86 protein-coding genes and 1 tRNA gene (1 of these 87 running past the window's edge) are annotated in these 88,605 nt (G+C 72.7%); 38 read left to right on the top strand and 49 right to left on the bottom strand.

What is annotated here, in order from left to right:
• Positions 1 to 89: 89 nt before the first annotated feature.
• Positions 90 to 2,066, bottom strand: coding sequence for a purple acid phosphatase family protein (locus HCN08_RS27450; RefSeq protein WP_167985942.1), 1,977 nt, complete (start codon positions 2,064 to 2,066; stop codon positions 90 to 92).
• 137 nt (positions 2,067 to 2,203) lie between these two features.
• Complete coding sequence (locus HCN08_RS27445; RefSeq protein WP_167985941.1) at positions 2,204 to 3,412, bottom strand: HupE/UreJ family protein; 1,209 nt, start codon at positions 3,410 to 3,412, stop codon at positions 2,204 to 2,206.
• Between the two features lie 187 nt (positions 3,413 to 3,599).
• Here HCN08_RS27445 and HCN08_RS27440 point away from each other — a divergent pair, with 187 nt between their 5' ends.
• From HCN08_RS27440 to HCN08_RS27425, 4 genes are all read left to right on the top strand, one after another.
• The gene (locus HCN08_RS27440) at positions 3,600 to 4,274 is read left to right on the top strand and encodes a type 1 periplasmic-binding domain-containing protein (RefSeq protein ID WP_167985940.1); all 675 of its coding nucleotides are present in this window, start codon (positions 3,600 to 3,602) and stop codon (positions 4,272 to 4,274) included.
• A gap of 136 nt (positions 4,275 to 4,410) precedes the next feature.
• Positions 4,411 to 4,728: a hypothetical protein gene (locus tag HCN08_RS27435; RefSeq protein ID WP_167985939.1), complete on the top strand. Its 318-nt coding sequence runs from the start codon at positions 4,411 to 4,413 to the stop codon at positions 4,726 to 4,728.
• A gap of 59 nt (positions 4,729 to 4,787) precedes the next feature.
• Complete coding sequence (locus HCN08_RS27430; protein WP_167985938.1) at positions 4,788 to 5,072, top strand: hypothetical protein; 285 nt, start codon at positions 4,788 to 4,790, stop codon at positions 5,070 to 5,072.
• A 340-nt stretch (positions 5,073 to 5,412) separates the two neighbouring features.
• Positions 5,413 to 6,573 carry a hypothetical protein gene (locus HCN08_RS27425; protein WP_240970488.1) on the top strand — a complete coding sequence of 387 codons (1,161 nt, stop codon included), beginning with the start codon at positions 5,413 to 5,415 and terminating at the stop codon, positions 6,571 to 6,573.
• Positions 6,574 to 6,767: 194 nt separating this feature from the next.
• Here the strand turns inward: HCN08_RS27425 and HCN08_RS27420 are convergent, their stop codons facing one another.
• Positions 6,768 to 7,358 (bottom strand): RICIN domain-containing protein, encoded by a 591-nt coding sequence (locus tag HCN08_RS27420; protein WP_167985937.1) that lies wholly within the window; start codon positions 7,356 to 7,358, stop codon positions 6,768 to 6,770.
• A 146-nt stretch (positions 7,359 to 7,504) separates the two neighbouring features.
• Positions 7,505 to 10,474: a helix-turn-helix transcriptional regulator gene (locus HCN08_RS27415; RefSeq protein WP_167985936.1), complete on the bottom strand. Its 2,970-nt coding sequence runs from the start codon at positions 10,472 to 10,474 to the stop codon at positions 7,505 to 7,507.
• A 166-nt stretch (positions 10,475 to 10,640) separates the two neighbouring features.
• Between HCN08_RS27415 and HCN08_RS27410 the strand changes: the two genes are divergently transcribed.
• Positions 10,641 to 11,435, top strand: coding sequence for a hypothetical protein (locus tag HCN08_RS27410; RefSeq protein ID WP_167985935.1), 795 nt, complete (start codon positions 10,641 to 10,643; stop codon positions 11,433 to 11,435).
• A gap of 167 nt (positions 11,436 to 11,602) precedes the next feature.
• A complete protein-coding gene (locus HCN08_RS27405) occupies positions 11,603 to 11,962 on the top strand; it encodes a cupin domain-containing protein (protein WP_167985934.1) in 360 nt (119 codons plus the stop codon).
• A 140-nt stretch (positions 11,963 to 12,102) separates the two neighbouring features.
• On the opposite strand, the gene HCN08_RS27400 is transcribed toward HCN08_RS27405, so the two are convergent.
• A complete protein-coding gene (locus HCN08_RS27400; protein ID WP_167985933.1) occupies positions 12,103 to 12,912 on the bottom strand; it encodes a class I SAM-dependent methyltransferase in 810 nt (269 codons plus the stop codon).
• 57 nt (positions 12,913 to 12,969) lie between these two features.
• Between HCN08_RS27400 and HCN08_RS27395 the strand changes: the two genes are divergently transcribed.
• Together HCN08_RS27395 and HCN08_RS27390 are read left to right on the top strand one after the other, a co-directional pair.
• Positions 12,970 to 13,686, top strand: coding sequence for a GntR family transcriptional regulator (locus tag HCN08_RS27395; RefSeq protein ID WP_167985932.1), 717 nt, complete (start codon positions 12,970 to 12,972; stop codon positions 13,684 to 13,686).
• 343 nt (positions 13,687 to 14,029) lie between these two features.
• Positions 14,030 to 14,569, top strand: coding sequence for an ATP-binding protein (locus HCN08_RS27390; protein ID WP_167985931.1), 540 nt, complete (start codon positions 14,030 to 14,032; stop codon positions 14,567 to 14,569).
• A 161-nt stretch (positions 14,570 to 14,730) separates the two neighbouring features.
• Here HCN08_RS27390 and HCN08_RS27385 read toward each other — a convergent pair whose 3' ends face one another.
• Positions 14,731 to 15,309 (bottom strand): Uma2 family endonuclease, encoded by a 579-nt coding sequence (locus HCN08_RS27385; protein WP_167985930.1) that lies wholly within the window; start codon positions 15,307 to 15,309, stop codon positions 14,731 to 14,733.
• A 331-nt stretch (positions 15,310 to 15,640) separates the two neighbouring features.
• On the opposite strand from HCN08_RS27385, the gene HCN08_RS27380 reads away from it, so the two are divergent.
• The 3 genes from HCN08_RS27380 to HCN08_RS27370 all read left to right on the top strand — a co-directional run bounded on the left by HCN08_RS27380 (position 15,641) and on the right by HCN08_RS27370 (position 16,665).
• Positions 15,641 to 15,871 (top strand): FitA-like ribbon-helix-helix domain-containing protein, encoded by a 231-nt coding sequence (locus HCN08_RS27380; protein WP_167985929.1) that lies wholly within the window; start codon positions 15,641 to 15,643, stop codon positions 15,869 to 15,871.
• Positions 15,868 to 16,290 (top strand): type II toxin-antitoxin system VapC family toxin, encoded by a 423-nt coding sequence (locus HCN08_RS27375; RefSeq protein WP_167985928.1) that lies wholly within the window; start codon positions 15,868 to 15,870, stop codon positions 16,288 to 16,290. The genes HCN08_RS27380 and HCN08_RS27375 overlap by 4 nt, the downstream gene beginning before the upstream one ends.
• Before the next feature lie 231 nt (positions 16,291 to 16,521).
• Entirely contained in the window at positions 16,522 to 16,665 is a 144-nt protein-coding gene (locus HCN08_RS27370) for a hypothetical protein (RefSeq protein WP_167985927.1), read from the top strand.
• A 3-nt stretch (positions 16,666 to 16,668) separates the two neighbouring features.
• Here the strand turns inward: HCN08_RS27370 and HCN08_RS27365 are convergent, their stop codons facing one another.
• From HCN08_RS27365 to HCN08_RS27355, 3 genes are all read right to left on the bottom strand, one after another.
• Positions 16,669 to 17,622, bottom strand: a complete 954-nt coding sequence (locus tag HCN08_RS27365; protein WP_167985926.1) for a WD40 repeat domain-containing protein — start codon at positions 17,620 to 17,622, stop codon at positions 16,669 to 16,671.
• A complete protein-coding gene (locus tag HCN08_RS27360) occupies positions 17,570 to 17,863 on the bottom strand; it encodes a hypothetical protein (protein WP_167985925.1) in 294 nt (97 codons plus the stop codon). Before HCN08_RS27360 ends, HCN08_RS27365 begins: the two co-directional genes overlap by 53 nt.
• A gap of 320 nt (positions 17,864 to 18,183) precedes the next feature.
• Positions 18,184 to 18,257 (bottom strand) — tRNA-Thr (locus HCN08_RS27355).
• A 203-nt stretch (positions 18,258 to 18,460) separates the two neighbouring features.
• On the opposite strand from HCN08_RS27355, the gene HCN08_RS27350 reads away from it, so the two are divergent.
• The 3 genes from HCN08_RS27350 to HCN08_RS27340 all read left to right on the top strand — a co-directional run bounded on the left by HCN08_RS27350 (position 18,461) and on the right by HCN08_RS27340 (position 21,150).
• Positions 18,461 to 19,585 (top strand): ABC transporter ATP-binding protein, encoded by a 1,125-nt coding sequence (locus HCN08_RS27350; RefSeq protein WP_167985924.1) that lies wholly within the window; start codon positions 18,461 to 18,463, stop codon positions 19,583 to 19,585.
• Positions 19,586 to 19,805: 220 nt separating this feature from the next.
• Positions 19,806 to 20,234, top strand: a complete 429-nt coding sequence (locus HCN08_RS27345; RefSeq protein ID WP_167985923.1) for a hypothetical protein — start codon at positions 19,806 to 19,808, stop codon at positions 20,232 to 20,234.
• A gap of 172 nt (positions 20,235 to 20,406) precedes the next feature.
• On the top strand, positions 20,407 to 21,150 hold the full coding sequence (locus HCN08_RS27340) for a nucleotidyltransferase family protein (RefSeq protein ID WP_167985922.1): 744 nt from the start codon (positions 20,407 to 20,409) through the stop codon (positions 21,148 to 21,150).
• 144 nt (positions 21,151 to 21,294) lie between these two features.
• On the opposite strand, the gene HCN08_RS27335 is transcribed toward HCN08_RS27340, so the two are convergent.
• The 7 genes from HCN08_RS27335 to HCN08_RS27305 form a co-directional block, all read right to left on the bottom strand.
• Positions 21,295 to 22,863: a DoxX family protein gene (locus HCN08_RS27335; protein ID WP_167985921.1), complete on the bottom strand. Its 1,569-nt coding sequence runs from the start codon at positions 22,861 to 22,863 to the stop codon at positions 21,295 to 21,297.
• Between the two features lie 244 nt (positions 22,864 to 23,107).
• A complete protein-coding gene (rlmB, locus tag HCN08_RS27330; RefSeq protein ID WP_167985920.1) occupies positions 23,108 to 24,061 on the bottom strand; it encodes a 23S rRNA (guanosine(2251)-2'-O)-methyltransferase RlmB in 954 nt (317 codons plus the stop codon).
• A 109-nt stretch (positions 24,062 to 24,170) separates the two neighbouring features.
• Positions 24,171 to 25,562 carry a cysteine--tRNA ligase gene (cysS, locus tag HCN08_RS27325; RefSeq protein ID WP_167985919.1) on the bottom strand — a complete coding sequence of 464 codons (1,392 nt, stop codon included), beginning with the start codon at positions 25,560 to 25,562 and terminating at the stop codon, positions 24,171 to 24,173.
• A 174-nt stretch (positions 25,563 to 25,736) separates the two neighbouring features.
• Entirely contained in the window at positions 25,737 to 26,126 is a 390-nt protein-coding gene (locus tag HCN08_RS27320) for a PPOX class F420-dependent oxidoreductase (protein ID WP_167985918.1), read from the bottom strand.
• A 119-nt stretch (positions 26,127 to 26,245) separates the two neighbouring features.
• Positions 26,246 to 26,803, bottom strand: coding sequence for a 2-C-methyl-D-erythritol 2,4-cyclodiphosphate synthase (ispF, locus tag HCN08_RS27315; protein ID WP_167985917.1), 558 nt, complete (start codon positions 26,801 to 26,803; stop codon positions 26,246 to 26,248).
• The gene (ispD, locus tag HCN08_RS27310; protein ID WP_167985959.1) at positions 26,793 to 27,521 is read right to left on the bottom strand and encodes a 2-C-methyl-D-erythritol 4-phosphate cytidylyltransferase; all 729 of its coding nucleotides are present in this window, start codon (positions 27,519 to 27,521) and stop codon (positions 26,793 to 26,795) included. The genes ispF and ispD overlap by 11 nt, the downstream gene beginning before the upstream one ends.
• A 277-nt stretch (positions 27,522 to 27,798) precedes the next feature.
• Positions 27,799 to 28,281, bottom strand: coding sequence for a CarD family transcriptional regulator (locus HCN08_RS27305; protein WP_031525269.1), 483 nt, complete (start codon positions 28,279 to 28,281; stop codon positions 27,799 to 27,801).
• 728 nt (positions 28,282 to 29,009) lie between these two features.
• Between HCN08_RS27305 and HCN08_RS27295 the strand changes: the two genes are divergently transcribed.
• The gene (locus HCN08_RS27295) at positions 29,010 to 29,654 is read left to right on the top strand and encodes a DUF461 domain-containing protein (protein ID WP_167985916.1); all 645 of its coding nucleotides are present in this window, start codon (positions 29,010 to 29,012) and stop codon (positions 29,652 to 29,654) included.
• 129 nt (positions 29,655 to 29,783) lie between these two features.
• On the opposite strand, the gene HCN08_RS27290 is transcribed toward HCN08_RS27295, so the two are convergent.
• Both HCN08_RS27290 and HCN08_RS27285 read right to left on the bottom strand, forming a co-directional pair.
• The gene (locus HCN08_RS27290; RefSeq protein WP_031525271.1) at positions 29,784 to 30,464 is read right to left on the bottom strand and encodes a response regulator transcription factor; all 681 of its coding nucleotides are present in this window, start codon (positions 30,462 to 30,464) and stop codon (positions 29,784 to 29,786) included.
• On the bottom strand, positions 30,461 to 31,774 hold the full coding sequence (locus HCN08_RS27285; protein ID WP_167985915.1) for a sensor histidine kinase: 1,314 nt from the start codon (positions 31,772 to 31,774) through the stop codon (positions 30,461 to 30,463). The genes HCN08_RS27290 and HCN08_RS27285 overlap by 4 nt, the downstream gene beginning before the upstream one ends.
• A gap of 253 nt (positions 31,775 to 32,027) precedes the next feature.
• On the opposite strand from HCN08_RS27285, the gene phoU reads away from it, so the two are divergent.
• Together phoU and HCN08_RS27275 are read left to right on the top strand one after the other, a co-directional pair.
• Complete coding sequence (phoU, locus tag HCN08_RS27280) at positions 32,028 to 32,708, top strand: phosphate signaling complex protein PhoU (protein WP_167985914.1); 681 nt, start codon at positions 32,028 to 32,030, stop codon at positions 32,706 to 32,708.
• A 137-nt stretch (positions 32,709 to 32,845) separates the two neighbouring features.
• Positions 32,846 to 33,013, top strand: coding sequence for a hypothetical protein (locus tag HCN08_RS27275; protein WP_167985913.1), 168 nt, complete (start codon positions 32,846 to 32,848; stop codon positions 33,011 to 33,013).
• 53 nt (positions 33,014 to 33,066) lie between these two features.
• Here HCN08_RS27275 and HCN08_RS27270 read toward each other — a convergent pair whose 3' ends face one another.
• The 4 genes from HCN08_RS27270 to HCN08_RS27255 all read right to left on the bottom strand — a co-directional run bounded on the left by HCN08_RS27270 (position 33,067) and on the right by HCN08_RS27255 (position 36,227).
• Positions 33,067 to 33,549, bottom strand: coding sequence for a hypothetical protein (locus HCN08_RS27270; RefSeq protein ID WP_167985912.1), 483 nt, complete (start codon positions 33,547 to 33,549; stop codon positions 33,067 to 33,069).
• Between the two features lie 58 nt (positions 33,550 to 33,607).
• Positions 33,608 to 34,852, bottom strand: a complete 1,245-nt coding sequence (locus HCN08_RS36750; protein ID WP_167985911.1) for an amidase domain-containing protein — start codon at positions 34,850 to 34,852, stop codon at positions 33,608 to 33,610.
• Entirely contained in the window at positions 34,849 to 35,175 is a 327-nt protein-coding gene (locus tag HCN08_RS27260) for a hypothetical protein (protein WP_167985910.1), read from the bottom strand. The genes HCN08_RS36750 and HCN08_RS27260 overlap by 4 nt, the downstream gene beginning before the upstream one ends.
• Before the next feature lie 92 nt (positions 35,176 to 35,267).
• The gene (locus tag HCN08_RS27255) at positions 35,268 to 36,227 is read right to left on the bottom strand and encodes an alpha/beta hydrolase (RefSeq protein WP_240970487.1); all 960 of its coding nucleotides are present in this window, start codon (positions 36,225 to 36,227) and stop codon (positions 35,268 to 35,270) included.
• Positions 36,228 to 36,337: 110 nt separating this feature from the next.
• Here HCN08_RS27255 and HCN08_RS27250 point away from each other — a divergent pair, with 110 nt between their 5' ends.
• Positions 36,338 to 36,793, top strand: a complete 456-nt coding sequence (locus HCN08_RS27250) for a MarR family winged helix-turn-helix transcriptional regulator (protein WP_167985909.1) — start codon at positions 36,338 to 36,340, stop codon at positions 36,791 to 36,793.
• A 136-nt stretch (positions 36,794 to 36,929) separates the two neighbouring features.
• On the opposite strand, the gene HCN08_RS27245 is transcribed toward HCN08_RS27250, so the two are convergent.
• Positions 36,930 to 37,601 (bottom strand): type III effector protein, encoded by a 672-nt coding sequence (locus HCN08_RS27245; RefSeq protein ID WP_167985957.1) that lies wholly within the window; start codon positions 37,599 to 37,601, stop codon positions 36,930 to 36,932.
• Between the two features lie 143 nt (positions 37,602 to 37,744).
• Between HCN08_RS27245 and HCN08_RS27240 the strand changes: the two genes are divergently transcribed.
• Positions 37,745 to 38,176 (top strand): Hsp20/alpha crystallin family protein, encoded by a 432-nt coding sequence (locus HCN08_RS27240; protein WP_167985908.1) that lies wholly within the window; start codon positions 37,745 to 37,747, stop codon positions 38,174 to 38,176.
• 115 nt (positions 38,177 to 38,291) lie between these two features.
• Positions 38,292 to 38,762 carry a DUF2267 domain-containing protein gene (locus tag HCN08_RS27235; RefSeq protein WP_167985907.1) on the top strand — a complete coding sequence of 157 codons (471 nt, stop codon included), beginning with the start codon at positions 38,292 to 38,294 and terminating at the stop codon, positions 38,760 to 38,762.
• Between the two features lie 77 nt (positions 38,763 to 38,839).
• Here HCN08_RS27235 and HCN08_RS27230 read toward each other — a convergent pair whose 3' ends face one another.
• Positions 38,840 to 39,451 (bottom strand): hypothetical protein, encoded by a 612-nt coding sequence (locus tag HCN08_RS27230; protein WP_167985906.1) that lies wholly within the window; start codon positions 39,449 to 39,451, stop codon positions 38,840 to 38,842.
• Positions 39,452 to 39,569: 118 nt separating this feature from the next.
• On the opposite strand from HCN08_RS27230, the gene HCN08_RS27225 reads away from it, so the two are divergent.
• Together HCN08_RS27225 and HCN08_RS36745 are read left to right on the top strand one after the other, a co-directional pair.
• On the top strand, positions 39,570 to 39,863 hold the full coding sequence (locus HCN08_RS27225; RefSeq protein WP_167985905.1) for a YciI family protein: 294 nt from the start codon (positions 39,570 to 39,572) through the stop codon (positions 39,861 to 39,863).
• Positions 39,864 to 39,932: 69 nt separating this feature from the next.
• Positions 39,933 to 40,289 (top strand): 8-oxoguanine DNA glycosylase OGG fold protein, encoded by a 357-nt coding sequence (locus HCN08_RS36745; RefSeq protein ID WP_322974711.1) that lies wholly within the window; start codon positions 39,933 to 39,935, stop codon positions 40,287 to 40,289.
• Between the two features lie 270 nt (positions 40,290 to 40,559).
• Here HCN08_RS36745 and HCN08_RS27220 read toward each other — a convergent pair whose 3' ends face one another.
• Entirely contained in the window at positions 40,560 to 41,318 is a 759-nt protein-coding gene (locus tag HCN08_RS27220) for a phosphoglyceromutase (RefSeq protein ID WP_167985904.1), read from the bottom strand.
• 98 nt (positions 41,319 to 41,416) lie between these two features.
• On the opposite strand from HCN08_RS27220, the gene HCN08_RS27215 reads away from it, so the two are divergent.
• Positions 41,417 to 42,745: an MDR family MFS transporter gene (locus HCN08_RS27215; protein WP_167985903.1), complete on the top strand. Its 1,329-nt coding sequence runs from the start codon at positions 41,417 to 41,419 to the stop codon at positions 42,743 to 42,745.
• Between the two features lie 315 nt (positions 42,746 to 43,060).
• On the opposite strand, the gene HCN08_RS27210 is transcribed toward HCN08_RS27215, so the two are convergent.
• The 3 genes from HCN08_RS27210 to mshA form a co-directional block, all read right to left on the bottom strand.
• Positions 43,061 to 44,818: a glycosyl hydrolase family 28-related protein gene (locus HCN08_RS27210; RefSeq protein WP_407648896.1), complete on the bottom strand. Its 1,758-nt coding sequence runs from the start codon at positions 44,816 to 44,818 to the stop codon at positions 43,061 to 43,063.
• Positions 44,819 to 44,946: 128 nt separating this feature from the next.
• Complete coding sequence (locus tag HCN08_RS27205; RefSeq protein WP_407648895.1) at positions 44,947 to 45,465, bottom strand: YbjN domain-containing protein; 519 nt, start codon at positions 45,463 to 45,465, stop codon at positions 44,947 to 44,949.
• A gap of 64 nt (positions 45,466 to 45,529) precedes the next feature.
• Complete coding sequence (mshA, locus tag HCN08_RS27200) at positions 45,530 to 46,894, bottom strand: D-inositol-3-phosphate glycosyltransferase (RefSeq protein ID WP_167985901.1); 1,365 nt, start codon at positions 46,892 to 46,894, stop codon at positions 45,530 to 45,532.
• Positions 46,895 to 47,125: 231 nt separating this feature from the next.
• Between mshA and HCN08_RS27195 the strand changes: the two genes are divergently transcribed.
• Both HCN08_RS27195 and HCN08_RS27190 read left to right on the top strand, forming a co-directional pair.
• Entirely contained in the window at positions 47,126 to 47,932 is an 807-nt protein-coding gene (locus HCN08_RS27195; protein WP_206319293.1) for a class I SAM-dependent methyltransferase, read from the top strand.
• Positions 47,933 to 48,298: 366 nt separating this feature from the next.
• On the top strand, positions 48,299 to 49,699 hold the full coding sequence (locus HCN08_RS27190) for a PP2C family protein-serine/threonine phosphatase (RefSeq protein WP_167985900.1): 1,401 nt from the start codon (positions 48,299 to 48,301) through the stop codon (positions 49,697 to 49,699).
• A 191-nt stretch (positions 49,700 to 49,890) separates the two neighbouring features.
• Here the strand turns inward: HCN08_RS27190 and HCN08_RS27185 are convergent, their stop codons facing one another.
• From HCN08_RS27185 to HCN08_RS27175, 3 genes are all read right to left on the bottom strand, one after another.
• On the bottom strand, positions 49,891 to 50,232 hold the full coding sequence (locus HCN08_RS27185) for a DUF2516 family protein (protein ID WP_167985954.1): 342 nt from the start codon (positions 50,230 to 50,232) through the stop codon (positions 49,891 to 49,893).
• Positions 50,233 to 50,498: 266 nt separating this feature from the next.
• A complete protein-coding gene (locus tag HCN08_RS27180) occupies positions 50,499 to 51,188 on the bottom strand; it encodes a hypothetical protein (protein ID WP_167985899.1) in 690 nt (229 codons plus the stop codon).
• Positions 51,185 to 51,679, bottom strand: a complete 495-nt coding sequence (locus HCN08_RS27175; RefSeq protein WP_167985898.1) for a helix-turn-helix domain-containing protein — start codon at positions 51,677 to 51,679, stop codon at positions 51,185 to 51,187. Before HCN08_RS27175 ends, HCN08_RS27180 begins: the two co-directional genes overlap by 4 nt.
• A 163-nt stretch (positions 51,680 to 51,842) precedes the next feature.
• Here HCN08_RS27175 and HCN08_RS27170 point away from each other — a divergent pair, with 163 nt between their 5' ends.
• From HCN08_RS27170 to HCN08_RS27160, 3 genes are all read left to right on the top strand, one after another.
• Positions 51,843 to 52,304, top strand: coding sequence for a DUF2199 domain-containing protein (locus tag HCN08_RS27170; protein WP_240970494.1), 462 nt, complete (start codon positions 51,843 to 51,845; stop codon positions 52,302 to 52,304).
• Positions 52,305 to 52,412: 108 nt separating this feature from the next.
• Positions 52,413 to 53,552, top strand: coding sequence for a MerR family transcriptional regulator (locus HCN08_RS27165; protein ID WP_322974706.1), 1,140 nt, complete (start codon positions 52,413 to 52,415; stop codon positions 53,550 to 53,552).
• A complete protein-coding gene (locus HCN08_RS27160; protein ID WP_167985896.1) occupies positions 53,545 to 54,366 on the top strand; it encodes a methyltransferase domain-containing protein in 822 nt (273 codons plus the stop codon). The genes HCN08_RS27165 and HCN08_RS27160 overlap by 8 nt, the downstream gene beginning before the upstream one ends.
• A 415-nt stretch (positions 54,367 to 54,781) precedes the next feature.
• Here the strand turns inward: HCN08_RS27160 and HCN08_RS27155 are convergent, their stop codons facing one another.
• The 6 genes from HCN08_RS27155 to HCN08_RS27130 form a co-directional block, all read right to left on the bottom strand.
• A complete protein-coding gene (locus tag HCN08_RS27155; RefSeq protein WP_167985895.1) occupies positions 54,782 to 55,696 on the bottom strand; it encodes a sigma-70 family RNA polymerase sigma factor in 915 nt (304 codons plus the stop codon).
• 161 nt (positions 55,697 to 55,857) lie between these two features.
• Positions 55,858 to 58,512: a glycosyl hydrolase 2 galactose-binding domain-containing protein gene (locus HCN08_RS27150; protein WP_167985894.1), complete on the bottom strand. Its 2,655-nt coding sequence runs from the start codon at positions 58,510 to 58,512 to the stop codon at positions 55,858 to 55,860.
• On the bottom strand, positions 58,509 to 59,423 hold the full coding sequence (locus tag HCN08_RS27145) for a carbohydrate ABC transporter permease (protein ID WP_167985893.1): 915 nt from the start codon (positions 59,421 to 59,423) through the stop codon (positions 58,509 to 58,511). The genes HCN08_RS27150 and HCN08_RS27145 overlap by 4 nt, the downstream gene beginning before the upstream one ends.
• Entirely contained in the window at positions 59,420 to 60,382 is a 963-nt protein-coding gene (locus HCN08_RS27140; RefSeq protein ID WP_167985892.1) for a carbohydrate ABC transporter permease, read from the bottom strand. The genes HCN08_RS27145 and HCN08_RS27140 overlap by 4 nt, the downstream gene beginning before the upstream one ends.
• A gap of 120 nt (positions 60,383 to 60,502) precedes the next feature.
• A complete protein-coding gene (locus HCN08_RS27135) occupies positions 60,503 to 61,819 on the bottom strand; it encodes an ABC transporter substrate-binding protein (protein ID WP_167985891.1) in 1,317 nt (438 codons plus the stop codon).
• Positions 61,820 to 61,982: 163 nt separating this feature from the next.
• Complete coding sequence (locus tag HCN08_RS27130) at positions 61,983 to 62,843, bottom strand: LacI family DNA-binding transcriptional regulator (RefSeq protein ID WP_167985890.1); 861 nt, start codon at positions 62,841 to 62,843, stop codon at positions 61,983 to 61,985.
• Positions 62,844 to 62,986: 143 nt separating this feature from the next.
• Between HCN08_RS27130 and HCN08_RS27125 the strand changes: the two genes are divergently transcribed.
• The 3 genes from HCN08_RS27125 (at position 62,987) to HCN08_RS27115 (ending at position 70,336) form a co-directional block, all read left to right on the top strand.
• Entirely contained in the window at positions 62,987 to 64,207 is a 1,221-nt protein-coding gene (locus HCN08_RS27125; protein WP_167985952.1) for an ROK family transcriptional regulator, read from the top strand.
• A gap of 271 nt (positions 64,208 to 64,478) precedes the next feature.
• Entirely contained in the window at positions 64,479 to 67,013 is a 2,535-nt protein-coding gene (locus HCN08_RS27120; RefSeq protein WP_167985889.1) for a discoidin domain-containing protein, read from the top strand.
• Positions 67,014 to 67,027: 14 nt separating this feature from the next.
• Positions 67,028 to 70,336, top strand: coding sequence for a glycosyl hydrolase family 95 catalytic domain-containing protein (locus tag HCN08_RS27115; protein WP_167985888.1), 3,309 nt, complete (start codon positions 67,028 to 67,030; stop codon positions 70,334 to 70,336).
• A gap of 104 nt (positions 70,337 to 70,440) precedes the next feature.
• Here HCN08_RS27115 and HCN08_RS27110 read toward each other — a convergent pair whose 3' ends face one another.
• On the bottom strand, positions 70,441 to 70,968 hold the full coding sequence (locus HCN08_RS27110) for a tetratricopeptide repeat protein (protein WP_167985887.1): 528 nt from the start codon (positions 70,966 to 70,968) through the stop codon (positions 70,441 to 70,443).
• A gap of 296 nt (positions 70,969 to 71,264) precedes the next feature.
• Here HCN08_RS27110 and HCN08_RS27105 point away from each other — a divergent pair, with 296 nt between their 5' ends.
• The gene (locus tag HCN08_RS27105; protein ID WP_322974704.1) at positions 71,265 to 72,191 is read left to right on the top strand and encodes an ArsR/SmtB family transcription factor; all 927 of its coding nucleotides are present in this window, start codon (positions 71,265 to 71,267) and stop codon (positions 72,189 to 72,191) included.
• On the opposite strand, the gene HCN08_RS36990 is transcribed toward HCN08_RS27105, so the two are convergent.
• Positions 72,088 to 72,642 (bottom strand): phosphotransferase, encoded by a 555-nt coding sequence (locus HCN08_RS36990; protein ID WP_206319292.1) that lies wholly within the window; start codon positions 72,640 to 72,642, stop codon positions 72,088 to 72,090. The genes HCN08_RS27105 and HCN08_RS36990 overlap by 104 nt on opposite strands.
• Positions 72,639 to 73,604, bottom strand: coding sequence for a sigma factor (locus tag HCN08_RS27095; RefSeq protein WP_167985886.1), 966 nt, complete (start codon positions 73,602 to 73,604; stop codon positions 72,639 to 72,641). Before HCN08_RS27095 ends, HCN08_RS36990 begins: the two co-directional genes overlap by 4 nt.
• Before the next feature lie 75 nt (positions 73,605 to 73,679).
• On the opposite strand from HCN08_RS27095, the gene HCN08_RS27090 reads away from it, so the two are divergent.
• A complete protein-coding gene (locus HCN08_RS27090; protein WP_167985885.1) occupies positions 73,680 to 74,471 on the top strand; it encodes an SDR family oxidoreductase in 792 nt (263 codons plus the stop codon).
• A gap of 3 nt (positions 74,472 to 74,474) precedes the next feature.
• Here the strand turns inward: HCN08_RS27090 and HCN08_RS27085 are convergent, their stop codons facing one another.
• A complete protein-coding gene (locus HCN08_RS27085) occupies positions 74,475 to 75,014 on the bottom strand; it encodes an AAA family ATPase (protein ID WP_167985884.1) in 540 nt (179 codons plus the stop codon).
• A 218-nt stretch (positions 75,015 to 75,232) separates the two neighbouring features.
• Here HCN08_RS27085 and HCN08_RS27080 point away from each other — a divergent pair, with 218 nt between their 5' ends.
• From HCN08_RS27080 to HCN08_RS27065, 4 genes are all read left to right on the top strand, one after another.
• A complete protein-coding gene (locus tag HCN08_RS27080) occupies positions 75,233 to 76,279 on the top strand; it encodes a hypothetical protein (protein ID WP_322974703.1) in 1,047 nt (348 codons plus the stop codon).
• A 141-nt stretch (positions 76,280 to 76,420) separates the two neighbouring features.
• Positions 76,421 to 77,143, top strand: coding sequence for a flavin reductase family protein (locus tag HCN08_RS27075; RefSeq protein ID WP_167985883.1), 723 nt, complete (start codon positions 76,421 to 76,423; stop codon positions 77,141 to 77,143).
• A gap of 288 nt (positions 77,144 to 77,431) precedes the next feature.
• Positions 77,432 to 78,739: a M14 family zinc carboxypeptidase gene (locus HCN08_RS27070; protein ID WP_167985882.1), complete on the top strand. Its 1,308-nt coding sequence runs from the start codon at positions 77,432 to 77,434 to the stop codon at positions 78,737 to 78,739.
• Positions 78,740 to 78,875: 136 nt separating this feature from the next.
• Positions 78,876 to 80,249, top strand: a complete 1,374-nt coding sequence (locus HCN08_RS27065) for a M14 family zinc carboxypeptidase (protein WP_322974702.1) — start codon at positions 78,876 to 78,878, stop codon at positions 80,247 to 80,249.
• Between the two features lie 156 nt (positions 80,250 to 80,405).
• On the opposite strand, the gene HCN08_RS27060 is transcribed toward HCN08_RS27065, so the two are convergent.
• From HCN08_RS27060 to HCN08_RS27045, 4 genes are all read right to left on the bottom strand, one after another.
• Entirely contained in the window at positions 80,406 to 81,428 is a 1,023-nt protein-coding gene (locus HCN08_RS27060) for an aspartate-semialdehyde dehydrogenase (RefSeq protein ID WP_167985880.1), read from the bottom strand.
• A gap of 98 nt (positions 81,429 to 81,526) precedes the next feature.
• The gene (locus tag HCN08_RS27055; RefSeq protein ID WP_167985879.1) at positions 81,527 to 82,417 is read right to left on the bottom strand and encodes a dihydrodipicolinate synthase family protein; all 891 of its coding nucleotides are present in this window, start codon (positions 82,415 to 82,417) and stop codon (positions 81,527 to 81,529) included.
• 95 nt (positions 82,418 to 82,512) lie between these two features.
• A complete protein-coding gene (locus HCN08_RS27050) occupies positions 82,513 to 83,769 on the bottom strand; it encodes a GNAT family N-acetyltransferase (protein WP_167985878.1) in 1,257 nt (418 codons plus the stop codon).
• 67 nt (positions 83,770 to 83,836) lie between these two features.
• On the bottom strand, positions 83,837 to 84,511 hold the full coding sequence (locus tag HCN08_RS27045) for an RsiG family protein (RefSeq protein ID WP_167985877.1): 675 nt from the start codon (positions 84,509 to 84,511) through the stop codon (positions 83,837 to 83,839).
• 261 nt (positions 84,512 to 84,772) lie between these two features.
• Between HCN08_RS27045 and dtd the strand changes: the two genes are divergently transcribed.
• Complete coding sequence (dtd, locus tag HCN08_RS27040; RefSeq protein ID WP_167985876.1) at positions 84,773 to 85,198, top strand: D-aminoacyl-tRNA deacylase; 426 nt, start codon at positions 84,773 to 84,775, stop codon at positions 85,196 to 85,198.
• Positions 85,199 to 85,271: 73 nt separating this feature from the next.
• On the opposite strand, the gene ygfZ is transcribed toward dtd, so the two are convergent.
• The 4 genes from ygfZ to HCN08_RS27020 all read right to left on the bottom strand — a co-directional run.
• Positions 85,272 to 86,240 (bottom strand): CAF17-like 4Fe-4S cluster assembly/insertion protein YgfZ, encoded by a 969-nt coding sequence (ygfZ, locus tag HCN08_RS27035; RefSeq protein WP_167985875.1) that lies wholly within the window; start codon positions 86,238 to 86,240, stop codon positions 85,272 to 85,274.
• A 35-nt stretch (positions 86,241 to 86,275) separates the two neighbouring features.
• Positions 86,276 to 86,779, bottom strand: coding sequence for a Fur family transcriptional regulator (locus HCN08_RS27030; protein WP_167985874.1), 504 nt, complete (start codon positions 86,777 to 86,779; stop codon positions 86,276 to 86,278).
• A gap of 20 nt (positions 86,780 to 86,799) precedes the next feature.
• Positions 86,800 to 87,363: an FABP family protein gene (locus tag HCN08_RS27025; protein WP_167985873.1), complete on the bottom strand. Its 564-nt coding sequence runs from the start codon at positions 87,361 to 87,363 to the stop codon at positions 86,800 to 86,802.
• Between the two features lie 232 nt (positions 87,364 to 87,595).
• Positions 87,596 to 88,605 carry the 3' portion of a hypothetical protein gene (locus HCN08_RS27020; protein ID WP_167985872.1) on the bottom strand. Its footprint extends 1 nt past the window's final position, so only the last 1,010 of its 1,011 coding nucleotides appear in the window; the start codon is cut by the window's right edge — 2 of its three bases fall inside, at positions 88,604 to 88,605; the stop codon is at positions 87,596 to 87,598.

Raw genomic sequence — 88,605 nt, 5'->3', positions numbered from 1 at the left:
GGCACCCGTACGCGGGCGCCCGCCCCTGGCTGGTTGAGCTGCTCAGCCGCTCAGTTGCTTCAGCTGGTCAGTTGCTCAGCTGCTCAGCTTCAGCTGCTCAGCGCGGTGATCGTGAGGGTGGCCTGGTAGCTGCCCTTCTCGACGCTGTCCGGGATCTTCAGGCCGAGGTCGGCGCCGAGCTTGGCCGTACCGCGGGTGTGGCCCTGGTCCGCGGAGCCGAGGCCGCGCGAGACCGACAGGCCCTTGCCCTGGTCGGTGTAGCCCGAGGCGACCGTGTCGCCGGCCTGCGCGCCCGCGCCGGCCTGCAGCACGCGCGGGGACCAGCCGAGGTAGGAGCCGGAGAAGGTCTTGCCGGCGTCCCGGAAGTCGCTCACGCTGGCCGAGATAGACCAGGGCGCGAGCGAACGCCGGGTGTCGGAGACGGAGATCGGGTTGATCCTGCCGTTCGCCTCGAAGTGGTCGCCGCCCTGCTCGACCGCGGTGCCGAGGTCGACCAGGCCGTTGTTGCCGTCGATCGTCCAACCGAACTCGCCCGGCGCGGCGTTGGGGACGTTGACCTGGATGTCCTGGCCGTCACCGTGGTAGTTGTGCACGGTGAAGTTGTCGACGAGGGAGCCGACCGGCTGGCCCTCGGCGGTGTTGTTGCACCAGTTGCCCTTCTCCACCGCGGAGTTGGGCGCCGCGCAGGTGCCGCTGCGGACGTTCTGCACGACGAGCTGGTCGTTGCGCACCTGCACCTTGACGTAGGTGCGGACGTGCTCCTGGTTCTGCACCGAGTTGTACCAGTAGCTGTCCGGGTTGAGCGGGTCGGCGCCGTTGCCGGCGCCGCTGGTGCCGCTGTTGTCGGGCTTGGTGATGTCGTAGTACTTCGAGCCCGAGGCCGAGTTGGCGGTCACGTAGACGACACCGCCGGGGCCCGGGTAGAGCTGGGCCTCGCCGGGCTGCTCGTCGGGGTTGGCCTTCTGGCCGTTCTTGATCTCGTAGCTGCGCGAGTAGCTGTGGTCGTGGCCCTGGAGGACCAGGTCCACGCCGAGCTTGGAGAAGGTCGTCGGGAAGTCCACGCGCCGGGTCTTGTTGTCGGAGTCCTTGGCGTGGTCGGCCGGCGAGTAGATCGCGTGGTGGTAGGTCAGGACCTTCCACTTCGCCTCGGAGCCGTGCTTGTTGATGACGTCGGTGACGTAGGCGATGTGAGCCGCGTCGCCGCCGCCGCCCTGCGAGGTGGCGTAGCTGTTGCTGTTGAGGTCGATGAACAGCACATCCTTGTAGATGTACCAGTAGTCACCGCCCGAGGAGTTGGACGCCGGGTCGCCGTTGGAGTAGTACGCGCCCGACTTGTCGGTGTTGGGGGTGGCGAAGTGCTGCTCGTACGCCTTGCCGCCGACGTCGTGGTTGCCGATGGTGGCCGCCCACGGGTACTGGCGCAGCTTGTCGGGTGCCAGGAAGGCGTTCCACTGCGGCTCGTTGTTGGCGCTCTCGACCTGGTCGCCGCCGGACACCAGCAGTTCGGCGTCCGGGTTGGCCGCCAGGGCGACGTCGAGGGTGTCCTGCCAGCCGGCGCCGTCCTCGGCGACGTCGCCGGACGAGCCGATCTGCGGGTCGCCGAAGAACAGGAAGTCGTAGTTGCCTTCGAAGTCCTGCGTCTTGAAGGAGTACGTCGCCGACCAGTTGCCCGCGCTGCCGACCCGGTAGGAGTACGGCGTGTGCTCCTTGAGGTTGGTGATCGTCGCATGGCGGTTGTAGCCGCCGCTGCTGGCGATGTTCACGGTGCCGGTCGCGGCGAAGGTCGCGGCGTCGGCCGGGAACTCGCCGTTCACGACCGAGGCGGTCGGGGCGACCTGGAGCTGCTGCGCGGTGTCGGCCGAGGAGTACCAGCTGACGGTGCGCTGGGTCTCGTCGGCGCCGACGCCGAGGATGACGCCGGTGATCGCGGTGGGTTCCGCGGCGGCGGCGGGCGACACCAGGCCGCTGCCCAGCGCCACGGTCAGGCCCAGGAGCGCCGCGGTGGTCCCGGTGGCCACGCGACGCCGCACAAGCTCGGCGGCTTGTGTCGAGGGTCTCAAGTTCATCGGTTTCTGTTCCTTCTGCGTACGGAATGTACCTGAAGTGGGGACCGTCAAGCTTTCAGCGCGTGGTTAACCAACACTAAATACGGTCTTTGCGATTCCTAAACACTTGGCGGGTGCCGAGAACTACTGATCCGGCATCAGATCCCGAAAGCGCGCTGCGTGAACCACACGAGTCCCATGAGGAACACCCCCGCCGAAATCACCGCGGTGGTACGGCGGGCCGCGGTGGGCGCGCGGCGGCGCAGCAGCATGAGCGCGGGGAAGACCAGCGCGATGAGGGCGAGCTGCACGGCCTCGATGCCGACGTTGAAGACCAACAGCGACCACAGCAGCGTCCAGGAGAAGGCGCTGTCGATGCCGAGCGCGCCCGCGAAGCCCAGGCCGTGCACCAGCCCGAAGCAGAAGACCACCGCCAGCCGCGTCCAGCCGGCCCGGTCCAGGCCGAAGTGCCCGCCGCCGGCCGGCTCCAGCTCGGTGGCCCGGTCGCCGTGCCGCCACAGCCGCCACAGGTACCAGCCGGCGACCACCGCGATCGACAGCGCGATGACCGGCTCGACCAGCCCCGAGGGCACGTCGACCAGGCCGAGCGCGGCGAGCATGAACGTCACCGAGTGCGCCAGCGTGAAGCTGGTGGCCGCGAGCACGACCTCGCGCAGCCGCCGGGAGCCGGCGATCAGCGCGAGCAGGAACAGGATGTGGTCGGTGCCGGTGAGCAGGTGCTCGGTACCGAGCCGGAAGAACTCCCAGAACCGCTCGTACCAGGCCTGGTGGGTGGAGAAGGTCGGGTGGGCGGCGTCCAGCGCGGCGCTGCCCGTACGCCCGTCGACGTCGTAGGTGACGATCGTCCGGGTGCCGGTGACGTACGTCTCCGCGTCGGGGAACAGCCCGCTGCGCACGTCGTGGTCCACGCCGCGCTCCGGGCACGTCCAGTCCAGCAGCAGGACCGCGTACGGCACGCCCTGCTGGCGGCCCATGGTGAAGCCGCCGGCCTGCTCCGGGGTGCAGGCGGTGCCGGCGGAGCCGACCGAGAAGCGCTTGCGGACGTAGTCCAGGGCGGTGCCGCGGTGGGCGTCGAGCGCGGCGGCCTCGGCCTTGGCGTCGCCGGCGTCGAAGGCGGCGGTGCCGGCCTCGAAGAGCGGGTCGTCGTGCCCGGCGTCGGCGGCGGAGACGACGTAGAGGTCGTATTCGAGCTGGAGCTTCGTGCGCAGGTGGCCGTCGTCGCCGGACGTGATGTCGACGTAGACCACCGAGCTGAAGCCGTGGGCCGACGCGGGCTGCGCCATGCCCAGGAAGGCGGCCAACGCCGCGAGAAACGCGACGACGCCGAGTCGTATTGGCGATGACATGGTGCTCCTCTTTACCTGTTGCTTGCCAGCGCACGGTGCACGCACCGGGTGAACGGAATTACGCCTGCTGGCGAATGCTGGAACAACAAGCGCGGGAAGGGCGCCTTCGCGGCGGCGCCCGCGGGGCTCGGCATAGCAGGATGGCGGCACACCCCCCGCCGGCTTTTCTGGACTTTCGGAGGACGACGTGCCCCGCCCCTCGCTCCTGGCCGCCGCCGCGCTGGCCGCTGCCGCCGCGCTGGCCACCGGATGCGGTGCCGGCGACGACTGGTCGGCCCCGCACGCCGAGCCGTCCGCCCTCGGTACGCTCGGCCCCGGCTTCGTGGACCGCGCGCACCCGCCGGGCCCCGAGGCGACCGCGACGCCGGCGCCGGGCTCGTGGGCGGGCGTCCGCCCCTCGGAGGGCTACCGGGTGGCGCTGGTGACCGCGGGCCGCGACCGCCCGACGGCCGCGCTGGTGGCGGCGGTCGAGGAGTGGGCGACCGAGGAGCATGTCTCGCTGCGGAAGGTGACGGCGAAGGACGCGGCCGACCTGCTGCCGGCCGTCAGCCGGGCGCTGGACATGCACCCGGACCTGATCGTCAGCGCGGGAAACGATCTGATCGACCCGCTGGCCACCGTCACGCCCAACCACCTCTCCCAGCAGTTCCTGGTGGTCGGCGCGGAGTTGGCCGAGCCGACGGAGAACGTCACGGCCGCCGACTGGTCGGGCGCGTCCTTCCGGGGCGAGGGCCTCGGGATGTCCTCGACGTACGACGCGGCCTCCTTCACGCAGGAGCGCTGCGCGGCCTCGATCCGGGCGGGCGTGGCGGCGGTGCTCAACGACCTGACGGGGATCGTGCTCTGGCTCGACGAGGTGTGACGGGCGGCTGCGGCCCCCGGGGGCTTGCGCCCCGCCGTCCCTCCATTGTCAGGGACCGGTCAGGAAACTAGAGTGTCGCGCGGAGCACCCGGCACTTCCGCACCGTCCTGCACACCCGCCGACTTCTGGACGTGACATGACGCGACGCCGTCGTACGCTCACCGCCGCCTGCCTGCTGGCCCTGCCCGCCGCGAGTGCCCTGCTGCCGTCCGCCGAGGCCGCGGTACCGCCGGAACACGCCGTCGTGGTCTGCCAGAGCGCCAGCTTCTACGCCAACTACGACAGTTCCAGCGGCCCTTCGGGGCTGCTGCGCACCCTCGGCTACGGCAAGAAGATCGGCCACACGCCGGGCGCGCACCCGGTATACAACGGCTGGGCCGCCACCTTCGACTACGGGCCCAACGACTGGGGCTATCTGCGCATCGAGTGCATCGGCGGCTACGACTCCTGGTGACGCCGGCTCGTCCGCCCCTTCACCCTCCTCAACGTCCCCTCCACACGCGGGAGTCCACCATGCTGCGAACCGCCACCCTGGGCGCCGGCGCCGCCGTCCTGGCCGCCGCCGCCCTGCTGACCGCCGCCCTCCCGGCGGGCGCCGCCAACGGCACGGTCGGGGTCCGCGAGACCGTCTGCGCGCAGGACCTCTACGTCCGCACCGAGCCGCTCGGCGCTTGGCAGGGCACGCTCTTCCAGGGCCAGACCTTCCTCGTCGAGCAGGTCGACGGCTCGTGGGTGTACGGCTTCGCGTACGGCGACATCAATCGGCACGGGTGGGTGCAGAACGGCTGGTTCTGCTGAGCCGCTTGCCGAGCCGGTTCTGCCGGGCCGGCCGCCGAGCCGGTTCCGGTGAGCTTGTTCCGCTGAGCTGAGCCCGGCCCTTCGCCGGTACGACGACGCCGTCCCCGCAGCCGCCCGGGGGCGGCGTCCGCCATGGCGCCCGGCCGCGCGAACCCGCTCACGTACGGCTTCCGGCGGCTGCGTCAGCGGGACGTCCGCTTCCCGTCACAGCCGTGGAACAGCCCGCGGAGCTGCACAACTACTCGCCTCCCGGACCGGTCAAGCCCTGCGGAACCGGACAGGTTCCGCCTTTCCGGCGCAGGTCCCGACCGCGCCGTGACACGCATCCTGGGGGGATACGTTGAACCGCATCGCACGACGCACAGCCCGGAGGACCGCGGCAGCCGGGGGGATCGGGCTGCTGCTGGCCGTCGCCGGGTTCGGCCTGGCACCGGCGGCGCTCGCCGACGACGGGCCGCAGCAGGACCTGGTCGCGCTGTCCGCCCCGGCGCCGGCCGAACTGGGCCTGGCCGGGCAGCCGGTGGAGTACACCGACACCGTCACCAACACCGGCACCACCACGACCGACCCGCTCGTCCTGCGCTTCCTCCTCGACGGCGGCGGGGGGCTGCCGGAGAACGCCGCGAGCCTGGAATACCGCGCCGACGACGGCACTTGGCAGCCGGTGCCGCTCGACTTCCACTCCCCCGCCTTCTCGGGGGAGCTGCCCGGCAGCTTCACCCTGGCGCCCGGCGCCACCCGTACCGTCCGGCTGCGCATCGGGCTGCCCATGGGCACGCCCCACAACGGCGACTCCAACGGCGGCACCCAGTCGCTGAAGGTGCACACCACCGTCTCGCGCACCGCGGCCGGAGCGGCGGCGGCCACGGACGACCACGTCATCATGGTCGACGCGCTGTCCTCGGCGCTGTCGGGCGTACCCGCGTCCGTGACCGCGGGCGGCCCGGGTGCCGTCCTCACCACGAAGGTCACCGACCCGACGGCGTCCGGGTACGAGAACATCACGCATGTCCTGCTCACCGACACCCACGCCACCGTCGAGGTGCAGCGCGCGGGCCGGTGGACCGCCCTCACCCCGAAGACCGACTCCGCCGAACCGGGCACGTCGATCTGGGAGTTGGACGGCAAGGACTTCACGTTGCCGCCGCACACCGCCAAGGTCGCCCAGATCCGCCTGTCCTACGACGCCGCGGCCGGCGGCCACCGGGCCGAGCTGACCGACTGCGTCCTCGTCAACGCCGGCGCCAAGCCGCTGTCCGGTACGACCTTCTGCGCCCAGCGGACCACCCTCGACGTCAAGGCGGCACCCGCCAAGGCCAGTTCCCCGGCCCCGACGCCCACCGCCACCGCCTCCCCGGCCGCCGCCTCGGCCCCCTCGGCCCAACTCGCCGAGACCGGCAGCAACGACAACACCCCGATGGCCCTCGGCGCCGGCGCCCTCGTACTCGCCGGCGCCCTCACCGTCGCCGCAGCCACCCACCGCCGCCGCACCCACCACTGACGCCCCACGCCCCGCACGGTCGCCCTCCCCATGGGCGGCCGTGCGGGCCGCGCACCGCGAGAAGCCCGAAGCCCCAGGGCTCCATGCTGCCGAACCTCCCGAGACCGAGCCGACCATGCCCCAGCGTAACGGTCACCGCCGGTGAACGGTCACTCCGCTGGCGTGACCCCTCCGCGTCCCGGGTTCGTGTGGGGCTACTGCTCGATCTCCCACGCCTCGTTGTCGACGACGTCGCCCGCCTGGGGCCACCAGACGATGACGGCCGTGCCGTTGGCGTACGCGTCCTGGTTGGCGTTGAGTTCGAGGCCGGAGTACGGGTTCGTGATGTGGAAGTAGTAGGCCCAGTTGCCGTTGCCCCAGTCCCAGAGCCGGAACTGGTCGAAGCGCCACTGCTGGTGGGCCGAGCCGTTGCAGGGGGCCTGGTAGACGGCGTTGCCGGCGTGGCCGTCGGTCTCGATGCACAGGCCGCTGTAGACGTTCTTGACGAAGCCGGCCGCTCCGTCGATGCCGCCGTGGCCGTTCGTCGGCAGGCTCCACTGCTGGTTCGCGCCGGGCCGGTCCCACGTCCCGTACTTGGAGTTGCGCTCCCACAGGTCGAGCCCGGTCCCGGAGGCCGTCGACCAGCCGGGCACCTCGATGAGCGGCGGGTAGGGCAGCGCCAGATAGATCGACGACGCCGTGGTGCCCGCCCACGCCGGCGACGGGCTCGCCGCCAGCAGACCCACCGCGCAGCTCGCCGCCAGAGCCGACGCCATCGCCAGCCTCTTCACCTTCGTCTTGAACATGTCCCGCTCCCCTGAAGTCCGTTCCCCCGGCGGACCGCACCGGCCCGCCCAGGAACGAAACTAGGGATAAGACGCACCCGGCCGGATCGGGCGACCACCCTACTTCCGCCCGCCGCCCCCGCGCCTAAGGTCCCGCCTAAGGTCCCTTACCCGGCCGCCCCGCTCGCCGGCAGCAGGCTCAGCCGGTGCGCGTGCGTCGCCGCTTCCGTCCGCGTCGAGACGTTCAACTTCGCCAGGATGTTGGACACATGCACGCTCGCGGTCTTCGGGCTGATGAACAGCGTCGCCGCGATCTGGCCGTTGGAGCGGCCCTCCGCGACGAGCCCGAGCACCTGCAACTCCCGGTCGGTGAGCCGGATCCGCAGGTTCGGCCGGTCCGGCGCGGGGTCCGCCGCGGGCGGGGTGATCCGCAGCCGCGCCCGCCGGGCGAGTCCCCGTACGTCCTCGGCGGTCGTCGCGGCCAACTCCTCGGCCAGGCGCAGGCATTCCGCCGCGGTCGGCGCGGCGGCCTCCGGCCCGTACGCGCTGTCCTGCACCTGCGCCTCGGCCAGCCGGAACAGGCAGTAGCAGCGCGGGAACGCCTCCTCGGCCTCCCGCGTCGCCTCCAACGCCCCCTGCCACGCGGCGACTTCGCCGCTCCCCTCGCAGCGGGCCGCCTCCGCGTCGGCCATGGCCCGGTACGCGCGCGCCGAGGGAGTGGTCACCGGAAGGGCCCGCGTCAGCCCGCGCAGACGTTCCCGTATCTCCGACGACCCGGCGAATCCCGGGACTTCACCCGCCGCGACCGCGTCGGCCTCGATCCGCACGGCCAGCCACAGCAGCGGCCACGCGTACCGCAGATGCGCCCGGGTGAGCGGACCGCCCAACTGCGCATGCACCCGCTCCCGCGCTACACCCAACTCACCTCGCCCACGCGCCAGTTCGGCCTCGATGTACGCCATCGGCGCGGTGTACTGCACGTCCGCGCCGCTGAAGTGCCGCCGCGCGCTGCGTACGTCCTCCTCGGCCCGCCCCGCGTCCCCCTGCCACAGCTCCAACTCGGCCCGCGCCAGCAGCAATGTGCTGGCGAAGGCGCCCGTGGGCTCGTCGGTCAGCGACTCGGTGATACGGTCCAGCGCCTCGCGCCAACGGCCCAGCCGCAGCAGCGGCTCGGCGAGATTGCCGGTGAGCATCGCGCCCCACGAGCGGGCGAGCCCGGCCTGCGCGGCCAGCGTGACGCCGGTGCGGGCGGTCTCGGCGGCCTCCGCGTGCCGGCCGAGCAGCGCCAGGACGTCGGAGAGGTTGGTGTGGCCCCGTACCGTCACCGCGGGCAGTCCGTGCCGCTCGGCGACCGCGATGCCCTCGCGCAGGGCGGCGAGCCCGGCCGCCGCGTCGCCCTGGTAGGCCACCGCGGCGCCCAGCGTGATCAGCGCCTCGGCCTGCTGGGCGAAGGCCCCGCACTCCTGCGCCGACGCCACCGCCCGCCGGGCCGTCGCCGCCGCGCCGTCCATGTCGTCCACGTGCATGAGGGAGTTGGCCAGCGCCGCGAGCACCATCGCCTGGGTGGCGGTGACGGGCCGGCCCGGCATGAGCGCGAGCGCGTCCCGCAGTTGGCTGGTCGCCTCGTCGTCGCGGCCGAGCCCGCGCAGCATGAACGACCGCCGCTCCACCAGGTGCGCCCGCCGCAGCGGGTCGGCGGCCAGGTCGGTGCGGGCCAGCACATGGTCGATGACGGTCAGCCCGCGGTGCGGCTCGCCGGCGGCGAAGGCGGTCTCGGCGGCCAGCACGTTGAGCGCGATCCAGTCCAGCCCGGCGCGCTCCACCGCGTCCGGGACCCGGTCCCATATCTGCAGCGCCCGTTCGAGGTGGCGCAGCGCCTCGGCCGGCGCGAACGCGGCGGCGGCCTGCCGCCCGGCCAGCACCGACGCCGACAGCGCGCGCGGCAGGTCGAGGGCGGCGTACCAGTGGTGCGCGAGGGTCGCGGCGATGTTGCCGTCCTGGCCGAGCAGTCCGGGGTCGCCGGACAGCGCGGTGCCGTACGCGGTGTGCAGCCGTACGCGCTCGCCGGGGAGCATGTCGTCGTAGAGCGCGTCGCGGGTCAGCGCGTGCCGGAACGCGTAGCTGTGGCCGGTGTGGTCGACCACCAGCAGATGGTGCTCGACGGCCTCGCGGAGGGCCGCGTAGAAGTCGGCCTCGCCGACGCCGGCGACGACCTCCAGCAGCTTCTCCTCCACGCACAGCCCCGCCGCGGCGGCGGTGCGGAGGATCCGCTGGGTGGGCTCGGAGACCGTCTCGGTCCTGGCGAGCAGGACGTCCCGCAGCGACGGCGGCAGTTCGTGCGGATCGGCTCCGCCGTCCACCGCGGCGACGATCTCCTCGACCAGGAACGCGTTGCCCTGCGAGCGCTCGAAGACGACGTCGGCGAACGCGGCGCCCGGCGGCGTACCGCCGATCGCGTGCAGCTGCATCGCCACCTCGGTCCGGCTCAGCCGGCCCAACTCGACGCGCTCCACGCTGCGCGCCCGCTCCCACGCGGTGACCAACGGCCGCAACGGGTGCCGCCGGTGGAGCTCGTCGGACCGGTAGGTCATCAGCAGCATCACGCCGAGTTCCTGCACCGTCTGGACCAGGAACGCCACCATGTCGAGGGTGGACCGGTCGGCCCAGTGCAGGTCCTCGACGACCACGAGCATGGGCCGGTCCGAGGCGAGCCGGGTGAGCAGGCCCAGGACATGCTCCAGCAGCTGCGTCGGCGAGCGGTCCTGGCTGTCGCCGAACTCCGCGAGCGGGTCCAACTCGGGGAGCAGCCGGGCGAGTTCGCGGCGGGCCGGGCCGAGGCACCGGTCCAGCTCTGCGGCGGGCGTCGAGCGGGCGACGGCCCGCAGCACATCCATCAGCGGCGCCAACGGCAGCCCCTCGCCGCCGAGTTCCACGCATCCCCCGGCAAGGACCCGCACGCCCGACGCCCGGGCGACCGCGACGACCTCCCGGACCAGCCGGCTCTTGCCCACCCCGGCCTCGCCCACGACCACCGCGGCGACCGGCTCCCCGCCGACCGCCCGCTCCAACAGCCCCCGCAGCCGGGCCAGTTCGGCTCGACGTCCGACCAACACGGGGCTGACGAGCTCACGGTTCATGCCGGAACCGTACGCTCACGCGGGGTGTCCGCCAATCGCCCGGGGACGGGACCGCGTACGGGGGTGCGTACAGGGTCGCGTACTGGCGCGCGTACGGAGCCACGTACAGGAATGTCACAGCGTATCCCTATCCTTCTCCCGCCTACGAGAAGGGTTCCCCCGAACGATGAAGCACACCGTACTGACGGCCGCACTGCTGTGCACGGCCGCGGCCGTCGTACTGACCGGCTGCGGCGGCAAGAAGTCCGCGAGCGGCAGCACGTCCGCGCCGGCCGGCACGGCCTCGGCCCCCGCCACGCACGCGGCGGCGCCCGCTGGCCCGCTGGACGCGCTCAGCGCGCAGCAGATATCCGACAGGGCCACCGCCGCCATGAACGCCCTGACGTCCGTGCACGTGGTGGGCCAGGAGATGGACGGCGACAAGCCGGCCCACCTCGACGTCACCGTCGCGACATCCGGCAAGTGCGTGGCCACCGTCGGCGAGGACGGCGGCGACATGAAGATCATCAGCACCACCGAGTACACCTACCTGAAGGCGGACGCGACCTTCTGGAAGGACCAGGGCAAGGACGGCCGGGCCCTCGGCACGGCGCTGCACGGCCGCTGGCTGAAGAAGCCCGGCACGGCGGCCACCGACCCCGACCTGAAGGACTTCTGCGACCTCAAGACCTTCATGGCCGGCTTCACCGCGGACGACGGCGCGCCCCTCACCAAGGCCGCCCCGGTGAAGGTCGACGGCCAGACCGTCATCCCCCTCACCCAGCACGACAGCGACGGCGACCTCGTCGTCTACGTCGCCGACACCGGGAAGCCGTACGCCGTGAAGCTGACCGAGCCCGGCGCGAAGGGTCCCGGTACGGACGGCAGCGGCACGATCACCTTCAGCGCCTTCGACAAGCCCCTCCACGTCTACGCCCCACCCCAGGGCCAGACCGTCACGGAGTCCGCCCTCTCCCTCTGACGTCGGCCTCCACACGAGCCGCCCCCGGGCCCGGAGCCGATCCGGGCCGGACCCGCGGGCGGCGGCGATCAGCCCGTGGCCCGCCACTCCGACTCTCAACGCCGCGTCGCAGCAGCGGGTCTATGCTCTCTGCCTTCCGACCCGCTCCGCCCGACGGGGGACCAGCCATGGAGATCTTCCGCTTCGAACGCGCCGAGCGGCTTATGACTCACCACGGAAGCACCGGCCTGCACGCAACCCGCGTCGCCGCAGGTGCGGGCCAGGTCCAGGTCACCTGCCTCACCCTCGCACCCGGCGGCACCATCGGGACGCACCCGGCCACTTCCGCGCAACTGCTCCTGGTCGTCACAGGCAGCGGCTGGGTCGCCGGCCAGGACGGCACCCGCGTCCCCATCACCGCAGGCCAGGGCGCCCGCTGGGAGGAGGCCGAAAACCACACGACAGGAACCGAGTCCGGCCTCACGGCCCTCGTCCTCGAAGGACCACTCACCCTCTTCGAACCCGAGCCCACGGGAAATCGCGGCTGATCCGGGCCCTCCCCGGTCGGGTGAACACCGGACCGTCCGAGGGCGATGCTCCAGGCCGGCCGTGCCGATCGTGGCCGGTCCGAGGCGCACCTGCGGTGGGTTGCCGACAAAGTCTCGCGAGGAGCAGGGGCGCCGGCCGGTCATTCGACCGCGTAGCCGATGGCCAGGAGGTGGGAGCTGGCGGCGAGGAGTTCGGGGTAGGGCTCGGCGAGGCGGGCGGCGGTCAGGGCGGACTGGAAGAGGGCGTCGTCGGGCGGGGCACCGGTGCTCTGCTCGACCGCTTTGAGGAGCGACCAGGCGGGGCCTTCAATGCCGAACACCTGGACGTCCCGGAGCCCTGCGGCACGCGCTTCCGCCGCGAGTTCTTCCGCCTTGTGGAAGTAGGAGACGGTGAAGCCGCGGCGGCCGTCGTAGGTGGCGGTGGCGAGGATGTCCGCGATCGACTTCCGCAAGCGTTCGGTGTGCAGGTGAGCCAGAGCGGTGTGCTCGAAGACCGAGGCGTAACGGTTGATGGCCGCCGCTGCGACAAGCCCGCCGGGGCGGGCGACGCGAACCGCCTCGCAGAGAGCCTGGAGCCGTTCGTCACGGTCAGGCAGGTGGTAGAGCGGGCCCAGCAGCGTGACCACGTCGTACGACGAGTCCTCCGCGTCGAGGCTGCGGGCGTCACCGAGATCGGCCGGGCAGACCTCGCGGGCCTGCTCCACGTGCCGCGCCACCGGGTCCACGAGCCGCACCTCGTAGCCGTCCTCAAGCAGCCACCGCGCGTGCACGCCCGTACCGCCGCCGACGTCGAGTACGCGGGCTGGTGCCTTCGGCAGGAAGCGGCGCAACAGCTCCTGCGTGCGCAGCAGTTCCAGCCGCCCATCAGCGGAAGAGGTCAGTCGGCTGCCTTCATCGAAGACGTCGGTGTAGAAGGTGGTGACCTCGGGCGCCAGCTCGGGGGACGACATGCCGGCAGTATCCTCTGCACCGGTGGACCAGTCCAGCCCACAACCTCACGAGGAGCTATGGCACTACTGAAGTACGAAGAGATCGCAGAGTCCCTGCGCGTCCGCATGGCCAGCGGCGAGTTTCCGCCAGGAGCGACACTCCCCTCGGGCCGGGACCTCGCCGAACAGTGGCAGGTGGCGCGGGCAACGGTGGTCAAGGCGATGGACGTACTCCGCAACGACGGCGTGGTCGAGGCACGGCAGGGCGCCGGCTTCGTCGTGACCGAGACGGCGATCGGGCGGCCCGCCGGCAACAGGAAGTCAGGCAGCGCGCGGGTGACCGGCGGCATGCCGTTCACGCGGATCGGCGACCCCGAGCGCACCATCCCGCCCGCTCGCATCGCCACCGCGCTGGGCCTGCCCGACGGCACGTACGCGCTGCGCCGCGCCCGGCTGATGCAACTCCCGGACGGCACCCCGCACAGCTATGTCGAGGCATGGTTCCCGCCGGACGTGGTCGACGAGGCACCGCGCCTGGAACAACGCGCGCCCATCGCCGAGGGGACCACGAGGTACATCGGCCGGCAGACCGGGCGCACTCCTGCCGAGGGCGTGGACGTGACGACTGCTCGCCTGGTCACGGAGGAGGAGGCACGTCACCTGCGCCTTGACACTCCGGCAGCAGTGGCCGTCGTGCTCCATGTCGCATACGACCAGGAAGGTCGCCCCTTGGTGTGCGAGGAAGGCGTCACACCGGGGTCGCTTTGGGAGCAGACGGACACTTATCCGATGTGACCGACTGACCGTTGAGTGCACGGGGTCGCTACCACCTCGCTCCATCCGTCGGCGCACCGGCGTTCACGCTGACCTGACCTTTCACCCTGGGCGTCGAGCAAGACACCGGCAGGACTTGACTGGACTGGTCCACCGGTCCAGTCTATTGATGACGGTTGGTCACCTCGGCATCCGCGGGGTGCCGTGTTCCGCGATGTGTTGATGAAGGGGTGGGATGGGGATGCCCAGTCGTAGTTCTTCGCAGTTGGCGCCGCCACGCGTTGACCTGCGGGCAACAGCCCAAAGGGCGTGGCGGCGTGTCACCTCACGTGATTTCTCGGTGGGGCCGGAGGAGGCAGATGTCGTGACGGCCCGGCGAGCGGTCATGAGGATCGTCCGGGAGTGGCAGGTGCCGTTGGCGGAGGAACGGCTCGAAGACCTGCAACTGCTGTCCGGCGAGGTGATCGCCAACGCTGTCCGGCACACCCAGGCAGCATGTTCTGTGAAAGTGCGGTGGACCGGAGTACGGGTGCGGGTCGAGGTCACCGACACGAGTCCCGTGCGGCCGAAGCGGCGGCAGAGCCGGCTGGCGCAGGTCGACCACCGGGCGTTCTTCGAGGGGCCCATGCTCCCCGTCACCGCACCCGACCTCTGGGACGGCGCCGAGGAGGACTCCGTCTTCGAGGGCAGCATCGACTGCAACCCCCACGACCCCGACCCCCGCCTGCGCATCCCCGTGGCCAACCTCCAGATCAGCGTCGGCCGCTGGATCCTCCGCCTCGACCCGGACGACCTCGCCGACATCGCCGCCAAACTCCGCGCCCACGCCGACCTCCTCGACCACAAGATCCGCCCCGCCCTCACCGCCGCCCGCAACGACTGGGCCGTACACCACCCGCAGTGAGCAGGCGGCCGAGGCCGGGGCAGCGGAGGCCGGCAGCGGGGGAAGGGGCGAGCGTCGGACCGCAAAGCGCAGCCGCCTGCCGAGGACGCCGCCCTCACATCGTGGGAGGGCGGCCGTCTCCGCCCGCCCTTTTCGCATCAAGCTCCGGCCGCGTCAGCCGATCAGCGCACCCAGTCCTTCAGCGGCTCCGTGTCCAGCGTGATCCCCACCGGATCGGGCAACGCGACCGTCTTCCCGAAGGGGCGCCGGGCGATCATGCCGTAGACGCCGTCGTCGGGTTCGCTGTACACCAGCGCCTCGCACGCGTCCCGGTCGATCAGCAGGTACACCGGAATCCCGGTCTCCGCGTAGGCGCGGGGCTTCTCCTCCCGGTCACGCTTGTCGGTGTCGGCGTCGTACGACGTCACCTCGACCACCATGACCACCCGGTCGGCAGCGGCCCACTCCCCGTGCCCGGCGAAACTGCCCTTGGGCGCCAGAGCCCCGTCCGGCTTCGCGTGACCGCTGCGATAGGTCTCCACCTTCAGGCCGCGTTCCGGGTAGAGCCAAAGATCCGGGCGCTGCTGCATGCAGTGCTCCATGACCCAGCGGATGATCTCGTCGTGATCCCCGTCCGGCACCGCTTTGACTCCCAGCTTCCCGTGCACGAACTCCAGCCGGACGCCCTCACGCTCGGCGGCGGCAGCGATGCGTTCGAACTCCTCCGCCTGCATCTGCGGCCGATCCTCAGTGACAGTCATCGCGCGCCTCGCTCCTCCACGCCCGCTCCTGAAAACGTCGGCGCACCCACAGTCTAGGGATTACGCCTGCGGCACGTCGGATCGCGACGGCGTGTGCAGGGCAAGAAAAAGAGCCCCCTGTCGGGTTCGAACCGACGACCTACGCTTTACAAGATCCCTCGCGGCCGGGCGCTGACCTGCGGAGACGCAGGTGTCACCCCCCTGAACACCGCAACCGACGTTTACCTCTTGCCACTGGTTCGGACAGGTTCCCAGCCCCATGTGTGCTGAAGCCGTGCTCCGCAGCCCAAGCATGCCTGCATATTGCCTGCATTGATGCTAAAATAAAAGCATGACCGCTATCACCATCCGGGACGTCCCAGACGACACCGTCAACGCCCTGAAGGTACGCGCCGCACAGGCGGGCAAATCCCTCCAGGCGTACGCCCTGGAGCTCCTGTCCCGGGAAGCCGCCAGACCCACCCTCACGGAAATGGCCGCACGTCTTGAGCGTGAGACCCGCACCGCACTCAGCACGACCGACGTCCTCGACGCCATCGAGGACGGGCGTGAACGACGTTGATCGTCATCGACTGCTCCAGCCTGGTGCACTTCCTCCTCGACCACGGCAAGACAGGAAGCGCGGTCCGCGAGAGGGTGGGTCGCGCAGGCACTCTCACCGCGCCAAGCCTGCTGGACTACGAAATCACCTCGGCCGTCTTCGGCCTGGCGCGCGGCCGACGCGGGGGCAAGCCGAAGATCACGGAAAAGGAAGCCGCCAAGGCGATCATCGACTACCAGGCCCTCAACCTCGACCTGCACCCGACACTGGTGCTGTGGCAGCGGGTGCGCGACCTCTCGAACAACCTCTCCGCCTATGACGCACACTACGTAGCCCTCGCTGAGAGCTTCGGCGTACCGCTCATCACTAGCGACGCCAGGATCGAACGCAGCGGAGCCACCCGCTGCACGATCGAGACCTTCGAGGCACCCGCCACCTGACTCCAGCAATCTCGTCGGACGGGTAAAGGCCAGCGGTCCACGCAACGGAGGCGACGCCTGCGACGCGGTCACGAGCGATGGGGTTCAGGCACTCCGGCGCTGTAGCCACAGGTTGGCCAAGCTTCCCGGCGCACTACGGCGATCCACCGCTCACCTCGGCTATCCGGGAAAACTACCCCCGATGAGCCGTTCAACCAGACTCGTCACGTCGATGCGCGACGGGCTCACGTGGTGCATGCGTATGTAGGCGAGAAGGGCGTCCTCCACCTGGCCACCCTCAAGAACCACGAGCACCGCTCCGTGCCGCTGCCCCGGTTCCTCCTCGACGAACTGGCCGCCCATATCGACGGCCGCACGCCGGACCAGTTCCTCTGAGTCTCAGGCGTACAGGGTGAGATCGCCCTCGGGAGATCCGGTGGCGATCACTGCTTGGCCGTTGGAGCGGACCAGCACGTCGCAGGAGATCCCCGGAACGGCGGCGTGGAGCCGCGTACCCGTCAGGAGATCCCACTCCCACACCATCCTGTCGTCGGTCCCCGACACGAGCATGTGCGCCGAGCCGTTGACGACCGCGACGGACAGTCTCGGGTCCTCCGACTCCGCGCCCAGAGGTACAGGCTTCCCGACCGGCTCGCCGGTGTTCGCGTCCCATCGCCACAGAAGCCTGTCGTCATCCACACACGCGAGCAGCGTGTGCCCTCCGGGGAGACCGACCGGCACGATCTGATGGACCGCGCCCTCAGGCCCGGTCATCCTTTCCCCGATTCGCGCGCCCGTCGCGGCGTCCCATCGGAGGATGACGCCTGCCTCGTCGCCCGTAGCGATCACCGCGCCGCCGCCCCGGCTGCCGGCGACCATCGCGGCCGACACCACAGACGTCCCGTGCCCCGTCAGCGGCACACCCAGCGGCTCTCCGGTCACGGCGTCCCATCGGTGAACCTCGTGGTGGTGGCCGGCGCCCACGATGAGTGCGCGCCCGTCCGGCAGCAGACCGGCCGCTACGTCCCAGACGGTGCCGGCCTCCACGGCAGGGCTTGACAACACCGAGCCGGTGACGGCGTTTAGGCACTCGACACCGAACTCCGACGCGACGGCGAGGATCGAGCCGACACCTTTCGCCTGCACCACGGCGCACGGGCCCCCACCGGCCCATGGGTCCACCCGCCATACCTCTCGGCCCGACTGCGGATCCCAGCGCGAGACGGTGTTCAGGGCGTTGGCGAACGACAGCACCATCACCCGCCCATCGGACTCGAAGAGCACGGGCCAGGCACCGTATTCACGACCAGTCCTGATGGTCGCCGTCGTCGTGTGCTCCTGCCGCCATTCCACGCCCTGACCATACGGCGAGGCGACCCGGCTCCACCGCCCGGCCGCGGGAGGAGGTGCCCAGCTCGACGGCGATCGCCGCGGTCTCCGCAGGCACCCGGCTGTCCGTGGTCTCCAGGACGGCGGCCGGCAGGTAGGTCAGGTCGGCATTGCGGCTCTTGCCCACGCCGAGAGAGACGAGGTCCGTGTTCTCGCTCGGCACCAGGTCGCTCGGGCTGTGCGCGTCGAACTGCCGCCTGACCATAGGAGGTTGCGCCGGTGGATACCGGAGGAGCCGACCATCATCACGATGGTGTCGCCGGACAGCTCGGCCTTGAACCCGTCCGGCAGACTCCTGCGGGCCTCATCGAGGAGTGCGAAGCGCTGCGGGTCCACGCTGCCGTGCCTCCCAAGCGCGAGCGGACCGGTCTCCAAGACTATCCGGGGACGCTCTGCCCGGCGCCGAAGCCGCTCCTGGAGGACGTCCCAGGCAGCGCGCCCCACATGAGACCAGAACCGAGACAGGCCGACAGCAAAACACCGCAGCCGACGCCGGGACGGCCGCCCTGACCAGGCAAGAAAAAGAGCCCCCTGTCGGGTTCGAACCGACGACCTACGCTTTACAAGAGCGTCGCTCTGGCCAGCTGAGCTAAGGAGGCGCTCGCAGCAGTGTAGCGGGCGGGGGGCCGGCGGGGTGGGGAAAAAGGCAGCGGGGGGCTGGTGACAAAGGGGGAACGTGCAGGTAGCGTCACTGCCAGTCCGCTGGTGAGCGGGCTGGACCACTGAAGCGGCACCAAGAGATCTGCTTCCTTTACTCGGATCGTCCGGCACGTTCCTGCCGGTGAAGGGATGGCGTAGCAGCATGGCTACTGTCACGTTCGACAAGGCGACCCGGATCTACCCGGGTGGCGACAAGCCCGCCGTCGACGGGCTCGACATCGAGGTCGGGGACGGCGAGTTCCTCGTGCTGGTCGGGCCTTCGGGTTGCGGCAAGTCGACCTCGCTCCGCATGCTCGCGGGGCTGGAGGACGTCAACGCGGGCGCGATCCGCATCGGTGAGCGTGACGTCACGCACCTGCCGCCGAAGGACCGGGACATCGCGATGGTGTTCCAGAACTACGCGCTGTACCCGCACATGACCGTCGCCGACAACATGGGCTTCGCGCTCAAGATCGCCGGCGTCAACAAGGCGGAGATCCGCAAGCGGGTCGAGGAAGCCGCCAAGATCCTGGACCTCACCGACTACCTGGCGCGTAAGCCCAAGGCGCTCTCCGGTGGTCAGCGGCAGCGTGTCGCGATGGGTCGCGCGATCGTCCGTGAGCCGCAGGTCTTCCTCATGGACGAGCCGCTGTCGAACCTCGACGCCAAGCTGCGTGTCCAGACCCGTACGCAGATCGCCAGCCTGCAGCGGCGCCTGGGCGTCACCACGGTCTACGTCACCCACGACCAGACCGAGGCCATGACGATGGGCGACCGCGTCGCGGTCCTCAAGGACGGCCTGCTGCAGCAGGTCGACACCCCGCGGCACATGTACGACAAGCCGGCCAACCTCTTCGTCGCGGGCTTCATCGGCTCCCCGGCGATGAACCTGATCGAGGTCCCGATCGTCGACGGCGGAGTCAAGTTCGGCAACGCGCTGGTCAACGTCGAGCGCGACGCGGTCCAGGCGGCGGCCGACAAGGGTGACCGCACGGTCACCGTCGGTGTGCGCCCCGAGCACTTCGACATCGTCAGCGGCGAGGGCGACGCCAAGTCGCTCACCAAGGACGCCCCGGCGGGCCTGGCCGTCACCGTCAACGTCGTCGAGGAGCTGGGCGCGGACGGCTACGTCTACGGCTCGGCCCGGGTCGGCGACGAGGACAAGGACGTCGTCATCCGCGTCGGCGGCCGTGAGATCCCCGAGAAGGGCTCCGTGCTGCACGTCGTGCCGCGCGCCGGCGAGACCCACGTCTTCGCCACCTCCTCCGGCGAGCGCCTGAGCGACTGATCACCTGATCGCGTAAACGGGTTTCCGGGCTCCTACGGCCGGGCGGTGCGCGCAACCGACGCGCACCGCCCGGCCGTCCGCTTTTTCCACCCCCATACGTGCGCATAAGCGGCAGTTCGGGGCCGTACGTCAACACTCGAACGCCCTTTGTGGCGATTTCACTCCCCCGCAAGAGTGACGGAATGTCGCCAAATCATCACCAGTCGCTACGATCCGAGGCGTGAACCAGCTAGCTCGCCGTCTCGGCAAGACATTCGCGCTCGTCCTCCCGGTCGTTCTCGTCCTGTCGGGAACGCTCGCCGTCACCCGCGTCCCGTGGGCCGTCTCCTCCTCCGACGCGCAGGTGCTCACCGCCTCCGCCAAGTCGCGGGACCAGGTGGCCACGGAGCAGGCGGCGAAGGCGCCCCAGGAGGCGCTGCGTACGCGGCTGCTGGCCGAACTCCAGCAGCAGGACCCGGGGGTCGCCCTGACCGACCTCCAGCTCGCCATGGCGCGCCAGCCGTCGCTCGCCAAGTACTGCCTGTCGATCGCCCGTTCGCTGGGCCGCGCCGCGGTCGCCAAGTACGACGGCTCGGTGCGGCGGGCGCAGGCGTGGTCGCGGCCGGTGTGCGACACCGCCTTCGCGACGGGCGTCGCGTCCGTCGGCTGACGGAAGGGCCCCGGGGCTGACCGACCGGGCCGGGCCGGCGAACGGCCCCAAGGCGCCCCGGCGCGGCCCCAGCGCGGCCCCTGGACGGCCCCTGGAAGAGCCGAGAGCGTGCGTACGGCCGGCGGGCCCGCCATGTGCGGGGCCGCCGGCCGTGTCGCATAGGGTGCGCTGCATGACGCACGACACCACTGCGCACGAGGTCACCCCGGTCACCCAGGCCGTGATCCTGGCCGGCGGCCAGGGCTCGCGGCTGCGGCCCTACACCGACGACCGGCCCAAGCCCATGGTCGAGATCCCCGGGACGGGCACGCCGATCATCGGGCACCAGCTGGACTGGCTGGCCGCCGAAGGGGTCACGGACGTCGTCGTCTCGTGCGGGCACCTCGCGGAGGTGCTGGCCCAGTGGCTGGACAACACGCCGCTGCCGCTGCAGGTCACCACCGTCATCGAGGGCGAACCGCTGGGCCGCGGCGGCGGGTTGAAGTACGCGGCGAAGTCGCTGCCGCGCCCCGACGAGCCGTGGTACGCCACCAACGGCGACATCTGGACCCGCTTCTCGCTGCGCGGCATGGCCGCCTTCCACGAGGAGCGCGACGCCGTCGCCACCCTCGCGCTCGCCCGGCCGCGCATCCCGTGGGGCGCCGTCGAGACCAACGAGTTCGGGCAGGTCCTGGACTTCATCGAGGCCCCGCCCTCGCCGTTCCTCATCAACGCCGGTGTGTACGTCTTCGCGCCCGCGTTCGCCGCGATGCTGCCGGACCTGGGCGACCACGAGCGTACGACCTTCCCGCGGCTGGCCCGCGAACGCCGCCTCGCCGGCTACCCGATCCCGCAGGGCGCCTACTGGCGGGCCATCGACACCGCGAAGGACCTCCGGGAGGCCGCCCGCGAACTGGGCGCCGCACCGGTCGTCTAGAGCCCGCACAGCGCTATTCCCCGCGCCTTACGCGAAGCCGCGGGGAATAGTGCCGGGGAAGCCGGGGTGGCCGGGGAAGCCGGTGAGGGCCGAAAGAAGCGCGCGAGCCTCAGGCGGCCCGCCCCGCGACCGCCCTCACCGCCCTCACGCCGGGCTCGTCGGCGACTGCGACGCCTGCGCCGGGCCCAGGAGCGGCGCCCCCAGCAGCCCGCCGATGGCCCCCTGCGTCGGCTCCGGCGGCGGAGGCGGCGCCGCGTGGGTGGGCGGCGGCGCGGCCGGCGGCTTGGACGTGGACGAGCCGCCCGAGGAACCGCCCGACGAGGACGAGCCGCCCGACGACGTTCCGTGCCCCGGCGTGTGCGTACCGGCCCCCGGGGTGTGCTCCGCCCCCGACGACGCCGTGCTCGGCGGCGCGCTGGCCGCCGGCGTGTGGAGCTTCTTGCGTGCCTTCGCCGTCTGCGACGGGGTCGGGCTGCCCGGCGACGTCCCGGTGTCGCCGCCCGAGACCTCCGGCAGCGGCAGCCCCTGCTGCTCGTTGACCGGCGGCGCCGTCGGGCCAGCGGGGCGCCCGCCCGGCGCGGTGCTGGCCCGTACCGCCGCGCCCAGCACCGAGCCCACCAGCAGCGAACCGCCCACGATGACCGTGCCCAGCACCATGCCGCGCCGCAGCACATAGCGCCGCAGGTCCCACAGGCCGACCCGCGGGCCCAGCCGGCGCCAGGCGTCGGCGGCGAGCTTGCCGTCGACGGAGTAGACGGGCGCGCCGGCGATGACCAGCGGGCTCCACGCGGCCAGGTAGATGAAGTCGGGGGCGTCGTAGACCGGTACCGTACGCCAGCTCACGGTCACCAGCAGCGCGATGGACAGGCTCGCGCCGAAGACCGCCGCGACCCGCTGCCACAGCCCGAAGACGGTCAGCACGCCCACCACGACCTGGAGGAAGGCGATGCTCAGGCCCGCGCCCACCGGGTGGTTGAGCGCGGCGTCCCGCAGCGGTTCCGCCGCGGCCCACGGGTGCAGCGAGGACAGCCAGGTGACCATGGAGCCGCGCTCGCCGCCGTCGAAGTAGACGCGGTCGCACAACTTGCCCATGCCGGCGTAGATGGAGACGAAGCCGAGGAAGATACGCAGCGGCAGCAGCACGATGCCGAGGTTCATCCGGCGGTGCGGATACCAGGCGTGCTTGACGAAGTCGCTGTTCTTCTTGCCCGGCCGCCGCTCGACCGGCTCGTCCAGCTCCGGGTCGCCGTCACCATGTACGCCGGCCCCGCCATATGCGTCGCCGTCGCCATATGCGCCGCCGTCGCCATATTCCTCGTCGTACGCGCCCCGCGCCGGCCGTACGCCGCTCAGCAGGCCGGTCGGGGACTCGGCGCGGCGCGGGCCGACGACGGTCGGGGCGGCGGGCGGCAGCGTCTCCGTGCCGCCGATCCTCGGCAATACCTGCGTGGTCGCGCCCGCGGAGTCGCCGTCCGGCGCACCCGTGCCGCGCACCGCCTGGAAGAGCTCGCCGGCCAGCGCGTCGCCGGGCTCGGTGCGGCCCGACCACACCACCGGGGCGAGCCTGCGGCGGCCCGCGCCGGGGCCGGCGGAGACGCCCGCGCGGGGCGGGCCGACCCGGCCGAGGGAGCGGGCGGAGCTGCGGCCCAGCTGCACGCGGAAACTCGCGTGGGTGACGATGACCTGCGCGGGATCGCTCGGCACCCGTGCCATGCTCAGCACCGGTTCGTCGAATCCGGGCGTCCCTCCCCCCGTGGAGGGGCGGGGTGTTCTGGTGTCCACGCTCAACTAACCGAGTGACGCACCTTTAGGACACTGCCCAGCACGGCTCTCGCTGTCCGAGACGCGTCAACCTCGCCGGACCCGTAAGATACGCCCCCGCACGTGGCAATAGGCCGAGCCAACGCCCTTTACGCCACCCTCAAGCCCATTGCCGAGCCGGCCCGCAAGCCGGCCCTCACGCCCGCCGACGCGCCGCCTCGTACAGCACCACACCCGCCGCCACACCGGCGTTCAGCGACTCCGCCGCCCCACCCGGCATCGGAATGCGCACCAGCAGGTCGCACGTCTCGCCCACCAGCCGCGAGAGCCCCTTGCCCTCGCTGCCCGCGACGATGACGACCGGCCCGTCGAGCACCTCCAGGTCGTACAGCTCCACGTCCCCGTCCGCCGCGAGCCCGACGACCGTCAGGCCCGCCTTCTTGTACGCCTCCAGGGCGCGCGTGAGGTTGGTGGCGCGGGCCACGGGGACGCGGGCGGCAGTGCCGGCCGAGGTCTTCCAGGCGCCCGCGGTCATGTGCGCGGCCCGCCGCTCGGGCACCACGACGCCGTGCCCGCCGAACGCGGCGACCGAGCGGACGACGGCCCCGAGGTTGCGCGGGTCGGTCACGCCGTCCAGGGCGACGATCAGCGGGTCGGCGCCCTCGTCGTCGGCCTCGGCCAGCAGGTCGTCGGGGTGGGCGTATTCGTACGGCGGGATCTGCAGCACCAGGCCCTGGTGGTTCAGGCCCGCGGTGATGCGGTCCAGCTCGGCCCTGGGCGCCTCCATGAGCGCGACCCCGCGGTCGGTGGCCAGGCGCAGCGCCTCGCGCACCCGGTCGTCGTTGTCGATGAACTGCTGGACGTAGACCGCGGTCGCCGGGATGTCGGCGCGCAGCGCCTCGACGACGGGGTTGCGGCCCACGACCATCTCGGAGGCGGACTTGCCGCCGCGCCCGCCCGGACGCGGCCTGCTGGCCGAGCGGCGGGCCTGGGCGGCGGCCACCCGGCTCTTCTTGTGGCCCTTGCGCATCTCGGCGGGCGGCGTCGGGCCGCGGCCCTCCAGGCCCTTGCGGCGCTGCCCGCCGCTGCCGACCGTGGCGCCCTTCTTGTTGGACGTACGGCGGTTCCTGCGCTGGCTGTTGCCGGCCATGGGGCTCTCTCACTTCTGTCTGCGTCTCGGGTCCGGGCGGGGACCCGGGGGTGCGGGCCGCCCGGCGCCGCGGGGTCGGGGCGCCGGGCGGCCCGCGAAGGGCGGGGTGTCAGCCGCGCAGGGTCCACCGCGAGCCGGTCGGGGTGTCCTCGATCTCCAGGCCCGCCTGCACCAGCTGGTCGCGGATGGCGTCGGCGGTCGCGTAGTCCTTGCGGGACCGCGCCGCCTGCCGCTGCTCCAGCACCAGCCGGACCAGCGAGTCGACCACGCCGTGGAGGTCGTCGCCGCGGTCGGCGCCGGTCCAGTGCGGGTCGAGCGGGTCCAGCCCCAGCACTCCGAGCATCGCACGGACCTCGGCGAGCCGCGCGACCGCCGTCTCCTTGTCGTCGGCGGTCAGCGCGCTGTTGCCCTGCCGGACGGTGGTGTGCACGACGGCGAGGGCCTGCGGCACGCCCAGGTCGTCGTCCATCGCCTCGGCGAAGGCGGGCGGCACCTCGGCGGCGGGTTCGACCGAGCCGGCCTTCTCCACCACCCGCTGCACGAAGCCCTCGATCCGCGCGAACGCGGCCTCGGCCTCGCGCAGCGCCTCCTCGCTGTACTCGATCATGGAGCGGTAGTGCGGGGTGCCCAGGTAGTAGCGCAGCACGATCGGCCGCCAGCGCTGCACCATTTCCGAGACCAGCACCGAATTGCCGAGCGACTTGCTCATCTTCTCGCCGCTCATCGTCACCCACGCGTTGTGCACCCAGTAGCGGGCGAACTCGTCGCCGTACGCCTTGGCCTGGGCGATCTCGTTCTCGTGGTGGGGGAAGATCAGGTCCATGCCGCCGCCGTGGATGTCGAAGACGGGGCCCAGGTACTTGTGCGCCATCACCGAGCACTCGAGGTGCCAGCCGGGCCGGCCGCGGCCCCAGGGGGTCTCCCAGGACGGCTCGCCGGGCTTTGCCGCCTTCCACATGGCGAAGTCGCGTGCATCGCGCTTGCCGGTCTCGATCTCGCCCTCGGCGGCCCGCAGATTGTCCAGTTCCTGGTTGGACAGCTGCAGATAGCCGGGGAAGGAGCGCACGTCGAAGTAGACGCTGCCTTCTGCCACGTACGCGTGGCCGCTGTCGATGAGGCCGCGCATCATCTCGATCATCTCGGGTACGTGGCCGGTCGCGCGCGGCTCGTACGTGGGCGGCATGCAGCCCAGCACGTCGTAGCCGGTGGAGAAGGCGCGCTCGTTCTCGTAGCCGATGGCCCACCAGGGGCGGCCCTGGTCGGCGGCCTTGACGAGGATCTTGTCGTCGATGTCGGTGACGTTGCGGACGAAGGTGACGTCGTAGCCGCGGTAGCGGAACCACCGCTGGAGGATGTCGAAGTTGAGGCCGGACCTGATGTGGCCGATGTGGGGCGCCGCCTGCACGGTGGCGCCACACAGGTAGATCGAGACACAGCCCGGCGTGAGCGGGACGAAGTCACGTACCTGGCGCGCGTCGGTGTCGTACAGGCGAATAGTCACGCCTCAAGGGTAGTGGCCGCGGGCCGGTGCCTCGTGCGGTCCGTTGCTCGCGGACCGCACAAGGGGGTGCGTCGGCCGTTTTCCGGCGTTTTACCGCGCCTTTATGCCACGCCGTGACCGTCCAGGCCAGAGGCTGTGCCTATGGCCGGGTCGCGCCCCTGGCACCGGGGGCGCTCAGCCGTGCTCGACGATCCGGTCGGCGCTGACGCGGACGACCAGCCGCACGTCACCGGGCTGGTCGCCGGCGTAAGGAGCGCCGGTGTACTTGTGGCTGAGTTCGTCGATGAGCGCGTCGCCGCCCTCGGTGACCATGGTGGCGGTGCCGCGGATCTCGGTGTACGCGTACGGGTTGCCCTCCGGCATCGCGAGCAGCGTGATGCGCGGGTCACGGGCGAGGTTGAGGTGCTTGCGGCGCCCCTCCTTGGTGGAGAAGACCACGTCGTCGCCGTCGACCTTCACCCACACGACGGACAGCTGCACGCTGCCGTCGGGCTGGATGGTGGAGACGGTGGCGAAGGTCTTCGCGTCGAAGAGCGCGCGGGCACTGTCCGAAAGCTTGGCCATGTGCGGAGCCGTTGCCTTTCTGCTGGGTCTGCCGGGGACTCCCGGCGTACCCGTAACTCCCGTGGGTACGCCGGATCTTCCGCGGCGAGCGTACGCGCCCGGTCTCGGAGGGCGGGCGGCTATCCGGGCGGCTGCGCAAAGGGCCGGGCGGGCGGCAGGACGAGGGCGGTGGCGAGCGCCGCGAGGCCCTCGGCGCGGCCGGTCAGGCCCAGGCCGTCAGTGGTGGTGCCGGAGACGGACACGGGCGCCTCGACGGCCGCGGACAGCGCCTTCTCCGCCTCGGCCCGGCGGGTGCCGATCTTCGGCCGCACCCCGATGACCTGGATCGCGACGTTGCCGATGGTGAAGCCGGCCGCGCGCACGATACGGGCGGCCTCGGCGAGCAGGGTGACGCCGGAGGCACCGGCCCACTCGGGGCGGTCGGTGCCGAAGTGCGCCCCGAGGTCGCCGAGGCCGGCGGCGGAGAAGAGCGCGTCGCAGGCGGCGTGGGCGGCGACGTCGCCGTCGGAGTGGCCGGCCAGGCCGTACGAGGCGCCCTCCCACAGCAGGCCCGCGCACCACAGCTCGCGGCCGGCCTCGAAGGCGTGCACGTCCGTCCCGACGCCGATCCGGGGCAGGACGTGGCCGGGGCTCCCGGCGGGCTCCGTAGGGGCCCCTGCGGGGCTTTCAGTGGCCATTGACCCTCCTGCGTGCCAGTACGGCCTCCGCGAGCACCAGGTCCAGCGGTCTGGTGACCTTGAACGCCTCCTCGTGCCCGGGCACGACGAGGACGGGGACGCCCAGCTGCTCGACCATGCCGGCGTCGTCGGTGACCTCGCCGGAGACCGAGGAGTGGGCCTTGGCCAGCACCGCGCGGTCGAAGCCCTGCGGGGTCTGGACGGCCCGCAGCAGGGAGCGCTTGGGGGTGCCGGTGACGGCGCCGGTGTCCGGGTCGACGCTCTTGACGGTGTCGGCGAGCGGCAGTCCCGGCACGACGGCGGGCGCCCCGCCCCGTACCGCGTCGACGACGGCCTCGACCGTCTCGACCGGCACCAGGGGGCGGGCGGCGTCGTGGACGAGGACGACGTCGACGTCGTCGGGCAGCGCGGCCAGGCCCAGGCGGACCGAGTCCTGCCGCTCGGGGCCGCCGGGGACGACCTTTATGTCGGTGGTCTCGGGCAGCCCGTGCGCGTCCAGCAGCGCGCGGACCTCGGCGGCGCCGTCCGGCGGCGCGACGACGACGATGACGGACACGGCACGGGCGCGGGCCATCGCCCGTACCGCGTGGACCAGGATCGGGAGCCCGCCGAGGGTGCGCAGCGCCTTGGGCGCTCCGGGGCCGAGCCGGACGCCACGTCCGGCGGCGGGAATGACGGCTGCGGTACGCAGGTTTGTGTCCTTGGATGAGTTGGGTATCGCTTGGGGGGTGCGCCCAGGCGATGTGCCGGTTGCCAGGGCCGGGTCTTTCCCGAGGACCCCTTCCGTGAAGTTCTCGGGGTGCGACCTGAAGACCGTAGCGCCCGGCGGGACCGCACATGCCGCAGCACCCGGCCGTGGTGCTGGGCCGGGTGCCGCGGCAGTGTCCCCCAGGGGTCGTCCGGGGGGCTTTGCGTCTGCGTAAGTCAGTACGTCACGGCAGCGTGGGTGGGCGCTGGAGTTGACGCGACACGAGAACGTCCGGAAAGGGACGGTCTTACGACGCGAGGACTTCGTCGAGCAGGGCCTCGGCCTTGTCCTCGTTGGTGTTCTCGGCCAGAGCGAGCTCGCTGACCAGGATCTGCCGCGCCTTGGCGAGCATGCGCTTCTCGCCGGCGGACAGGCCGCGCTCACGCTCGCGCCGCCACAGGTCACGGACGACTTCCGCGACCTTGATGACGTCGCCGGAGGCGAGCTTCTCCAGATTTGCCTTGTATCGGCGAGACCAGTTGGTCGGTTCCTCGGTGTACGGCGCGCGCAGCACCTCGAAGACCCGATCCAGCCCGTCCTGACCGACAACGTCGCGTACGCCGACGAACTCCGCATTGTCCGCGGGTACGCGCACCGTCAAGTCGCCCTGAGCGACCTTGAGCACCAAGTAGGTCTTGTCCACGCCTTTGATCTGGCGAATTTCGATAGCCTCGATCAGCGCGGCCCCGTGATGGGGATAGACCACGGTGTCGCCAACCTTGAACGTCATGTGACAGGTACCCCTTCCGTGGCTATCCAGGGTAACACGGGAACGCCCTCATCTGAATGGCGTTTTCGCAGGTCAGGGCATATCTCGGGGCTTGACAAGCGCCCATGGAACGTGCTGGAGGGTGCCACACTCACGCGGTATCCGCAGGTCGGAGCGGGTATACGGCGACGTGGAATCGTCCGGGTACGGGCCATGGGAGCCCGGGAACACCGGGCGATACGTCCGGATTTGTCCCTCCCGTGCGGGTGGATCTTCGCTACTCCGTTCGGGTTCCCGGGGGTTGAAGACGCGCACGAAGCCGGGTCGAAGATCCAATTGTCCGGCGGACGCGGAAGCGATGATCGAACCGGCCGGGGAAGCACCGGCGTAAGCAGCACGTAAATCCCGCCGCCGGGCCGCGCCGCGTCGATCCGCCGGTAATCACACCGTGGTAATGCCGGAATACATTGCCGGCATGTTGCGGGCGGCGACGCGAACCGGCCACCGTGGGCTCCGGCCCAGCTCAGCGGGCCGGTACGCCGGATGCGCGCCACCGCACGGGTGAGGGTGCGTCACGCAGGGGGCACCCGGTGAGCGGGCGAAACCCGGGCTCGGTAATCTAAGGCCGCCGGAAGATCGTCCGAAGTCCGCACAAGAGGTCCGCGCGAGAGGTCCGCGCAGGTCCTCCGGGCACTCCCGGCACGCCGAGCCCGCCAGATCGCCCCACCTGCCAAGGAGATGCCGCCGCCGTGGTCCGCAGCTTCCGACGCGGCGCCCTCGCCGCCGCCGTCGTCGCCCTCTCAGTCGCTCCTGTCGCCGCCTGCGGGGCGGGGGACGGGGCACAGACCCTTCAGGTCAAGCCGGACAGCCAGTCCGCGACCAAGGGCGACATCCAGGTGCAGAACGCCTTCGTGCTGACCCAGCCGAACGGCCCGGCCACCGTCACCGCGCGGCTGTTCAACAACGGCAACGCCGACCAGACGCTGCAGGCCGTCCAGCTCTCCGGCGGCGGCTCCGCGCAGCTGTCCGGCCCGGACGGCGGCGGCACCGTCACCGTCCCGGCGCACGGCACCGTGCTGCTGGGCGGCAAGGGCAACCCGACCGCCGTGGTGAGCAGCGGCTCCGAGGCGCTGCGCGACGGCGACGTGCAGAACGCGGTGTTCCAGTTCAGCAGCGTCGGCGCGGTCTCCCTGCCCGTCCAGGTGACGCCGGCCGCGGGCTACTTCGAGCCGTTCGGCCCGGGCACGCTGCCGACGACCCAGGCCCCCACCCCGACCGAGACGCCGAGCGCGACGGACACCGCCTCGCCGTCCGACACCGAGTCCCCCGCGGGCGACGGCACCCCGACGGACACGCCGAGCCCGTCGGACTCGGAGACCGCCACCGCGTCCTGACCCGTGGCCATATGCGCAGGCGTGGCTATGTGCCGAGCCGTGGCCATATGCGCAGCCGTATAGCCGTATACGGAAAGGGGCCCGCACCACCCGGCGCGGGCCCCTTCCGTCAGACGTACGGCGTAAGGCTTACGGCTCGAACTTGTAGCCCAGCCCGCGGACCGTCACCAGGTAGCGCGGTGCGCCCGGGTCGGGCTCGATCTTGGCGCGCAGCCGCTTGACGTGGACGTCGAGGGTCTTGGTGTCGCCGACGTAGTCCGCGCCCCAGACCCGGTCGATGAGCTGCATACGGGTCAGCACCCGGCCCGCGTTGCGCAGCAGCATCTCCAGCAGGTCGAACTCCTTGAGCGGCAGGTCCACCTTGCCGCCGCCGACCGTCACCACGTGCCGGTCGACGTCCATCCGCACCGGGCCCGCCTCCAGGGCGGCCGGCGAGATCTCCTCGGGCTCGCCGCGGCGGCGCAGCACCGCGCGGATGCGGGCGACCAGCTCGCGCGAGGAGAAGGGCTTGGTCACATAGTCGTCGGCGCCTATCTCCAGGCCGACGACCTTGTCGATCTCGCTGTCCTTGGCGGTGACCATGATCACCGGGACATTGGACTTCAGCCGCAGCTGGCGGCAGACCTCGGTGCCGGGCAGCCCCGGCAGCATGAGGTCGAGCAGTACCAGGTCGGCGCCGTTGCGCTCGAACTCGTCCAGCGCGTCGGGCCCGGTCGCGGATATGGCGACCTCGAAACCCTCCTTGCGGAGCATGTACGACAGCGCGTCGCTGAAGGACTCTTCGTCCTCGACGACGAGTACGCGGGTCACGGAAGGACCTCCGGGGCGGGGATGTGTTCGGGGAGGGTCTGGAAGAGCTGTTCGTCCGACGGCTCGTCGGCCGGCTCTGCGTCCGCCTCGGCATCCAGGTCGGTGCCGGGCGGGAGCGCTCGGTCGCGGGCGATCCCGGCCTCGGGAAGCCGCAGTGTGAAGGTGGAGCCCTGGCCTTCGACGCTCCACACGGTGACCTCGCCGCCGTGGGTGGCGGCGACGTGTTTGACGATGGACAAACCGAGCCCGGTGCCGCCGGTGGCCCGCGAGCGCGCCGGGTCGACCCGGTAGAAGCGCTCGAAGACCCGTTCGCGGTCCTTCTCGGAGATGCCGATGCCCTGGTCGGTGACGGAGATCTCGATGAGATCGCCGCCTCCCCCGTAGCCTGCGGCACGGGAGGTACCCCCAGCAGGGATGCGGCGGCCTGCGATGCCGACCCGGGTACGGGCCGGGCTGTAGTTGACGGCGTTCTCGACGAGGTTGCCGAGCGCTGCCGCGAGCTGGCCCCGGTTGCCCCAGATGAACAGGTCGGGGGTGGTTCCGGTGGCCATGGTGATCTGCTTGGTGTTGGCCTGGTGGCGGCAGCGGTCCACGGCCTCGGCGACCAGGTCGTCGACGGCCACGGGTTCCGCGTCGTCCAGCAGGTTGTCGTCCTGGACCCGGGAGAGGTCGATGATCTCCTGGACCAGGCTGGTCAGCCGGGTGGCCTCGACCTGCATACGGCCGGCGAAGCGGAGCACCGCCTCGGGGTCGTCCGAGGCGTCCATCACGGCCTCCGACAGCAGCGAGAGCGCCCCGACCGGGGTCTTGAGCTCATGGCTGACGTTGGCCACGAAGTCCCGCCGGACCGCCTCGATCCGCCGGGCCTCGGTGAGGTCCTCGACCAGCAGCAGCACCAGGCGCGAGCCCAGCGGTGCCACCCGGGCGGAGACCGCGAGGCCCTCCCCCCGGCCCGCACCGCGGCGCGGGAGGTCGAGTTCCACCTGGCGTATCTCGCCGTCGCGGCGCGTCTCGCGCGCCATCTGCAGCATCTGGTCGACGGCCAGCCGGCCGCCGCGCACCAGCCCGAGGGCGTACGCCGCCGAGCTGGCCTTGACCACGGTGTCGCCCTCGTCCAGGACGACGGCCGAGGAGCGCAGCACGGACAGCACCGTGTCCACGCCGGGCGGAAGCACGGCCTCCGTGTGCAGCGCGGTACGGGTGGGGCGGGCCTGTTCCCGCTCGCTCCAGCGGAACGCGAGCACGGCGATCGCGCCGGTCAGCAGACCGGCGATCGCACTGGCTGCGGCGACTGCCGCGTTCACGTCCATGGCTCCAGGTTAGGTGGACCGCGCAAGCGCTCCACACCCCCGAGGAAGAGCTCTCGGTCGCCCGTTGCCAAGAGTTCACCTCCACGTAGGGGGTGATTCACTCCGGGTGCGCGGCCGGTACGCCGATGGGCACGAGCGTGGCAGCGTAGAGGCGACGGCTCTGTGCGGGCCTGTGTGCATAACATCACAAATTTACCCAAAGGGATTTGCCCCCGGGGCCCCAGCGGCCCCGAAGGAACGGAAGGAACGCGCGATGCGGGACGCATACCACGAGGAGCTCGACTCCATCGGTGACGGACTCGTCGAGATGGCCCGGCTCGTCGGCTCCGCGATCGGGCGCGCCACGACCGCGCTGCTCGACGCGGACCTCAACGTCGCCGAGAGCGTCATAGCGGCCGACGAGAAGGTGGACGACCTCCAGCGGGAGCTGGAGACCCGGGCGATCACCCTGCTGGCCCGGCAGCAGCCGGTCGCCACCGACCTGCGGATCGTCGTCACGAGCCTGCGCATGAGCGCGGACCTGGAGCGCTCCGGCGACCTCGCCCGGCATGTCGCCAAGCTCGCCCGGCTGCGCTTCCCCGCCTCGGCCGTCCCCGGCGACCTGCACAGCACCATCCTGGAGATGGGCCAGCTCGCGCAGCGGCTGATGGCCAAGGCCGCCGAGGTCATCATCACCAAGGACATCGACGACGCGCTCCAGCTCGAAGCGGACGACGACCGCATGGACGAGCTGCACCGCACGCTCTTCCAGCACCTGCTCGACGACCGCTGGCGGCACGGCATCGAGACGGCCGTCGACGTCACCCTCGTCGGCCGCTACTACGAGCGGTTCGCCGACCACGCGGTGTCGGTGGCCAAGCGCGTGGTCTACCTGGTGACCGGCGAGCACGTCGACGAGCTCTCCCCGCTCCCGACGGACGTCGAGACGGCGTAACCCCGCCCGGGGGCGTACGGGGTGGTGGGGGGCGTGCGGGTGGTGCGCCGGTGGGCGGCACGCCCTTGTGCGCCCTTGATGCGCAGCGAGGCGGGGGCGTTCACTGGTGGGCAGGCAAGCCTGAGGAGGGTGCACTGATGCCGGAGACCCCCACGCCCACACCCGTACGCGACGAGCCCGCCTTCGACGCCGCGGACCCGCTGCGTCCCCCACTCCCCCTGGTCGCCGCGTGCGGCTGCGGCTCCGGCTGCGGATGCGGCTGCCAGTCCGGCGGCCCCTGCCAGTGCAGCGGCTGCACCCACTGACGCTGCCCGACTGACGCTGCCGCACTGACGCTGCCGCCGGAGCCGCGGGCCGCCTACCGGCCGGGGGCGGCTCCGGGGACAGCGCCCGGGAAGGCCATGCCCTCGCAGACGGGCTCGTCGTGGTGGGCGGCGTAGTCGGACTGCTCGGAGGTGGTGAGGACCGCCGCCACCGCCGTGAGCAGCACGGCCAGCCAGCCCAGGACGGCGAAGGAGTCCGCGAGGCCCCGCTGCCACGTCGGGTGCAGCCAGCCGCGGGCCCGCGCGTACCGCCGCAGCCCGATGTGCAGCGCGACCGCGCCGACCGCCGCGGCGAGCCCGCCGTAACCGAACAGCCAGTAGTCCCACGACAGCGGAAGCCAGCGGCACTCCGTGGACATACGGTCCGTCCGCCCGTCCGACACCGGGATGCACAGGGCGAAGAACACGCAGGCCGCCACCGCGAGCAGCGGAACCCCCAGCGCGGCCCGGCGCCAGGCGCGGGAGGGGAGTACGGCGGGGCTGTCGTTCTCGGTACGGCGGAGAGCCGTCTCGTCCATGCGTTCTGGCCTTACGTCGTGAGCGGCGGTCGTTCGGCGGGCTCGTCCTGCTCCCCGCTCAGTACCAGTCGGGGTGGGGGCGGACGATACGGACGTTCTGCTGCCCCTCCGCCTCCGTCTCGTGCGGCAGCCGCCCCTGCAGGCTGACGTTCTGGTACGAGTCGGTGTGCTGCGTGTACTTGATCTCGCCGTCCGGCATGACGGCCGTCACGATGGCGGCGTGGTGGGTCTGCCCGGGGTCGTTCGAGGAGCCGGCGGCCTGCTGCTCGTAGTAGATGATGTCGCCGGGCCGCGCCTGGCTGCGCGGCACCTCCTCCCCGCCGTGCTTGAGCATGAAGTTCTGCTGCGCCTCCGCGCCGGCCCAGCTGTCGGAGAAGTAGAGGTGCGTGTCGAGCAGGTCCCAGCCGGTGCCGGACTCCTTGCCCCAGTCGTCGCCGCCCTTCACCCCCGACCAGAAGCCCATCTTGCGCTGCATCCCGGCGTGCAGGAGCGCCTCCGACACGAAGTTGGTGCAGTTGTTGTCGAAGTGGGTGGGGTCCTTGGTGTTCCAGTTCTGCAGGGCGTAGTCGACCATCTTCGTCCGGTCGAACTTCCCGTCCGTGCCGCGCATCTGCGCCTTCGCGCTCTCCGGGATCCCGTCCAGCTTCGTGAGCTGCACCGGCTCGGCGAGCATCAAATCGTGCTGCTCCTGCGGCGTCAGGCCGCTCCACCACAGGGCGACGGTGGCCGGGTCCTGGCCGGCGGGGATCATGCCGGCGAAGGCGTTCATCTCGATGTGCGACGCCTCGCCCTGGAGGGTGAGCGCCTTGCCGGGGTCGGTGACGCCGACCGCGGCGCGCAGCTTCGCCAGTTCCGCGCGGGCGGCGTTGTCGGCGTCGGTGGCCTGGCGCAGGGCCTGGCTGTGGAGGGCGGCGATCTCGGCGACGACCTGGTATTGGGTCTCCTGGCCGGTCGGCCGGCCCTGGTCGTCGAGGTCGATGCCGTATTCGCTCGCGAGGTGGAGCGCTTCGTTCAAGGTGCTCTGGGCGGTCTGGACGGTGGTGTGCATGCCTTCGAGCACCATCTTCACGGCGTAGAGCAGGTCGTACGCCGAGTCGAGCTTGCCGGCGAGCGCGTACAGCCGCGCCGAGGCCTGCTTGCCGGTGTCGTCGGCCCAGTGCTCGTCGACCTTCGCGCCGGTGTCGCCGCGCAGGTCGACGGACGCCTGGTTGACGTACGTCGCGAGCGCCGCGAAGTCGTCGGCGGCTTCCTTCCACTGCTCGGGGCGGGCGTCCCGCAGCCCCGCGTACGTCACCACGTTCACTCACCGCCGATGTCGCCGAGGCCGAGCAGCAGGCCCTCGACGAAGTAGTCCTCGGTGAAGTAGTCGATGGAGCTGTTGCGCAGGTCCTCGCCCAGGGTCTCCATCTCGCCGACCAGGTCGATGACATGGTTCTCCCAGGCGTGCGCGCAGTCCGCGAGCTCCTTGGCGCTGCTCCAACCGCCGCCCGCGTGGCCGGCGTTGACGGTGTCGCTGCTGTCGAGCGAGTGCTGCACCTGTTTGCGGGCGGTGCGCGCCGCCGCGGAAAGATCGTCGCCGGCCTGCTTGACCTTCGGCGCGTGGATATCGGTGTTCGGTGAACCCATCGTGTGCCCCCCCGGACTTCTGACGGTTTCTCACCTTTCACCTTACGGGCGGGTTCGTGTGATCAGAACCCCCTTTCCGGCCAGCTCCGGGGTCAGGCGGTGCGGAGGTGGGCGGTGCGGAGGTGGGCGGTGCGGAGGTGGGCGGTGAGGAAGCGGGCCGCGGCGGTGAGGGCGGCGGCGGCTTCGGGGAGGGTGTCGTAGCGGTTCTGGAAGACGTGGGAGAGGCCGGCGTGGACGTCGAGGGTGACGTCGATGTCGGCGGCGGAGGCGCGGGCGGCGAGGCGGGTGGCGTCGTCGAGGAGGACCTCGTGGGTGCCGACCTGGACGAGCAGCGGGGGAAGGCCCGTGAGGTCGGCGAACAGCGGGCTGGCCAGGGGGTGGGCGCGGTCGCCGGCGCCGGCGTAGAGGTCGGCGTATGCGCGCAGGGCGTCGGCGGTGAAGATGGGGTCGACGGCCTCCTTGGTGCGGATGCTCTCGCCGCTGAGGGTGAGGTCGGTGAAGGGCGAGAAGAGCGCGGCGGCGGCCGGCTGCGGGAGCCCGGCCGCGCGGGCGGCGAGCAGGGTGGCGACGGCGAGGCCGGCGCCGGCGGAGTCGCCGGCCAGCACGAGCCGCGCGGGGTCCGTACCGGCGTCGAGGAGGGCGCGGTAGGCGGCGAGGCCGTCGTCGACGGCGGCGGGGAAGGGGTGCTCGGGGGCGAGCCGGTAGTCGAGCGAGAGCGCGCGCAGGCCGGCCCGGCGGGCGAGTTCGCCGACGATGCCGGCGTGGGTGTCGGGGGAGCCGATGACGTAGCCGCCGCCGTGGAGGTAGAGCAGCCGGGCGGTCTCGCTTGCGCCCTCGGGGGTGAGCTCCAGGGCGGGACGGCCGCCGAGGTGGGTGCGGCGGGTGGTGACGCCCGCGGGGGCGGGGCGGCCGACGGCCTCGGCGAAGGCGCGGCGCTGGTCGTCGGGGGTGGGGTGCGGGGTCTCGGGGGCGGGGCTGGCGGCGGGGGCGGTGGGGGCGGTGGGGGCCGCAGGGCTGGTGGCGGGCTTGCTGGTCATGGGCTTGCTGGTCATGGTGGGACTCCGTGGCTCGGGTGCGAAGATGGATTCCCAGGAATCCATCCGACTGCCAGCCCCAACCAGATTCCCCGGAAGATGATTCCTGGGAATGCACCGGAGGACGTGTGACCCCCGTCACCCCCATCACCGCCGTCTTCAACGACCTCGTCCGCGTCGAGACCCGGCTCTTCAACGCGCTGAGCGCCCGGCTGCGCGAGCAACACGGCCTGAGCCTCGGCCAGTTCGAGTTCATGGCGATCATCGACCGGACCCCGGGCTGCCGGGTGCTCGACATCGCCCACGAGGTCGCGATCACCGTGGGCGCCGTCAGCAAGGCGGTGGACCGCCTGGTGGCCGCGGGCTGGTGCGTGCGCACCGCGCACCCCGAGGACCGCCGCTCCTCCGTCCTCACCCTCACGCCCGAGGGCGCCGCCCTGCTCGCGACCGCCCGCCCCACGATCGAGCGCGAGCTCACCGCCCTGACCTCGGCCGTCACCCCCGCGGACCTGGCACGTACGGCCGAGACGCTGGCGACGCTGCGGGCCTCCCTCGAAGCGGCCCGGGAGGGGCAGCCGGGGTAGGGCGGCGCGGGGCCCGGGCGTCGCCAGGCGCACGGGTGCGTGCGCCCCGGGGCGTACGGGCCGGCGTACGGGCGGACCCTGCGGCGTACGGGCCGGCGGACGGGCCGGCTCGCAGACGGGCCCCCTGGCGTACGGCTCAGGACGTACGGCGGCGGCTCGTCGTGCTCGTACGCAGCGCGTCCGTGCGGCGGGTGAGGGTGTCGACGCGGGCGGCGAGCGCCGGGTGGGCCGGGGCGAGGTGCGGCGCGGTCGCGGCGAGCGGGGCGACGAGGCGGGAGGCGTCGTCGTGCGCGAGGGCGTCGCGCAGGTCGCCGAGGCTGGGCCGGGCGGCGGGCGGCAGGTCGGTGAGGGCGGCGATCTCCCCGGCGAGCAGCCGCAGTTCGCCCGCGTTGTCGCGCGCCCACGCGCTGACGCTGCGGTCGGCGGCCCGGCTGTCGCGGGTGGCGCGCACCCGCTGCTCGCCGGTCGTGCCCTCGTCGCCGGGGCGCAGCCGCAGGTAGCGGCGTTCGGCGGCCTGCCGGCTGGCGACACCCAGGGGTGCGGCGAGGTCGGCCCAGCTGGCGCCGGCGGCGCGGGCGGTCTCGATGAGGCCGGGCTCCCAGCCGGCGAGCTGCTCGCGGACCTCACGCAGCAGGAGCAGCGAGGCCAGCGCCTCCTCGCGCCCGACGCCCTGCCCCGCGTCGGAGCCGCCGCTGCCGGCCTCCCGCAGCGCCGCCTCGATGTCCCGCAGGGCCGCCGCGGCGGCCAGGAAGGTGGCCGGGTCCGGCCGGACGGGGCCGTACGGCGGTGTCGCGTCCTCACCCGCCATCGCGTCGTCCTCCCTCACTCATTCGCTCCGAGATGTCATCCATTCGATGACGCTCTCACTTGTCATCGTCTGGACGACATGCTACAACGGAGTCAGGTCAATCGCACAGCACCTACTGACCAGAGATTCGGAGGTGTTCGACCATGCTGATGCGCACCGACCCCTTCCGCGAACTCGACCGACTGGCCGAGCAGTTGCTCCGCCCCGGTACGTGGTCGCGTCCCACCGCGATGCCGATGGACGCGTACCGCGACGGCGACACGTACGTCGTGGCCTTCGATCTCCCGGGCGTCGACCCGGACGCGATCGACATCGACGTCGAGCGCACGATGCTGACCGTCAAGGCCGAGCGCCGGCCCACCAAGCAGGGCGACAACGCCAAGCTGGAGTTCTCCGAGCGCCCGCTCGGCGTCTTCTCCCGCCAGCTGCAGCTCTCCGACACGCTCGACACGGAGCACATCAGCGCGGAGTACGAGGCCGGCGTCCTGACGCTGCGCATCCCGATCGCGGAGCGCGCCAAGCCGCGCAAGATCCAGATCGGTGGGGACAACTCCCGCAAGCAGATCGCCGGCTGAGTCCCCCGCCCTCCTCTCCGGCCGGCCGCGCTCCCCTCCTTCCCCCCTCCCCCGGCCCGGCCGGCCGGCTTCCCCCCTCCTCCCGCTCCTCCCGAGAAAGGCGCAGAGCACGACGATGCAGTGGCAGCAACGGCAAAAGCGTCCGCAAGGGCGGACAGCACCGACGTACGACGGCTTCCTGGAGAAGGTGCGCTACGAGGGGGCGTACCCGACGCGCGAGAAGGCGGCGGCCGTCGTCGCCACGGTGCTGGCCCAGCTGGGCCGCCAACTGACCGGCGAGGAACGGGTCGAGCTCGCCGCCCGGCTCCCGCGCGAGGCCGCCGCCGTGCTGGCCGCGCAGATCCCGGCGCCCGAACCCCTCACCGGCTGGGGCTTCGTGAAGGACCTCGCCGACCGTACGGGCCGCTCCCCCGCGGTGACCCGCTGGGACACCGGAGCCGTCCTCTCCACGGTGGCCTCCGCGGCCGGCCCCGACCTCCTGGCCCGCATCCTCGCCGCCCTCCCCCCTGGCTACGCCCTCCTCTTCGGCCACCCCGAACTCCCCCGCCCCCGCCCGGAGCCGGCAACCCTGACGCCCGCCGCCTGAGCCCTTCCATCGCCGCGCCCCCCGCCGCTTTCCAGGCCGGGGGGCGCGGGGCGTTCAGGTGCCGGCGGCCGTGCGCTTCAGCTCAGGTCGGCGACTTGGCCGCCATAAGAAGCGCTCAGGGCGTCCGCCACTCGCGCGGCATCGGCGTCCGCGAGGGCCGCCGGGTATTCGGGGAGCAGGTCGTCCCAGACCGGCAACCAGGAGCCGTAGAGCTGGGTTTGGCCCTCGGGCCGGGCGAAGAACCAGATGTGCAGGTGGGCACCGCCGTCGCCGATACGGTAGACGTGGGCGCGCGAGATATGCGGCAGTGCCTGCACGTGCCGGGCGATGTGGACGGTCAACACGCCCAGCTCGGCGGCGAGTTCGTCGGGCAGGTCGGCCAAGTCGTAGTGGTCGCGCGGGTGCAGCATCAGCACCAGCGGCACACCGACGCCGGAAATGCGGGTGAGCCGCCAGCGCTCGTCGCGCCAGATCCCCTCGTCCCGCTCCCGGCAACTCCCGCACTCCGCCGGGTCCTCCCCATGCCGCGCCGGCTCGGGCACGACCGGCGCCCGCAGCGGCGCGACCCGCAACCCGTCCTGCTCGAAGGGGCTGACGTCCCACCCCGTCATCCGCGCTTGCGGCAACCGCCCCTCGCCGTCCGCGGCGGCGAGCGCGTACTCGTAGAACTCCTCAGGTCGCATAGCCATGCCCGCAGGCTAGTTGCCCCGTATCCGCAGGTCGCCGCCCCACCGCGGTGTGCAAGACTGCGAACGCCCCCGCGCCCGCGGGCCCCCGTACGCACTCCAACAAGGAGGAAGGCACGCCGTGTTCGTCCTGTCGATCACCTACACCGCCCCGCTGGACCAGATCGACGCCCTCCTCCCGTCCCACGTCGCCTGGCTCGACGCCCACTACGCCGACGGCACCTTCCTCGCCTCCGGCCGCAAAGTCCCCCGCACCGGCGGCATCATCATCGCCACGGCCGACAACCGCACCGCCATCGAGGCCGTCGTGGCACAGGACCCCTTCTTCCGCAACCAGGCGGCGACGTACGAGATCACGGAGTTCGTCGCGACAAAGACATCCCCCGCCCTGGAAAGCCACCGCCAACAGCCGTAACTCGTTGCCGCGCACGGTAGTTGCGAACAGCGTCCCGTCCGCTTCCGCCCGGCCACATGGCGCCCGTGGCTGGAGCCGCACGACGCGGCGCACGTACTCGACGCCGGGACCGCGTCCACGACGGGGCGCGAGGGCGACCGAGACATCAGCCGGCACGACGTGTCCGACCTCAGCCGCCGTACCAGTGACAGCCCCGACGACCTGCGCGATCTGTTCGTCGCCGTCATGATCTGGGGCTCGGGCACGACAAACGGCGGCCGGCACGCACCGCTGGCCCGCCCGGTACACGACGTACATCAGCTCCACGCACGTGTGGGCGACGTCTCTCGGAGTCCCGGCGGAACGGCTCGAATGGCTCCTCTTCCACATGCACGACCATCCAGCCGGCTACCGCGCCGGCGGGGACGCCGTGGACACGGGGCGTAAGGCGGCGCACCCCGGTGAAGTCGGCGGGCCCCCAGTAGGGGGTCGACGATCAGCCGGTCCCACGCATAGGTGAGGACCACCGCCGGCCCCCCCATCGCCGCACAGAGCCGCGCCCACCATCGCCGACCGCGACCGCCGCCCCCTCCCCTGCCGCCACGACCAACCCCGTCATGCAGCCAGCGCATGGCGCCCGGCGCCCCAGAGCCGCACCGGAAAGCCCCCGCTCCGCGGGGAAACGCGGAGGTCGGGGGCTTGGCGGCGGGGGAGGAGTTACTTCTTGCCCTGGTTCTTCACGGCCTCGATCGCTGCTGCCGCCGCCTCGGGGTCGAGGTAACGGCCGCCGGGGGTCACGGGGTGGAAGTCGGGGTCGAGGTCGTAGACGAGGGGGATGCCGGTGGGGATGTTGAGGGCGGCGATGTCCGCGTCGGAGATGTGGTCGAGGTGCTTGACCAGGGCGCGCAGGGAGTTGCCGTGGGCGGCGACGAGGACGGTGCGGCCGGTGAGGAGGTCGGGGACGATCGCGTCGTACCAGTACGGGAGCATGCGGTGGACGACGTCCTTGAGGCACTCCGTGCGGGGGCGGAGCTCCGGGGGGATGGTCGCGTAGCGCGGGTCGTCGCTCTGGGAGAACTCGGTGCCGTCCTCCAGGGGCGGCGGCGGGGTGTCGTAGGAGCGGCGCCAGAGCATGAACTGCTCCTCGCCGAACTCGGCGAGGGTCTGGGCCTTGTCCTTGCCCTGGAGGGCGCCGTAGTGGCGCTCGTTGAGGCGCCAGCTGCGCTTGACCGGGATCCAGAGGCGGTCGGCGGCTTCGAGGGCGAGCTGGGCGGTGCGGATGGCGCGCTTCTGGAGCGAGGTGTGCACCACGTCGGGGAGCAGGCCGGCGTCGGCCAGCAGCTCGCCGCCGCGGACGGCCTCCTTCTCGCCCTTGTCGTTGAGGTTGACGTCCACCCAGCCGGTGAACAGGTTCTTCGCGTTCCATTCGCTCTCGCCGTGGCGGAGCAGGATCAGCTTGTACGCAGCAGCAGCCATGGCATCGAGTCTAGGAGAAATGCCGTGGCGGCTCGCGACCGCCCTCTGTAAGCTGCGCCGAGCATCATCGCCTCTTACAAGAGACTCAGGGAGCACCCGTGACGGCCATCAGCCGAGCGGTACGCGAGACGACGGGCGGCCTGCCGCGGCAGTTCTGGTGGCTGTGGACCAGCACACTGGTCAACCGGCTCGGCGGCTTCGTCGTGACCTTCCTGGCGCTGTACCTGACCGTCGACCGCGGCTACTCCGCGGCGTACGCGGGCCTGGTCGCCGCGTTGTTCGGGCTCGGCGGCGCGGGCGGTGCCGTGCTCGGCGGGGTGCTGGCCGACCGGGTCGGGCGGCGTACGACCATGCTCGCCTCGCAGCTCGGGGCCGCCGCGACCACCGCGCTGCTCGGCTTCGCGGACGGGGCGGTCACCATCGCGGCGGTCGCCGCGCTCGTCGGGCTCACCGGCAACGCCTCGCGGCCCGCGCTCTCCGCGATGATCGCCGACCTCGTCCCCGCGAAGGACCGCGTCCGGGCGTACTCCCTCAACTACTGGGCCATCAACATCGGCTTCGGCGTCTCCGCGACGATGGCCGGCTTCATCGCCGCGGAGGGCTATCTGTGGCTGTTCCTCGGGGACGCGCTCGCGACGGTGCTGTGTGCGGTGGTCGTGTACGCGCGGGTGCCGGAGTCCCGGCCGGAGCCGACGCCGGGGCCGGGGCCGGTGGGTGGTGCCGGCCGTACGGGCGGGGGCACGGGGGAGGGCGCCGCGGTCACGTTGCTGGACGTGCTCCGGGACCGGCGGTTCATGGCGCTCACCGGGCTGATCTTCCTCTTCGCGGCGGTCATGCAGCAGGCCAACTCGACGCTCGCCGTCGACATGGGGCAGCACGGGCTCAGCTCGGAGCAGTTCGGCATGATCGCGAGCATCAACGGCGTCGTCATCGTGCTGCTCCAGATCCCGGTGACCCGGGCGCTGCGGACGCGCAGCAACGCGATGCTGCTGGCCACGGGGTGCCTGGTCCTGTCGTGGGGGATCGGGCTGACGGTCTTCGCGACGACGGTCGCGCTGTACGCGGTCACGGTCGCCATCTGGACGATCGGCGAGATCATCCACGCCCCGGCCTCGATGTCGGTCGTCGCCGAACTCGCCCCGGCGCACGCCCGCGGCCGGTACCAGGGCGTCTCCACCCTGGCCTGGGCCGCCGCCGCCTTCGCCGGGCCCCTCGCGGGCGGCCTCACGCTGCAGTACCTGGGCCGTACGAGCGTGTGGGTGGGCTGCGCCCTGCTCGGTACGGTCACGTCCGTGGGCTATTACCTGCTGCTGCGGCCGTCCGCGGCCGGCCCGGCGACGTCGGCGGTGGCCTCGATGGAGTCCGTCCTCCCGACGCCGGCCGACCCCGAGCCCCGGCCGGCGGGGCAGGACCTGACGCCGGCCTGATCGTCAGGCGGGCTGACGAGTACCCGGAGGTGGGCACGCTGATCGTCAGCGGGGCTGAGCATCGGTCCGGCTGAGCATCGATCGGGCTGAGCATCGATCGGGCTGAGCGCCGGCCATGCGGCCGAGCTGATCGTCAGGCGGGCTGACGGGTTCCGGGGGCCCTGATCGTCAGGCGGGCTGAGCATCAGCCGCGCCGACCGTCAGCCCGCACCCGCACCCCGCACCCCGCAGCTCGGCTGAACGTCAGGCCGCCTGAGGGTCGGCGGGCGGGACGTGCTGACCATCAGCCGCACTGACCGTCAGTCGCCCTGACGATCAGCCCCTCCGCAGGAGGTCGCGTTGGGCCTCGTACAAGTTGCGGGGCCGCACCGCCCCGGGGGAGCCGTAGAGCTCCAGGCGGGAGGCGAGGTCGCCGGGGAAGTCGGGGGTGTCCACCTGGGCGAAGGGGCGGACCTCGGAGATGGCGACTGTCGCGCTGCGCGGGGCGACGTCGTCGAGGCGGACGCAGCCGGCGCGGGCGTTGGGGACGGTGACGTTCCAGTGGGTGAAGCGGGCGCCGTAGAGGGGGCCGGCGGTGAGGTCGCCGCCGTGTCGGCCGTCGTTCGTGAGGGTGATCTCCGTGCGGACGTTGGCGAAGGGCATGCCGCGGTGGGTGTCGAAGGTGCCCATGGCCATCCGGCCGCGCGACCAGACGTTGTACGAGGACAGCCCCTCCGCGTTGATGCCGTGCAGCTGGGTCCCCTCGGGCGCCGGGGCGGTGCGGGCGTCGAGGGTGAAGTCCTCGACGAGGTTGTCGTGCGAGCCCTCCCGGCACACCCACCCGTGGTGGCAGCCGCGCCCCGAGATCCGCGTCCGGCGGAAGGTCGTGGCCTTCGCGGCGACCATGAGGAAGCCGTTGTCGACGTCGACGGCGTGCACGTCGTCCACCCAGCAGTCCCAGGTGCACTGCGCCGCGAGCCCGTTCCAGCCGCGGTCCAGCAGGTGCGGGCCCTGCGCGGTGGGCTCCATGCGGATCGTCAGGCCCTCCACGCCCGCGCCGACCAGCGGCGTGACCAGCGTGGTGAGCCGGGGCCGGAACTCCGGCCGGGTGTCCAGCGGCAGCGGCCGGTCGAAGGTCACCCGGTCGCCGGCCACCGCCGTCACCCGGGCGGGCCATTCGTAGGGCAGGTACGACAGCAGCTTCGTCTTGTCGGACCAGTCGTACGTGGCCGCGCCCGCGACGTCCCCCGCGATGTGGGCGAGCAGCGCGTGGCCGGCGTCGTCGGCGTACTGGAGCAGGACGCGGTCGCCGGCGCGCAGCCGCGAGGGGTCGTCGACGGTGACGGTACGGGCGCCCTGGCGCGACAGTCCCGTGACGGCGGCGAGCTCGGTGAACTCCTCGCGGCGGTTGCCGGTCCAGCCCTCGAACGGCCAGGCGCGCTCGCGGATCGCGCCGGTGAGCGCGCGGTGCCGCTCGGCCGGGCACATCCACACCAGGCCGCCCGCCCACGACCAGGACGACTTGTCGCCGCCGTACCGGCTGCCGTACGGGCCGACCAGGTCGGTGAGGGACGCGGTGGCGTGCAGGGTGGTCAGGCCGCTGCCGGCGCCGCGCAGGGTGGTGTGGTCCCAGCCGACGAGGATGAGGTCGTCGATACGGTACGTGCCCGGCGGCAGCAGGACGGTGCCGCCGCCGGACTCGCCCACCTCGCGCAGGGCGCGGTTGATGGCCGGGGCGGAGTCGGCGCTGCCGTCGGGGGTGGCGCCGTGGTCGAGGGCGTTGGCCCGGACGAGGTGCCGGGGGAAGTCACGGGCGCCGCCGGCGTATCCGGCGTGGGCGACGTACGGGATCTGGGGGTGGGTGTACGGGGCGGCGCGGAATTCCGCCCAGAGGCTGCTTGCCGCCGGCGCCGCGGGGGCGTTGGCCTCGGGGGACGCCTCCCCCGCCCGAGCCGCGCCCCCGCTGCCCTCAGCGCCCGCCGCGACCCCGACGCCCGCCGCCGGGCCCACCGCACCCTCGGCGCCCACCGGCGAGCCCGCCGCCGAACCCGCCGCCCCGGAGCGCTGCTCCCCCGCCTCGACGCCGCCGCTCACATTCGCCACCCCTCACCGTCTTCACATACCTGAACCCAGTTCAGATGTACGACGGCTCCGACCCTGCCACGCCCCCGCGCCCCAGGGAAGCCCCAGGAGCCCGGGAGACTGGAGGGAGCAGCAGAGAGCTACGCATCCTCACCGGTCAGCCGGCTGAACGCCTCCAGATTCCGCGTCGACTCCCCCCGCGAGACCCGCCACGCGTACTCCTTCCGGATCGCCGACGCGAAGCCCAGTTCGAGCAGCGTGTTGAACGAGCCGTCCGCGTTCTCGACGACCGCCCCGAGCAGCCGGTCGACCTCCTCCGGCGTGACGGAGGCGAGCGGGAAGCGGCCGGTGAGGTAGACGTCGCCGTGGGCGTCGACGGCGAAGGCGACGCCGTAGAGGCGCAGGTTGCGCTCCAGGAGCCAGCGGTAGAAAGCCGCGTGGTTCTCGTCGGGGCGGCGGACGACGAAGGCGTTGAGGGAGAGCGTGTGCCGGCCGACGATGAGCTGGCAGGTGGTGGACAGCTTGCGCGTGCCCGGCAGTTGGGTGACGTACGTGCCGGGGCGCGGCGACTCCCACGGCAGCTCGGACTCGCGCAGCGCCCGCTCGACGACCTCGCCGGCCGCCGCCGCGGCGGGGCTCACGGCGTCGGAGGGGCTCACGGCGTCGGAGCGGCCGGAGGGGCCAGAGGCGTCGGAAGGGCCGGAAGGAACGGTTCCGTGCTGCTCAGCCATGCGCCGATCGTAGGCGAAGCCGGTGCTCGGACTGCGCTGCCGCGTACACCTCGGCGGTGTCCGCCGCGGACGCCGCCCAGCCGAAGCAGCGCGCGTGCCGGGCCGCGGCCTCGCCGAGGGCGTCGGCCAGGTGCGGGTGGTCGGCGAAGCGGCGCAGGACGCGGGCGTAGTCGTGCGGGTCGTGGCCGGGGACGAGGAAGCCGGTGCGGCCGTCGGCGACCGCGACCGGCAGCCCGCCGACCGCCGCCGCGACGACCGGCGTGCCGCACGCCTGCGCCTCGATCGCGACCAGCCCGAAGGACTCGCTGTGCGACGGCATGACCAGCACGGTCGCGGCGCGGTACCAGTCCGCGAGCAGGTCCTGCCGCACCGGCGGCTGGAAGCGTACGACGTCGGACACGCCGAGCCGGGCGGCGAGCTTGTGCAGCGCCTCCGGCTTGGCCAGGCCCGTGCCGCTGGGGCCGCCGACGACGGGGACGACGAGGCGGTCGCGCAGCGCCGGGTCCTCGTCGAGCAGCACCGCGACCGCACGCAGCAGCACGTCGGGGGCCTTGAGCGGCTGTATGCGGCCGGCGAAGAGCGGTATGAGCGCGTCCTGCGGCAGCCCGAGCCGGGCGCGGGCGGCGGCACGGCCCGGCTCGGGGCGGAAGCACTCCAGGTTGACGCCGGGGTGGACGACGGCGACCTTGCCGGGCGGTGCGGCGTAGTGCCGTACCAGCTCGCCGGCCTCCTCCTCGGTGTTGGCGATCAGCCGGTCCGCCGCCGCGACGACCTGCGTCTCGCCGATGACCCGGGCGACCGGCTCGGGCGAGTCGTTCTCGGCGAGCGCGGCGTTCTTGACCTTGGCCATGGTGTGCATGGCGTGCACCAGGGGTACGCCCCAGCGTTCGGCGGCGAGCCAGCCGACGTGGCCGGAGAGCCAGTAGTGGGAGTGGACGAGGTCGTAGTGCCCGGGGCGCTGCCCGGCCCAGGCCCGCATCAGGCCGTGCGTGAAGGCGCACAGCTGCGCCGGCAGCTCCTCCTTGGACAGCCCCTCGTACGGCCCCGCGTCGACGTGCCGGACGAGCACGCCGGGGGCCAGTTCCACGCTGGGGCGGCGGGCGCCGGTGGTGGAGCGGGTGAAGATCTCGACCTCGATGTCGCGCTCGGCCAGGCGTTTGGCGAGCTCGACGATGTACACGTTCATGCCGCCGGCGTCGCCCGTGCCGGGCTGGTGCAGCGGCGAGGTGTGGACGCTCAGCATCGCGACCCGGCGCACCCGCCGGCCGCCGCCCCGCCGCCGGTGCGGACGGTACGCCGCAGCAGCGGCACCCGCGGCACTGCGCAGCCCTCCGAACCGGGACGCGTACTGGGTCACCTTCATTCCCTCCGGCAGCCGTACCCCCGCGCTCAACCATTGGGGAACACCGGAAGGAAGGCTTCCATTTCCGGCTTTGCCGAAGCGTGATGAAATCGCTCGACGTCAGCCGTGACCGGGCCTCGCGCTGGAACCGCCGGGCCCCGCTCTGGGATCGGTGTACGCACCCCCGCGGCGCTCCCCGTGCCGCGCCCGTCTCGTACCCCCCGATCGGGCGGTTACGCTCGGCATATGGGTGGGATGCGGGCCGTCGGGGTGGTGACCAGGGGAACGACCAATCCGAACCGGCTGCGCCGGATGGACCGCTGGATCGCCGCGACGCACGGCGTGGAGCTGCGCCGGGCCGCCGATCCGCTGGCCGTGGACCTCGGGTACGGGGCCGCGCCCTGGACCGCCGTGGAGCTGCTGGGGCGGCTGCGCCGGGTGCGGCCGGACGCGGAGGTGGTCGGCGTCGAGATCGACCCGGAGCGGGTCGCGGCGGCCCTGCCGTACGCCCGCGAGGGCCTGGGGTTCGTACGCGGCGGCTTCGAGGTGCCGCTGCCGGGCGGGCGGCGGCCGGTACTGATCCGGGCGGCGAACGTACTGCGGCAGTACGCGGAGGGTGACGTGCCGGCGGTGTGGGCGCGGCTCATGGCGCGGCTTGCGCCGGGCGGGCTGCTGGTGGAGGGGACGTGCGACGAGATCGGGCGGCGGCACGTATGGGTGGCGCTCGGGCCCGAGGGGCCGCGGACGGTGACCTTCGCGACCCGGCTCGGCTCACTGGAGCGGCCCTCCGACCTGGCCGAACGGCTGCCGAAGGCGCTGATCCATCGCAATGTACCGGGTGAACCGGTGCACGCGTTTCTCACCGCCTTCGACCGGGCATGGGCCGCGGCTTCGCCCCTTTCGGCGCTGGGCGCCCGGCAGCGGTGGATCGCCGCGGTACGGGCGCTGCGCGCGGAGGGCTGGCCGGTGACGGACGGGCCGGGGCGGTGGCGGCAGGGTGAGGTGACGGTGGCATGGGAGGCGCTGCGGCCGGGCCCCGCTTCCTCCGCGTGAGGCGCTGAAGCCGGGCCCCGCTTCCTCCGCGTGAGGCGGCGCACGTACCCCGTAAGAGGGGAAAGCAACCCGCTGGCCGCAAACCCGCTCACGTCGCCGTAAAGCACCGCCTATCCACCGCCCGCCGGTCCGGGAAAGGGCCAGTCGCGGAGCATGGTTGCAGTGACGGCGCGTGATGTACGTCATGTGCGGATCCCCACATGAGGGGCGAAATCCCGCTCTGGCCACCGCATATGACACTGTCGGTTTACAACTGCCCCTCCCGTGGCGTCCGGTCCAGCCACTAGGGTTCCTGGGGCCGGGGATGGCAAAGCAAGGCAAAGGAAAGACCGTCAATCGTTCAGGGGACCGGAAAGGAGTCGCTTGATGTCCGCTGCCAGGCGCGGCACCGAACGGCCCACGGCCACCGATCCGGGGGCGGAGCGTTCCGCTTCCGCGGGCCCGGCCTCTTCCGCCCCGTCCGCCCCTGCCGCCCGATCCGCCGCCGGGTCCGCTGCTGCCGCGGGGGCCGCCACGCCCGCCGCCGTGACCGGCCCCGGGGTCGCCGAGGGAGCGCCCGCGGGCGGCGCGCTGAACCTGCCGCGGCAGCGCAAGGACACCGCGGACGGCCCGGCCGGCATCAACCTGCTGGTCGTCGGCGACGACCCGACCGGCGCCTTCACCGCGCCCTACTTCCAGGAGGGCGGCGGCCCGCGCGTGCGCGTGCTGCGGGCCGGCAACCTCACCGCGGCGGGCCGGCTGCTCACCGACGACGTCCACTGCATCCTGCTGGACCTCCCCGACGTCCTGGACGCCGTGCGCCATGTGCTGCGGGTCGCGCCCGGCACGGCGGTGCTGGTCCTGACCGACGGCGACGACGACGGCACCGCGGCGGAGGCGGTACGCATCGGGGCGCAGGACCACCTGGCCCGCGGTGACGTGGACGCCGCCGGCGTCACGCGCGCGGTCCGCTACGCGGTGGAGCGCAAGCGCGCCGACCTGGCGCTGCGCAAGCTCACCGAGACCCGGCTGCGGGCGCAGGAGAACCGCCGGCTGGAGCGCGGCCTGCTGCCCACCCCGCTGCTGGAGGGCGCCGGCCTGCGCTTCGCCGCGCACTACCGCCCCGGGCGCAGCCGCGCGCTGCTCGGCGGCGACTTCTACGACACCGTCCGCACCCGGGACGGCGTCGTCCACGCCATGATCGGCGACGTCTGCGGCCACGGCCCGGACGCGGCGGCCCTCGGCGTCGAGCTGCGCATCGCCTGGCGCGCGCTGACCTTCGCCGGGCTGGAGGGCGAGGGGCTGCTGCGGACGCTCCAGCAGGTGCTGGTGCACGAGCGGGCCGACGACGAGGTCTTCGCGACGCTGGCCACGCTGGACATCGCGCCCGACGGCCGCAGCGCCGGCCTCTACCTCGCCGGCCACCCGGCCCCGCTGCTGGCCCGCAGCGACGCGGCGCCCGCGCTGGTGCCGCTGCCGTACGAGGAGGTCGGCCCGGCGCTCGGGCTGCTGCCGGACGAGCTGGCCGACTGGCGGCGGGTGCCGGTCGCGCTGGACGGCGAGTGGCGGCTGATGCTCTACACGGACGGCCTGATCGAGGGCCATGTGGGCGAGGGCACGCAGCGGCTGGAGCAGGACGGGATGGTCCGGCTGGTGAGCCGGCTGCTGGCGACGGGGCTGCACGGTGACGCGCTGCTGGACGCGGCGGTGACGGAGGTGCGGGAGCTCAATGGGGGTGAGCTGACAGACGACGTGGCTGTGGTGCTGCTGGAGCGGGCGGCGGTGTAGCGGGGTTACGCCCTCGGGGCCGGGGCGTCGGGGCTCGGCGCCTTGCGCGGACCCGACCCGTACAGCTCCGTGCGCGGGCCCAGCCCGTACAGCTCCGTACGCGAGCCCAGCCCGTAAAGCTCAGCCCTGTGCACAGACCCAGCCCGTACGGCTCAGCTCCGGGCGCTTGGGCCGCGCGGACGGCGCAGGGCTCAGCGGCGGCCGTTGTACGGCCCGTAGGGCCCGTCGCTGCTGCTGCCGCCGCTGCGGGAGCGCCCCCGGAGCATGCCCCGGCCGCCGCGGCCACGCCCGCTGACCTCGCGCAGCGCCGGCCGTACGTCGACCATGTACACGATCACGGCGATCAGTCCGATGATCGGCAGGAACGAGATGAGCGCGAAGAACTTCATCACCACGGCGGCGAGCCCCAGGATGATCAGCCAGAAGCCCTTCTTGTTCTTGCTCGCGGCGCGATACGCGTCCTCGCGGTACGTGGCGGCGTCGATGAACGCGAACACCGCGAAGAGCAGGAGCGCCCAGGAGACCAGGGCCATCACCCCGAAGAAGCCTGTGACCAGCACGCCGTCCACCCGCCTTCATCCATGACCGTCACCGTCTGCCGTCCGCGTCGTACGGGGTCCCGTACGGCACGTGCGGCCCCTCCCACGGTAGTGGCCGCGACCGTACAACGGGCCGGGCGCGCGATGCGTGCCCGGCCCCGGGGATGTGGTCTCCCCTACCCGCTCGGCGCGGGGCCGTACCGCGGCGGCGGGCACGTATCGCGATCACCTGCCGCGCCGCCGGATTGCACCCGCCCGGGCTATTCCGCGGACTTGCCGCTCTTCGCACCGGTGGCGCCGGGGCCGGCGGACTTGGGCCCGGCGGACTCCGACTCGGCGGCCTTCGACTCCGCGGCCCTGGAGGCGGCGGACTTCGGCGTGGCGGCCTTGGGCGTCGCGCTCTTCGCGGCGGACTTGCGGGCCGCCGGGCTCTTGCGGGCCGGGGTGGGCTTGGGCTTGGACTCCGCGGAGTTGATCTCCCGGATGCCCGCGCCCTTCGCGGGCTCGGCGTCCTCGCCGCTGCCGCCGTTGCCCTCGCCGCGCCAGTTCGCGACGGCGCCCTTGCCGCGCTCGGCGAGCTCGTCGTACGTCTCGCGCGCCCGGACGGCGTAACCGGTGGCCCGGCCGACGCCCTGCAGCGCCAGGTCCTGCACGGACTCGCCGAGCTTCTTGAAGTCCGCGCGCTCGCGCAGGGCCTTCAGGTCGAGCTCGCGGTAGGTCTCGGTGAGCCGGGCCTGCGCGTCCTTGGCGCCGGTGGCGACCTTCTCCTGCACGGCCTTCGGGTCGGTGCCGCGGATCTTCTCGATGTGCCCGGGCGCCTCCTCGCGCAGCCGCCCGATCAGGCTCGGCACTTCGCGCAGCTTCTGCGCGGCGAGGTCCGCCGTGCCGGCCACCGCGTAGAGCGGGGTCGGGTTGCGCAGGCTCTTGACGATGTCGTCGGTGATGGTCATTTCCCGTCTTCCTCCCGTGCGCCGGCGGCTGCCCCCGGGCCGGCCGCGGCGTCGTGCTCACGCGCTGTGCGGCGCGTCCTGTCGTTTTCCCCTGTGCTGTCCGCGGCGTCGGCCTCCGGCACCGCCTCCGCCCCGCCTGCCCCGGCGGCGGCGTTCTCCTTCCGGAAGGACTCGTAGATCTGGATCAGCACCTGCTTCTGCCGCTCGTTGATCGACGGGTCCGTGAGGATCGCCGCCGGCACCTCCAGCTCGTCCCGCTCCCGCGCGTCGAGCATCCCCGCCTGCACGTACAGCGTCTCGGCGGAGATGCGCAGCGCCTTGGCGAGCTGCTGGAGAATCTCCGCACTAGGCTTCCGCAGCCCGCGCTCGATCTGGCTCAGATACGGATTCGACACACCGGCCGCCTCCGCCAGTTGCCGCAGACTGAGCTGCGCACTGCGCCGCTGCTCACGCAGATACTCGCCGACGTTGCCGACTCTCAGTGACGCCATACCTACGAGGGTGCACCCTCGCGCTAACTTTTGCAAGCACCCCGCTAGCTCCCGGCAAACACACCTGCCGGCGTTGTCAGAGGCGGCGGATACGCTCGCGGGCATGGTCGACGAAACGGGATTCGCCTGCTCCTGCTGTGGCGCATGGCATGACGGGTTGCCGATGGGCTGTTCGAGCCCGGCGCCCGCCGTGTGGGATCCGGCGTTCGCCGACGCGGAGGACTGCGTGCTGTCCTCGGAGCAGTGCGTCGTCAAGGGGGAGCACTACTTCGTCAAGGGGCTGATCGAGATACCCGTCCTCGGCAGCGACGCTGTCTTCTCGTGGGGCGTCTGGGTGTCCCTGAGTCCCGCGCACTTCGCCCGCGCGGCGGAGCTGTGGGAGACCCCCGGGCGCGAGACCGAGCCGCCGTACTTCGGCTGGCTCTCCACCGAGCTGCCCGCCTATCCCCGGAGCACCCTCGATCTCAAGACCAACGTCCACACCCGCCCGGTCGGCGAACGCCCCTTCGTCGAACTCGAACCCACCGCCCACCCCCTGGCCGTCGAGCAGCGCACCGGCATCACACTCGACCGGGTCCGCTCCATCGCCGAAAGCGTCCTCCACCCGGGGGCCCCGCGGGACTGAAGGGACGCCGCCCCGGTCCCGGAAGGCCGGGCGGGGGTGGTTGACCTTGCCCCTGGGGGAAGCCGGAGCATCGGTGGGGCCGGGCGGGGAGCCCGGTCGAGGGAGGGGGTGAGGGGTGTGTTGGGGATCGGGGCGTTCGCGCGGGCCGCGGGGCTGTCGCAGAAGGCGCTGCGGTTGTACGACGGGCTCGGGCTGCTCGTGCCGGCGCGGGTGGATCCGGTGAGCGGGTACCGGTATTACGACGCCGGGCAGTTGGAGCAGGCGCGGCTTGTCGCGTGGTTGCGGCGGCTGGGGATGCCGTTGGCCCGGATCCGGGAGGTCTGCGCGCTGGACGGCGCCGAGGCCGCCGGGGCGGTGCGGGCGTACTGGCGCCGCGTCGAGGCCGAGACCGCCGCGCGACGCGACCTCGCCGCCTTCCTCGTCGACCACTTGTCACGAGAGGGCTCCGTCATGACCGTCAACGAGGCTCACAAGCCGCTGAGGATCCGTTACGCCGCCTTGTCCGACCGGGGCCGGGTGCGGGCGAGCAACCAGGACACCGCGTACGCCGACGCCCGGCTGCTCGCCGTCGCCGACGGCTGCGGCGGCGCGGGGGCGCAGGCCAGCGCCGCGGTCGTCGGCGCGCTCCGGGAGGGGGTGGACGCGGAGCCCGCGGGGAGCTTGCTCGGGGCGCTCGCCGAGGCCGTCGAACGTGCCCGGCACGCCGTGGACGGTGCCATACGTGCCGGGTCCGCCGGGTCCGCCGGGGACGCCGGGGACGCCGGGGACGCCGGCACCACGCTGACCGCCATGCTCTGGACCGGCTCCCAGCTCGCCCTCGTCCACATCGGCGACTCCCGGGCGTATCTGCTGCGTGACGGCGGGCTCTTCCAGATCACGCACGACCACACCCTCGTCCAGTCGCTCGTCGACGAGGGCCGCCTCACACCGGAGGAGGCCGCCTCGCACCCCCAACGCTCCCTGCTCGTACGCGCGTTGGGCGGCGCCGCCGACGCCACGCCCGAGCTGCGGCTGCAGGACGCCCGCCCCGGTGACCGGTATCTGCTGTGCTCGGACGGGCTGTCCGCCGTCGTGCCGACCGCCGAGATCCGCCGCGCCCTGACGCAGATTCCGCACCCGGAGCAGGCGGTTCGCGACCTCGTCGCCCTGGCGAACGCCTCCGGCGGGCCGGACAACGTCAGTTGCGTCGTGGCGGATGTGGTCGATGGAGAGGAAGGCGCCGCGGTGCCAGAATCGGCGGATGGCTGAGCGTGACGCGGAAAAGGGCTACCTGCTGGACACCCGGCAGGCCGAGGCCGGCGAACGGTTCGGCGCGCTCGCCGAGTTGTTCGACCCGGTGACCTTCCGGCACATCGACCGGCTCGGCCTCGCGCCCGGGATGCGGGTGTGGGAAGTCGGCGCCGGCGGGCCGTCCGTGCCGCTGGGGCTGGCCCGACGCGTGGGCCCCGGCGGCACGGTGGTCGCGACCGACCTCGACGTGTCGTGGACGCGGGAGGCCGCCGGCGGCCCGGTCGAGGTGCTGCGGCACGACGTGGGCGCCGAACCGGCGCCGGGCGGGGGCGGGTTCGACCTGGTGCACGCCCGGCTGGTGCTCGTGCACGTGACCGACCGGGCGGCGGCGCTGCGGCACATGGTCCAGGCGCTGCGGCCGGGCGGCCGGCTGCTGCTGGAGGACGCCGACCCCGGCCTCCAACCACTGCTGTGCCCCGACGAGTCCGGCCCCGAACAACGCCTGGCCAACCGCCTGCGCACCGGCTTCCGCACCCTCATGGCCGAACGCGGCGCCGACCTGGCCTACGGCCGCACCCTCCCCCGGCTGCTGCGCGAGGCCGGCCTGGCCGACGTCGAGGCCGACGCCTACTTCCCCATCGCCTCGCCGGCCTGCACAGCACTGGAGGCCGCGACCGTACGCCAGATCCGCACCCGGCTCGTCGCGGCGGGCCTCGCCACGAACGAGGAGATCGACCACCACCTGGCGAACATCGCGACCGGCCGGATGGACCTGGCGACGTCACCGCTGGTCTCGGCGTGGGGACGACGGCCTGACGATCAGGGGCACTGACTGTCAGCCGCGCTGACCAGGGCGGCGCGCTGACGGGACCGGCGGGCTGACGATCAGGGCCGCTGACGATCAGGCCAACTGCGGCCGGGGCGCTGACGCTCAGGCCAGCTGACGATCAGACCAGCTGCAGCCAGCCCGCCGATGATCAGGACGCCTGACGATCAGGCCAGCTGCGGCCGGCCCGCCGACAGATCAGAGCCGCTGACCGTCAGCCGCGCTGACGGTCGGGATCGCCGACGATCAGCCCAGCCGCGGCCGGCCCGCCAACGCTCAACCCCACCGACAGGTCAGCCCCGCCGACCGTCAGGCGCGCTGACGCTCAGGCCCCCTGACGGCACCGCCGCCCACCCCGCCCCGACCCGGCCCGCCCGCCCGCCTGAAGCTCAGCCCGCCTGACCGTCAGCCGCGCTGACGATCAGCTCTCCCGCAGCGGCTGCAGCGCCGGCAGCCCCAGCTCCGCCAGGCGCGCCGGGTCGTTGACGGAGAGGACTTCGGTGATGCGGCCATCGGCGATCGTGCAGGACATGACGCCGAGGACCTTGCCGCGGCGGTCCTGGACGATGACGCCGGGGGTGCCGTTGATCAGGGCGGGGCGGGTGGTGACGGCGGCGCGGACGCCGCGTTGGACGCGGGTGGCGACCTCGGGGGCGCCGCGGCGGACGGTGAGGCCGCGGGCGGAGTAGGAGCGCCAGGTCACGTCGGGGGCGAGGACGCGGAGGAGGGCGTCGAAGTCGCCGGCGCGGGCGGCGGCGAGGAAGGCGTCGACGACCGCGCGTTGCCGGCGCGGGTCGTCGGCGGGCCCGGGCGTGCCCCGGACCTTGCGGCGTGCCCTGCTGGCCAGCATCTTCGCGGCGTCCGTCGACTTGCCGAGGATCTGCCCGACCTCCGCGAACGGCACCGCGAACATGTCGTGCAGCACGAACGCGAGCCGCTCGGCCGGCGTGAGGGTGTCCAGGACGACCAGCAGCGCGAGGCCGACCGAGTCGGCGAGCACCGCGCCCTCCTCGGGCGCCTCCGCGTCTGCCTCGGCCACCTCGATCTCCGGCAGGTCGTCGTACGGCTCCTCCGGGTGGACCCGGCGCGACCGCAGCATGTCGATGCACACCCGGCTGACGACCGTGGTCAGCCACGCCTGGAGGTTGCCGATCGCCCCCTCCCGCTGCCGGGCGAGCCGCAGCCACGCCTCCTGCACGGCGTCCTCGGCGTCCGCCCGCGACCCGAGCATGCGCACCGCCACCGACGTCAGCCGCGCCCGCTGCTCCTCGAAGGCGACCGCGAGCATGTCGTCCGCGCGGCCGGGCGCCTGGTCCCGCGGGCCTTGCCCCGTCATGAGCCCACCCTCCTCCGGAAGTGCCCCCACCCGTGCGACGGGCCCGCGGCCTGAAACGTAACAGCCCCCGCGGGACAGCCCGGGCGCACACCACCGCGGGCCCCGCCGCGTCAGGTGCGGCGGGGCCCGCGGGGGGGCCGAGGGGGCCAAGAGGGGCGAGCTCAGGCGGTCAGCTCCCCCGCGGAGCGCACCGCCGCGTCGAGCACCCCCGGCGGCAGCGCCCGCGACGGCACCGGCGTGCCCGTACGGGAGGTCACCCGGAAGGTGCGGCTCTCGCCGGGCAGCAGCGTGAGCAGGGACTCGTCGACGAGCAGGTCGTGCGGCGGCAGGCCCAGGGCCGCGGCGAGCCGGTCGGGGAAGACGCACAGGTCACGCAGCAGGGTGTGCGCCGTGACCGTCAGGTGCAGCGCGCCGTCCCCGGTGGCGGGGATGACGGTACGCGACGGCCGCGGCGCGGTCAGCGCGCGGTCCGGGCGGTAGGCCCAGGTCGTCCGCACCGCGTCGGTGTCGACGACCAGCAGCTCCGCGTGCGGGTCCCCCGGCCCGGCGACCGCCGGGTCCAGCGGCAGGTGCAGCAGGCCGCCCGGCGGGCAGGCCGGAGTGAGCCGGGTGCGGGCGAGCTCGCGGCCGTCCAGCGCGACGCGCAGCACCTGCACCTCGGGGTGCCACTCCTCGCCGGTGTCGTTGACCAGCGTGAGCGCGAGCCCCGCCGTCCCGGTCGGGTCGTGCGTCGGGCCGGGCGCGACGGGCTGCACGGTCGCGAGCCGCGGCGCGAAAGCGTGCCGGAGCGCGTACCACAGCGGCTTCTCGACGCCCGCGAAGTCGACGGCCGACCAACTGATCGCCGGCCAGCAGTCGTTGAGCTGCCATACGACCGCGCCCGCGCACCGGTCCCGGGAGCGCAGCCACTCCACGCCCGCGGCGACCGCCCGGGCCTGCACGAGCTGCGTCGCCCAGTGCCAGTCGGCGCCCTCCGCGGGGGCGGGCACATGCGGCTGGAGGCCGCGGGTGAGCTTGTGCATGCCGTCGATCGCCCGCAGGTGGTGCCGGGTCAGCGGGGAGGCAGGGCCCGGGGTCTCGCCGCCGAGGACCCGCTCCAGGGTGGTCCAGGCGGCCGGCCCGCACCAGCCCATCTCGGAGACGAACGACGGGTCGTGGTCGCGGTAGTGGACGTAGTCGGCGTCGTTCCAGGCGTCCCACAGATGGCTCGGCCCGTGCGTGACGGCGGTGGTGTCGGCCTCCAGGCTGCCGGACCAGGGCGAGTTGGGGACGTACGGGCGGGTCGGGTCGAGCCGGGCGAGGACGCCGGGCAGCACGTCGAGGTAGTAGGCCGCGCCCCAGCCGCGCTCGCCGATCTGGTCGGCCCAGCCCCAGTGCTGCCGGCCGAGCACGGTCTCGTTGCCGCCGCACCACAGCACGAGGCTGGGGTGCGCGGCCATCCGGGCGACGGCCTGCTCGGCCTCGGCGGTGACCAGCGCCGCGGTCTCCTCGTCCTCGCAGTAGGCGGCGCACGCGAACAGGAAATCGTGCCAGACCAGCACGCCGCGCTCGTCGCACGCGTCGAGGAAGTCCTCGCCGGCGAAGTAGCCGCCGCCCCAGACCCGCAGCAGGTTGGCGTTGCCGGCGACGGCCTGGTCGATACGTTCGGCCGTACGGGCCGGGGTGGCGCGGCTGGCGAGGGTGTCGTCGGGGATCCAGTTGTAGCCGCGGACGCGTACGGTCCGCCCGTTGACGACCAGGGCCCAGCGGGCGCCGAGCGCGTCGGGCGTCTCGTCGAGGGCGACCGAGCGCACCCCGAAGCGTACGGAGGTCTCGTCGAGCGGCGCGCCGTCCAGCTCCAGCCGCACCCGCAGCCCGTAGCGGGGCTGGGCGCCCAGGCCCACCGGCCACCACAGCTCGGGCGCGTCCACGGTGAGCGCGAGGGCCACCTCGCCGTCCCCGCCCAGCTCGCGGTCGCCGCCCGCCACCTGGCCGTAAGCGCTTCCGGCGGGCCGCCCGGCCGGGTCGGTCAGCTCGGCCCGCACCCGGGTGCCGGGCGGCGCGTCGAGCCGGACGTGCGCGGTGACCTCGGCGGAGCCGTGGTCGGGGGCGAGGTCCACCAGCGGGCGTACGTGGTCGATACGTCCGGCGTACGTCTCCAGGCGGATGCCGCGCCAGATGCCGGCGGTGACGTAGTGCGGCCCCCAGTCCCAGCCGAAGTTGGCCGCGGACTTGCGGATGTGCGCGTACGGCTCGTCGTACGGCGACGGCAGCGGGCCGTGGGCGCGCTCGTGCGCGAGGGCGGCGTCCCAGGCGGAGTCGAAGCGGACCTCGATGGTGTTCTCGCCGGGGGTCAGGACCTCCTCGACCGGCCAGCGGTAGGCCAGGTGCTGGTCGCGGGCGGCACCGACGTGCCGGCCGTTGACGTACACCTCGGCGACGGTGTCAAGGCCGTCGGCGACCAGGTCGGTACGGGCGCCGGGCTGCGGGGACCAACTGAAGGAGCGGCGGTAGGCCCAGCTCGACCGGCCGACCCAGTCCTGCGCCAGCTCCCCGAACCCGACGTCGGGGTCGGCCAGATGGCCGGCGGCGAGCAGCGCGGTGTGGACCTCGCCGGGCACCTGGGCGGGCACCGAGCCGGCGCGGACCGCGCCGGGGGTGTCGGCGGGCCCCGCGGTCCAGGTCAGCTCCCAGGTGCCGCCGAGGTCGCGCCGCCGCGCGGCGGGCGCGGCCCCGTCCGGAGCGGTGTCCGGAGCCGAACCCGTGGCGGAATCCGTGGCGCCGTCCGGAGCCGGACCCGTGGCCGGAGTGGTCGTGGTGTGCGTGCTGAGTGTCATCCCTTGACTGCCCCTGCGGTGAGAGCTTCCTGCATACGGCGGCTGGCGAGCGAGTAGGCGACGTACACCGGTAGCAAGGTGAGCACGGTGCCGGCGGTGAGCACGCCGAAGTCGGTCGCGTCGGAGACCAGGGTGGGCAGGGCGACCTGCGCGGTGCGGATGTCCGGCGCGGTGCCCGTGATGGTGAGCGAGAACAGGTACTCGTTCCAGAAGGTGAGCAGTTGCAGGATCGCCACGCTCACCACGCCCGGCATGGCGATCGGGATGAACACGTTGACCAGCAGCCGCCAGTTGCCCGCGCCGTCCAGCGCCGCGGACTCCACGAGGGCGGGCGGCACGGTCCGCATGAACTGGGTGAGCAGCAGCACCGACAGCGGCAGCGCGCTCGCCGGCAGGAAGAGCATCTGGAACTCGCGGGTGTAGAACATGTGCAGCTTGATCGCCAGGATCACGGTGGGGATCAGCGCGGCGAACGGCGGGATGAGGAAGCCCACCGAGAAGGTGCCGGTGACCAGCCGGGACAGCCGGTTGTCCAGCCGGGCGAGCGCGAAGGCCGCGGGCATCGCGAGGCCCAGGGTCAGCACGATCGCGACGACCGAGATCAGCAGCGAGTTGAGCAGCGCCTGCCCGAGGTCGGCGGTCTGCCAGGCGGTGCGGAAGTTGGCCCACAGCCAGTGCGCGGGCAGCGCGAAGGGGTGGTTGAAGATCTCGATGTTGGTCTTGAGCGCGCTGACGACCAGGTAGTAGAGCGGCGCGGCGAGCAGCAGCGCGTACAGCCACGACAGCGGGGTGGCGATCAGGCCGGCGCCGGCCCGGCGGGAGCGGCGGGCGAGCCGGGCGGTGCCGGCCGAGCGGCCGGCGCGGGGGTCGCGGGCGTGGCCGGGGGTGTGGCCCGGGGTGTGGACGCTCATCGGATCTTCTCCAGGGGGCTGCGCAGCAGCGCGCGGATCAGCAGCATCCCGGCGATGCCGATCAGCAGCAGGACGACGCCGACGACCTGGCTGTAGCCGAGGTCGCTCTGCGAGAACGCCTTCTCGTAGACCAGGTAGGACAGCGTGGTGGACGACGTGCCGGGTCCGCCCTTGGTGAGCAGCAGGATGAGCGCGGCCGAGGTGAACAGCGTCCAGAGGAACTGCAGCATCGTCAGGGTGCGGACGTAGTCCTTGACCATCGGGAAGGTGATCTGCCAGATGATCCGGAAGCGTCCTGCGCCGTCGATCCTGGCGGCCTCGATGACGTCGCCGGGGACGCTGGCGAGCCGGGAGGCGAACAGCACGGCGGTCCAGCCGATGCCGCGCCACAGGTCGATCGCGATGAGCGAGGGCAGCGCGGTGCTGGGGTCGGCGAGCCAGGAGTGGGCGAGCGAGTCCAGGCCGACGGAGTTCAGCAGGCCGTTGGCGCCGCCGTTCGGGGACAGGACGCCGTAGAAGATCATGCCGGTGACGGAGATGGAGATCAGGCCGGGCGAGAAGTAGAGGATCGACAGCACCCGGTAGCCGCGCGGCTTGGTGCTCAGGTGGTAGCCGAGCATGAAGGCCAGCGGGATCATCACCGGGATGACGACGGCGACCTGAACGAGGCTGTTGCGCAGGGCGTCGTGGAAGAGCTGGTCGTCGAAGACGTGCCGGATGTTCTCGGTGCCGACGTAGGAGGGGTCGTAGATCAGGCCCTTCCAGCGCAGTGTCGCGATGACGAACATCGCCACCAGCGGGCCCACGGAGAAGACGGCGAACCACACCAGGGACGGCACCGTCAGCCACAGCAGTCGGGGGGTGTTCAGTCCGCCGCGGCGGCGTCTGCGGCGGCCGGCGGCCGGCGGCGCGGACTCGGGCGCGGCGCGGGTGCCGGCCAGGATGCTGGTCGATGTCATGAGGCGTTTCTTTCGGCCTGGAGCGGTACGGCGGGGAGGCGGGCGGCGGCTGCCGTAGAAGGGGCGGTGAAGCGGGCGGGGGCCGCGGGTGTGCGGCGGCCCCCGCCCGCGCCGGGGGCGTCAGCCCTTGGTGGCGTCGTCGAGGCCCTTGCAGATCTTGTCGGGCGAGGACTTGCCGTAGGCCCCGGTCAGGACCTGGATGATCGGGTCGGAGGCGGAGCCGATCCACACGTCGGGCACGGTCGCGTAGTCCACGCTCGGGTCGAGCTTGAGGGACTGCGACAGCAGCGGGTCGGTGGCGTAGGTGCCGAAGTCGCCGGTCGTGGGCGGCAGGATGCTGGCGTCCTTGACGAAGTCGCCGACGGTGGCCTGGTCGTAGAACTTGGTGATGAACTTGCGGACGTTGTCGATCCGGTCCTTCGACGCGCCGCGCTTGGTGATCATGAAGCCGACGCCGGTGAAGCCCTGGAAGGCGGTGGGCTTGGTGAAGGTCGAGCCGGCCGGGATGGGCAGGCCGGCCAGCGTGGTGTGGGTCTCGATGCCGGTGCCGGAGCCCTTGGCCTCGGTGTACGCCCAGGAGCCGGCGGACATGATCGCGGCCTTGCCGGAGTAGTAGGCGGCGTACATCGCGTCGGCGTTGAGCCCGGCGGCGTTGTCGGCGAAGACGCCGGCGTCGCGCAGCTGGGTGAAGAGCTGGATGCCCTTCATGACGTTCGGGTCGGCGCAGTAGCCGCCGTTCTTCATGACGTTCTGCATGGTCGCGGCGTCGGTGTAGGACTCGGCGATCTGGTAGAAGAGCTTTTGGCCGGTCCAGTCGTTGCCGCCGACGGTGAGCGGCTGGATGCCCTTGGCGCGCAGCTTCTTGGCCGCGTCGATCAGCTGGTCGGTGGTGGTCGGGATGGTGTCGACGCCGGCCTTCTTGAGCAGGTCGGTGTTGTACCAGACCGGCCAGCCGAAGCCGGAGTAGGGGAAGCCCTGGACCTGCCCGTCCGGCTTGCCGCCGACCCGCCATTCGTCGACCGCGGCGGGCTTGAGCTTGTCGGCCAGGCCCCACTGCTTGATGTAGTTGTCGACGGGGACGGTGACGCCGGCGTCGAGCCAGCCGAGCGTCTTGTCGTACAGGTTGACGATCACCACGTCGGGGGACTTGCCGGCGGCGACGGCGTTCTCCACCTGGTCGTCGATGGTCTCCAGGCCGTCAGTGGCGTTGACCTTCACGCCGGTCTCGTCGGTGAACGCCTTGAAGACCCTGGCCTGGGCGGCAGCCGCCGAGTTGCCCGCCGACCAGCGGGTCACGACGTCGATCGAGTTGCTTTTGCCGGTGCTGCCGCTCGCCTGGTCGCCGCCCGTGCCGCAGCCGCCCAGGGCGAGGGCGAGGGCGCTGACGACGGACGCGGCCACGACGCGCGCGGCCCAGGGCCTGGTGCGGTGGTCCATAGAGCTTCCTTTGCTTGAACGTGCCGAGGGTGCGCGGCCGTCCTGCGGCCGGCACGCCCACAGAGTCGCGGAGCCCGGTCAGCGTGTCAATAAGAAAGATTAGTAATTTATCAAAGAGCCGGATACGCAGGGCTGGTCACGGCGTCACGTTGCGTGAGCGGCCTCAGAGGCTGCCGCGGACCACCAGCCGGGCCGGCGGCGCCTTGACCGTGCCGGCGGGCGCGCCGCTCAGCGCGCCGGCGAGCGCGTGCCCGACCAGCTCGCCGAGTTCCTGCACGTCATGGCTGACCGCGCTGAGCGGCGGCACCGCGAGCTGGCACAGCGCCGAGTCGTCCCAGGCGATGAGCGACAGGTCGGCGGGCACCGAGAGGCCCAGCCGCCCGGTCTCGTGCAGCGCGCCCAGCGCCATCACGTCGTTGTCGAAGACCACCGCGGTCGGCCGGTCCGACAGCGCGGCGAGCGCGGTGATGGCCCGCACGCCCGCGGCCTCGGAGTAGTCGCCCTCGAAGGTCGTGGTACGGACCCCGTGCCCGGCCGCCGCGGCCTCGAACGTACGGCGGCGGATGATCGTATGGGCCATCTGCGCGGGTCCTGCGACATGCCCCAGGTGGGTGTGGCCGGCCGCGACCAGCTCGGCGACGACGCCCTCCATCGCCACGTCGTCCTGCGTCCACACCGCCGGCAGCCCGCCCGCGGTGACCGGGTCGCCGATGACGACGCAGGGCAGGCCGGAGCGGGTGACCAGCGCCACCCGCTCGTCGCCGGGCAGCAGGTCGATGAGGATCACGCCCTGCACCTGGCCGTGCCGCGCCCAGGCCCGCATCCGGTCGGCGGCCTGCTGCACGGTCGCCACGACCTGGAGCAGCACGGGCACGCCGAGCGGCACGAGCACCCGCTCCATGCCGGCGATGAACTCGTGGAAGAAGGGCTCGGCGCCCAGCACCTCGGCGTCCCGCACCAGCGCGAGCCCGACCGGGGTGCCCTGCTGCGGGCGGGCCTGCGGGCCGGTCGCGGGGGCGGGCATGGCATCCTCCTCGTCAGATGACTCGTCCGTCTCGTCTAACCTCGCCGGTAACGTAGTCGTGCGACAGCGTACGGCGAGGCGAGAGGTGGTCGAGGGTGGCCCGACGGGAGTCTGCGGCTGCGGGACCCGGCAGCCGCGCACTCATCGTCGACCTCATCAGGTCGTCGGGGCCGATCAGCCGGGTGGAGCTGGTGAAGGTCACCGGGCTGACACAGCCGACAATCTCCAACATCGTGCGCCGGCTCATCGACGACGGCGTGGTGCGCGAGACCGGTGACACGGTGGCCACCCGCGGCAAGCCGCGGACGATGCTGGTGATCAACTCCCGGGCGGCGTACGGCGTCGGCATCCATGTCGGCGCCGACGCGCTGACCTGCGTCGTCACCGACACCCGGGGCGGCACGGTGGGCCGCGAGCTGGTCGCGGGCCCGGTCGGCGCGGAGGGTACGGAAAAGGGCGCGCAGGGCGCTGAGGGAACGGAGGGCACGGACGACGCGGTGGACCGGCTCGCCGCGCTCTACCGGGACGTCACCGACGGCCTGGGGCTGCCCCCGCAGACCGTCGCCGGGCTCGCAGTGATCGGACCTGGCCCGGTGGACCTCGGGCGCGGCGGTTTCCTCGCGCCGCCGGGGCTGCCGCAGTGGGCGGGGCTGGACCTCGCGGACGCGCTCGCGGCCCGGCTGGGCGTGCCGGTGCTGGTGGACAGCGACGCGGCGGCGGCGACGGTGGGCGAGTTCTGGGGCCGGCAGATCTCCCGGGAGCGCACCTTCGGGTGCCTGTACATGAACTCGGGTATCGGTTCCGGGGTCGTGCTGGACGGTTCGCTGCACCGCGGGGCGAGCTCCAACGCGGGAAAGATCGGACATGTGGCGGTGATCCGCGACGGTGAGCCGTGCCCGTGCGGCAACCGCGGCTGCCTGGAGATGTACGCGGCCCCGCGCGCGGTGGTGGCCCGGGCCCGGGCGCTGCCCGGCTTCGCCGAGCGGCTGCGGATCCGCCCCGACGACCCGGACGCGCGGGCCTTCGACGTCCTGGCGCGGGCCGCGATCTACGGCGACGAGCAGGCCCGGGAGCTGGTGGACGAGTCGGCGGCGCTGCTCGCCGAGGGCGCGGTGGCGCTGGCGAACCTGTGGGACGTGGACACGCTGGTGCTGGCCGGGCCGGGTTTCGCGGTCGCCGGCTCGCTGTACGTGAGCGAGATCCGGCGCCGGCTGGCGGGCCGCGCGTACACCCGGGACGTGCACGGGATCCGGGTGGACCTGTCGAGCAATCCGCGGGACGCGGCGGCGATCGGCGGCGCGGCGCTGGTCCTCCAGGGCTCGGTGGCACCCGGCCACGGGCCCCAACTGGCGGCCCGCGGCTAGCAGTTGGCGTTACGGGGCCGGGCCGGGCGCGGGCCCGCAGCCGCCGGGGCCCCGGTGCGCCGGAGGGCCGGGGTCCGCTCGCCGTCCCCTCCGCGCGCCCGCTCCCGGAGCCACTTTGGTCCGATGTATTGATGCCGTGGACGCACGCCGGTACGGTGCACGACCGCCGGACTGTTGCGGGCCGATGACGACCAGGACTTGCATAGATTAATTATGAAACTAAGTCAGCTGGTGTCCCCGGCCCCACGGCACCCTCCCCCGAAGGAGCCCCATGAGACTGGGATTTCGCAGAAAACGCCAGGCCGGTGGCCTGGGCGGCGCGGCCAGGGCGCTGTGTGCCGCCCTCGGCGCGACCGCCCTGGCGACCCTGGGCCTGGCCGCCGCCCCGGCCCACGCGGCCGACGCCCCGCAGGTCATCTACGTGGCCAAGAACGGCAGCGACGGCAACGCGGGCACGGCGTCGGCCCCGTATCTGACGATCAACCACGCCGCGCAGGTGGCGCAGCCCGGCGACACCGTGGTGGTGCACGCCGGGCTCTACCGCGAGACGGTCAAGCCGGCCCGCGGCGGCACCGACGAGGCGCACCGGATCACGTATACCAACGCCGGCGACGGCGAGGTCACCATCAAGGGTTCCGAGGAGGTCAACTCGTGGACCCGCTCCAGCGGCAACGTCTGGAGCGTCACCCTGCCCAACAGCTACTTCGGCGACTGGAACCCGTACGCGCAGGGGCAGCCCAACGGCGGCGGCGGGGGCACCTTCGCCGGCTACACCGCCGGTGACGTCTACCTCGACGAGACCGCGTACTACGAGAAGCCGGCGCTGAGCAATGTGCAGAGCGCGCCGGGCACCTGGTACTCCGAGGCCGGCTCGTCCAGCACCACCATCTGGGCCAACTTCAACGGCGCCGACCCCAACGCCCGGCTCGCCGAGATCAACGTGCGCCGGCAGGTCTTCGCGCCCGACGTATGGGGCCTGGGCTACATCACGGTCAACGGCTTCACGATCAAGCACGCGGCCAACACCTACTCGGACTTCCCCGACAGCCCCGACCGCCGCCAGGCCGGCGCGATCAGCGTCTACGGCGGGCTGAAGTGGATCATCGAGAACAACATCGTCATCAACGCCCGCACGATCGGTATCGACATCGGGCTGAGCAACGACACCTGGGCCGGTAACCGGCCGGGCACCCCGCGCACGGACTTCCACAACACGTCCGCGTACGGCTCGCACATCGTCCGCAACAACTACATCGCCAAATGCGGGCAGTCGGGCATCGCGGGCGTCTTCTCCTGGCATTCGCAGATCCTCTACAACATGATCGAGGACACCAACTACCGCAACGAATTCAGCGGCGCTGAGACCGCCCCGATCAAGGTCCACTACATGAACGAGGGCCTGATCAAGGGCAATTACGTCAAGAACTCCAAGGGCGGGAACTCGGCGGGCATCTGGACCGACTGGGGCAACCAGAACGTCCGCATCACCGGCAACATCGTGATGAACAGCCCGTGGGGCTACTACGCCGAGGCGGTGTTCGGCCCGATCCTGGTCGACAACAACGTCTTCATCGGCAACAGCGACATCCGCACGCTGGACGCGACCGGTGTCGTCTTCGCCAACAACCTGTTCCTCAACAACGGGAACATCCACAACGACGGCAGCGGCCGGGACGCGTACTACTTCCAGCCCGGCACGATGAACGAGACGACGGCGCTCACCTCGCCGGAGAAGTTCTTCTGGTACAACAACCTCGTCCAGGGCTCGGTGCTGCCGGACAACGCGACGGACAAGACGCAGGTCAAGGAAGGCAATTCGACCGGCACGATCTCAGGCGTCCAATACACCGCGACCAACACGCAGATGAAGCTGAGCTTCAACCTCGACGCCTCCGGCATCAGCGGCAACACCCCGGTGACGCAGTCCCGCGTCGGCGTCATGCCGCTGTCCAACCAGAGCATCCAGGCGAACGTCAGCTCCGACTTCTTCGGCTCCCCGGTCGCCACCACCAACACCATGGCGGGCCCCTTCGCCGCCGCGCACAACGGCGCCAACTCCTTCACCCTGTGGCCGCCGGCCGGCCAGACCGTGCCGACCCCGCCCGCCCCGCCGTCCGGCACGCCGGTCAACCTCGCGACGGGCGCGAACGCCAAGGCCACCGCCTCCTACCAGGACGGCACCTACCTGGCGTCCAACGCCATCGACGGCAACGGCGCCACCCGCTGGTCCAGCGACCACAGCGGCGACAACAACGCCTGGCTCCAGGTCGACCTCGGCGCGGAGTACGCGGTCTCCACCGCCGTCCTCAACTGGGAGGCGGCGTACGGGAAGGCGTACAAGATCCAGGTCTCCGACGACGGTTCGCACTGGGCCGACGCCTACTCCACGACCACCGGCGCCGGCGGCACCGAGACGGTGGGCGTCAACAAGAACGCGCGCTATGTGCGCATGCAGGGCGTCACGCCGGCCACCCAATACGGCTACTCGCTCTACGAGTTCGAGGTGTACGGCACCGCGGTCGGCGGCTCGGGCACGGGCGGCGCGACCGTCTACGGCGACGCCAACTACAGCGGCCCGTCGGCCACTTTCGCCGCCGGCAGCTACGACCTGCCGGCGCTCCAGGCCAAGGGCATCGCCAACGACAGCATCTCCTCGATCCGCGTACCCGCCGGATACACCGTGACCGGCTACGCCGACGCGGGCTTCGCCGGCACCGCGTGGACCTTCACCAGCGACGCCGCGGACCTCACGGCGAGCGGCAACAACGACAAGATCTCGTCCCTGCGCGTCACCTCCGGCAGCTGAGGAGCGAGCCCCCCATGCGACCCCTACCCCCACGAGCCGCCGGGAGCGGCGGGAGAAGGCTGATCGGCGTCGCCGTCACCTTCTTCCTGCTGCTCGCGATGGCGCTCCAGACGTCGGCGTCCCACGCCGCCGACACCCCCGTCAACCTGGCCCGCAACCCCGGCGCCCGGGCCGTCGCCTCGTACCAGGACGGCAGCTACGTCGCCGCCAACGCGATCGACGGCAACACCGCCACCCGCTGGTCCAGCGACCACAGCAACGACAACAACGCCTGGATCTACGTCGACCTCGGCGGCGAATACGCCGTCTCCTCCACGTCGCTGACATGGGAGGCCGCCTACGCCGGCGCGTACAAGATCCAGGTCTCGGACGACTCCACCCACTGGACGGACGCCTACTCCACCACCAGCGGCCACGGCGGCACCGAGACCGCCACCGTCAACAAGAACGCCCACTACGTGCGGATGCAGGGCGTCACGCCCGCCACCCAATACGGCTACTCGCTGTGGGAGTTCGCCGTCTACGGCACGAGCACCGGCGGCGGCAACCCGTCGGTCGGGTCGCCGACCGTCGCGCCGTCCACGACGTACCCGACGACGTACAGCGACTGGCAGGACGGGCTGCTGGCCGGCAACGGCAAGCAGGGCATCATCGTCTTCGGCAACCCGCGCAACGACACCGTCGTCTTCGACGACAAGGACTTCTTCATGGCGCGGACGGAGGCCCATCCGCACCGCACCTTCAACACCGTCAGCCAGGACAACATCAACAAGATCCGCGACGAGCTGATCGCCGGGCAGTACCAGCAGGCCAACCAGCTCGCGGCGGACGTGCAGGGCTACCAGGGCGGCGGCGAGGGCAGCAAGCACCCCGGCTACAAGATGACCATCCAGATGCCCGACGCCGGGGCGATCAACAACTACGTCCGCTCCACGGACTACAGCGCGGGCGTGGTCAAGGTCAACTGGTCGGACGACAAGGGCGCGTGGGAGCGCGACTCGTTCGTCTCGCGGGCCGACGGCGCCACCGTGCAGTACCAGGCGGCACCGCCCGGGCAGAAGGAGACCATGACCCTGGGCCTGTCCATCGACCCGGGCATGAACCTCACCAGCAAGGGCGTCACCTACACCACCAACAACAGCACCGACTACCTCAACCTGCGGGCGAAGTACCCCAGCGGCAGCTACAACGCCGGCTACGAGGGCGTCACCCGTATCGTCACCGACGGCACCAAGACCCTCAGCAACGGCAACGTGACCGTCTCCAACGCCAGTTACGTACTCCTGCTGTCGCTCACCCAGCGCTACAACGGCACCTACAACGGCGGTGTCCCCGCCGAGCAGGACTGGAGCAAGAACCTGCTCCAGCAGAAGCTCGCCGGGCTCAGCACCGACTACGCCACACTGCTCAACCGGCACACCAGCCTGCACAGTTCGATCTTCGGCCGGGTCTCGATCGACTTCGGCGCCACACCGGCCGACCGCGCCAAGTCCACCGAGCAGCTGCTCGCCGAGCAGAAGTCGTCCTCGACGCCGATCCCGGCGCTCTACGAGCGGATGTTCTACGCCGGCCGCTACCACCTGCTGGGCTCCAGCGGCGCCACCCAGGCGCCGGACCTGCTCGGCAACTGGACCGGTGACAGCAACGTCGGCTGGGACGGCTACTACCACCTCGACGCCAACCTCAACCTGCAGATCTCCAGCGGCAACATCGGCAACATGCCGGAGGCCATGCAGGGCTACTTCTGGCTCAACCAGCAGTGGCAGAAGGACTTCGAGACCAACGCCAAGAAGCTGCTGGGCACCCGCGGCATGCTCACCGGCGGCAACACGCCCAACGGCGAGGGCCTGATTTCCAACATCAACTTCGACTACCCTTACCAGTACGTGACCGGCGGCGAGTCCTGGCTGCTGGAGCCGTTCTGGGAGTACTACGAAGTCACCGGCGACACCCAGTTCCTGGCCGACAAGTACTACCCGCTGATCCGCGACATGGGCGACTTCTACGAGGACTTCCTCACCAAGAAGGACGCAGGCGGCAACTACATCTTCGCCGGCTCCATCTCACCGGAGAACACCCCGCCCGGCGGGGTGCCGCTCACCGTCAACTCCGTCTACGACATCTCCGGCGCGAAGTTCGCGCTCACCACCCTCATCCAGACCGCCAAGCTGCTCGGCCGCGACGCCGACAAGATCCCGGTGTGGCAGGACAGGCTCGACCACCTGCCGCCGTACCTGATCAACAACGACGGCGCGCTCGCCGAATGGGCCTGGCCCGACCTGGAGAACAAGAACAACTACCAGCACCGGCACTCCAGCGGCCTGATGCCGGTGTGGCCCTACCGCGAGATCACCCCGGAGACCAACGCGGCGCAGTTCAAGGCCGCGCAGGTCTTCCTGCAGAAGAAGGACCAGGGCGCGTACGAGAACGCCGGGCACGGGCTGCTGCACGGGGCGCTCATCGCCGCCGACCTGGACATGCCGGACTCGGTGGGCGCGAAGCTGCTGCGCTTCGCCAAGGACGACTACTACTACAGCTCCATGGCCACGTCCCACTACAACGGCCACAACACCTTCGCCACGGACGTCGTCAACTCCGTGCCGACGGTGATGATGGAGATGCTGGCCGCGACCAAGCCCGGCACGCTGGAACTGCTGCCCGGGCTGCCGAAGGGGCTCACCAAGGGCTCCATCTCCGGCATGCTCGGCAAGTCGCAGTTCACCATCAACAACCTGACGTGGGACACCAACGCGCACACCGCGAAGGTCACGCTCACCTCGAAGATCAACCAGAACCTCACGCTCATCCAGCGCAACGGCATCTCGTCGATCACGGGTGACGGCATCACCGTGCAGAGCTCCCCGCTCGGCAACATCGCGCGGGTGCTGCCGCTCCAGGCCGGCAAGACCGTCACGGTGAACCTGACGATGAGCGCGCCCAAGGCCAACCTGGCCCTGAACAAGCCGGCCACGGCGTCCTCGCAGTCCAGCGCGGACCAGTCCGCCGCGAAGGCGTTCGACGGCGACCTCAGCAGCCGGTGGAGCGCGAGCCAGGACCCGAACAGCTGGATCCAGGTCGACCTCGGCGCGACGGCCACCGTCTCCGAGGTCGATCTGCTCTGGGAGACGTCGTACGCGAAGTCCTACAAGATCCAGGGCTCCACGGACGGTTCGACCTGGAAGGACCTCTACACGCAGCCCAACTCCTCGGGCGGGACGGAGAAGATACCGATCAACGGGCAGGCGAGATACGTCCGCATGCAGGGCAGTCAGCTGTCCGGGCAGTGGGGGTACTCGCTGTACGAGATGCAGGTGTACGGGTAGCGCGCGCGTCTGACATGACGTGGCGTGGCGTGACGTCACGTGACGTCACGTGAACAGGTGCCGGGTCACCGCCTTTCCGGGGCGGGCCCGGCACCCGCGTCGTATCAGCCCTGCGGCTCCGGCTCGACCAGCAGCCGGGCGTAGTTGGCCATCGAGCGCTGGTAGCGCGGCAGATGGGGCGCGAGCGCGCCGACCGCCAGGGCAACCGCCTCGCGTTCCCGGCCCAGTTCGGTGAGCGACAGGGCGAGCACGCACACCAGGGCGTCGTCGAGGTGGTCGCTGGTGCGGGCGCGCTCCCCGGTCAGCAGCGCGACGCTCTCGTCGGCGTGGCCGAGGTTGCGCAGCGAGCTGGCGAGCTGGATGACCGAGCGGCGCCGCCGCTCCCCGCCGACGCCCGCCGCGAGGGCGGCCCGGTAGAGGGGGACGGCCTTGTCGGGGTGCCCGGTGGAGTCCCAGGCCGCGGCCCGCTCGAACAGCGCGGTGGCGTCGTCCGCCGGCAGCTCGCCGACCAGCTCCGCCATCGCGGCCCGGAACTCGTCGTCGGGGCGCTGCCCCACGGTCTCCCACAGCGCGGCGTTCCTGCGCTCCCAGTCCGCCGAGGGGGCGGGGTGCTGGCTCGCGGTGTCGGTCATGGCTGGTCACGCTCCTGGTCGTGCGGTCCCCCGGTGGGGCGGCGCCGCCCATCCTGCGAGCGCCGGGTTCTGAGGCTCCACTCATTCGGCGGTCGCCGAATCACTGTGGTGTACGGTAACCCCGCCGCGGCCGGTACGGATGCCGGTGCCGGTGCCGTCGAGGGCGCGGGGGCGGCCGGCGAGGGGGGCCGCGGCCCCGGGGAAGGAGGTCCGCCGTCACCACGCTCCGGTTCGGGCCCGCCGACCTGCTGCGGTGCCGTTTCGCGTACTCCCCGGCCTTCGAGACGCTCGCCGCCGTGCGGGTCGCGACCGGCCCGCAGCCGCCCGGGCACCATGCGCGCTGGCTCGCCGAGGTGGCGCCCCGGCTCAAAGCGCTCGACCTGCGCCCGCTCACCCTGCTCCAGCCGCGCCGCGGCTACACGCCCGACTTCCTGGCGCCGCCGCCGGACGGGCCCGTCGACTCCTTCGCCGCGGACCTCGCCCGTATCGCCGCGACGCCGCCCGCGCAGGCCCGGGCCGAGATCGCCCGCTCCCTCGCCGAGACGCCGGGCGCGGCCCGCACCGCCACCGGCCGGCTGCTGCTCGGCGCCGAGCCGGCCGAGGTCGTACGGCTGCTGGCCGAGCTGGTGCGGGCGGCGTGGGAGGCGCTGGTCGAGCCGTACTGGGCCAGGACCCGCGCGCTGCTGGAGGCCGATGTCGCCTTCCAGGCCGGACGGCTCGCCGCGGGCGGCCTCGACCGGCTCTTCGCCGAGCTGCACCCGTCCGTGCGCTGGCACGACGGTGTCCTGACCCGCGAGCACGGCGGCGCGGACCACCGCGACCTCGCGGGCGAGGGGCTGGTGCTGATGCCGAGCGCCTTCAAGTGGGACCAGGTGGTGATCGTGCTGGACCCGCCCTGGCAGCCGACGCTCATCTACCCGGCGCGCGGCATCGGCACCCTGTGGCAGGGCGCGCCCTCCGACGCGGCGGCGGCCCTGGCCCGGCTCATCGGCCGCACCCGCGCACGCCTGCTCACCGGCCTGACCGAACCCGCCGCCACGGCGTGGCTCGCCCACCACCACGGCCTCGCCCCGGCGACGGTCTCCGAGCACCTCACCGTGCTCCGGGCGACGGGCCTCGTCACCGCGACCCGCCACCGCCACGAGGTCCGCTACCGCCGCACCCCCCTCGGCGACACCCTGGCCACCGGCCCGACCCCGGGCCGCCCGGACGCGCACGCCTGAGGCCGGCGCTTTGGGCGCAGGCACGCTCAGCGGCAGCGGCAGGCTCCCACAGTGACGCCGTCGCCCGCGCGTCCGCGATGACCTCCGCCGCCACGCGGGCGTGCTCCGCGGCCGGCCCGGGCCGGTCCGCGCGCAGCTCGACGATGCTGATCAGCGCCTTCCACAGCGCCCAGCCGCGCGCCCGTGCCCACATCGCCGGGTCCGCGCTCGTCATCGTGCGGCGGAAGGCCGTACGGCTCTCGCCGCAGAAGAGGGTCCAGGCGATCACCAGGTCGCACGCCGGGTCGCCGACGCCCGAGGTGCCGAAGTCGAGTACGGCGGCGAGCTTGCCGTCCCTGACCAGCAGGTTGCCGCCGGCGATGTCGCCGTGGAACCACACCGGCGGGCCCTCGTACGGCGGGCGCCTCCGGCGCGCAGACCCGCGCGCCCTCAGAACCCTCGCGCGGCTCATGGCACCGCGATCTCCACCTCCCGCAGCCGCTCCGGGTCGGCGATGACGTCGATGGACGTGATGCGGCCGGCCGTGGAGGTGAAGGCGAGGGCCAGCCGGAGGCGGCCGAGGGGGGCCATGACCAGGCCCGGGGCGCCGTTGACCAGGGCGGCCTCGGTGAAGGCGATACGGGCGGCGGCCAGGGAGGCGCCGCGGGCGACGTTCCGGCTGCCGCGGGCGCGGATCGGCTCCGGCGTGGGGCCGGCCGCGCGGTCGGCGTGCAGGACGACGTCCGGGTCCAGGACGGCGACCAGGCCCGCGAGGTCGCCGCCACGCGAAGCCGCGAGGAAGGCGTCGACCAGCCGGCGCTGCTCCCGCAGCGCGGCGCTGCCCACCGCGGTGTCCGCGCCGCCCCGCACCCGGCGCCGGGCGCGGCTCGCGAGCTGCCGGGCGGCGGCCGGGGAGCGTTCGGTGAGCCGGCCGATCTCGTCGAAGGGCACGGCGAACATGTCGTGCAGCACGAAGGCGACGCGCTCGGCCGGCGCGAGGGTGTCCAGCACCACCAGCATCGCCAGCCCGACGGAGTCGGCGAGCACCGCCTCCTCCTCCGGGTCGGCACCCGGCTCGCGCACGGCGGCCGGCTCGCGCGGCAGCTCCTCCAGCGGCTCCTCGCGGTGCGCCGCGCGCGAGCGCAGCATGTTCAGGCACACCCGGCCGACGACCGTGGTCAGCCACGCCGCCAGGTTCTCGATCCCCCCGCCAGCGCCGCCGCCGGACCCACCCTCGCCACCGCCGACGGCACCCCCGCCACCGCCGGCCCCACCGTCACCGCCGGCCGCGGCACCCGACCGGCTCAGCCGCAGCCACGCCTCCTGGACCGCGTCGTCCGCCTCCGCCGCGGAGCCGAGCATGCGGTACGCCAGCGCCCGCAGCCTGGGCCTTTGCTCCTCGAAGCGCTCGGCGAGCGCCGCGCCCTCGTCCATCGGTCACATTCCTTCCCCGCCGCGGGTCATCAACGTAACCCGCCCCCGAGGCGGCCCACGGAAGAGGAGCACGCCATGACCAGCCCCAGCCCGCGGACGTCACCCGTCCTGCTCACCGGCGGCACCGGAACGCTCGGCCGGCAGGTGCTGCCGCTGCTGCGCGCGGCCGGCCGCACCGTCCGCGTCCTGACCCGCAGCCCGCGCGATTCCGCCGACGAGGGCGTGACGTACGTGGTCGGCGACCTCGCGCGGGACGGCGACCCGGGGACGGCCGCGGCGCTGGACGGCGTGGACACCGTCGTGCACCTGGCGGGCGCGAGCAGGGGCGACGACGTGACGACCGGCCACCTGACGCGGGCCGCGGTCGCCGCGGGCGGCGTCCGGCATGTCGTCCTCATCTCGGTGATCGGCGCGGGCGCCGTGCCGCTGGGCTACCTGCGCACCAAGCGCGCGGCCGAGCGGGTGGTGGCGGACTCGGGCCTGCCGTGGACCGTCCTGCGGGCCGCGCAGTTCCACGACCTGGTCTTCATGGTGGCCAGGGGCGCGGCGAAGCTGCCGGTCGTGCCGGTGCCGCCGGCGGTGCGGCTCCAGCCGGTGGACGTACGGGACGTGGCCGCGCGCATCACCGAGCTGGCGCTGGCCGCGCCCGCGGGCCGGGTCCCGGACCTCGCGGGGCCGGCCGTCCACCCGCTGCCGGACCTGGTCCGCTCCTACCTCCGGGCGACCTCCAAGCGCCGGCCGCTGCTGCCGGTGCCGCTGCCGGGCAAGGTGGGCCGGGCCTACCGGGAGGGCGCGAACCTGACGCTGGAGGGGGCGGACCACGGCACGGGCACGTGGGAGGACTTCCTGGCGGCGAAGGTCGGCTGAGCCTCAACCCTGCGCGCCGAGCAGCGCCATGACCCGCGCGACCAGGTCCGGCGGGCGCGCGGGGGCCTCAGTCTTGACCCGGACCAGGGGCGCGTCCAGCACGAGCGGCCCGCGGTAGGCCGCCCGTACCGCGGCGATCCGCTCGGCGACCTGCTCGGGCGTCAACTCCGGGTCGAGGTGCCCGGGGTGCCGGCGGCGGGCCCGGAAGCGGGCGGAGGCGGTGGCGACGTCGCAGTCGCAGTGCACCTGCACCAGCCGCCCGCCGAGCGCGTGCAGCCGCGGCGGCGAGGCGTCCGGGTGCCACCAGTTGTCCAGTACGGCCCGGGGCGTACGCGCGGCCTGCGCGTACAGCACCTCGTCCGCCGCCCGGCTCAGCCGCCCCCGCCACTCCTCGGGCCCGACGCCGAGCGCGTCGTACAGCGCCTCCAGGACGACGTCCTTGTCGATCACCGCAAAGCCCAGCGCCCCCGCCAGCTCCCGCCCGAGGGTGCTCTTGCCACTGCCCGGCACCCCGGACACGACAACGTACGCTCGGCCCTCCACGCGGCCCAGTATGACGCCACCCGCCTCCCCCGGACTCCCCGGGCAGCACCGAGACGCGCATCCCCCGCAGCCTCACCGCCCCATCGACGACCTCGTACGCCACGACGCGCTCTGCCGTCACCGCCGCGCCTTCCACGGGGGCGCGCACCCCCTTTCCGCGCGCCCCGCGCGTGAGCCGGTCGTGCCTCGAAACCACCCCTCCGGGTGATCTTGGAGCCGTGGAGCTGCATATGCCACTGGCATGGTCCTACGGTCTGATCATGGTCACCCCGCAACACGAGGCGTCCCACCGGATTTTCCAGGGCGGCCCCGAACTCATGAGCTCCGTCTTCGGCGTACTGGGTATGCCTTTATCCAGAAAGACGGTCGTCGAAGTGCTGAGTCCGGACGTCACGGAAATCCGGCCGGTCGAGCGCCGTATCGACAGCCTCTTGCGTGTCTCGCAGGGCGAGGACGGCAAGGACACGTTCATGCTGGCGATCGAGGCGCAGATGCGGCCCGACAAGGACAAGGCCGTGAGCTGGGCGTACTACCTGTCCTACCTCAAGTCCAAGTACGGCTGCCCGGCGCTGCTCCTGGTCATCTGCCAGGACAAGGCCACGGCCGAGTGGGCAAGGGGCCCGCTCCATCTGGGGCGTGGGGACTGGAACGCGCTGACGGTCCGCCCGCTGGTAGTCAGTCCGCTGAACATCCCGGTGATCGCCGACGCCACGATCGCGGCCAGAAACCTGGCCCTGGCGGCCTTCTCGGCCATGACGCATGCCCGACGCGAGGACATCCGTACGATCCTGGTGGCCCTTGCGACCGCCATGACGGAGCTCGACGAGAAGACCGTCGACTACTACTCGGAGATACTTGAAGTGGGCCTGGGCAACGCCCAGGCGCGGAGCATCTGGAGGGAACTGTTGCGCTCGCCGATTTTCTTCCCCGGGCGGGGAACGCTGCGTGAGGAGTGGGTGCTCGAAGCCAAGGCCGAGGGCAAAGCCGAGGGCAGGGCGGAAGGCAAGGCCGAAGGGCTGGTCGAGGGGCTGCAGAAGGGTATCGAACAGGGCAGGCAAGAGGGGCTGCAACAAGGCTTGGAAAGCGCACGGCTGGGGGATCAGCGGCACCTCATCGATGTGCTGCAGAACCGCGACGTGAAGGTGAGCGGTGAGGCCTGCGCGCGGATCATGGCGTGCATGGACGTGCCGACCCTCGAACGGTGGATCAAGCGCGCGTGGAAGGTCGACGCGGCCGAGGACATCTTCGTCGACGACGAGGACTGACCCCCGCGCGCCCCACCCCCACAGACGCCGGGCGGCCCGCCCCCACCCCCCCGGGGCGGGCCGTTCGGCCCATGCGTCGTGCGGCAGTGCCGGGTCCGAAAACCGCCAGAAGCGGCGGTCGCGGACCGGCAGGGTGGGGGTATGAGCACGGAGAACGGCGCCCTCGGGGCGCATACGGCGATAGAGCCCGGCATCCTCTACTTCGGCACGCCCGTCGTGCTGCTCTCGACCCGCAACGAGGACGGCAGCGCCAACCTCGCGCCGATGTCGTCGGCCTTCTGGCTGGGGTGGCGGTGCATGCTCGGGCTGGGGGCGCGGTCGCAGACGGCGCGCAATCTCGTGCGCGAGGGGCAGGTCGTGCTGAACCTGCCGGACGACGGCATGGCGGACGCGGTGGACCGGCTGGCGCTGACGACCGGGCGCGATCCCGTACCGGAGGGCAAGGCGGCACGCGGATACGCGTACGTCGGGGACAAGTTCGGGCGCGCGGGGCTGACCGCGGTGCCGAGCGGGACGGTGCTGCCGCCGCGGGTGGCGCAGTGCCCGGTGGCGATGGAGGCGGTGCTGGAGGCCACGCATCCGCTCGCCGAGGACGACCCGGAGCAGCGCGGCGGCATCCTCGTCTTCGAGGTGCGGGTGCAGCGCGTGCTGGTGCACGAGGACATCCGGCTGCCGGGCACGGGCGACCGCATCGACCCGGACCGCTGGCGCCCGCTGATCATGAGCTTCCAGCAGCTGTACGGGCTCGGTCCGCGCGTGCGCGAGTCCACGCTCGCCCGTATCCCGGAACGGATGTATCGCGGGCCGGACATCGACCGGGCCCGCTCGGTCCTGGCCGCGGCGGAGGCGGGCGGAGCGGCGTAGCCGCACCCGGTGCCTGCTCCTGCGCGGGCGCGGGGCAGGGCGGGCCAGAGCGGGCCCGCCGGGCGTGCGCCGGCGCCAGGCGCGGGCGGGAGGCGGCCTTGACACCCGGCGGGCAGCCGCAGAGTCTGAGCAGGGCGCGCTCGCGGCTTCCGCGGGCGCACCGTCGGTTGCGGTGCCGGGCAGCGGGGTCGGGTGCCGCACCGCGGGGGAAGGCCGGGCGGCGCGCGGGGCGTGGTCGCGCGGCGGTGCCGGGCGGGCGCGGAGCCGTACAGCCGAGGAGGAGCCGTCATGCGCGGGCCAGACGCGTATCCGACCGTGTCAGGTGTCGCGGCGGCGGCCCGGGTGCTGAGCGCGCGGCACCCGGATCTGGTGCGGATGCGGCTGGCCGGCGAGTCGCGGACGGGGCGTCCGCTGTGGCTGCTGTCGGTCGGGCACGGGCGCAGGCACGCGCTCGTGGTGGGCGGTGCGCACGCCGACGAGCAGGCGGGCGGCGCGACCGTGCTGTGGCTGGCCGAGCAGGCCGTCGCGGACCGGCACCGGCTGGCCGGCGCCGATCTGACCTGGGACTTCCTGCTGTGCCTCGACCCGGACGGCACCGTGCTGAACGAGACGGGACCCGCGGGCCCGCGCCCGCCCGCCGTCCACTTCCGGCACACCTACCACCCGGCCGCCGCCGACCGCCCCGGCCGCCCCGAGCGCACCGCCCCCGGCGGTGAACTGCCCGAGACGTACGCGCTGCTGGCCCTCGTCGACGAGCTGCGCCCCTTCGTACGGTGCTCGCTGCACGGCACGGACGTCGGCGGTGCCTGGGTGCGGCTGACGGGGGACGTGCCGGGGCTCGCGGAGCCGTTCGGGAAGTACGCGGCGGAGCTGGACATCCCCGTGCAGGCGGGCACGTACGACGCGCTGTTCTGGGAGTGCGCCGGGCCGGGCGTGTACGTGGTGCCGGAACCTTTCGCCGGCGGCCCGGAGCGGGACCCGCAAAAGCAACCGCAGCCGCGGCAGCTGGACGCCCGGCGCCACCCGCAGCGGCCCGGCGGCGTCACCGCACTGGTCGAGGTGCCCATGTGGGCGACCCGGCGGGTCGCCGACCCGACCCCGCACCCCGACCCCGCGCTCGCCGTCCGGGCGACCGCGGCCCGGCTGCGCAAGGACGGTGCCGCGCTGGCCGCGACGCTGGAGCGGGCCCGTCCGCTGCTGGTCGCGCCGGGCCCCGCGGACGCCGGCACCGCGCTGCTGCTCGGCGGCGTCGAGCAGGCCGCCGCCGGCTTCGAGCCGCTCGCCGACGCCTACGACGCGCTGGCCGCCGACCTGCCCGTACCGCTCACCCTCGCGCATGTCGCCGGGCTCGACATCGCCGCCCGGCGGCTGCCGCTGCGGGCGGCCGGGATGCTGCTGCGGCTGCTGGACGAGCAGCCGCTGGACGACTGCGACCCGGCCGCCGAGCCCGCCCGGCTGCGGGCCCGGCTGGAGCGGCGGCTCGACGCGGGGGCGCGGGAGCTGGTCGGCACGGCGGACGCGCGCTGGGTGCCGGTGTACGAGCAGGTGGAGTTGCAGGCCAGGACGGTGCTGGCGACCGTCGACCGGTTGCTGTGAGGGCGCGGTGGGGGCGCGGTGGGGGCGCGGTGAGGTCACAGGACACGACGGCTGCTGCCGCGACGCTTGACAGTCCCGTAACACCGCCGGAATCTGACAGGGCAGGGGAGTCACCCGGGGTGAGGGTTCAACTCCCGTGCGCAGTAAGGGTGTTGACGGCAAGTTGAGGGAATCGAGGGGGAGCCAGCATGGCGAAACGTCTCGTCATACGACGGCTGAGCAAGAAGCAGACCACCGGCGCCAGCAACTCCAACGGAACGTGAGCCATCCGACGGTCGATGCGTATCCGGGCGTCGCGGGGGTCGTTGCGTCGGCCTCCGCGTTCGTCCGCTTCCGGCCCGGCCTGTGTACGTTGCGGGTCGTGGGGCGGTCACGTGAGGGCCGCCCGCTGTACGTCCTGACGGTCGGCCGCGACCGTCCCCGGGTCCGCAACGTCCTCGTCGTCGCGGGCCCGCACGCCGACGAGCGGGTCGGCGCGGCGAGCGCGATGCGGATCGCCGAGCGGGTCGCGCTCGACCCGCGGCTGCACGCCGGCGCGGGCGCCGCCTGGCACTTCCTGCTCTGCCTCGACCCGGACGGCACCCTGCGCACCGAGTCGGGGCCCGCGGTGCGGCGCACCCCGGCGGAGCACTTCCGGTACGCGTACCGGCCGCCGGCCGACGAGCAGCCCGAGTGGGCGCCGTCCATCCGCCCGGCCGATGACGCGCTCCCGGAGTCCGAGGCGCTCATCGCCCTCATCGACGAGCTGCGGCCCGTGCTCCAGTGCTCGCTGCACGGCAACGACATCGGCGGCGCGTGGGTCCAGCTCACCCGTGAGCTGCCCGGGCTCGCCGAGGCGCTGGGCAAGATCTGCGCGGAGCGCGACGTGCCCGTGCAGACCGGTACGTACGACGCGCTGTACTGGCCCGAGACGGGGCCCGGCGTCTACCTCATGCCGGGGCCCGGCGAGCAGGCCCAGTTCGACAGCCTGCCCGAGGACGTCGGCGGCTCGACATGGACCCGGCCGCATGCGTACGGCGGCATGACCGCGCTGTTCGAGGTGCCGATGTGGGCGAGCCCCGGCGTCGCGGACTCCAGCGTCCACCCGGACCCGGCGCGGGCGCTGGCCGACACGGCGGCGCGGCTGCGCGAGCAGTCCCGCACGGCGGAGCAGCTGCTGCGCCGGGTACGGGGCCGGGTGCCGGCGCGTGATCCGCGGCTGCTCCGCATTGCCTCGGGGCTGGCGGAGATGGCGCCGCAGGTCGCGGCGGAATGGGAGGGGCTGCATGCGGCGCCGCCCGTGCGGTTGACCCGGGCGCATGTCGCTGCGCTCGACGTCGCGGCGAGACGAATGGCTCTGCGCCTTGCCGGTGCCCTGGCTCAGCTCGGCTCCGCCGAGGCGGAATCCCTCCTCACCGCCTGGGCGGCGGACCTGGCCGCGACCCACACCCTGACCTGGCTCCCCGTCCCGACCCAGGTCGACCTCCAAACAGAGTCCGTCCTCACCACCGCCCGCCTCCTCCTCCCCTGAGCCCGACTCCCCGGGCTGCCCCGGACCCTTGTTCCCGAGACCTACAGGGGCCCGACTTTGCGCGCGAGGTCAGCTTTTCAGGGGCGCGGGGAACTGCGCGACAAGCCACGAACCGGCGGACGATCCCGCGACCACCGCAAGCAGCAGCCCGCGGGGTCAGCGCTCAGCCGCAACAAGCTCAGCGATTTGCACGGCGTTCAGCGCAGCGCCCTTGCGGAGGTTGTCGTTCGAGAGGAAGAGGGCGAGCCCGTGCTCGACAGTCTCGTCCCGGCGGATGCGCCCGACGTACGAGGGGTCGCGGCCCGCCGCCTGGAGGGGGGTCGGGATCTCCGAGAGCTCGACCCCCGGCGCCTGCGCGAGCACCTCGTACGCGCGCTCCACGCTCAGCTCGCGCGCGAACCTCGCGTTGATCTGCAGCGAGTGCCCGGAGAAGACCGGCACCCGGACACACGTCCCGGAAACCTTCAGCTCCGGGATCTCCAAAATCTTGCGGGACTCGTTCCGCAGCTTCTGCTCCTCGTCGGTCTCGAAGCTCCCGTCGTCCACGAGGGACCCGGCGAAGGGCAGGACGTTGAAGGCGATGGGCCGGGCGTAGACCTGCGGGTCGGGGTACGTGACGGCGGAGCCGTCGAAGGTGAGGCGGTCGGCGTCGGCGGTGACCTCGCGGGCCTGGCGGTGCAGCTCGGCGACGCCGGAAAGCCCCGAGCCGGACACGGCCTGGTACGTGGTCGCGACGAGCGCGACGAGGCCGGCCTCGTCGTGCAGCGGCTTGAGTACGGGCATCGCGGCCATCGTCGTGCAGTTCGGGTTGGCGACGATGCCCTTGGGGCGGTGGGCGAGGGCGTGCGGGTTGACCTCGGAGACGACGAGCGGGACGTCGGGGTCGCGGCGCCACGCGGAGGAGTTGTCGATCACGACCGCGCCCTGCGCGGCGACCTTCTCGGCGATGGCCCGGCTGGTGGCGCCGCCGGCGGAGAAGATGACGATGTCCAGGCCCGTGAAGTCGGCCGTGCCGGCGTCCTCGACGGTGATCTCGGTGCCGTCCCACGGCAGCGTGCTGCCCGCGGACCGCGCGGAGGCGAAGAGCCGCAGCTGGTCCACCGGGAACTTCCGCTCCGCCAGTACGCCGCGTACGACTCCGCCGACCTGTCCGGTCGCTCCGACGATTCCGATCCTCATCTCCGGCTCTCCGCTCTCGTCCGACTCTCGTCCGTCTGCTCAGGGTGTGTGCCCGCCGTTCGAGTATCGCCGCAGGACGCGGCGGGCGGCGAACGGTTTCAGGTGCCGAGACGTCCGCCGCTCCGTACGCCGGTACGTCCGCCGCTACGTCCGCCAGGGCGCGCGTCCAGCCCCACCGCCGCCAGCGACGCCGCGCTCGCCGGCAGCAGCGGCGGCCGTACGTCCGGCGTGGGGATACGGCCCTGGGCGTGCAGCGCGGCCTTGACGACGGTGGGGTTCGGCTCGCGGAAGAGCGCGGCGGCGCGGGCGGCGAGCCGGTGGCCGAGGGCGCGGTCGCCCGTCGCGGCGAGCTTCACCCAGTCGGCGGTGTCCAGATGCGCGGAGGCCGCCACCACGCCGGTCGCGCCGAGGGCGAGCAGCGCGGGCGCGAAGACGTCGTCCCCGGCGAGGACGTCGAAGCCGGCCGGGCGGTCGCCGAGCAGGTCGACGGTCTCGGCGTCGATCCCGCCGACCGCGTACTTCACCCCCACGACGCCGGGGATCGCGGCGAGCTCCCGCAGGGCGCGCGCGCCGAGCGGCTGCCCGGTGCGGTAGGGCACGTGGTAGACGAGCAGCGGTACGGGGCTGCGGGCGGCGAGCGCGGCGAAGTGCGCGACGACCCCGGCCTCGCCCGGGCGGACGAAGGGCGGCACGGTCGCCAGCAGCGCGTCCGGCGGCGTACCGCCCCACTCCCCGGGCACGCGCCGGCCGTCGCCGACCCCGACGACGAAGCGCGCCCCGGCCTCCCGGCAGACGCGGCCGAGCAGTGCGACGACCGCCGCGCGCTCGGCGGGCTCCAGGCTCTCCGGCTCCCCCGTGGTGCCGAGCGCCACCAGCCCCGCCGCGCCGTCCGCGAGCACCTGCCGCGCCAGCGCCTCCAGGGCGTCGTAGGCGATGTCGCCGCCGGCGGTGAAGGGTGTGACGAGCGGCACGTACACGGGTGAGGTCATGGCGCCGAGTCTCACCCGGCGCGACATCGTAGGTCCAGTGAAAAATCCTGCGGTGAATCGTTAAGCTCTGCTAATGCCTGCCGTCGGGCGGCGGCTCAGAAGACCTCCGGGCACCACGGCCGGCGCGCGGTGCGGAACAGCAGCTCCGCGGTCGCCGCCGCGCCCGGCCGGTGCTCGGCGAGCAGCCCCAGCGCGGCCAGCCGCACCGCCGACTCGTCGCCCAGGTAGAGGCGGCCCAGCGCCCCGCTGTCCAGGCTCAGGTCGGGCGCGGCGCCCGGCGCGGGCGTGCAGCGCGGGGCGGCGTCCGGCGCCGTCTCCAGCCGGTACGTGCCGCCGGCCAGCCCCGCCGGGTCGTGGACGTCGAGGACGAGGTCGGCGGCGAGCGGGCCGTAGCGGCGGGCGGACAGCGCGACGGGCACGTCCAGCAGCCGCAGCCACATGAAGTCGGCGTGCGTGTCGACGCGGGCGGCGCGCACGTCGCCGAGCAGCAGCGGCAGCACGTCGTCGGGCGCGCGGTGCTCGGTGGTGAGCTGCACGACCCAGTCCAGCGACAGCAGATAGCGCCACAGCGCGGCCTCCGCCGCCGGCGTCACGGCGAGCAGCGAATCCACCGTGACGTCCGCCCTCGGCAGCTTGTTGGGCCAGCGCGGATCGTTGACGCGGTACGAGGCCAGGCCGTCGATCTCGCCGGAGACGTTGCGGTAGGCGACGAAGAAGGGCTCCTTGAAGGAGGAGGAGGGCAGCACCACGGCACCGGTCGCCAGGTCCCACCACAACGCCTCGCGGCTGATCGCCCCGGGCGTGCCGAGCCGCACCCGCTCGTACATCCCCGGGCCGTACGCCCGTACGTCCGCGGCGCTGATCAGCTCCACCGTGCCCTCGGCCGGGTCGGGCCCGGCGTAGCGGCGGTCGAGGCCGGCGCGGGGCACGTCGACGTCCCAGTAGGTGACCCAGGTGGCCGGGCCGAAGCCGTAGCGCCCGTAGATCGGATACTCCGCGGCGACCAGGATCGCCGCCGCCTCACCGCGCTCCTTGGCCGCCGCGAGGTCGGCGGACATCAGCCGGGTGGCGAGCCCCCGGCGCCGGTGCGTCGCGGTCACGGCGACGTTGGTGATGGCGTCGGCCCGGACGGTCCCGCCGCCGGGCACGGTCAGCTCCCGCGGCATGCTGCGGAAGGTCGCCACGCAGCGCCGGCCGTCGAACGCCCCCTGCGTCCGGTCCAGATCGAGCCGCGCACGCCGGGCGGCGACCTCCTCGGGCGAGACGGTCGGCGCCCGGTGGAAGCCGGTGTCCAGCGCCCGTACCCACTCGGCGACGTCGCCTTCTTCGAGCGTGCGTATCTCAAGTCCCATGCCCGCACCGTACGCAGGCCCCGCGACGGACCGCATCCGCATTACCCGCGGCCCGCGGCGCCGCGGGCTACTCCGCCAGCAGGTCGTCCACGTGGGCCTCGCCGTCGCGGTAGCGGCGGGTGATCTCGGCCGAGCAGCCGTCGACGGTGTGCTGGAGGCGCTGGCGGCGGCCGGAGACCTCCTGCTCGTGGCGGGCCAGCCGGCCCATCGCGGCGTGCAGTTCGGGGTCGGTGCGGGCGTCGAGGTCGGACAGTTCCACCTCGGCGAGTATCTCCTCGGCGAGCCGGCGGACCCGGGCGGTCAGCGGGGTGCCGAGGGTGACATGGCGGGCGGAGGTGCGGACCCGGGACGGGCCGTCGGCCAGGATCTCCGGCAGCCGGTCGAGCACCGGCGCTTCGGGCGCGCCCTGCGCGGTGTCCGCGCCGCCGCCGCGGGTCTCGGCCCTGCGGTGGAGCTCGGCCCGCAGGATGTCGATGCGCCCGTGCAGCAGCCGGCGCAGATACGACAGGTCGGCCTCCTCGCGCTGGGCCTCGCGGCGCAGGGTGCGCAGCGCCGGCAGGTCGAGGGCGCCCAGGTCCGGCGCCGGGGCGTCAGCCAGCGGGCCACGGGGCGCGGGCGGGCGGGACGGCCCGGGTGCGTCGGCCTTGAGCATGGGGTGGCCTCTCCTGGTGGGCGCCTGCTGCGGGACCGCCGGCCGGTGCGCGGCGGTGCCGGGAGTCTGTCCGGCGCCGGGTGTGGTCATGCCTGCGGTCCCCCGCTCGCAGCACACGGCCGGCTGCGGGGCGCGCCGCCGCGGGCGGGAAGGCCCCCGCCGCCCGGCGCGCCGGGCGTGGGCCGGGACCCTGACGTCGATGCTGCCACCTGCCCCCGGGCGCCGCGGGGACTGTGCACCCGAACGGCCGTCGCAACAGTTGTGCGAAGCCGCTGTCCCGGCGTGCGCCCCGGCCGCCGCGCGCCCCCACCCGCGTACCGGCGCCTCCCCGGCGCACGCCACAATGGCCGCATGCGTGCGGTGGCCCAGCGGGTGAGCGAGGCGAAGGTCGTGGTCGACGGGCGGACGGTGGGCGCCATAGCCGGCCCCGGACTGTGCGTCCTGGTCGGTGTGACGCACGACGACACCAAGGAGAAGGCGGCGAACCTCGCCCGCAAGCTGTGGACGCTGCGCATCCTTCCCGATGAGAAGTCCTGCTCCGACATCGCCGCGCCGCTGCTGGTCATCAGCCAGTTCACCCTCTACGGCGACGCCCGCAAGGGCCGCCGCCCGACGTGGAACGCCGCCGCGCCCGGCTCCGTCGCCGAACCGCTGGTGGACGCGGTGGTGGCGGAGCTGCGGGCGCTGGGCGCGAGCGTCGAGACCGGCGTCTTCGGCGCCGACATGAAGGTGTCGCTCACCAACGACGGCCCCTTCACCGTCGTCATCGACATGTGAGCACAGGTCGCGGGAACACGGCTGCCGGAGCGCGGCTGCGGGAACACGGCCGCGGGAGCACGGCCGCGGGCGGTTACGGGGCGACGATCGTCTCCTGCGTCGCCGCGGTGTCCTCGGCCAGCAGTGTCGCGTGCTCGGGGGTGTTGCGCTTGACCACGGCGAGCGCGATCGGCCCCAGTTCCCAATGCCGCGCCGAGGACGTGACCGTACCGACGACCCGGCCTTCGGCGCCCTCCTCGGCGACCCGGACCTGCGCGCCGTGGCCGGGCAGCCGCACCTCGCTGCCGTCCAGGTGCAGGAAGACCAGCCGGCGCGGCGGGCGGCCCAGGTTCTGCACCCGGGCGACCGTCTCCTGGCCGCGGTAGCAGCCCTTCTGCAGATGCACCGCGCTGTCCAGCCAGCCCAGCTCGTGCGGGATGGTGCGGTGGTCGGTCTCCAGGCCGAGCCGCGGCCGGTGCGCCTCGATCCGCAGCGCCTCGTACGCGAGCACACCGGCCGGCGGCCCGGCCTGCGCGGCGAAGTCGGCGAGCTGCTCGCGGGGCACGAACACGTCCCGCCCGTACGCCGTCTCGCGCACCGCCCACCCGGCGGGGACCTGCGTGATGGAGCCGGCCGGCAGGAAGACCACCGCGTACTGCTCGGAGGCGTCGGCGGTCTCCACCCGGTAGAAGAACTTCATGCTCTCCAGGTACGCCAGCAGCTCCCCTTGTGTGCCGGGCTCGACGTGCATCCAGGTGGTGGTGCCGTCGTCGACCAGGTAGAGGGCGTGCTCGATGTGGCCGTGCGCGGACAGGATCAGCGCCTCGGTCGCCTGGCCCGGCGGCAGTTGCTCGACGTGCTGGGTGAGCAGCAGATGCAGCCACGGCAGCCGGTCGGCACCGCTGACGGTCACGACGCCGCGGTGCGAGAGGTCCACGAATCCGCTGCCGTCCGCGAGCGTGCGCTGCTCGCGGAAGAGGTCGCCGTAGTGCGCGGCCACCCCCTCGTCGGGGCCTTCGGCGGCGACGGCGCCGGGCAGCGACAGCAAAGGGCTCTTCGTCATGCCGTCCAGCCTACGACCAGGGCGGCGCGCCGCCGTCAGTCCCCGGCGGCTTCGGGCTGCGCGGCCGTCTCGGGTGCCTCGCCGGCGTCGGCGGCATCGGCGGCATCGGCCGCTTTCGCCGCCTTCGCCGTGCAGTCCTGGCAGCGGCCGAAGATCGCGAAGTGCTTCATGTCCGTCTCGAAGCCGAACCGTTCGCGCAGCTGGTCCACCAGCGGCGCCGCGAGCTCCACGTCGGCCTCGGTGACCTGGTCGCAGTCCCGGCACACCAGGTGCATATGGTCGTACCGGTCGGCCAGGTGGTACGTGGGCGCGCCGTGCCCGAGGTGGGCGTGGCTGACCAGGCCCAGCTCCTCCAGCAGCTCAAGAGTGCGGTAGACGGTGGAGATGTTGATCCCCGAGGCGGTCTTGCGCACTTCGCACAGGATGCCGTCCGGCGTGGCATGCTCCAGGTCGTCGACCGCCTCCAGCACCAGCTGGCGCTGCGGCGTCAGCCGGTAGCCGCGCCGGCGCAGGTCGCTCTTCCAGTCGGTGGTGACCACCCGGCCAGTGTAGGTCGGGCTTACTTGAAGAACGCGATCCCGTCGTCGGGAAGATCTTTCAGATCGCCGATCCACTCCCGCGGGTCCACGACCTTCTTCAGGTGCGCCGACATGTACGGGCGCAGCTCCACGCTGGGCGTCGACTTCTCGCCGACCCACATCAGGTCGCTGTTGACGTAGCCGTACAGCCGCTTGCCGCCGCTGTAGTCCGGCGCGAAGGGCAGCCGGGCGACGGCGTCGGTGACCAGGTCGATCTGCGGCTTGCCGTCGGCGAGCTCGCCGGTCCAGATCTCGACGACGCCCTCGTCGCGGGTGGTGGTGACATCGACCTTGCGGTCCTCGCCGATCCGCCAGTAGCCGCTCTCGTTCTCCAGCGGGCGGACCTTGTCACCCTGCTCGTCCAGCACCCAGGTGTGCGAGACGTACTCCAGGAAGGGCCGGCCGTCGTGGCTGAAGACGACCTCCTGGCCGAAGTTGCACTTCTCGGCGCCGGGGAAGTCGTGCACGCCCGCGCCCTGCCAGCGGCCCAGCAGGAAGGCCAGCGGCACGAGGTCGCGGTGCAGGTCGGAGGGGATCTCGATCATGTCAGCGCTGGCCCTGGTAGAGCTTCTTGACCGCGTAGAGCGCGAAGGCGGCGACGGCGACGCACACCAGCACCAGCAGGATGTCGAAGTAGTACTCAATGCGCACGGGTCGTGCTCCTCGCGAGGGCTGCGGTAAGGGCCGCGCACAAGTCTAGTGCGCGACCCCTCCCGAGGGCGCGAGCAGGCCCGTGACGTGCGGCTCAGCCGCCGGGGTCCGGCTCGGCGGCCGGGACTAGCTCAGCATCTGCGCCTGGAGGGCGACCGTCTGGCGGTACGCCTGGTCCGGGACGGTGCCGCCCTTGCGGGTGAGCCTGACCACGGCCATGGTGTCGCCGGAGACGAGGTAGGCGAACCGGGCCATGCTCGCGCCGTACGGCGGGGTCTCGCTGTAGCCGGTGACGACGACGCCGTCGGGGACGATCTTCTGCAGGGTGGTCTCGCGGTGGTCGGTGGTGACCCCGTCCACGGGCTTGTCCTTCTCGTCCTGCGCGTACATGCCGGCGTAGCCGCCGGTGATGAACTGGAGCAGGTAGACCTCGCCGCGGGTGCCGTCGGGCATCGTCCAGGCCCGGGCGGCGATGTGCCGCAGCCCGTTCTCCTTGAGGTTGAGCTGCCGCTGCGAGCCGTCGCCGCCGCTGCGCACGTCGTCCAGGTACGTCCCCGGCGGCAGCCAGCCGCCGGTGCCCGGGTAGTGGGCGTCCTCGACGGCGCCCTCGGGCAGCGGGACGAGCAGGGAGCGCAGGTCGGCGTAGTGGACGCCGGCGGGGTTGCGGTCCTCGTCCAGGGGCCGCGGCTTGCGCGCGGGCAGCTTCGGCAGCGCGAGCACGGGGTACGTCCAGCGGCCGTCCGCGGGCGTCTTGAGGCCGGGGATCTTCGTCCGCTCCGGGCGCGTGACGGCGTACGCGGTGCCGGCGCCGAAGACGGCGAAGACCAGCACGACGGCGGTCCACCGCAGCGTCCTGCGCACCCGCGGGCTCATCCCGCGCGGGGCGGGGGGCGGCGGGGCGTACCCCGCGTAGGCGGGCGGGGGGTACGCGGCCGGCGCGTGGCCGGGCGGCGGTGGCGGGTAGCCGGCGGCGAGCGGTGCGGCCTCGGGCACGGGCACGGGCCCGGGCACGGGCCCGGCGGCGACCGGAGCCGGGGCCGGCTCGGGCGCCGGCGGTGGCGGCTCGGGGGTGTCGGCGGGGGTGCCCCCGGGGGTGTGCGCGGGGGTGCTCTCGGGGGTGGCGGAGATCTCGGACA

The sequence above is a fragment of the Actinacidiphila epipremni genome (assembly GCF_012034175.1).
In the GTDB taxonomy this organism is placed as follows: Bacteria; Actinomycetota; Actinomycetes; order Streptomycetales; family Streptomycetaceae; genus Actinacidiphila; species Actinacidiphila epipremni.
The sequence above is the reverse complement of the archived record's forward strand: the minus strand, read 5'-3'. Positions and strand labels throughout refer to the sequence as shown.

Coding starts and splice junctions, on each gene's coding strand:
- HCN08_RS27450 (WP_167985942.1), bottom strand. CDS start 2,066: ATGAACTTGAGACCCTCGACACAAGCCGCCGAGCTTGTGCGGCGTCGC.
- HCN08_RS27445 (WP_167985941.1), bottom strand. CDS start 3,412: ATGTCATCGCCAATACGACTCGGCGTCGTCGCGTTTCTCGCGGCGTTG.
- HCN08_RS27435 (WP_167985939.1), top strand. CDS start 4,411: ATGACGCGACGCCGTCGTACGCTCACCGCCGCCTGCCTGCTGGCCCTG.
- HCN08_RS27430 (WP_167985938.1), top strand. CDS start 4,788: ATGCTGCGAACCGCCACCCTGGGCGCCGGCGCCGCCGTCCTGGCCGCC.
- HCN08_RS27420 (WP_167985937.1), bottom strand. CDS start 7,358: ATGTTCAAGACGAAGGTGAAGAGGCTGGCGATGGCGTCGGCTCTGGCG.
- HCN08_RS27415 (WP_167985936.1), bottom strand. CDS start 10,474: ATGAACCGTGAGCTCGTCAGCCCCGTGTTGGTCGGACGTCGAGCCGAA.
- HCN08_RS27410 (WP_167985935.1), top strand. CDS start 10,641: ATGAAGCACACCGTACTGACGGCCGCACTGCTGTGCACGGCCGCGGCC.
- HCN08_RS27405 (WP_167985934.1), top strand. CDS start 11,603: ATGGAGATCTTCCGCTTCGAACGCGCCGAGCGGCTTATGACTCACCAC.
- HCN08_RS27400 (WP_167985933.1), bottom strand. CDS start 12,912: ATGTCGTCCCCCGAGCTGGCGCCCGAGGTCACCACCTTCTACACCGAC.
- HCN08_RS27395 (WP_167985932.1), top strand. CDS start 12,970: ATGGCACTACTGAAGTACGAAGAGATCGCAGAGTCCCTGCGCGTCCGC.
- HCN08_RS27385 (WP_167985930.1), bottom strand. CDS start 15,309: ATGACTGTCACTGAGGATCGGCCGCAGATGCAGGCGGAGGAGTTCGAA.
- HCN08_RS27380 (WP_167985929.1), top strand. CDS start 15,641: ATGACCGCTATCACCATCCGGGACGTCCCAGACGACACCGTCAACGCC.
- HCN08_RS27360 (WP_167985925.1), bottom strand. CDS start 17,863: ATGGTCAGGCGGCAGTTCGACGCGCACAGCCCGAGCGACCTGGTGCCG.
- HCN08_RS27350 (WP_167985924.1), top strand. CDS start 18,461: ATGGCTACTGTCACGTTCGACAAGGCGACCCGGATCTACCCGGGTGGC.
- HCN08_RS27340 (WP_167985922.1), top strand. CDS start 20,407: ATGACGCACGACACCACTGCGCACGAGGTCACCCCGGTCACCCAGGCC.
- HCN08_RS27335 (WP_167985921.1), bottom strand. CDS start 22,863: ATGGCACGGGTGCCGAGCGATCCCGCGCAGGTCATCGTCACCCACGCG.
- rlmB (WP_167985920.1), bottom strand. CDS start 24,061: ATGGCCGGCAACAGCCAGCGCAGGAACCGCCGTACGTCCAACAAGAAG.
- HCN08_RS27320 (WP_167985918.1), bottom strand. CDS start 26,126: ATGGCCAAGCTTTCGGACAGTGCCCGCGCGCTCTTCGACGCGAAGACC.
- ispF (WP_167985917.1), bottom strand. CDS start 26,803: ATGGCCACTGAAAGCCCCGCAGGGGCCCCTACGGAGCCCGCCGGGAGC.
- HCN08_RS27305 (WP_031525269.1), bottom strand. CDS start 28,281: ATGACGTTCAAGGTTGGCGACACCGTGGTCTATCCCCATCACGGGGCC.
- HCN08_RS27285 (WP_167985915.1), bottom strand. CDS start 31,774: ATGGACGTGAACGCGGCAGTCGCCGCAGCCAGTGCGATCGCCGGTCTG.
- phoU (WP_167985914.1), top strand. CDS start 32,028: ATGCGGGACGCATACCACGAGGAGCTCGACTCCATCGGTGACGGACTC.
- HCN08_RS27275 (WP_167985913.1), top strand. CDS start 32,846: ATGCCGGAGACCCCCACGCCCACACCCGTACGCGACGAGCCCGCCTTC.
- HCN08_RS27270 (WP_167985912.1), bottom strand. CDS start 33,549: ATGGACGAGACGGCTCTCCGCCGTACCGAGAACGACAGCCCCGCCGTA.
- HCN08_RS27260 (WP_167985910.1), bottom strand. CDS start 35,175: ATGGGTTCACCGAACACCGATATCCACGCGCCGAAGGTCAAGCAGGCC.
- HCN08_RS27255 (WP_240970487.1), bottom strand. CDS start 36,227: ATGACCAGCAAGCCCATGACCAGCAAGCCCGCCACCAGCCCTGCGGCC.
- HCN08_RS27245 (WP_167985957.1), bottom strand. CDS start 37,601: ATGGCGGGTGAGGACGCGACACCGCCGTACGGCCCCGTCCGGCCGGAC.
- HCN08_RS27240 (WP_167985908.1), top strand. CDS start 37,745: ATGCTGATGCGCACCGACCCCTTCCGCGAACTCGACCGACTGGCCGAG.
- HCN08_RS27235 (WP_167985907.1), top strand. CDS start 38,292: ATGCAGTGGCAGCAACGGCAAAAGCGTCCGCAAGGGCGGACAGCACCG.
- HCN08_RS27230 (WP_167985906.1), bottom strand. CDS start 39,451: ATGGCTATGCGACCTGAGGAGTTCTACGAGTACGCGCTCGCCGCCGCG.
- HCN08_RS27220 (WP_167985904.1), bottom strand. CDS start 41,318: ATGGCTGCTGCTGCGTACAAGCTGATCCTGCTCCGCCACGGCGAGAGC.
- HCN08_RS27195 (WP_206319293.1), top strand. CDS start 47,126: ATGGGTGGGATGCGGGCCGTCGGGGTGGTGACCAGGGGAACGACCAAT.
- HCN08_RS27190 (WP_167985900.1), top strand. CDS start 48,299: ATGTCCGCTGCCAGGCGCGGCACCGAACGGCCCACGGCCACCGATCCG.
- HCN08_RS27185 (WP_167985954.1), bottom strand. CDS start 50,232: ATGGCCCTGGTCTCCTGGGCGCTCCTGCTCTTCGCGGTGTTCGCGTTC.
- HCN08_RS27180 (WP_167985899.1), bottom strand. CDS start 51,188: ATGACCATCACCGACGACATCGTCAAGAGCCTGCGCAACCCGACCCCG.
- HCN08_RS27175 (WP_167985898.1), bottom strand. CDS start 51,679: ATGGCGTCACTGAGAGTCGGCAACGTCGGCGAGTATCTGCGTGAGCAG.
- HCN08_RS27170 (WP_240970494.1), top strand. CDS start 51,843: ATGGGCTGTTCGAGCCCGGCGCCCGCCGTGTGGGATCCGGCGTTCGCC.
- HCN08_RS27160 (WP_167985896.1), top strand. CDS start 53,545: ATGGCTGAGCGTGACGCGGAAAAGGGCTACCTGCTGGACACCCGGCAG.
- HCN08_RS27155 (WP_167985895.1), bottom strand. CDS start 55,696: ATGACGGGGCAAGGCCCGCGGGACCAGGCGCCCGGCCGCGCGGACGAC.
- HCN08_RS27150 (WP_167985894.1), bottom strand. CDS start 58,512: ATGACACTCAGCACGCACACCACGACCACTCCGGCCACGGGTCCGGCT.
- HCN08_RS27145 (WP_167985893.1), bottom strand. CDS start 59,423: ATGAGCGTCCACACCCCGGGCCACACCCCCGGCCACGCCCGCGACCCC.
- HCN08_RS27140 (WP_167985892.1), bottom strand. CDS start 60,382: ATGACATCGACCAGCATCCTGGCCGGCACCCGCGCCGCGCCCGAGTCC.
- HCN08_RS27135 (WP_167985891.1), bottom strand. CDS start 61,819: ATGGACCACCGCACCAGGCCCTGGGCCGCGCGCGTCGTGGCCGCGTCC.
- HCN08_RS27130 (WP_167985890.1), bottom strand. CDS start 62,843: ATGCCCGCCCCCGCGACCGGCCCGCAGGCCCGCCCGCAGCAGGGCACC.
- HCN08_RS27120 (WP_167985889.1), top strand. CDS start 64,479: ATGAGACTGGGATTTCGCAGAAAACGCCAGGCCGGTGGCCTGGGCGGC.
- HCN08_RS27115 (WP_167985888.1), top strand. CDS start 67,028: ATGCGACCCCTACCCCCACGAGCCGCCGGGAGCGGCGGGAGAAGGCTG.
- HCN08_RS27110 (WP_167985887.1), bottom strand. CDS start 70,968: ATGACCGACACCGCGAGCCAGCACCCCGCCCCCTCGGCGGACTGGGAG.
- HCN08_RS36990 (WP_206319292.1), bottom strand. CDS start 72,642: ATGAGCCGCGCGAGGGTTCTGAGGGCGCGCGGGTCTGCGCGCCGGAGG.
- HCN08_RS27095 (WP_167985886.1), bottom strand. CDS start 73,604: ATGGACGAGGGCGCGGCGCTCGCCGAGCGCTTCGAGGAGCAAAGGCCC.
- HCN08_RS27090 (WP_167985885.1), top strand. CDS start 73,680: ATGACCAGCCCCAGCCCGCGGACGTCACCCGTCCTGCTCACCGGCGGC.
- HCN08_RS27075 (WP_167985883.1), top strand. CDS start 76,421: ATGAGCACGGAGAACGGCGCCCTCGGGGCGCATACGGCGATAGAGCCC.
- HCN08_RS27070 (WP_167985882.1), top strand. CDS start 77,432: ATGCGCGGGCCAGACGCGTATCCGACCGTGTCAGGTGTCGCGGCGGCG.
- HCN08_RS27060 (WP_167985880.1), bottom strand. CDS start 81,428: ATGAGGATCGGAATCGTCGGAGCGACCGGACAGGTCGGCGGAGTCGTA.
- HCN08_RS27055 (WP_167985879.1), bottom strand. CDS start 82,417: ATGACCTCACCCGTGTACGTGCCGCTCGTCACACCCTTCACCGCCGGC.
- HCN08_RS27050 (WP_167985878.1), bottom strand. CDS start 83,769: ATGGGACTTGAGATACGCACGCTCGAAGAAGGCGACGTCGCCGAGTGG.
- HCN08_RS27045 (WP_167985877.1), bottom strand. CDS start 84,511: ATGACCACACCCGGCGCCGGACAGACTCCCGGCACCGCCGCGCACCGG.
- dtd (WP_167985876.1), top strand. CDS start 84,773: ATGCGTGCGGTGGCCCAGCGGGTGAGCGAGGCGAAGGTCGTGGTCGAC.
- ygfZ (WP_167985875.1), bottom strand. CDS start 86,240: ATGACGAAGAGCCCTTTGCTGTCGCTGCCCGGCGCCGTCGCCGCCGAA.
- HCN08_RS27025 (WP_167985873.1), bottom strand. CDS start 87,363: ATGATCGAGATCCCCTCCGACCTGCACCGCGACCTCGTGCCGCTGGCC.